98 protein-coding genes, 1 pseudogene and 1 other annotated feature (1 of these 100 running past the window's edge) are annotated in these 115,343 nt (G+C 70.0%); of the genes and pseudogenes, 22 read left to right on the forward strand and 77 right to left on the reverse strand.

What is annotated here, in order from left to right; all coding sequences use genetic code 11:
- The 11 genes from ACWEOW_RS06890 to ACWEOW_RS06940 all read right to left on the reverse strand — a co-directional run.
- A partial coding sequence (locus ACWEOW_RS06890; RefSeq protein WP_452268434.1) for an IS3 family transposase occupies positions 1–313 on the reverse strand: 313 nt, incomplete at its 3' end.
- Positions 284–412: a sequence feature (AL1L pseudoknot), on the reverse strand. (Overlaps the previous gene by 30 nt.)
- On the reverse strand, positions 370–708 hold the full coding sequence (locus ACWEOW_RS06895) for a transposase (RefSeq protein ID WP_452268435.1): 339 nt from the start codon (positions 706–708) through the stop codon (positions 370–372). Its footprint overlaps the feature before it by 43 nt.
- A 311-nt stretch (positions 709–1,019) precedes the next feature.
- Entirely contained in the window at positions 1,020–1,643 is a 624-nt protein-coding gene (locus ACWEOW_RS06900) for an SRPBCC domain-containing protein (RefSeq protein WP_452268436.1), read from the reverse strand.
- A complete protein-coding gene (locus tag ACWEOW_RS06905) occupies positions 1,640–2,068 on the reverse strand; it encodes an ArsR/SmtB family transcription factor (RefSeq protein ID WP_452268437.1) in 429 nt (142 codons plus the stop codon). The genes ACWEOW_RS06900 and ACWEOW_RS06905 overlap by 4 nt, the downstream gene beginning before the upstream one ends.
- 46 nt (positions 2,069–2,114) lie before the next feature.
- Positions 2,115–2,882, reverse strand: coding sequence for an FAD:protein FMN transferase (locus ACWEOW_RS06910; protein ID WP_452268438.1), 768 nt, complete (start codon positions 2,880–2,882; stop codon positions 2,115–2,117).
- A 90-nt stretch (positions 2,883–2,972) separates the two neighbouring features.
- Positions 2,973–3,455: an FMN-binding protein gene (locus ACWEOW_RS06915; RefSeq protein ID WP_452268439.1), complete on the reverse strand. Its 483-nt coding sequence runs from the start codon at positions 3,453–3,455 to the stop codon at positions 2,973–2,975.
- 92 nt (positions 3,456–3,547) lie between these two features.
- On the reverse strand, positions 3,548–4,936 hold the full coding sequence (locus ACWEOW_RS06920; RefSeq protein WP_452268440.1) for a ferredoxin reductase family protein: 1,389 nt from the start codon (positions 4,934–4,936) through the stop codon (positions 3,548–3,550).
- A 143-nt stretch (positions 4,937–5,079) separates the two neighbouring features.
- Entirely contained in the window at positions 5,080–5,862 is a 783-nt protein-coding gene (locus tag ACWEOW_RS06925; RefSeq protein ID WP_452268441.1) for a TSUP family transporter, read from the reverse strand.
- A complete protein-coding gene (locus ACWEOW_RS06930; protein WP_452268442.1) occupies positions 5,859–6,602 on the reverse strand; it encodes an HAD family hydrolase in 744 nt (247 codons plus the stop codon). Before ACWEOW_RS06930 ends, ACWEOW_RS06925 begins: the two co-directional genes overlap by 4 nt.
- A complete protein-coding gene (locus tag ACWEOW_RS06935; protein WP_452268443.1) occupies positions 6,599–8,365 on the reverse strand; it encodes a proline--tRNA ligase in 1,767 nt (588 codons plus the stop codon). Before ACWEOW_RS06935 ends, ACWEOW_RS06930 begins: the two co-directional genes overlap by 4 nt.
- A gap of 105 nt (positions 8,366–8,470) precedes the next feature.
- Positions 8,471–8,974 (reverse strand): pyridoxamine 5'-phosphate oxidase family protein, encoded by a 504-nt coding sequence (locus ACWEOW_RS06940; RefSeq protein ID WP_452268444.1) that lies wholly within the window; start codon positions 8,972–8,974, stop codon positions 8,471–8,473.
- 86 nt (positions 8,975–9,060) lie between these two features.
- On the opposite strand from ACWEOW_RS06940, the gene ACWEOW_RS06945 reads away from it, so the two are divergent.
- From ACWEOW_RS06945 to ACWEOW_RS06960, 4 genes are read left to right on the forward strand one after another with little or no spacing between them, the layout of a single operon-like run.
- A complete protein-coding gene (locus ACWEOW_RS06945) occupies positions 9,061–9,930 on the forward strand; it encodes a GNAT family N-acetyltransferase (protein WP_452268445.1) in 870 nt (289 codons plus the stop codon).
- Positions 9,931–9,954: 24 nt separating this feature from the next.
- Entirely contained in the window at positions 9,955–10,110 is a 156-nt protein-coding gene (locus tag ACWEOW_RS06950) for a hypothetical protein (protein WP_452268446.1), read from the forward strand.
- Positions 10,111–10,144: 34 nt separating this feature from the next.
- On the forward strand, positions 10,145–11,701 hold the full coding sequence (locus tag ACWEOW_RS06955) for an HD domain-containing phosphohydrolase (protein ID WP_452268447.1): 1,557 nt from the start codon (positions 10,145–10,147) through the stop codon (positions 11,699–11,701).
- Positions 11,702–11,748: 47 nt separating this feature from the next.
- Positions 11,749–12,630, forward strand: a complete 882-nt coding sequence (locus ACWEOW_RS06960) for an alpha/beta fold hydrolase (protein ID WP_452268448.1) — start codon at positions 11,749–11,751, stop codon at positions 12,628–12,630.
- 254 nt (positions 12,631–12,884) lie between these two features.
- Here the strand turns inward: ACWEOW_RS06960 and ACWEOW_RS06965 are convergent, their stop codons facing one another.
- From ACWEOW_RS06965 to ACWEOW_RS07055, 19 genes are all read right to left on the reverse strand, one after another.
- On the reverse strand, positions 12,885–13,730 hold the full coding sequence (locus tag ACWEOW_RS06965; RefSeq protein WP_452268449.1) for a GNAT family N-acetyltransferase: 846 nt from the start codon (positions 13,728–13,730) through the stop codon (positions 12,885–12,887).
- A 151-nt stretch (positions 13,731–13,881) separates the two neighbouring features.
- Positions 13,882–14,514, reverse strand: coding sequence for an endonuclease domain-containing protein (locus ACWEOW_RS06970; RefSeq protein ID WP_452268450.1), 633 nt, complete (start codon positions 14,512–14,514; stop codon positions 13,882–13,884).
- A gap of 394 nt (positions 14,515–14,908) precedes the next feature.
- The gene (locus ACWEOW_RS06975) at positions 14,909–16,225 is read right to left on the reverse strand and encodes a M1 family metallopeptidase (RefSeq protein ID WP_452268451.1); all 1,317 of its coding nucleotides are present in this window, start codon (positions 16,223–16,225) and stop codon (positions 14,909–14,911) included.
- The gene (locus tag ACWEOW_RS06980) at positions 16,225–20,130 is read right to left on the reverse strand and encodes a Pls/PosA family non-ribosomal peptide synthetase (protein ID WP_452268452.1); all 3,906 of its coding nucleotides are present in this window, start codon (positions 20,128–20,130) and stop codon (positions 16,225–16,227) included. Before ACWEOW_RS06980 ends, ACWEOW_RS06975 begins: the two co-directional genes overlap by 1 nt.
- 95 nt (positions 20,131–20,225) lie before the next feature.
- On the reverse strand, positions 20,226–21,386 hold the full coding sequence (ispG, locus tag ACWEOW_RS06985) for a flavodoxin-dependent (E)-4-hydroxy-3-methylbut-2-enyl-diphosphate synthase (RefSeq protein WP_452268453.1): 1,161 nt from the start codon (positions 21,384–21,386) through the stop codon (positions 20,226–20,228).
- Positions 21,387–21,583: 197 nt separating this feature from the next.
- Positions 21,584–22,930, reverse strand: coding sequence for a M50 family metallopeptidase (locus ACWEOW_RS06990; protein ID WP_452268454.1), 1,347 nt, complete (start codon positions 22,928–22,930; stop codon positions 21,584–21,586).
- A 120-nt stretch (positions 22,931–23,050) separates the two neighbouring features.
- Complete coding sequence (gene dxr / locus ACWEOW_RS06995) at positions 23,051–24,265, reverse strand: 1-deoxy-D-xylulose-5-phosphate reductoisomerase (protein ID WP_452268455.1); 1,215 nt, start codon at positions 24,263–24,265, stop codon at positions 23,051–23,053.
- Between the two features lie 25 nt (positions 24,266–24,290).
- Positions 24,291–24,812: a pyridoxamine 5'-phosphate oxidase family protein gene (locus tag ACWEOW_RS07000; RefSeq protein WP_452268456.1), complete on the reverse strand. Its 522-nt coding sequence runs from the start codon at positions 24,810–24,812 to the stop codon at positions 24,291–24,293.
- Between the two features lie 82 nt (positions 24,813–24,894).
- Positions 24,895–25,380, reverse strand: coding sequence for an SRPBCC domain-containing protein (locus tag ACWEOW_RS07005; RefSeq protein WP_452268457.1), 486 nt, complete (start codon positions 25,378–25,380; stop codon positions 24,895–24,897).
- On the reverse strand, positions 25,373–25,699 hold the full coding sequence (locus tag ACWEOW_RS07010; protein WP_452268458.1) for an ArsR/SmtB family transcription factor: 327 nt from the start codon (positions 25,697–25,699) through the stop codon (positions 25,373–25,375). Before ACWEOW_RS07010 ends, ACWEOW_RS07005 begins: the two co-directional genes overlap by 8 nt.
- A 41-nt stretch (positions 25,700–25,740) precedes the next feature.
- Positions 25,741–26,991, reverse strand: a complete 1,251-nt coding sequence (locus ACWEOW_RS07015; RefSeq protein ID WP_452268459.1) for an SRPBCC family protein — start codon at positions 26,989–26,991, stop codon at positions 25,741–25,743.
- Between the two features lie 10 nt (positions 26,992–27,001).
- A complete protein-coding gene (locus ACWEOW_RS07020; RefSeq protein ID WP_452268460.1) occupies positions 27,002–28,018 on the reverse strand; it encodes a DnaB-like helicase C-terminal domain-containing protein in 1,017 nt (338 codons plus the stop codon).
- Between the two features lie 166 nt (positions 28,019–28,184).
- Positions 28,185–29,654, reverse strand: a complete 1,470-nt coding sequence (locus ACWEOW_RS07025; RefSeq protein WP_452268461.1) for an NAD-dependent succinate-semialdehyde dehydrogenase — start codon at positions 29,652–29,654, stop codon at positions 28,185–28,187.
- Positions 29,655–29,762: 108 nt separating this feature from the next.
- Entirely contained in the window at positions 29,763–31,013 is a 1,251-nt protein-coding gene (locus ACWEOW_RS07030; RefSeq protein WP_452268462.1) for a saccharopine dehydrogenase family protein, read from the reverse strand.
- Positions 31,014–31,019: 6 nt separating this feature from the next.
- Entirely contained in the window at positions 31,020–31,814 is a 795-nt protein-coding gene (locus ACWEOW_RS07035) for an ABC transporter permease (RefSeq protein WP_452268463.1), read from the reverse strand.
- Positions 31,814–32,752, reverse strand: coding sequence for an ABC transporter permease (locus ACWEOW_RS07040; protein ID WP_452268464.1), 939 nt, complete (start codon positions 32,750–32,752; stop codon positions 31,814–31,816). The genes ACWEOW_RS07035 and ACWEOW_RS07040 overlap by 1 nt, the downstream gene beginning before the upstream one ends.
- The gene (locus tag ACWEOW_RS07045; protein WP_452268465.1) at positions 32,745–33,863 is read right to left on the reverse strand and encodes an ABC transporter ATP-binding protein; all 1,119 of its coding nucleotides are present in this window, start codon (positions 33,861–33,863) and stop codon (positions 32,745–32,747) included. The genes ACWEOW_RS07040 and ACWEOW_RS07045 overlap by 8 nt, the downstream gene beginning before the upstream one ends.
- Before the next feature lie 2 nt (positions 33,864–33,865).
- A complete protein-coding gene (locus tag ACWEOW_RS07050) occupies positions 33,866–35,098 on the reverse strand; it encodes a polyamine ABC transporter substrate-binding protein (protein WP_452268466.1) in 1,233 nt (410 codons plus the stop codon).
- A gap of 82 nt (positions 35,099–35,180) precedes the next feature.
- Positions 35,181–36,629, reverse strand: a complete 1,449-nt coding sequence (locus ACWEOW_RS07055) for a gamma-aminobutyraldehyde dehydrogenase (protein WP_452268467.1) — start codon at positions 36,627–36,629, stop codon at positions 35,181–35,183.
- 113 nt (positions 36,630–36,742) lie between these two features.
- On the opposite strand from ACWEOW_RS07055, the gene ACWEOW_RS07060 reads away from it, so the two are divergent.
- From ACWEOW_RS07060 to ACWEOW_RS07075, 4 genes are all read left to right on the forward strand, one after another.
- Positions 36,743–37,246 (forward strand): Lrp/AsnC family transcriptional regulator, encoded by a 504-nt coding sequence (locus ACWEOW_RS07060; protein WP_452268468.1) that lies wholly within the window; start codon positions 36,743–36,745, stop codon positions 37,244–37,246.
- Positions 37,243–38,682, forward strand: coding sequence for an aspartate aminotransferase family protein (locus ACWEOW_RS07065; protein ID WP_452268469.1), 1,440 nt, complete (start codon positions 37,243–37,245; stop codon positions 38,680–38,682). The genes ACWEOW_RS07060 and ACWEOW_RS07065 overlap by 4 nt, the downstream gene beginning before the upstream one ends.
- Positions 38,683–38,805: 123 nt before the next feature.
- The gene (locus ACWEOW_RS07070) at positions 38,806–39,498 is read left to right on the forward strand and encodes a hypothetical protein (protein WP_452268470.1); all 693 of its coding nucleotides are present in this window, start codon (positions 38,806–38,808) and stop codon (positions 39,496–39,498) included.
- A gap of 70 nt (positions 39,499–39,568) precedes the next feature.
- Positions 39,569–40,288, forward strand: coding sequence for a hypothetical protein (locus tag ACWEOW_RS07075; RefSeq protein ID WP_452268471.1), 720 nt, complete (start codon positions 39,569–39,571; stop codon positions 40,286–40,288).
- Between the two features lie 116 nt (positions 40,289–40,404).
- Here ACWEOW_RS07075 and ACWEOW_RS07080 read toward each other — a convergent pair whose 3' ends face one another.
- The gene (locus ACWEOW_RS07080; protein WP_452268472.1) at positions 40,405–41,343 is read right to left on the reverse strand and encodes an AEC family transporter; all 939 of its coding nucleotides are present in this window, start codon (positions 41,341–41,343) and stop codon (positions 40,405–40,407) included.
- An 82-nt stretch (positions 41,344–41,425) separates the two neighbouring features.
- Here ACWEOW_RS07080 and ACWEOW_RS07085 point away from each other — a divergent pair, with 82 nt between their 5' ends.
- The 3 genes from ACWEOW_RS07085 to ACWEOW_RS07095 all read left to right on the forward strand — a co-directional run bounded on the left by ACWEOW_RS07085 (position 41,426) and on the right by ACWEOW_RS07095 (position 45,274).
- Positions 41,426–42,535, forward strand: coding sequence for an LOG family protein (locus ACWEOW_RS07085; protein WP_452268473.1), 1,110 nt, complete (start codon positions 41,426–41,428; stop codon positions 42,533–42,535).
- A gap of 85 nt (positions 42,536–42,620) precedes the next feature.
- The gene (gene hemG, locus ACWEOW_RS07090; RefSeq protein ID WP_452268474.1) at positions 42,621–44,072 is read left to right on the forward strand and encodes a protoporphyrinogen oxidase; all 1,452 of its coding nucleotides are present in this window, start codon (positions 42,621–42,623) and stop codon (positions 44,070–44,072) included.
- Entirely contained in the window at positions 44,069–45,274 is a 1,206-nt protein-coding gene (locus ACWEOW_RS07095; RefSeq protein ID WP_452268475.1) for a TIGR04053 family radical SAM/SPASM domain-containing protein, read from the forward strand. The genes hemG and ACWEOW_RS07095 overlap by 4 nt, the downstream gene beginning before the upstream one ends.
- A gap of 13 nt (positions 45,275–45,287) precedes the next feature.
- Here the strand turns inward: ACWEOW_RS07095 and ACWEOW_RS07100 are convergent, their stop codons facing one another.
- Entirely contained in the window at positions 45,288–47,207 is a 1,920-nt protein-coding gene (locus ACWEOW_RS07100) for an AMP-binding protein (protein WP_452268476.1), read from the reverse strand.
- Between the two features lie 4 nt (positions 47,208–47,211).
- Complete coding sequence (locus ACWEOW_RS07105; RefSeq protein WP_452268477.1) at positions 47,212–48,552, reverse strand: MFS transporter; 1,341 nt, start codon at positions 48,550–48,552, stop codon at positions 47,212–47,214.
- A gap of 70 nt (positions 48,553–48,622) precedes the next feature.
- Between ACWEOW_RS07105 and ACWEOW_RS07110 the strand changes: the two genes are divergently transcribed.
- Positions 48,623–49,627 (forward strand): GlxA family transcriptional regulator, encoded by a 1,005-nt coding sequence (locus ACWEOW_RS07110; RefSeq protein WP_452268478.1) that lies wholly within the window; start codon positions 48,623–48,625, stop codon positions 49,625–49,627.
- Between the two features lie 52 nt (positions 49,628–49,679).
- Here ACWEOW_RS07110 and rlmN read toward each other — a convergent pair whose 3' ends face one another.
- The 9 genes from rlmN to rpsB all read right to left on the reverse strand — a co-directional run bounded on the left by rlmN (position 49,680) and on the right by rpsB (position 60,246).
- Entirely contained in the window at positions 49,680–50,855 is a 1,176-nt protein-coding gene (gene rlmN, locus ACWEOW_RS07115; RefSeq protein ID WP_452268479.1) for a 23S rRNA (adenine(2503)-C(2))-methyltransferase RlmN, read from the reverse strand.
- 316 nt (positions 50,856–51,171) lie between these two features.
- Positions 51,172–52,176 (reverse strand): phosphatidate cytidylyltransferase, encoded by a 1,005-nt coding sequence (locus tag ACWEOW_RS07120; RefSeq protein ID WP_452268480.1) that lies wholly within the window; start codon positions 52,174–52,176, stop codon positions 51,172–51,174.
- Positions 52,173–52,730 carry a ribosome recycling factor gene (frr, locus tag ACWEOW_RS07125; protein WP_452268481.1) on the reverse strand — a complete coding sequence of 186 codons (558 nt, stop codon included), beginning with the start codon at positions 52,728–52,730 and terminating at the stop codon, positions 52,173–52,175. Before frr ends, ACWEOW_RS07120 begins: the two co-directional genes overlap by 4 nt.
- A 93-nt stretch (positions 52,731–52,823) precedes the next feature.
- The gene (gene pyrH / locus ACWEOW_RS07130) at positions 52,824–53,552 is read right to left on the reverse strand and encodes a UMP kinase (protein ID WP_452268482.1); all 729 of its coding nucleotides are present in this window, start codon (positions 53,550–53,552) and stop codon (positions 52,824–52,826) included.
- 108 nt (positions 53,553–53,660) lie between these two features.
- Complete coding sequence (locus tag ACWEOW_RS07135) at positions 53,661–54,812, reverse strand: aminotransferase class V-fold PLP-dependent enzyme (protein WP_452268483.1); 1,152 nt, start codon at positions 54,810–54,812, stop codon at positions 53,661–53,663.
- A gap of 14 nt (positions 54,813–54,826) precedes the next feature.
- Positions 54,827–57,550, reverse strand: coding sequence for a DUF4153 domain-containing protein (locus tag ACWEOW_RS07140; protein ID WP_452268484.1), 2,724 nt, complete (start codon positions 57,548–57,550; stop codon positions 54,827–54,829).
- Complete coding sequence (locus tag ACWEOW_RS07145; RefSeq protein ID WP_452268485.1) at positions 57,547–58,287, reverse strand: response regulator; 741 nt, start codon at positions 58,285–58,287, stop codon at positions 57,547–57,549. The genes ACWEOW_RS07140 and ACWEOW_RS07145 overlap by 4 nt, the downstream gene beginning before the upstream one ends.
- Before the next feature lie 163 nt (positions 58,288–58,450).
- Entirely contained in the window at positions 58,451–59,281 is an 831-nt protein-coding gene (gene tsf / locus ACWEOW_RS07150) for a translation elongation factor Ts (protein WP_452268486.1), read from the reverse strand.
- Between the two features lie 62 nt (positions 59,282–59,343).
- Positions 59,344–60,246 carry a 30S ribosomal protein S2 gene (rpsB, locus tag ACWEOW_RS07155; protein WP_452268487.1) on the reverse strand — a complete coding sequence of 301 codons (903 nt, stop codon included), beginning with the start codon at positions 60,244–60,246 and terminating at the stop codon, positions 59,344–59,346.
- A 293-nt stretch (positions 60,247–60,539) separates the two neighbouring features.
- On the opposite strand from rpsB, the gene ACWEOW_RS07160 reads away from it, so the two are divergent.
- From ACWEOW_RS07160 to ACWEOW_RS07170, 3 genes are all read left to right on the forward strand, one after another.
- Complete coding sequence (locus tag ACWEOW_RS07160; protein WP_452268488.1) at positions 60,540–62,447, forward strand: DUF6541 family protein; 1,908 nt, start codon at positions 60,540–60,542, stop codon at positions 62,445–62,447.
- 90 nt (positions 62,448–62,537) lie between these two features.
- Positions 62,538–63,710 carry a pyridoxal phosphate-dependent aminotransferase gene (locus ACWEOW_RS07165; RefSeq protein WP_452268489.1) on the forward strand — a complete coding sequence of 391 codons (1,173 nt, stop codon included), beginning with the start codon at positions 62,538–62,540 and terminating at the stop codon, positions 63,708–63,710.
- Between the two features lie 104 nt (positions 63,711–63,814).
- On the forward strand, positions 63,815–64,429 hold the full coding sequence (locus tag ACWEOW_RS07170) for a murein hydrolase activator EnvC family protein (protein ID WP_452268490.1): 615 nt from the start codon (positions 63,815–63,817) through the stop codon (positions 64,427–64,429).
- Positions 64,430–64,503: 74 nt separating this feature from the next.
- Here the strand turns inward: ACWEOW_RS07170 and ACWEOW_RS07175 are convergent, their stop codons facing one another.
- From ACWEOW_RS07175 to ACWEOW_RS07195, 5 genes and pseudogenes are all read right to left on the reverse strand, one after another.
- Positions 64,504–65,430, reverse strand: coding sequence for a tyrosine recombinase XerC (locus ACWEOW_RS07175; protein WP_452268711.1), 927 nt, complete (start codon positions 65,428–65,430; stop codon positions 64,504–64,506).
- A gap of 223 nt (positions 65,431–65,653) precedes the next feature.
- Positions 65,654–67,912 (reverse strand): hypothetical protein, encoded by a 2,259-nt coding sequence (locus ACWEOW_RS07180; RefSeq protein WP_452268491.1) that lies wholly within the window; start codon positions 67,910–67,912, stop codon positions 65,654–65,656.
- Between the two features lie 68 nt (positions 67,913–67,980).
- Entirely contained in the window at positions 67,981–68,748 is a 768-nt protein-coding gene (locus ACWEOW_RS07185; protein WP_452268492.1) for an ABC transporter ATP-binding protein, read from the reverse strand.
- Positions 68,748–69,170, reverse strand: coding sequence for a hypothetical protein (locus ACWEOW_RS07190; protein WP_452268493.1), 423 nt, complete (start codon positions 69,168–69,170; stop codon positions 68,748–68,750). The genes ACWEOW_RS07185 and ACWEOW_RS07190 overlap by 1 nt, the downstream gene beginning before the upstream one ends.
- Positions 69,171–69,309: 139 nt before the next feature.
- Positions 69,310–69,577 (reverse strand): annotated as a pseudogene (locus ACWEOW_RS07195) (ATP-binding protein); the annotation flags it as partial.
- A 114-nt stretch (positions 69,578–69,691) separates the two neighbouring features.
- Between ACWEOW_RS07195 and ACWEOW_RS07200 the strand changes: the two are divergent.
- On the forward strand, positions 69,692–70,780 hold the full coding sequence (locus ACWEOW_RS07200) for a hypothetical protein (protein WP_452268494.1): 1,089 nt from the start codon (positions 69,692–69,694) through the stop codon (positions 70,778–70,780).
- Positions 70,781–71,413: 633 nt separating this feature from the next.
- On the opposite strand, the gene dprA is transcribed toward ACWEOW_RS07200, so the two are convergent.
- The 8 genes from dprA to rplS form a co-directional block, all read right to left on the reverse strand.
- Complete coding sequence (gene dprA, locus ACWEOW_RS07205) at positions 71,414–72,523, reverse strand: DNA-processing protein DprA (RefSeq protein WP_452268495.1); 1,110 nt, start codon at positions 72,521–72,523, stop codon at positions 71,414–71,416.
- Positions 72,524–72,611: 88 nt separating this feature from the next.
- Positions 72,612–74,180: a YifB family Mg chelatase-like AAA ATPase gene (locus ACWEOW_RS07210; protein WP_452268496.1), complete on the reverse strand. Its 1,569-nt coding sequence runs from the start codon at positions 74,178–74,180 to the stop codon at positions 72,612–72,614.
- On the reverse strand, positions 74,180–74,545 hold the full coding sequence (locus tag ACWEOW_RS07215; protein ID WP_452268497.1) for a YraN family protein: 366 nt from the start codon (positions 74,543–74,545) through the stop codon (positions 74,180–74,182). The genes ACWEOW_RS07210 and ACWEOW_RS07215 overlap by 1 nt, the downstream gene beginning before the upstream one ends.
- 109 nt (positions 74,546–74,654) lie before the next feature.
- A complete protein-coding gene (locus ACWEOW_RS07220; protein WP_452268498.1) occupies positions 74,655–74,975 on the reverse strand; it encodes a DUF2469 domain-containing protein in 321 nt (106 codons plus the stop codon).
- Between the two features lie 13 nt (positions 74,976–74,988).
- Positions 74,989–75,756 carry a ribonuclease HII gene (locus tag ACWEOW_RS07225; RefSeq protein ID WP_452268499.1) on the reverse strand — a complete coding sequence of 256 codons (768 nt, stop codon included), beginning with the start codon at positions 75,754–75,756 and terminating at the stop codon, positions 74,989–74,991.
- Positions 75,757–75,766: 10 nt separating this feature from the next.
- The gene (gene lepB, locus ACWEOW_RS07230; RefSeq protein ID WP_452268500.1) at positions 75,767–76,657 is read right to left on the reverse strand and encodes a signal peptidase I; all 891 of its coding nucleotides are present in this window, start codon (positions 76,655–76,657) and stop codon (positions 75,767–75,769) included.
- Positions 76,657–77,361 carry a signal peptidase I gene (gene lepB, locus ACWEOW_RS07235; RefSeq protein ID WP_452268501.1) on the reverse strand — a complete coding sequence of 235 codons (705 nt, stop codon included), beginning with the start codon at positions 77,359–77,361 and terminating at the stop codon, positions 76,657–76,659. Before lepB (ACWEOW_RS07235) ends, lepB (ACWEOW_RS07230) begins: the two co-directional genes overlap by 1 nt.
- A gap of 61 nt (positions 77,362–77,422) precedes the next feature.
- Entirely contained in the window at positions 77,423–77,800 is a 378-nt protein-coding gene (gene rplS, locus ACWEOW_RS07240; RefSeq protein ID WP_452268502.1) for a 50S ribosomal protein L19, read from the reverse strand.
- Between the two features lie 227 nt (positions 77,801–78,027).
- On the opposite strand from rplS, the gene ACWEOW_RS07245 reads away from it, so the two are divergent.
- A complete protein-coding gene (locus ACWEOW_RS07245; protein ID WP_452268503.1) occupies positions 78,028–78,786 on the forward strand; it encodes an ABC transporter permease in 759 nt (252 codons plus the stop codon).
- 7 nt (positions 78,787–78,793) lie between these two features.
- Here ACWEOW_RS07245 and trmD read toward each other — a convergent pair whose 3' ends face one another.
- From trmD to ACWEOW_RS07290, 9 genes are all read right to left on the reverse strand, one after another.
- Positions 78,794–79,969 carry a tRNA (guanosine(37)-N1)-methyltransferase TrmD gene (trmD, locus tag ACWEOW_RS07250; protein WP_452268504.1) on the reverse strand — a complete coding sequence of 392 codons (1,176 nt, stop codon included), beginning with the start codon at positions 79,967–79,969 and terminating at the stop codon, positions 78,794–78,796.
- A 23-nt stretch (positions 79,970–79,992) separates the two neighbouring features.
- Positions 79,993–80,517: a ribosome maturation factor RimM gene (gene rimM, locus ACWEOW_RS07255; RefSeq protein WP_452268505.1), complete on the reverse strand. Its 525-nt coding sequence runs from the start codon at positions 80,515–80,517 to the stop codon at positions 79,993–79,995.
- Between the two features lie 186 nt (positions 80,518–80,703).
- Complete coding sequence (locus tag ACWEOW_RS07260; protein WP_045191668.1) at positions 80,704–80,946, reverse strand: RNA-binding protein; 243 nt, start codon at positions 80,944–80,946, stop codon at positions 80,704–80,706.
- A 2-nt stretch (positions 80,947–80,948) separates the two neighbouring features.
- Positions 80,949–81,398, reverse strand: a complete 450-nt coding sequence (rpsP, locus tag ACWEOW_RS07265) for a 30S ribosomal protein S16 (protein ID WP_452268506.1) — start codon at positions 81,396–81,398, stop codon at positions 80,949–80,951.
- Positions 81,399–81,587: 189 nt separating this feature from the next.
- Positions 81,588–82,526 carry a GNAT family N-acetyltransferase gene (locus tag ACWEOW_RS07270; RefSeq protein WP_452268507.1) on the reverse strand — a complete coding sequence of 313 codons (939 nt, stop codon included), beginning with the start codon at positions 82,524–82,526 and terminating at the stop codon, positions 81,588–81,590.
- Entirely contained in the window at positions 82,516–83,604 is a 1,089-nt protein-coding gene (locus ACWEOW_RS07275) for an amidohydrolase family protein (protein ID WP_452268508.1), read from the reverse strand. Before ACWEOW_RS07275 ends, ACWEOW_RS07270 begins: the two co-directional genes overlap by 11 nt.
- A gap of 10 nt (positions 83,605–83,614) precedes the next feature.
- Entirely contained in the window at positions 83,615–84,619 is a 1,005-nt protein-coding gene (locus ACWEOW_RS07280) for an alpha/beta hydrolase (RefSeq protein WP_452268509.1), read from the reverse strand.
- A gap of 216 nt (positions 84,620–84,835) precedes the next feature.
- Entirely contained in the window at positions 84,836–85,810 is a 975-nt protein-coding gene (locus ACWEOW_RS07285) for a S1C family serine protease (RefSeq protein WP_452268510.1), read from the reverse strand.
- A 639-nt stretch (positions 85,811–86,449) separates the two neighbouring features.
- Positions 86,450–87,220 (reverse strand): hypothetical protein, encoded by a 771-nt coding sequence (locus tag ACWEOW_RS07290; protein WP_452268511.1) that lies wholly within the window; start codon positions 87,218–87,220, stop codon positions 86,450–86,452.
- Positions 87,221–87,875: 655 nt separating this feature from the next.
- Between ACWEOW_RS07290 and ACWEOW_RS07295 the strand changes: the two genes are divergently transcribed.
- From ACWEOW_RS07295 to ACWEOW_RS07305, 3 genes are all read left to right on the forward strand, one after another.
- On the forward strand, positions 87,876–92,618 hold the full coding sequence (locus tag ACWEOW_RS07295; RefSeq protein WP_452268512.1) for a PQQ-dependent sugar dehydrogenase: 4,743 nt from the start codon (positions 87,876–87,878) through the stop codon (positions 92,616–92,618).
- A 461-nt stretch (positions 92,619–93,079) separates the two neighbouring features.
- Entirely contained in the window at positions 93,080–93,328 is a 249-nt protein-coding gene (locus ACWEOW_RS07300) for a hypothetical protein (RefSeq protein ID WP_452268513.1), read from the forward strand.
- A gap of 132 nt (positions 93,329–93,460) precedes the next feature.
- Positions 93,461–93,667, forward strand: a complete 207-nt coding sequence (locus tag ACWEOW_RS07305; protein ID WP_452268514.1) for a hypothetical protein — start codon at positions 93,461–93,463, stop codon at positions 93,665–93,667.
- A 21-nt stretch (positions 93,668–93,688) separates the two neighbouring features.
- Here ACWEOW_RS07305 and ACWEOW_RS07310 read toward each other — a convergent pair whose 3' ends face one another.
- The 10 genes from ACWEOW_RS07310 to ACWEOW_RS07355 form a co-directional block, all read right to left on the reverse strand.
- Positions 93,689–95,341 (reverse strand): PucR family transcriptional regulator, encoded by a 1,653-nt coding sequence (locus ACWEOW_RS07310; protein WP_452268515.1) that lies wholly within the window; start codon positions 95,339–95,341, stop codon positions 93,689–93,691.
- Between the two features lie 65 nt (positions 95,342–95,406).
- On the reverse strand, positions 95,407–96,525 hold the full coding sequence (menC, locus tag ACWEOW_RS07315) for an o-succinylbenzoate synthase (RefSeq protein ID WP_452268712.1): 1,119 nt from the start codon (positions 96,523–96,525) through the stop codon (positions 95,407–95,409).
- Positions 96,526–96,527: 2 nt separating this feature from the next.
- Positions 96,528–97,328: a GNAT family N-acetyltransferase gene (locus tag ACWEOW_RS07320; RefSeq protein WP_452268516.1), complete on the reverse strand. Its 801-nt coding sequence runs from the start codon at positions 97,326–97,328 to the stop codon at positions 96,528–96,530.
- Complete coding sequence (locus ACWEOW_RS07325) at positions 97,318–98,487, reverse strand: M20 family metallopeptidase (RefSeq protein ID WP_452268517.1); 1,170 nt, start codon at positions 98,485–98,487, stop codon at positions 97,318–97,320. The genes ACWEOW_RS07320 and ACWEOW_RS07325 overlap by 11 nt, the downstream gene beginning before the upstream one ends.
- The gene (locus ACWEOW_RS07330) at positions 98,484–99,887 is read right to left on the reverse strand and encodes a serine hydrolase domain-containing protein (protein WP_452268518.1); all 1,404 of its coding nucleotides are present in this window, start codon (positions 99,885–99,887) and stop codon (positions 98,484–98,486) included. Before ACWEOW_RS07330 ends, ACWEOW_RS07325 begins: the two co-directional genes overlap by 4 nt.
- Entirely contained in the window at positions 99,884–100,651 is a 768-nt protein-coding gene (locus ACWEOW_RS07335) for an ABC transporter ATP-binding protein (RefSeq protein WP_452268519.1), read from the reverse strand. Before ACWEOW_RS07335 ends, ACWEOW_RS07330 begins: the two co-directional genes overlap by 4 nt.
- Entirely contained in the window at positions 100,648–102,555 is a 1,908-nt protein-coding gene (locus tag ACWEOW_RS07340; RefSeq protein ID WP_452268520.1) for a dipeptide/oligopeptide/nickel ABC transporter permease/ATP-binding protein, read from the reverse strand. Before ACWEOW_RS07340 ends, ACWEOW_RS07335 begins: the two co-directional genes overlap by 4 nt.
- Positions 102,556–102,557: 2 nt before the next feature.
- Entirely contained in the window at positions 102,558–103,568 is a 1,011-nt protein-coding gene (locus ACWEOW_RS07345; protein WP_452268521.1) for an ABC transporter permease, read from the reverse strand.
- A 17-nt stretch (positions 103,569–103,585) separates the two neighbouring features.
- Positions 103,586–105,175, reverse strand: coding sequence for an ABC transporter substrate-binding protein (locus ACWEOW_RS07350; RefSeq protein ID WP_452268522.1), 1,590 nt, complete (start codon positions 105,173–105,175; stop codon positions 103,586–103,588).
- A 70-nt stretch (positions 105,176–105,245) separates the two neighbouring features.
- Complete coding sequence (locus ACWEOW_RS07355; protein WP_452268523.1) at positions 105,246–106,664, reverse strand: serine hydrolase domain-containing protein; 1,419 nt, start codon at positions 106,662–106,664, stop codon at positions 105,246–105,248.
- 117 nt (positions 106,665–106,781) lie between these two features.
- Between ACWEOW_RS07355 and ACWEOW_RS07360 the strand changes: the two genes are divergently transcribed.
- On the forward strand, positions 106,782–108,251 hold the full coding sequence (locus tag ACWEOW_RS07360) for an amidohydrolase family protein (RefSeq protein WP_452268524.1): 1,470 nt from the start codon (positions 106,782–106,784) through the stop codon (positions 108,249–108,251).
- 497 nt (positions 108,252–108,748) lie between these two features.
- Entirely contained in the window at positions 108,749–111,835 is a 3,087-nt protein-coding gene (locus ACWEOW_RS07365) for an adenylate/guanylate cyclase domain-containing protein (protein WP_452268525.1), read from the forward strand.
- Between the two features lie 111 nt (positions 111,836–111,946).
- On the opposite strand, the gene ACWEOW_RS07370 is transcribed toward ACWEOW_RS07365, so the two are convergent.
- The 3 genes in view from ACWEOW_RS07370 to ACWEOW_RS07380 are tightly spaced (at most 35 nt apart) and all read right to left on the reverse strand, a layout consistent with a single transcriptional unit that may run on beyond the window.
- A complete protein-coding gene (locus ACWEOW_RS07370; protein WP_452268713.1) occupies positions 111,947–113,101 on the reverse strand; it encodes an acyl-CoA dehydrogenase family protein in 1,155 nt (384 codons plus the stop codon).
- Positions 113,102–113,136: 35 nt separating this feature from the next.
- Positions 113,137–114,303 (reverse strand): CaiB/BaiF CoA transferase family protein, encoded by a 1,167-nt coding sequence (locus ACWEOW_RS07375; RefSeq protein ID WP_452268526.1) that lies wholly within the window; start codon positions 114,301–114,303, stop codon positions 113,137–113,139.
- Positions 114,300–115,343, reverse strand: the 3' portion of a protein-coding gene (locus tag ACWEOW_RS07380; protein WP_452268527.1) for an aldehyde dehydrogenase family protein. The gene runs 453 nt beyond the window's last position; the window shows 1,044 of its 1,497 coding nt (coding positions 454–1,497); its start codon lies off the right edge, out of view — the gene reads right to left on this strand; its stop codon occupies positions 114,300–114,302. The genes ACWEOW_RS07375 and ACWEOW_RS07380 overlap by 4 nt, the downstream gene beginning before the upstream one ends.

A 115,343-nucleotide genomic window follows, 5' to 3' on the forward strand; every position in this document is an offset into this window, starting at 1 on the left:
GGATCGTGGTGCGGGCCCGCTTGTGGTCACCGGCGACCGCACCCACGTACCCCAGCGCACGCATCCGCCGCTCCACCGTGCACCGCGCGACCGGCTCGTACGGCTGGGTCGTGGCCTGACCGAACGCATCCGCGCGATGCTGCCGGTTCAGCGCCTTCCACATCTTGCGAGCCCCGTACACGCCGTAGTTGGCCTCCCACAGCCGCGCGATCCGCTCATCCAGCGCCGCGTCACTGAGCGCCCGCCGCGACGGGGGCCGGGACCTGGCGGCGTAGTACGTGCTCGGGGCGATCTTTGCCTCAGCCTCGGTCAAGACTGAGCAGATCGGCTCGACCCCGAACTGGTCCTTGTACTCCTCGATGTACGCGATCAGCGTGGCGATGGGCGGTCGAGCTCCGCCGCGAAGAAAGCCGACGCGCTCTTGAGGATCGCGTTCGCCCGGCGCAGCTCCCGGTTCTCCTTCTCCAGCTGAGCAATCCGCCCGGCCGCGTCGACCGGTCCCGGCGACCCTCCCGCGACCTGGCCCGGGGCGCTCGACCGGCCCGAGCGCAGCCAGTTCCGCAACGTCGCCGCCGGGATCCCCAACTGGTCACCCACCTGGCTACACGCCGTCCGCAGACCCATCCCCGGGTTGTCCCCGAGCGTCTCCTTCACCATCCGAACCGAGCGCTCACGCAGCTCGTCCGTGTACTTCCTCGGAACAGGCATGACTCCACCCTTTCGTGGGATCAGACCCTCCACCAGACCCGGGGCGATTCAGTCTGCCCTCATAAAGAAGCCACACCACGGTGGCCCCTTGTCAGCCACGTCATGGAGCCGGTGTGGCGAGTCGACTCGGTTCAGGCCCGGCTCGGCGCTCGGTTGCCAGTGCGGGCGGCGGTACGGCGCTCCGGCGCCGGCGCAGGCGGCAGTACGGCGCTCCGACGCCGCCGGGCCACGCCATCGAGCCGGCGTGGCGAGTCGACTCGGTCTGGCCCGGCTCGGCGCTCAGTTGCCGGCGCAGGCGGCGATACAGAGCTTCAGCCGCCGGTGTAGGCCGCGATGCACCGCTCCGACGCGGCCCGGGCCGCCGCCTCGTCGTCGCCGCTCGCGATCTGCGCGTCGCGCCACGCCGTACCGCTCTCGGTCATGACCTGCTTGCCCTCGGGGCTCATCGTCCACGCCGCGGCCTCCGCAGGGTCCATCGAGATCGACGACTCGAGGTAGAGCGACAGGCCGAGCAGCATCATGTCCCAGCCGATCCCGACGGCTCCCGGGCCGAACTCGGCCCATCGCTCGTCGTCGACCTGCGCAGTGTGAACAACGTGCAGGCTGCTCTCGTCGTCGGTGCCCGAGAGCGTGGCGACGACCCAGGAGACGTCGCCGCCGTACTCCCACGTGACGGCGATGCGCTCGGTCGGCACGCACTCCTCGACGACGCCTCCGGCATTGCCCTGGAGCTGGTACCGGCCACCGATCCGGAGGTCACCCGTGATCGGCATGAGCCAGCGTGAGATCCGCTCACCGGTGGTGACGGCGTCCCACAGCTCGGCGACGCCGACCGGGTAGCTCTGGGTAACGGTGACGCTCTTGGTCGGCGCACCCGCCCGCTCTCCTGCGGAGACGGTGCGGTCGATGGACCTCACGTGGTCGATGGCAGTCATGGCTTCTCCTTTGTCGGCGACAGGTCAGATGGTCGGGTCTGTGGTGGCCTCGGTGGACGCGCCGGATGACGCATCGGCGCGTGTCTCGGGGCGGGGTCGGCTCGGCGACCGCGCCGCAGCTCCGTGCCGAGGGCGTCAAGACGCTGGCCCCAGAAGGCGCGGAACTGCGCCACCCACGCGTCGAGCTCCTCCAAGGGACCCGGCTCGACGGCATACATGCGGCGGGTGCCCTCCGCGCGAACGGACGCGAACCCGTTGTCGCGCAGCACCTTGAGGTGCTGGGAGACGGCGGGATGCGAGATGCCGAACTCCCCGGCGATGACGGCCGCGAGCTCACCCGAGGAGCGCTCGCGGCCGTCATCGCCGGCGAGCAGCTCGAGGATGCGCCGGCGGACCGGGTCGCCGAGGATGTCCAGCGCATGCATGCCTCAGTATTTGCACGACGGCTTAATTAAGTCAAGACGCAAGGAGTTAGAGCGCCGTCGAAAGGTAGTCGGGAGCGGACAACGCGAACGCCTCCCGCGTCACCTCACCGCCGACGAAGAGCGCCGTCGCCCACACGTCGGCCCACAGCAAGGTCGGCCCGATGACGGTCACCGACCCGGCGCGCCCGACCAGCTTGCCGGCCGCCGGGTCGTAGAGGTGAGCGCCCCGCGCGGCCGTTCCCGAGGTGGCGACGGCACCGTGTGTCAGCGACACCGTGCTCGCGATCTGGCTCCGGTCGTGAGGATCCTCGATCCCGACGCGCCAGGCAATGGCATCCTCACCGGCGAGCGGCATCTCGGGGTGCGCGCCGATGAGCATGTCACCGCCTGCATTGAGGCAGAAGGAGATCCGAGGCAGGTTAGCCAGGGACCTGGCTGCCAGGTCGACGGCCCAGCCCTTCACGAAGCCGGTCGGATCGAACGCAAGGTCGCCGTCGCCGGTCGGCAGCAACGTCGTGAAGGCACCGTGGGTCAGACGCTCGGCCCGCTCACCGATGGCCAGAGCCTCTCTGACGAGCGGGCTGCACGCGCCGAGGCCCACCTCCTCTCGACGCAGCCGCATCAGGTCGGAGTCGTCGCGGTAGGTCGAGAAGATGCCATTCATCTCGCGCATCGTCCGGAAGGCATGCGCCACGGCGACCTCGGCCTCGGGCCCGTCGACGGCATCACCCCTCAAGTGGATGCTGACCGGCATCCCCATGATCTGCTCCACCCATGCCCGGCGTGCCGGTACGTGTCTGACCCACGTGCTCATCCTGTGCCTCGCTCTCCTCGGTCCTGTCGGGTGGTTTCGTATGCTGCTGGGTGCGGTATGCCGCTGGGCTGCGTCGCGCGTGATGGTGGCCTAGATGTGGGCCGCGTCGATCGCCGACTGCAGGGACTGCGTGTAGCCCTCCCACGTCACCGTCGCGCCGGAGACGACGTCGATCTGCGCCGACTGCGCCTGGACGGCCTCGCCGTTGTAGATCGGGACGGCTTGGGAGTTGATCATCTGGTCGTGCCGGTCCTGCCACGGGACCTGCAGCACGTCGACCGCGGTGATCTTGCCGTCGGCCACGGTGATCTGGACCTGGACGGCGCCGTAACGCGTCATCACGGCGTCCCCGGCGTAGGTCTTCTCCGCGCTCGATGCCGCAGACGTGCCGCCCGACGAGCCCGTCGAACCCGATGAGCCCGAAGAACCTGACGAGCCCGAAGAACCTGACGAGCCGGAGACGGCGTTCGGCGCCACCTTCCGGGTCTCGGAGGTCGCTGCGGTGGGTGGCAGGGTCGACGAACGGGACGTGCTGTAGCTGAAGAGCAGGACGAGCACCGTCAGGGTGCTCATTGCCCAGATGACGATCCTTCGCATGGGGGGCTTTCTGGTTCGGGTCGGTCTGGTGAGGTCGGAGTCGGGAGTCGAGGTGCGGTCGGAGCGCGCTAGTAGCTGAAGCGTTCGTGGTGGATCGACTCGGCCGGCACGCCGGCCGAGTGTGCGGCCTCGATGACGAGGTCCATCCAGTCGGGGTGGCCGCACACGTAGACGTCGCGGTAGGCGATGTCGGGCACGATGCGCAGCAGTGCACCGGCGTCGCCGAGCCCGGCGGAGTCAGCGGGCAGCCAGCTCTGGCGGTCGCGGGGACGGTGACCGACGACCGCGACGACGCGGGCGCCCTTGGCGCGGGCGAGGTCCAGCAGCTCACCGGCGAGGACGATGTCGGCCTCCCGCGAGACGCGGTAGATGACCACCGTCGAGTCCGGGCCGGCCGGGAGCTCCTCGAGCAGGGCACGCAATGGTGTGATGCCGATGCCGGCGCCGATGAGCACCGCACGATCTCGTGTCCGGACGCCCGAGTGCATCCGGCCGTAGGGCCCTTCGACCAGCACCTTGGCGCCTGGCCGCAGGCCCGCCAGCCGCGCACTGCCTTCACCGACCGCGGAGGCCGTGATCCGCAGGCTGCGGCCGTCGGGGGCCGCCGACAGGCTGTACGGGTTGGCCCGCGTCCAGCCGGGGCCATCGACGAACCGCCACTGGAAGAACTGCCCGGCGCGCACCGGCATCCGGTCGAGCCGCCGGCCGGAGACCACCACGGAGGTGACGGTCGGCGACTCGGCCACGACGTCGGTCACGACGAGCCGGTGCCGGTACGACCGGACGAGCGGCAGCGCGACCCGGAACACGAGCACCGAGGCGAGCGCGGCGGCATACAGCCCCCACCAGAAGACGGTAGACACGGTGCTCGCCCGGAAGTCCTGGCCCGTCCAGAGCTGGTGCGGCAGCGCCAGTCCGGCACCGAGGTACGCGTAGAGGTGCAGCAGGTGCCACGACTCGTAGCGCAGCCGCCGCCGGGCCACCTTGACCGACGTGACGGCGACCATGACGAGCGCGACCGCGCCGGCGAGCGCGAGCAGCATGCCCGGCGAGTGGAGGACCTCGTCGAGGAACGTGCCGATGACCCCGATGCCGGTGCCGAGGCTGTAGCCGACGATCGTCACCACGATGTGCGTGAGCACGAGGCTGATCGACGTGAAGCCGACGATGCGGTGCAGGCGGGCGAGCTCGTCCTGGCCCCAGGCCTGCTCGATCACCGGGACGCGTGCCATGAGGAACAGCTGGATGAGGATGAGCGCCGAGCCGACGAGCCCGCACAGGCGCCCGACACTCGTCACTGCATCGCCGACGGTGTCCGACGCCGTCAGCCCGCCACCAGCGACCCACAGCGCTATGACGAAGAGAAGCACGGCCCAGGCGAGCGAGGCGGTCAGGTCACGCCACCAGAGCGGGAGCCGCGTCAGCGTGCGCGCCTCGGACAGGGTGGCTGCGGACATGGGACGAGCCTTGTGCGGCACCCTGTGGGTCACCTGTGGGGGCGGGATGACGTCCGTGTGAGCGATCACTCTGCGCATCCGGCGACCTGGTGACGACGGCTGGCGACCCTGGGCGACCACCGTGTTACACCCTCAGGGCACCGTCAGGACCACCAGCCGACGAGGCTCCCGCCGATCTTGACGATGAAGGCGGTGACGATGAGGACGAACACCGCCCGGACGAAGCCGCTCCCCCGGGCCACGGCGGTGCGGGCCCCGATGTACCCGCCGAGGAGGTTGGCCCCCGCCATGACCAGGCCGACCTTCACCATGACCAGGCCCATCGGTGCGAAGACCGTCAGCGCGCCGAGGTTCGTCGCGAAGTTCGTGATCTTGGCCTTGGCGCTGGCCTCGAGGAAGTTGTAGCCGAGCAGGCCGACGAGGGCGAAGACGAGGAAGCTGCCGGTGCCCGGGCCGAGCGCGCCGTCGTACACCCCGATGACGAAGCCCGTGATCATGGCGAGGACCACGTGCCGCGGGCCGTGGAACCGCAGGATCGACTCCCGGCCGAGGTCGGGCTTGAACAGGGTGTACGCACCGACGACGACGAGCAGCACGAGGATGATCGGGTTGAACGCAGACTTCGGGATGTGCAGGCCGATGAGCGCGCCGATGACCGCGCCGACATATGCGACTGCGGCCATCGGCAGAGCCGTGCGCAGGTCGGGCCGCACCCGGCGGTAGTACGTGATCGAGCTGGTGGCCGTGCCGAAGATCGAGCTGAACTTGTTCGTGGCGAGCAGCTGAGCCGGGCTCGCTCCGGGGAGCCCGACCAGCAGCGCGGGCAGCTGCACGAGGCCACCGCCGCCGACCACCGCGTCGATCCAGCCGGCGACGAGCGCAGCGAGCCCGAGGAAGACGAACGTCGTGAGAGAGGGGTCGCTCACGCCGTCCTTTCGTTCCAGCCCGTGACGATCGTCAGGATGTCCGCAAGCTCCTGCGCCACGGCGTCAGGCGTAGCGTCGTGTGACACCTGCTGGTCCACGGGGATGGTCGAGTGCGGGATCCAGATCGCGCGCATGCCGACCTGCTGGGGACCGTGGACGTCCTCGTAGGACCGGTCGCCGACGTAGGCGCACTCCCCTGGCGCCACGCCGAGCACGTCGGCCGCGTGCGCGAAGATCTCCGCACGCGGCTTCACCCACGGCGTCTCGCTGGAGTAGACGTCACCGTCGATGAGCTCGAGCACGCCGTCGCGCTCGAAGATCGAACGGTGATACGTGCGGTCCCAGATCGTGTTGGACAGCACGCCGACGCGAATCCCATTGTCACGCAACGCTTCCCACAGCGGGCCGATCGCAGGGTGTGTCAGCGTGTGCGGTTCCCAGAACTCGCGGTATGCCGCTGTGCCTGCCTCCGTCATCGGGTGGCCGTGGGGCAGCCCGCACTCCGCGAGGATCTCGTGCAGCCGGGCACTCGCCCCGTCCGAGCGCCCGCGCTTCCACGCGAGGTCCTCAGCGGCATACAGCTGCGCGGCAAGGTCGCTCCGGGCGCACGCGAGCGCGCCGACGCCCTCGGCGAACGCCGTCCACTGCGCGAGCATGTCGACCGTGTGCCACGGCGTGATCGTCCCGCCCCAGTCGAAGATGACGGCGGCCACGCCGGGCAGCGTCGCCTCGCCGGTCACGATCCGCGCACCTCCGACACGAGCTCGCCGACGACGGTCTCGAGCCCGACCTCGCGCCGCTCGCCGGAACGGCGGTCCTTGATCTCCACCGTCCCGTCCGCGAGACCGCGGCCCACGACGACGATCGTCGGCACGCCGATGAGCTCGGAGTCCTTGAACTTGACGCCCGGGCTGACGCCCTTGCGGTCGTCGACGAGGACCGACAGCCCCTGCGCCTCGAGCTCGCGCGCGATCTCCTCCGCCTTGACGAAAACCGGCTCGTCCTTGCCCGTCGCGACGATGTGCACGTCGACCGGGCTCAGCTCGCGCGGCCAGACGATGCCCGCCTCGTCGTTGTTGCCCTCGACGACACAGGCGACGGCCCGCGAGACGCCGACGCCGTAGGAGCCCATGACGACCGTGACGAGCTTGCCGTTCTGGTCGAGCACCTTGAGATCGAGCGCCTCGGCGTACTTCTTGCCGAGCTGGAACACGTGGCCCATCTCGATTCCCCGCGCACCCTCGAGGACGTGGTCGCAGTTCGGGCAGGGGTCGCCGAACCGGACCTCGGCCGCCTCGATGGTGCCGTCGGCGGTGAAGTCACGCCCGGCGACGAGGTCGATGACGTGCCGGCCGGCCTCGTTCGCCCCGGTCACCCAGCGGGTCCCCTCGGAGATGCGCGGGTCGAGCAGGTAGCGGATACCGGTCGTCCCGTCGAGCCCGAGCGCCCCGGGCCCGATGTAGCCCTTCGCCAGCCCCGGGTGAGCGGCGAAGTCCGCTTCGGTGAACGCGTCCACCTCAGCGGGCTCGACCTGGGCGCCGAGGCGCTTCTCGTCGACCTCACGGTCGCCGGGCACGCCGATCGCCAGTGGCTCGCGGGTGCCGTCGGGGTGCACGAGGGTGACGACGACGTTCTTCAGCGTGTCGCCCGCCGTCCACGAGCGGTCGTCGCGCGGGAACCGCTCGTTGAGGTGGTCGACCAGCGTCTCGATGGTCGGGGTGTCGGGAGTGTCCTCGGCGTGCGCTGCGGGCACGCCGTCCCACCCGACCGGCGCGGGAGCCGGCACCTTGACGGCCTCGACGTTGGCGGCATACCCGCAGCTCGTGCAGTGGACGTAGGTGTCCTCGCCCACCTCTGCCGTCGCGAGGAACTCCTCGCTCTTGCTGCCGCCCATCGCGCCGGCCATCGCCTCGACGATGACGTAGTGGAAGCCGAGGCGGTCGAAGATGCGCACGTAGGCATCACGGTGCGCCTGGTACGACTTGTCGAGGCCCGCCTCGTCGACGTCGAAGGAGTAGCTGTCCTTCATGACGAACTCACGACCGCGAAGGACTCCGGCGCGCGGTCGCGCCTCGTCGCGGTACTTCGTCTGGATCTGGTAGATCGACAGCGGCAGGTCCTTGTACGAGCTGAACAGGTCCTTCACCGCGAGGGTGAACATCTCCTCATGGGTCGGCCCGAGGAGGTGGTCGGCGCCCTTGCGGTCCTGCAGGCGGAAGATGTTGTCGCCGTACTCGGTCCACCGGCCGGTCGCCTCGAACGGCTCCTTGGGCAGCAGCGCCGGGAAGAGCAGCTCCTGCGCGCCGATGGCGTTCATCTCCTCGCGGACGATGCGCTCGACGTTGCGCAGCACCCGCAGCCCGAGCGGAAGCCAGGTGTAGACACCGGGGCTGACACGGCGGATGTAGCCGGCGCGGACGAGCAGCTTGTGGCTCGGGACCTCTGCGTCCGCCGGGTCCTCGCGAAGGGTGCGCAGGAACAGGGACGACATGTGCAGGGCCACCGGGACTCCTTGTTGGGCGTGGTGCTGTGGGGTCGAACCCCGGAAGGATATCCGGCGATGCCGTCCCGCTGGCTCCCGGATTGTCGTCCGGCCGGCCGGGTGCCCTCAGGCGGTGGGCTCGTCGGCGGTCAGGTCGACCTCGAGAGCGACCCGCTCGTCGAGGCCTCGGCCCGGCAGCACGCTGAGGTCGGTGACCTCCGCGCGGTAGAGGGCCAGGCCCGCGGCGCCGAGACGGGCCTGGTCCCAGGGCCCGGCCCCGTCCTCCTCGCTCCAACGGGAGTACGTGGCGATGGCGGCCGGCACCTCCGGGTCGGGCACACGCACCGCGTGTCCGCGCGCGTAGACGCCGATCCCGGTCCCGAGCGGCTGGGTCGAGTCGAAGACGACGAGCGACACCTCAGGGCGCTGCTCGATGTTGCGCGAGTGCTCTGAAGCGGGACGGGAGACCCAGTAGAAGGTCCGCAGCTGGTCGGCCGCGAAGTAGACCGGCGAGGCCCACGGCATACCGTCGGCGTCGGCCGTCGCGAGGACGACATAGTGGTTGGCGAGAACGACCTCGGCGGCGATCCGCCGGTCGCCCGTGGCGGTGACTCCTGCTGACCTCGTCATCGCTCCACCCTACGGGCGAGGATGCAGCCTCGTTGCCGCACGAAATCCGCGTGCGGCCGTCACCCGGCGATGCCATCGTGTGCCGTATGCCGCCCACCTCCGTCACGTTCACCCTGCTCACCGACCCCCACGAGGCCAAGAGGACGGTCGCTCCGCTCGTCGAGCGGGACCCGGAGTCGATGAGTGTGCTGTCGAGCGTGACCGAGGGGCTCGTGTCCGACCCGACGCGCTATGTGGGGCCGCGGTGGTGGGTTGCCCGGGACGCTGCCGGCGAGGTCGTCGCCGCGTTCATGCACACGCCGCCGCACCCGCTGCACATCGCCGTGTCGACTCCGGACCAGGCGCGCGGCCTGGCCGAGCTGCTCGCGAGCGAGAGCGAGACCCTGCACGGCGCCTCCGGGCTCCGCGAGCCCGTCGAGGCCTTCGCCTCGGAGTGGGTGCGCCTGACAGGCACCACGGCCGCCGTCGAGATGGAGGTCGGCCGGTTCAACCTGCCCGAGCGCCCCCACCTGCCGTTCGAGGTCGCCGGGCGCTTCCGGCTCGCCACGCCGGACGACGCGACCGTGGTGGACGCATGGAGCCAGGACTTCGTCGACACGATCGAAGGGACCACGGTCGCGACCGGCGGCCGGGTGGTGAACAGCCTCGACCAGCACGTCGCCGCCGGGCTCGTCGGGATCTGGGAGGTCGACGGCATACCCGCGTCGATGGCGTACGCGTCGCCGACGAGCGGCGGGGTCACGCGCATCTCCGGCGTCTGGACGCCGGTCGAGCTGCGCGGCAACGGCTACGCGTCGGGTGTCGTGCACGCCCTGAGCGCGGCCCGCATGGACGCGGGAGCGCGGTGCATCCTCTACACCGACCTGGCCAACCCCACGTCGAACGCGATCTACCAGGCGATGGGCTACCGCCGCGACGGCGACAACGTCTCGATCCGGTTCGGCCCTCAGACCTGACGCTCCTGCCAGGCCCCGGAGGTCGTGCTGGAGGCGACGTACGGCTGGTGGTCGGCGATCGAGGCTGCAGTCCGGTGGCGCGCAGGGCTGCCGGAGTTCCTCGCGACCCGTGCGGAGTTCGCGATCGACACCTCGGTAAGCGGCAAGCTCGTGACGTGGCCTGGCCCGATGGTTGGCTGACACGTACGCTCCGAGCGCCGATAGACTCCAGAGCGTGGTGGCGGCTCCCGGCCGGGTCCGGCTCGCCGAACTCGTGGCAACCATCTCGCTGGGCACGGATCTCGGCCTTGGGCAGCCGATGGAGCACGTCATCCGGCAGACCCTCATCGCGCTGCGGCTGGCCGACCTGCTCGACCTGCCGGGTGCCGACCGCGAAGTCGTCTACTACTCCGGCCTGCTGGCCTGGGTTGGCTGCCACACCGACGCCTACGAGCAGTCGAAGTGGTTCGGCGACGACCTGGCGTTGAAGCGGGACGCGATGTTCGCCGACTGGTCGCCGGTCGGTGCCGCGCGGTTCCTGGCCGGGCACGTCCGCGCCGGCGCCCCGCCGATGGAGCGGGTGCGCACCGGACTGGCGTTCCCGGGCGAGGGGCGGCGCTGGTTCTCCTCGATGCTCGAGAACCATTGGAAGACGGCCGACCTGTTCGCGGACCGGCTCGGGCTCGGTGAGGACGTCCGTGGGAGCCTGGCCGAGTCCTACGAGTGGTGGGACGGGCGTGGCCTGGCCGGCCTCGCGGGCGAGGAGATCCGGCTCACCTCCCGCATCGTCTACCTCGCCGATGTGGTGGCCGCGTTCGAGCGGTTCGGAGGGCGTGACGCTGCGCTGGCCTGCGCGCAGGAACGCAGCGGGTCGCAGTTCGATCCGGCGCTCGTCGAGTTGTTCTGCGCGCACGCGCCCGAGCTGCTCACCGGCATCGACGCGGAGTCCCACTGGTCGGAGATCATCGCCGCCGAGCCTGGCCTCGAGCGGATGATCGACGAGGACGGGCTCGACCGAGTGCTCGCCGCGATGGGCGACTTCGCGGACCTCAAGTCGCCCTACTTCATCGGGCACGCGGCCGAGGTTGCCGACCTGGCCGGCCGCGCCGCCGCCGCGATGGGGCTCGCCGCTGAGAACGTCCGTACGATCCGGTGGGCCGGCCTGGTCCACGACATCGGCCGGCTCGGCGTCTCGAACGCGATCTGGGACAAGACCGGACCGTTGTCGCTGACCGAGATGGAGCGGGTGCGGATGCACCCGTACCTCACCGAGCGGATGCTCACGTCCAGCCCGGCGCTGTCCGAGATCGCCGCGGTCGCCGGACTCCACCACGAACGGCTGGACGGATCGGGCTATCCCCGCGGGCTCTCCGGGTCCTCGATCCCGACCTCCGGTCGAGTGCTGGCGGTCGCCGACCGCTACTCGACCTTGATCGCGGGCCGTCCGCACCGGCCGCCGCACGCCCCCGAGGCTGCGGCCGCGCTGCTGCGCGACGACGTGCGGGCCGGTCGGCTCGATGGCCCCGCCGTGGAGGCGGTGCTCACCAGCGCGGGGCACCGGGTGCCACGACGCGCTGCCTGGCCCGCGGGACTCACCAACCGAGAGATCGAGCTGCTGCGGCTGCTGACGCTCGGCCTGACCAACCGAGCGATCGCCGATCGGCTGCACCTCGCGCCGAAGACCGTCGGCGCGCACATCGAACACATCTACACCAAGACCGGGGCCACGAACCGCGCCACCGCGGGACTGTTCGCGATGCAGCACGGGCTCATGTCCGACTTCGAAAGATAGGGCGTTCACCCGATTCCGTCCCGGTGTCGGCTTCCTAGCCTCCAGGCATGAGTACTTCCACCGTCGAACGCACCAGCGCGAGCATCCCCGCTAACGGGATCGAGATCCACTACGTCGAAGTCGGGTCGACCAACCTCCCCGACCTGGTCCTCCTGCACGGAGGGCTGGTCACCACCAGCCCGATGTGGGAGCAGGCGCCCGTGGCGTACAACGCCCACCTCGAGCTGCTGGCCCAGCACTTCCACGTGATCGCGCCGGACGCTCGAGCCTCCGGCCGGACCCGTCACGTCGGCGGGAAGGTGTCGGTGAGCCTGCTCGCCGACGACGTTGCCGCGCTGATCGCCGCACTCGGGCTCGAGCGACCCGCGGTCGCGGGCTTCAGCCTGGGCGGCATGGTCGCCACGATCCTGGCGATTCGCCACCCTGGGGCCGTCGGCGCAATTGTCAACGACGCCGGCTGCGACTGCTTCGACCCCGACTCGCCGAGCTTCCCGATGGGGCGCAAGATCTTCGGCGGGTCCGAGGACGCCACGTCCGGCTCACCGGAGGCGATGGAGGCCTTCTTCGGCGCCGACCCGCACATGAGCGTCGTATTCGAGCTGATGAAGGCCGACCAGGACGCGGCCGGTGGCCCAGGCGCGTGGCGAACCTACGTCCAGCACTTCTTCGAGACGGCATCGCAGTGGCCCGGCTACGGGTTCGCCGACCTCGAGGGGATCGACGTGCCGGCACTGGTGCTCGGCGGCGACCAGGACTACTTGTCGCGGCCCGAGGACGCCGTACGGACGTACCGCGCGCTGCCGCACGGTGAGCTGGCGATCGTGCCGGGCACCGGGCATGAGATCAACGCGGAGAAGGTCGGGATCATGGCCGACTTCCTCGGGCGCCACCACGCAGGCGGCGCGCGCACCTCTGCCGACGGCCAGTGACCCGTCCGGTGCGGCGGCCGGAATTGGTCGTCGTCGGTCCTGCCGGGCGGGCTGGACGTTGGGCTCGAGAGTCATCGAGAGGTCCCGGGAAACGACGGGCGACGATCCCGAGACGTCCCGAGACAGGTGAAGCCCTCCGATGGCGAACCATTTCAACAGTCCCGTAGCCAACCCGACGTCTAACGCGAGCTACCAGGCGACGGGCTACAGCCGCGGCCGCGACAACGTCTCGATCCGGTTCGCGTGAAACACCCTCAGAGCAGGACGGTCGTGAACGCCCCGACCTGCCGGAACCCACATCGGGCGTAGGTCGACCGCGCCGCAACGTTGAAGTCGTTGACGTAGAGGGAGACCTCGTCGGCGAGCCCGTCGAGCACCTGCTCGACGACGGAGGCCATGGCCGGCACCGACAAGCCCTGGCCGCGCAGCCGCGGGTGCAGCCACACCCCCTGCACCTGGGCGCAGCCCAGCGCCAGCGACCCGACGTCGGCCTTGAAGACGACCTCCCCGTCCTCGACCTTGACGTAGGTGTGGCCCGCACGGATCAGCGCCCCGATGCTGGCGCGGTAACCGCGGTCGGAGCCGTGGTACGGCGGGTAGCCGATCTCCTCGGTGAACATGTGGGCAGCCGCCGGCAGGACGATGTCGACCTCGTTGAGCCGGGCCGGGCGGACGTCGGGGTCGAGCGGCAGCCCGAGGGTCGAGGGCCGGGTGCTCGTCGTGAGCAGCGGCTGATGCGTCCGGATCGCGCGCACCGGGCCCCACGTGGGACCGAGGCGTTCCCAGAGCGCGTTGACCTGCTCTGACGGCCCGAAGAGCGACGCACACTGCCGGCGCATCCGCATGATCCGCGTGGCCATCGCGGCGATACCGTCGTCGTCCAGCTCCACCGGCACGACGTTGGCGCTCACCCACGCCAGGCCCGCCAGCTGTCCGTCGCTCCAGTGGCCGAGCAGCGAGCCGGGTGACGACGCGATCGACCCTTCGACGATCCGTGCCGCCACGAACACGTTGGCCACCCGGTCTCGCCCACAGCAGGCGAGCGCCGCGGCGCGGTCGGCCACCGACAGCGGCCGCACGGGGAGGCGTTGGCGGAGCACTCCCCAAGACTGCCCGCCGCCGGGCCGGGTGTCACCCCGGCACGCCTCACGGATGCGTCACGATGGGGCCGTCGTGCCGGTACCGACGGACACATCAACGTGCTTCCGTTGCGCGCCTTCACGCTCAGCCGTATGCCGGCCGACCCACTTGCTATGTCCGTGCGGCCTGCGACGCTCGACAGAGAACCGATCGCACCCACTCCTGGTCGAACATCACCTGCTCGTAGGCGAAGCGGAACACGCGCCAACGGCCGAGCACGAGCTCGTCGTAGCGCCAGCAGTCCGCAGCGATCTGCCTGCGGTTCGTGTGGAACTCGTGGCTGTCAGCCTCGACGACCAGCCCCAGGTCGACATCGACGAGATCCGGCACCACCCGCTGGCCCGCGACCACGATGCCCACCTGCGGTCGGAGGCGCAGGCCGGCAACGTCAAGGCTGATGGCGCGCAGCACCGACTCGAACGGGTTCGCCGCACGGGCCGAGGCGTGCGCGAGGACGCGAAGCACCTTCGGCCGACCGGGACCCTTGACTTCGGCCATCGCCCGGGCAAGGTCCGAAGGTCGCACGGCTCGATGACGCAGGGCAGAGTCGGCGATGGCCAGCGCCTCGTCCAGCGGGAAGGAGCGGGCACAGTCGATGACCGTGCGCAGCGGAGAGGTCACCCCGGCCTCGGCATCGTGCACGGCGATCCGCGAAGAGTGGATCCGCGCCCGTGCGCGAGCGTCGACGGTGATCTTGCGACCGGCGGGGACGGTTACCTCGGGCAGCGGTGGAACGGTCTTCACCCTCCATCCATGCGCGAGTGCCGCGGAGCGGTGCGACACCACTGCGCTGAGCTCGTGCGCGACCCCGCGCGCTGCGTCGGCGTCCGGCAACACGTAGCGTCCACGCCGCGGACGGAGGACGAGCCCGGCTCGAGTCGCTGCGCGCAGCTGGCGCTTGGTGACCGTTCGAGCCAGGTCAGTAGGCGTCGCGACTCCACCGAGTCGGCGCAGCTGATGCACCACGGGATCCATCGCACCAGCGTTGCCTGCGTGGTCGGGCCGGCCTTCTCGATATCCACAGGCCCGGAGAACATACGAACCCGACCTTGCGCGTGGCGTCCCCGCACGAGCTCCCGGCGCCAGCCGGGTTGGTATGTCCTTGGGGACGGGTCTGGCTCCGACAGCGTCGCGGGGATCAGTCCAGATCGGGCAGGTCTGTGTCCCAGAGCCACTCGTCGAGCAGCCGGGCGACCTGGTCGGGGTCGAGGTAGCGACCGGCGTGCTCGGTGAAGGCCTCCGTCGTCACCGAACCGTGCGCGTTGGTCGCGGTCCACTCACGCAGCATCGCGAAGAAGGCGGGGTCACCCATGCTCAGCCGCAGCGCGTGCAGCGTCAGCGCCCCGCGCTTGTAGACGCGGTCGTCGAACATGAGGTCCGGACCAGGGTCGCCGATGACGATGTCGGTCGGCAGCGAAGCGAGCCTGGCCCAGTGCGACCGCGCCGAGGTGCCCGCCGGGATGCCGTCAGCCGCTTCGAACCACAGCCACTCGGCGTAGCAGGAGAAGCCCTCGTTGAGCCAGATATCCTGCCAGGTCGCGATGGTCAGGCTGTTCCCGAACCACTGGTGGGCGAGCTCGTGAGCCACGAGTCGCTCCTCGCGCCGCCGGCCCGCGAGCCAGTTCGGGCCGAAGGTTGCCATCCCTTGCGCCTCGAGCGGGATCTCGAGCTCGTCGGAGGTCACGACCACGGTGTACTCGTCATAGGGGTAGGGCCCGAACGCGCGCTCGAAGACCTCCATCATGCGCGGCTGGCGCGCGAGGTCGATGCGCACCTGACGGGTCAACCGCTCCGGCAGGACCACCTCCTGGCGCACCGGCGACTCGGCGAGCACGAACCTCGTGTAGCGCCCGATGTGGACCGCGGCGAGGTAGGTCGCCATCGGCCGCGGCTGCTCGAACACCCGTCGCGTGCGGCTCCCCCGCGACCGCACCGAGACCAGCGTGCCGGTCGCGACGACGTCATAGGGAGAGTCGCAGTCGACCGTGATCCGGTAGGTCGCCTTGTCGCTGGGGTGGTCGTTGCACGGGAACCAGGTGGCCGCTCCCGACGGCTGTGCCGCGACGAGGACCCCGTCGTCGAGCTCCTCCCACCCCACCGGGCCCCAGCGGCTGCGTGCCGGTGCGGGGTTGCCGCCATAGGTCACCTGGAGCCGGGCTGTCTCGCCCTCCGCGAGACGGCGCGGAAGCGTGACGCGGATGCGATCGCCGCGGTTGGCGTACTTCACCGCGCGTCCGTCGAGCAGCACCTTGGTGGCCCGCAGCCCGACGAGGTCCACGTGGAGCGCCGAGACGGGCTCGACAGCCACGATGTCGAGCACCGCCTTGCCCGCGAGGCGGTTGCTCGACACGCGGTAGTCGAGGTCGAGGTCGTAGTGCGTCACGGCATAGCCCGCGTCGCCGCGCTCCGGGACGTACGGATCGAGTGCCGGCAACGGCCGGGTGGGACTCGACATCAGCCCTCGGCTCGCGTCCACGGGGCGATCGGGTTGCCGGTCCACCTGCTCCCCGCCGGCACGGACTCCCCGCGCAGGACGAGGGACCCCGGCCCCACGGTCGCGCCATCGGCTATCACGGCGGCGGGCAGGATCACGCCGTTCGGGCCGAGAGTCGCGCCGTCGCCCAGGGTCACCGCGTCCATGCTCATGATTCGATCATGGAATAGGTGGGTCTGAAGGACGCACCCCCGGTTGACGGTCACGCCGTCGCCCAGACGCACGAGGTCTGCTTCGGGCAGCCAGTAGGTCTCACACCAGACCCCGTGCCCGATCTTGGCCCCGAGCGAACGCAGCCAGATGTTGATCGCCGGAGTGCCCGTCGCCGTCCACGCGAACCACGGCCCCGCCACCATCTCGACGAAGGTGTCCACGACCTCGTTGCGCCACACGAACGGGCTCCACAGGGGATGCTCCGCGGCCGGCAACGACCCGACGACGACCCACTTGGAGATGGTCGTGATCGCTGCGGCCACAGCACCGACCAGCGCGAGCAGCACCCCGCTCGTCAGGGCCGCCGGCCAGATGCCCCACCGGGTCACGACATAGGTGAGCACCACGAGCACGGTGACGCCGAGCGCGACGGTGACCATCACGGGGACGATGCGCGACAGCTCCACCAGCCCGCGGATCAGCTTGAGCCGTCGCGACGGCCGGAACGTGCGCTCGTCGTCCGTGGCTTGGGGGGCGCGCCGCAGGCGCACGGGCGGGCTGCCGAGCCAGCTCGACCCCGGCTTCGACTTCGTCGGCGCCGCCGAGAGCACGGCGACGAGTCCGTTCTTCGGTACCCGCCGTCCCGGCGCGGTCATGCCGGAGTTGCCGAGGAAGGCCCGCTTGCCGACGCGGGCCGGCGCGATGTGCAGCCAGCCGCGACCGAGCTCGTAGCTGGCGACCATGGTGTCGTCCGCGAGGAACGCGCCGTCTGCCACCGAGGTCATGCGAGGCACGAGGAGCACCGTCGAGGCCTCGACATCCCGGCCGATGTCGGCACCGAGCAACCGCAGCCAGGTCGGGGTGAAGAGGCTCGCGTAGATCGGGAACAGCAGGGTGCGCGCCTGGTCGAGCAGCCGCTCGGTCATCCACACCTGCCAGCCGACCCGGCCGCGGACCGGGTGGAACCCCTCCGTCAGGCCGATGCCGAAGAGCCGCACGATGACCACGATGAGGACGCCGAGCGCGACCATCGCGAACAGCGTGAGGACGGGGACGGCGGCATACGACCGCAGCACCGCGGCACGCAGCGACGTCGCGTCGCGCAACGCGTGGCCGAGCAGGATCAGGCCGGGCAGCAGCGCGACGAGCGGCAGCAGGGACACGAGCATGGACGAGACGGCGTAGATCGGCAGCCAGTAGACCCGGCGCGGAGCCGGTTCCGACGGCCAGCCGCCTCCGCCGAGGCGCGCCTTGGCCCGCGATGCCGGCGACCCGGCGACCGACACCCCTCGTGGGACGTCCGTCAGGACGGTCGAGCCCGCCTCGACCAGGGCGTCGCGCCCGATCCGGACGTTGGGGCCGATCGTGCTGCGAGCGCCGACCACCGACCGCGGTCCGATCTCGATGGTGCCGACGTGGACGACGTCGCCGTCCATCCAGTAGCCGGACAGGTCGACCTCCGGCTCGACGCTGGCGCCGTCGCCGATCGTCAGCATCCCCGTGACCGGTGGGACGGTGTGCAGGTCGACACCGTGACCGATGTGCGCCCCGAGGGCGCGAGCGTACGTGTTGATCCAGGCCGCTCCCGCGAGCGTGATGGCACCCATCTCCTCGGTGAACCGCTCAGCGGCCCAGAGCCTGATCTGCACGGAGCCCCCGCGCGGGTACGTGCCCGGCTGGACGCCGGAGAGAATGAGACGGGCTCCCAACGCCGCCAAGGTCATTCGCCCCATGGGCGTGAGGAACGCCAAGGCGCCGATACCGACCACCCACCACGACACCGGTTTCGCCCACGGAGCGAGGTCGAGGGCGCGGAGCAGCTCGGTGGCGGCGAGTGCGGCGACCAGCCACTGGAGTCCGCGGATCGTCAGGAGCACGACGGACAGGAGCGTCTGAACGAGCTGCGAGGTGCGTGGGATCCGGCGCACCTCTCGTGTCGGACCGGCGGTGACGGCGGGCGCCTGGGACTCGAGCAGCTCGGCCTGGGCTCCGAGCCGCGAGTGGGAGTAGACGTCCGCGACGGTGACCGTCGGGTGGGTGGCACGCAGCACGGACACGAGCTGGGCGGCCGACAGCGAGCCGCCGCCGAGGCGGAAGAAGTCAGCGTCGAGCGATCGCACCGGGACTCCGAGGACCTTCGTCCACTGCCCGGCCAGCCACGACGGTATGCCGCTCAGCTCGTCGGCCCCGTCGTCACCCTCCGCTTCGGCACCGGGCAACGGCCACGGCAGGGCGTTGCGGTCCACCTTGCCCGAGGTGCGGGTGGGCAGGTCGTCGACCACCGCGAGGAGCGGGACGAGCGCGGCCGGCAGCTCCTCGCGCAGTCGCGACATCGCCTGGTCGTGGTCGAACCCGTCGGCGTCGTCGGGCACGACGTAGCCGACGAGCACCTGCGAGCCCGCCAGGGTGGACTTGACCGCCGCGGCGGCCCCGGACACACCGTCGAGTCCCTGGAGCGCGGCGTCGACCTCACCGAGCTCGATCCGCCGGCCGCCGAGCTTCACCTGCTCGTCGGCGCGTCCGACGAACAGGAGCCCGTCGGGGTCGTTGACGACGAGGTCGCCCGAGCGGTACGCGCGCTCCCAGCCGAGGGTCGGCATCGGTGCGAACTTCTCGGCGTCCTTGACGGGGTCGAGGTATCGCGCGAGACCCACGCCTCCGATGATCAGCTGGCCGGTCTCCCCTGCGGCCACCGGTCGCTCGTCGGGTCCGACGACGACGAGGTCCCAGCCGTCCAGCGGCAGCCCGATCCGCACGGCGCTGTGGCCGTCCATGAGCGCGCCGCACGCCACGACCGTGGCCTCGGTCGGGCCGTAGGTGTTCCAGACCTCGCGGTCCGCCGTGGCCAGGCGCTCGGCCAGCTCGGGCGGGCACGCCTCGCCGCCGAAGATGAGCAGGCGGACGGGCTCCAGCGCCTCAGGCGGCCAGAGGGCAGCCAGCGTCGGCACGGTCGAGACGATCGTGATCTCCTGCGTGATCAGCCACGGGCCGAGGTCCATGCCGGTGCGCACCAGGGCCCGCGGGGCTGCGACGAGGCACGCACCATGCCCCCACGCCAGCCACATCTCCTCGCACGAGGCGTCGAACGCAACCGAGAGACCCGCGAGCACGCGGTCACCCGGCCCGATGGGTTCGCCCTGGAGGAACATCCTCGACTCCGCGTCGACGAACGCCGCCGCAGAGCGGTGCGACACCGCCACCCCCTTGGGCACGCCCGTCGAGCCCGAGGTGAAGATGACCCAGGCGTCGTCCTCGAGACCGGGCGTCTGCGGCGGGTCCTCGTCCGTCTCCGGGACCAGAGCTGCGGCGCCGGCCGCTCCGCTCGCGCCCGCTCCAGGGGTGATCCGCCTGCCCGCGCCGACAACAGCGACGACGCCCGCCTCGCCGAACACGAGGTCGGCTCGCTCGTCCGGGTCGTCCACGTCGACGGGGACGTATGCCGCACCCGCCCGCAGGATGCCCAGGATCGCCACGTACAGGTCATGGGTTCCCGATGGGGCGCGGACCCCGACCTTGTCACCGCGACGGACCCCGGCGGCATACAGCTCGGCAGCCAGCGCGGCGATGTGGTCACCCAGCTCGGCGTAGGTCAGCACCGAGAGCGTGTCGTCGAGGGCCGCGGCGTCCGGATGGGTGGCGATGGTCTCGTCGAGGACGTCCAGCAGGGTGCGCGGTGCCGGCGCACGTCCGCCGGCCAGCAGCGGATCGGACAATCGCGCTCCTCCGGCTCAGGCTGGCTTTCCCACAAATCGTAGTGAGCCGAGGTGAACGCCGGGTGGACCTTCGGCGAGCCGCGCGAGCCGAGTCGTCAGCCGACGGTGACCGAGGGCGAGCCCGCGGACTCGTCGTCGACCGGCTCACCCATCTCCTCGGCGATGCGCATCGCCTCCTCGATGAGCGTCTCGACGATCTGGCTCTCCGGGACCGTCTTGATGACCTCGCCCTTGACGAAGATCTGGCCCTTGCCGTTGCCCGAGGCCACGCCGAGGTCCGCCTCGCGGGCCTCGCCCGGGCCGTTGACGACGCACCCCATGACCGCGACCCGGAGCGGGACGGTCATGCCCTCGAGCCCGGCCGTCACCTGGTCGGCGAGCGTGTAGACATCGACCTGGGCACGACCGCACGACGGGCACGACACGATCTCGAGCTTGCGAGGCCTGAGGTTGAGGCTCTGCAGGATCTGGTTGCCGACCTTGACCTCCTCCACCGGTGGGGCCGACAGCGACACGCGGATGGTGTCACCGATCCCCTTGGACAGCAGCGCCCCGAACGCCGTCGCCGACTTGATCGTGCCCTGGAAAGCCGGGCCGGCCTCGGTGACGCCGAGGTGCAGGGGCCAGTCGCCACGCTCGGCGAGCAGCTCGTAGGCGCGCACCATGACGACCGGGTCGTTGTGCTTGACCGAGATCTTGAAGTCGTGGAAGTCGTGCTCCTCGAAGAGGCCCGCCTCCCACACCGCGGACTCGACCAGGGCCTCCGGCGTGGGCTTGCCGTACTTCTCGAGCAGTCGCCTGTCGAGGGACCCCGCGTTGACCCCGATGCGGATCGAGACGCCCGCTGCCTTGGCTGCGTCCGCGATCTCCTTGACCTTGTCGTCGAACTGGCGGATGTTGCCTGGGTTGACGCGCACCGCCGCGCAGCCGGCGTCGATCGCGGCGAAGACGTACTTGGGCTGGAAGTGGATATCGGCGATGACCGGGATCTGGCTCTTGCGCGCGATCGCAGGCAGGGCGTCCGCATCGTCCTGGCTCGGGCACGCGACCCGCACGATGTCACAGCCCGCCGCGGTGAGCTCGGCGATCTGCTGCAGGGTCGCGTTGATGTCGGTCGTCGGAGTCGTGGTCATCGACTGCACGGACACCGGGTAGTCGCTGCCCACCCCGACCTTGCCGACCATGATCTGGCGGGTCTTGCGCCGAGGCGCGAGGACCGGCGGGGGTGCGGACGGCATACCGAGGGAAACGCTCATGGCGCCATTATGTCGCGGACCGTAGTGCGGCCCCGCCTCGAGGGCGTCGGGCTGGTGCTCGCCGCCGGAGGTTCAGCCGCGGCGCCGGCGTTGCCAGGACGCAGCGCAGCGAGCGAAGATCGAGCGAGCGGAGCGGAGGAAGGCAACGCCCACGAGGCGCCGCGGCACGCGCCGCAGCGGAGCGAGGCGCCAACAACTCAGCCGAAGATGCTGATGGGCTTGACGATGTCCGCGTAGATGAGCAGGACCGACATCGTGATGAGCACGATCGACATGCCGTACGCGATCGGCAGGCCCTTGGCCACGTCGACGAACCCCGGGTCGGGGCGGCCGCGCCACCGCGCCCAGCCCTTCTTGATCGCCTCCCAGATCGCCCCGGCGATGTGGCCGCCGTCGAGGGGCAGCAGCGGGATGAGGTTGAAGACGAACAGCGCGAGGTTGAGCGAGGCGATGAGCAGGATGAGCTGCGCGAGCTTCACCCAGTTGCCGCCTTCGTCGGCCGGGATGTCGAGCGCGGCGACCTCGCCGCCGATCCGGCCGACCCCGACCACGGAGATCGGGCCGTTCGGGTCGCGCTCTCCCGAGCCGAAGGCGGCCTGCATGACGCCGGCCATCTTCTGCGGGATCTTGACGATGATCGAGGCGGTGTCGACGGTCCGGTCCCACACGAAGGCTGGCGCCTGGAGCAGCGGAGTCTTGACGAGCTCCTGACCGGGGGTGATGCCGGCGAAGCCCATGGATGCGAGCACCGGCTTGCCGTCCTTGACGACGAGGTTGCCCTGGTCGTCGTAGGTCGCCCGCTCGAGGACTGCTGGAGTGATGGTGAGGTCGACCTGTCCGTTGCCGCGCTGCACCTGCCAGGTCATCGGCTGGCCTTTGCCGTCGCGGATCGCGGTGGACACCCCGGTCCACGAGGTGACGGGCTTGCCGTTGATCGCCGTGACCCGGTCGCCGTCCTTGAGGCCGGCAGCCACGGCCGGGGCTACGGGGTCACCGGCCGTGCACTTCGGCTGGGGCACCTGCACGGTGGGGACCGCTGAGGGCACGCAGGTCGAGAGCGCACCCACCTTGGGGGCCACCTGCGGGAGACCGTAGAGCGTGATGACGCCAGTGAGCAGGACGAACGCGATGATGAGGTTCATCACCGGTCCGCCGAGCATGATGATGATCTTCTTGCCGGGACTCAGCTTGTAGAAGACACGGTCCTCGTCGCCCGGCTGCACCTCTTCCATCGAGTCGGCCCGGGCCTGGTCGACCATCTGGCTGAACCGTCCGGTCGACAGGGTGCGCAGCTTGCCCGGCTCGTCCCCGGGCCGCGGCGGGAGCATGCCGATCATCCGGACGTATCCGCCGAGCGGGATGGCCTTGATGCCGTACTCGGTCTCGCCGCGCTTGCGGGACCACACGGTCGGGCCGAAGCCGACCATGTACTGGGTGACCTTGACGCCGAACTTCTTGGCCGGCACGAGGTGGCCGATCTCGTGCAGCGCGATGGACATCGCCACACCGACGACGATCACGAGGACACCTAGGACGAACAGCACACCCTCATTGTCACATCCGCACCCATGTGCTCGGCCCCATCCCCGCTCGCCGTCCGACTCCGGGTCGATGTACCAGCGCGCTGGATAGTGCGCGTGGGTACATCGACCCGGGTTTCGGGGTCAGGTGAGAGTGGTCGCCGCGGCGGAGCGGGCCCACGCGTCAGCGGCCAGGACGTCGTCGAGCGAGAGGTCGGTGACCTGCGAAAGGGACTCGGCGGCATACGACTCCACCACCGCAGCGACGGTGTCGACGATGTCCACGAAGCCGATCCGGCCATCGTGGAAGGCGTCGACAGACACCTCGTTGGCGGCGTTGTAGACCGCGGGCCAGGTGCCACCGGCCTCGCCGACGCGGCGAGCGAGGGCGACCGCGGGGAACGCCTCGTCGTCGAGCGGCTCGAACTCCCACGACTGGGCGCGCGTCCAGTCGCACGGGACGTCGGCGTCGGGGATGCGCTCGGGCCACGACATGCCGAGGGCGATAGGCACGAGCATCCGCGGCGGGCCCGCCTGCGCGATGGTCGAGCCGTCGACGAACTCGACCATCGAGTGGATCATCTGCTGCGGGTGGACGACGACCTCGATCCGGTCGAAGGGGATGTCGAACAGCAGGTGGGCCTCGATCACCTCGAGCCCCTTGTTGACGAGGGTCGCGGAGTTCGTCGTGATGACGCGGCCCATCGCGAAGTTCGGGTGGGCGAGGGCCTGCGCGGGCGTGACATCTGCGAGCTCGGAGCGGCTCCGGCCCCGGAACGGGCCGCCGCTCGCGGTCACGACGAGCCGCCGCACCTCGTCGGCGCGCCCGCCGCGCAGGCACTGCGCGATCGCGCTGTGCTCCGAGTCGACCGGCACGATCTGGCCCGGCCGGGCGACGGCCTTGACGAGCGGGCCGCCGATGATGAGCGACTCCTTGTTGGCCAGGGCGAGCGTCGTGCCCGCACGCAGAGCGGCCAGCGTCGGTTCCAGCCCGATGGCGCCGGTGATGCCGTTGACGACGACGTCGGCGGGGCGGGCGGCCAGCGTCGTGCTGGCGTCGGCGCCCGTGAGCAGCTCCGGGTCGTATGCCGTCACGCCGGCCTGGTCGGCCGCCTTGCCGATCGCGTCGGCCAGCTCGCGCTCACCGGCGGCGGCAGCAGCCACGACCGGCACCTGCAGCGCGACCGCCTGCTCCGCCACGAGGGCAAGGTTGGACCCGGCAGAGAGTCCGACCACCTCGAACCGGTCGGGGTTACGCCGCACGAGGTCGATCGCCTGCGTGCCGATCGACCCGGTGGAGCCGAGCAGGATGACGCGTCGGGGACGCTGTGCGGACGGCGCCGAGGCTGCTGGAGTCACCCCGGCATTGTTCCGCACCTGCCGCTCAGGCCGTGACGTGCCTCGAACGAAGCAGCTCGTCGCGCTTGAAGGCGTAGGCCACGGCCCAGGTCATCCGCAGGCGGTACATCCGGATGTCGTCGGCCCACGACCACGGGCTGCTGCCGTAGTGAGCCGTCCAGTGGGCGTCGACCTCGTCGCGCTCGGGGCCGGGCGGCATCAGCTCGGCGTACCCATGGGTGAAGAGGGCGAGCTCCTCCCCGTCGATGTGGGCCACGGACACCGCCGGGCTCCGCGCGAGGTGCTTGGCCTTGGCGGCGCCGCCGGCGGTGCTGAAGGTCCAGGTGCCGTGGAGGAAGTGGCCGTCGAGGGCGCTGATCCGCGGCTCGCCCGCCTGCGTCACGGTCGCGACGGCGAGCACCTTCATCCCCGTCAGCAACGCCACGAGCTGCTCCGCGGACAGCGTGCGCTCGTCCGTGATGATGGAGCGCAGGTGCCCCGTCGCCGTGGCGAGCGAGGCGTCGAGCAGCCCTTGCAGGGCGTCGATCTCGTCAGATGTCTCCAGCATCCTCTGACGGTAGACCCGCGCGCCGACACCGGCAGCGACACCGACGGCGACACCGACAGCGACACCAGCAGCGGGTTGCCGGTCAGGACAGCGGCGCCCCCGTCTCGAGCAGGGTCTTGAGGCCGGAGAGGACCCGCATCCAGCCGGGACCGGCGACACTGCGTGCCGTGCCGGCGGCGCCGTCCAGGTGGTCATGGGTCACGGTGAGCAGGCAGACGCCGTCCTCGCCGGGCGTGATCTCCCAGGTGACGCGGCTCTCCGGCTCGGCGGCGAGCTCGGGGTCGTACAGCGACCGCCAGCCGTGCACGAGCCGCCGGGGCGGGTCGAACTCGATGGTCCGGCTGTCGCCCCAGTTCGTCCCGTCCGGCCCGAGCGAGGTGTAGGCGTCGGGGGTGACGGTGATGCGGGCGCCGTAGAAGTACCGCTCGCTCCACTCGGGCGAGGTGATCGCCTCCCAGATCGCCTCCGGGGTGGCCTTGATGAAGATGTGGAACACCTGCGCGGGAACGGCGGTCTCGGCGGCCGGTGCCTGGACGGTTGAGACGGGTGACAGTGATGACTCAGTCATGGTCGTGCTCCTCGAGAGCAGACTTGAGGTCGGCGAGTGCCGACACGTGAGGTTCGGCGTACTTGCTGATCCACCGGTCGTGGATCAGGCGGATGGGCACAGGGTTGAGGAAGTGGTGTTTCTCGCGCCCGGCCCGGACCGCCGTCACCAGGCCCGCCTCCTCGAGGACCTTCAGGTGCTTCATGACCCCGAAGCGAGTCATGTCCAGCTCGGACTCGAGGTCTCCGAGCGTGCGGCCGTCACGCTCGAAGAGCCGGTCGAGCAGGAACCTGCGGGTCGGGTCGGCGAGGGCCTTGAAGACGGCGTCGTCGTCTGACACCCCTCGACAATAGGTGACCATTTAGTCACATGTCAATGCGGTCACCACGACGCGACGTCACTTGGCCCGAAGAAGAGGGCGTAGTCGCTCCACCACCACCAGTCGTGGCGGGGCATGTACCCGGCTGCCGGCGCCACGACGTGGGGCGGCGGCAGCAGGACGCTCGACGGGACCGACGGACGACTCGGCAGCCCGGTCAGCATCGGATCCGGCGCCTGTTGGTCCGCCGGCGGCGGCTGCCCCGGCGGGAGGAACCCCGTGCGCGGATCGCGCTGGCGCTCGACACCGTGCTCGGCCAGGTGCTTGACGACCTCGAGCCGGGTGCGCATGAGCGCCGCGATCTCGGACCCGTCGACAACCCTGCCCGGCCCGGACGGCAGCCAGGCCGTCAGCACCTCGGTGAGCACACTGCCCTCGGCCGTGGCCGTGATCGTCGTCTCCACGTCGCTCTCGAGCGGCGACGTGAGGTCGCGTTCGACGATCCGGCTCGGCTCCGACGCCTCGACAACCCGTGACACCGACACCGCCGGGCGGCCGTCATCGCGTCGGTGGAGCGCGAGCACGTGCTCGAGGCCCGGCTCGTCCGCGAGCTCGACGGCCACGAGGCGCTCCACGGTCGGCTTGAGCAGCTGCTCGGATGTCGGCGCGGTGAGCAGCGTCCACAGCCGTTCCGGCGGGACCGCCACGTCAATCGAGGCCCGCACCGACACCGGTGCGACTCCCGGCTGGCCCAGCACAGGCCCGAACCCGGCGAGCGACTCGCGCTCGACCCGCCCTTGCGCATCCTCATCCCCACCGGTAGGCCGCCGGCCACCTTCGAGGTCGGCCTTGAGCCCCAGCAGGGCCCGTTCGACCCACCCGGTGGCGAACGCCGCTGCAGGGTCACTCGCAGAAACCCCGTCGAGGTGCTGCGACACCACGCAGCCCTCGTCCATCGGCTCCAGCGTCGTCACGAGGTCGAGCGACGCGATGCCGCCCGCGGCTCTCGCCACGACCCGTCTGCCCGTCTCGAGGGCCACGACGGTCGACAGCCCTGCCCAGAGGCGGCCGTTGGGCCGGCGCCACACCGAGGCGAACTCGGGCAGCGACCCGGTGTCGTGCCGTGGCAGCGCGAGCACCCGGACGCAGCCGACGCCGAGCTCGCCGCCCTCGGGCGGTGAGACGAGGTGGGCCCACACCACGTCCGGCGGGCGCTCCACGAACACCCGGTGGCCCACCTCCCGGACCGGCACCGCTGCCAGGTCCGGCCGCCGATGAGCCGAGCCTCCGAGGAGGCCTCGCAGGAAGCTCATCGGAGCGGTCTCAGGAGACGAAGACGCGCTCGTCGATGAGGCGCTCGTTGACCTCGCGGCCGTCGGTGTGGAACCTGCCGTGCTCGAAGTCCTTGGCGAACTCGAGCTCGACGTGCGCCTTGCCGTGGCGGTTCTTCTCGAGGCTGAGGACCGACCACGCGCGGAACCGCTGGATGTTGCCCAGGTTGTAGACGAGGTGCTCACGCGAGACGACGTCGACCTTGTCGTTGACGATCATGACGACGTCTGCCTCGAAGGCCAGCGCGGACGAGCCACGCAGATCGTGGGTGCGCATCCGGTGGCCGGACACCAGGGCGTCCTTCTCCGCCGCCGAGATGGCGACGACCGGCACCCGCGCAGCGAGCGCGAGGTCCTTGAGGCCCTCAGCCGCAGCGGTGATCCGCTCGTCCTCGTCGGGTCGGTCGACGGGGAGCTTCTGGATGTAGTCGAGCAGGACGAGCGGGGCCTTGCCGGTCTGCTCGGTGACCCGGTTGATCGTGCCCTCGACCTCCTCGAGCGTCGTCGTCGCGCCGGAGGACTCGTGGATCTGCAGGCGGTCGCCGTAGCCGACCAGGGCGGCATACGCGCGCGCTCCGCCGACGAGGCCGCCGAGGACGGACTCGAGGGAGGCGCCCCCCGAGCCCTGCTCCAGCGCTCGGCGCACATCGAGCACACCGGCGACCTCGCCAGGGTCGGCCTCGGCGGCCTCCATCGAGATGAGGCGCTCGAGCAGCGTGTGACTCTCGTGCTCGTAGGAGAAGACGAGCGCGGTGCCGCCTGCGGCCACCGCGTTCCGCGCGAACTGGAGCCCGATCGTCGTCTTGCCGTGGCCGGCCGGGCCGCCGAGCAGCACGAGCTCACCGGACCGGAAGCCTCCGGTGAGGGCATCGTCGAGGGCCGGGAAGCCCGAGGGCCAGACCGTTGCGCCCGCGGGAGCACCCCGCCTCAGCACGTCGTCGGTCTCGCTGAGCAGCGCGTCGAGAGACTGCAGCGGCCCGGTGTCGCGGTGTCCTGCGGGTGTCACCATGGGCAGATTGGATCACGCCACGATGGCATTCGTGACGTTTTTGTCGACATCCGGACCGGTCGTCAGCGGACGGTCAAGGAGAAGGTCGACGTGTGGGTCAAGGAGGCGCTCCGGCCGGTGACGGTGATCGTGTCGGTGCCCCTCGGGGTGGATAACGCCAACACGATCAGAGCGCGAGGCCGACGTACTTCGTCTCGAGGTACTCGTCGATCCCTTCGAAGCCGCCCTCGCGCCCGACCCCTGAGGCCTTCACCCCGCCGAACGGCGCCGCCGGGTTGGAGACGATGCCCTGGTTGACGCCGACCATGCCGTACTCCAGCGCCTCGCTCGTGGTGATCGCGCGGGACACGTCGCGGGTGAAAAGGTATGCGACCAGGCCGTATTCGGTGTCGTTGGCCAGCCGGACCGCCTCGGCGTCGGAGCTGAACGTCGTCACGGGGGCGACCGGGCCGAAGATCTCCTCACGCGCCAGGTCCGCGTCCTGGGGCACGTCGGCGAGGACGGTCGGCTCGTAGAACCAGCCCGCCCCGCTCGGCGCCGAGCCGCCGACGAGCACCCGGGCGCCCTTGGCGACCGCGTCCTCGACGAGCGCGCTGACCTTGTCGCGAGCCTTCTCGTCGACGAGCGGGCCGACGTCGACACCCTGCTCGGTGCCGCGGCCGAGCGAGAGCGCACCCATGCGCTTGGCCAGCCGTTCGGAGAACTCGTCGGCCACGGACTCGTGGACGTAGAAGCGGTTGGCGGCGGTGCACGCCTCCCCCATGTTGCGCATCTTCGCAAGCATGGCGCCGTCGACCGCCCGGTCGAGGTCGGCGTCCTCGAAGACGAGGAACGGCGCGTTGCCGCCGAGCTCCATCGACACGCGCAGGATGCCTTCGGAGGCCTGCTCCATGAGCTTGCGGCCGACCGGCGTCGAGCCCGTGAAGGTCAGCTTGCGCAGGCGCGGGTCGCGGATGAGCGGCTCCATGACCGCACCCGTCTGGTCGTGGCTGGTCATCACGACGTTGAGCACGCCATCGGGCAGCCCGCACTCGCGCAGCAGCTCGGCGAGGGCGAGCATCGTCAGCGGGGTCTGGCTCGCCGGCTTGACGACCATCGTGCAGCCGGCCGCGATGGCGGGGCCGATCTTGCGGGTGCCCATCGCGAGCGGGAAGTTCCACGGCGTGATCATCAGCGTCGGACCGACGGGCTGCTTCATCGTGAGCAGTCGGGTGGCCCCGTTGGGGGCGGTGGACCAGCGGCCGTGGATCCGCACGGCCTCCTCGGAGAACCATCGGAAGAACTCGGCGCCGTAGGCCACCTCGCCCTTGCTCTCGGCGAGGGTCTTGCCCATCTCGAGGGTCATCAGCATGGCCAGCTCGTCGGCTCGCTCGGTGATCTTCTCGTATGCCGCTCGCAACAGCTCCCCGCGGTCGCGCGGTGGCGTTCTGGCCCAGTCCGCCTGCGCCGCAACTGCGGCGTCGAGCGCGGCCCGGCCGTCCTCGACGGTGGCCGCCGCGACGTGCGTGAGGATCTCGCCGGTCGCGGGGTCGTCGACGGCGATCGTCTCGCCGGCGCTGCCGTCGCGCCACGACCCACCGATGAGCAGGCCCTTGGGCACGGACTCGATCACTGACTTCTCTGTCACGGCTGCCATGTCTTCGACCCTAACTCTCGGAGGTGACCCGGGCTGTGGCGGATGTGGTCCGCGACCCGAGGCGGTGGCGGCGGCCCCCCGGCGCGTCCCGCCTCGAGTCGCGAAGTCTCAACGGTCCTCGATGCCCCAGCTCGACCCATAGCCCTCGGGCTTGGGTGCGGCGAGCAGGTCGAGGAACGGCACGGCGTCGAAGGCCTCGGGCCCGAGCACGCCGCTGGCCTTCCAGGTCCCGCGGGCGAGCAGCTCGAGGGCGACGACCGGATTCACCGCGGTCTGCCAGACGACGCACTGGGCGCCGTAGGCCTCCATCGACCAGGCGTTGTCGACGACGTGGTAGAGGTACGTGCGCCGCGGCTTGCCATCGGTGCCGGTGCCGGTGACATAGAGGCCGGCGCAGGTCTTGCCGGTCATGCGGGGGCCGATCGTGGCGGGGTCGGGCAGCACGGCCGCCACGACGTCGCGCGGCGAGACGCTGACGCCCTTGACGGAGACCGGTTCGGTCCGGTCGAGCCCGAGGGTGTTGAGGACCTTGAGGATGGTGATGAACTCGTCTCCGAGGCCGTACTTGAACGTCACCCGCCTGGCGTCGACCCAGCGCGGCATGAGGAGGACCTCCTCGTGCTCGACGTTGACGCACTCGACCGGGCCGATGCCCGCGGGGAACTCGAACACCTCAGGCTCGCTGAACGGCGCTGTCGTGAACCAGCCCCGCTCCTTCTCCCACACGACCGGCGGGTTGAGGCACTCCTCGATCGTCGTCCACATCGAGAAGCTCGGCGCGAAGACCTCGTTGCCGTCGTCGTCGCGGACCACGAGGTTGGCGCCGTCCCGCGTGCCCAGCTCGTCGATCTCGTCGAAGAGGTGGTCGGCGGCATACCTGGCGAACACGTCCGACAGGCCGGGCTCGACGCCCATGCCGACCAGCGCGAGGCGACCCTCTGCCACCCACTCGTCCGCCTGCGCGAACTGCTCGTCGCCGAGCATGACGCCGACCTTCTCGAACGGCTGCTCCGGGTGACGCTGAGAGAGGCTCATCGCCATGTCAAGGTAGTCGGCCCCGGCTGCCTTGGCACCGTTGAAGATCGGCATGTTGAACTTCGGGTCGACGGCGTTGAAGACGTGCGTGGCGCCGTGTTCGCGCGCCAGCGCCGTGACGGCCTCGGCAGAGGAGGCGTCGACCTGCGCGGCGACGAAGCGGTCACCCGAGCCGGTATGCCGGTGGGTGACCGCTGCGACCGTGCGCTCGGCACGTGCCAGGTCGTAGTCGGCGACGACCCACGCGTCGAAGAAGTCCCGCTCGGCGGCGATCCGGGCGGCGGCGTCGCCGACGCCGCCCGAGCCGATCATGAGAACACGCATGGGCTTTCAGACCACCTGACGGTTGCGCCGTTTGCCGATGACCTGGCCGGTGATGACGAACAGCAGTGCGAGCAGGAACATGATGGTGCCGATGACGTAGACCTGGACCGGCACGCCACGGGCGGTGGCGCCCCAGACGAACATCGGGAAGGTGATCGAGCTCGGGCTCGCGTTGAAGTTCGTGATGATGTAGTCGTCGAAGCTGAGCGAGAAGGCGAGCAGGGCTCCTGCCGCGATGCCGGGAGCCGCGAGCGGCAGCGTGACCCGCAGGAACGTCTGGGTCGGGTTCGCTCCCAGGTCGGCCGCGGCCTCCTCGAGCTTCGGGTCCAGGGTCGCGACACGGGCCTTGACCGCGACCACGACGAACGACACGCAGAACATGATGTGCGCGATGAGGATGGCGCCCTGGCCGGAGGGCACGCCCATCGCGAGGAACAGCGTCAGCAGGCTCGAGCCCATGACGACCTCAGGGGTGGCCATCGGCATGAAGATCAGCAGGTTCGTGGCCGAGCGCCCACGGAACCGGTAGCGCCCGAGAGCGAACGCGATCATCGTGCCGAGGATCGTCGCGACGATCGAGGCCGTGATCCCGATCTGCAGACTGAGGCCGAGCGACTCGCAGATGCCCTGCGACCCGCACGGGCTGGTCCAGGCGGCCGTCGAGAACTGGTTGAACGTGTAGTTGAACTTCCCCTTCGGTTCGTTGAACGAGAAGATCGCCACGACGATGTTGGGCACGAGCATGTAGACGAGCACGGCGATGCCCGCGAAGGCGATGAGGTGCCGTCTGATCCAGGCCATCACAGGAGCTCCTCCGTTCCGGCCCTGCGGACGTAGAGCGCCACCATGGTCACGATCGTGATCAGCATGATGAAGGACAGCGCCGCAGCGAGCGGGTAGTCGAGCACCCGCAGGAACTGCGCGTCGATGACCGTCCCGAGCATCGTGGTCTGCGTGTTGCCGAGCAGGCGGGCGTTGATGAAGTCACCGGCCGCGGGGATGAAGGTCAGCAGCGTGCCCGCGACGACGCCGGGCAGTGACAGCGGCCAGGTGACCTTGCGGAACGTCTGGAACGGCGTTGCATACAGGTCGTTGGCCGCCTCGAGCAGCCGCGGGTCCAGCCGCTCGAGCGAGGTGTAGAGGGGCAGGATCATGAACGGCAGGAAGTTGTAGGTCAGGCCCATGATCACGGCGAACTGCGAGAACAGCAGCGAGTCGTTGTTGGTCAGGCCCACCGCCTGCAGCAGGTCGGTGATGTGCAGCTTGCGCGCCCACGTCGTGACGAACCCGTCGTCAGAGAGGATGGTGCGCCAGGCCAGCGTGCGGATCAGGAAGCTCGTGAAGAACGGCGCGATGACAAGCACGAGCACGACATTCTTGAAGCGACCCGCCTTCTGGGCGATGAAGTACGCGAGCGGGTAGCCGAGCAGCAGGGCCAACAGCGTCGCGGCCCCGGCGTACACCAGCGAACGCAGCATCTGCGGCCAGTACTCCTGGAACGCGGTCACGTAGATGCTGACGTTGCCGGTGAAGACGTACCCGTCGTCGACGTTGCCCTCCTGCAGGGACTGCGACCCGAGCGCGATCATCGGCAGGACGAAGAACACCACGAGCCACAGCACGCCCGGCAGCAGCAGAGCGTACGGCACCCAGTTGCGCCGCTTGCGCGGCTCCTCCAACGTCGGGGGTGTCTGCGGAGCGCGGGAGGTGGCGCTCGGCAGGACCGCGGACTCAGACACGTTCGTCCTCGAGCTCAGCACCGGCCTCGGCGTCCTGGGACGCGTCGAGGGCGAACCCGTGCTCGGCGGCCCACGAGACAGTGACGTTCTCGCCGAGGCGGGCCCTCGCCGTGCCGTCGTTCTGCTGGACCACGGTGAGCTCCTGGTCCCACGGCATCTCGACGATGTACTGCGTCGCGACACCGGTGAAGGACACGTCGCGCACCGTGCCGCGCAGCCGGTTGGGCCCCCCGTCTTCGCCGAGCCGCAGCTTCTCCGGGCGGACGCCGAGCCACACGTCGCTCGAACCGGCCGGCAGATGCTCGCGCGAGACCTCGAGCTCGGTGTCGTGGCTGCGCACTCGGACGATGCCGTCGGCCGCGGTGCTCCCGAGAAGCGAGGCCCGAAGCAGGTTGGACTGGCCGAGGAAGTTCGCGACGAACGTCGACTGCGGCTGTTCGTAGAGCGTGGCCGGGTCGCCGAGCTGCTCCATCCGGCCGGCGTTCATCACGGCGATGCGGTCGGCCATCGTCATGGCCTCCTCCTGGTCGTGGGTGACGTGGATGAACGTCAGCCCGACCTCCTGCTGGATCCGCTTGAGCTCGATCTGCATCTGCCGGCGCAGCTTGAGGTCGAGGGCGCCCAGCGGCTCGTCGAGCAGCAGGACATCGGGGCGGTTGACCAAGGCGCGCGCCAGCGCCACGCGCTGCTGCATGCCTCCCGACAGCTGGGTCGGCCGCTTGGTCGCCACCTGGGCCAGCTGGACGAGCTCGAGCGCCTCCTGCGCCTTGCGCTTGGCGTCCTTGTCGCCCTTGCGCTTGAGGCCGAACATGACGTTGTCGATCACTGTCATGTGCGGGAAGAGCGCATACGACTGGAACACCGTGTTGACGTTGCGCTGGTAGGCCTTGGTGTCGGTGATGTCCTGGTCGCCGATGAGGATCCGGCCCGAGGTCGGAGCCTCGAGACCGGCGATCATCCGCAGCGTCGTCGTCTTGCCGCAGCCGGACGGACCCAGCAGGGCGAAGAACGACCCCGCCTCGATGGAGAGGTCGAGCGTCTGGACCGCGGTGAACGTGCCGAACGACTTCGTCAGTGCGACCAGGTTGAGGTCGCCCTTCTCGGTGCTCATGGTCAGCCCGCGGTGATCGAGGCGTACGCCTTGGAGTACTTCGTCTCTTCTGCGGGCGTCAGCCCGCGGAACACCTGGGCCCGGGCCAGCACGTCCGGCGGCGGGACGATGAGCTCGTTCTCGGCGAGGGACTTGTCGATCTTGACCAGCTCCTCCTTGGTGCCCTTGACCGGCGCGATGTAGTTCACCCACGCCTCGACCTGAGCCATGACCTTGGGGTCGTAGTAGTAGTCGATGAGCTTCTCGGCGTTCTTCTTGTGCTGGGCGAGCGCCGGGATGACGAAGTTGTCGGACCACAGCGTGAAGCCCTTCGCGGGCAGCGTGTACTGGATGTTCGAGTCCGCGAACTGGAGCTGGACGACGTCACCGGTCCACGCGGTGCAGGCGGCGATGTCGCCCTTGGCGAGCCCGTCGGTGTACTCGTTGCCGGTGAAGCCCTTGATCTGGCCGGCGTCCTTCGCCTGCTGGATCACGTCGAGAGCCGCCTGGAACTGGGCGTCGGTGAACTTCGAGATGTCCACGCCCTGCTCCATCATGACGAGGCCGACCGTGTCGCGCATCTCCGTGAGCAGGGTGACCTTCCCCTTGAGGGACGGGTCGGTGAGCAGCTGCGTCATCGTCTCGATCTTCTTGCCGCCGGTGGCCTTGAGGTTGTAGCCGATACCGGCGAAACCGCTCTGCCAGGGCAGGGAGTACTGCCGGCCCGGGTCGAACTCGACGTTCTTCAGGGCATCCGCGAGGTTGCCGGCGTTGGGGATGTTCGCGTAGTCGAGCTTCTGGACGTAGCCCTGGCGGATGAGCCGGGCGACCATCCAGTCGGTGCTGCACCACACATCGCGACCGGTGTCCTTGCCGTCCGCCAGCAGCGGCCGGACCTTGGCGTAGAACTCGTCGTTGTCGAGGTAGTCCTCGGTGTAGTTGACCTTGATGCCGGTCGCCTTCTGGAAGGCCTCGAGGGTCGGTCGCTTCTTGGTCTTGTCGTCGACGTCGATGTACTCGGTCCAGTTGGACCAGTTGATGACCTTCTCGCTGTCGGACAGGTCCTGTGCGGCCGCAGCCGTCTTGCTGGCAGCGCCCGTGCCACTGGCACCGGTGGAGGGGTTGCGTCCGGCCGAGCCACAGGCCGCGAGGAACGCGATCGCCGAGGCGCCGGCAGCACCCATCATCGCGGTGCGCCGGGAGACGAGTCCGCGCGCAAGCGCTGCGCGGAACTGGGGGTTGTTGAGCTCGTTCATGGTTTCTCCGTGGGGGGCTGGTCGGTCAGGTCGCGGAGGGCTGAGCTGACCGGGGTGGTACGGGAGTGGTTCTAGAGGATGATCAGGACTCGATGTTCGCCATCACGTGCTTGACGCGCGTGTAGTCCTCGAGCCCGTACATAGACAGGTCCTTGCCGTAGCCGCTGTGCTTGAAGCCACCGTGCGGCATCTCGGCAACGATCGGGATGTGGGTGTTGATCCAGACGCACCCGAAGTCGAGCTTGCGGCTCATTCGCATGGCCCGGCCGAAGTCCTTGGTCCAGACGCTCGACGCGAGGCCGTACTGCACACCGTTGGCCCAGGCGAGCGCCTCGGCCTCGTCGGTGAACTGCTGCACCGTGATGACCGGGCCGAAGATCTCGGCCTGGATCTGCTCGTCTGCCTGGCGCAGGCCGGCAAGCACGGTGGGCTCGAAGAAGTACCCCTCCCCGAGGCCGTCGGCGCGCTGGCCGCCGGCGACGACCCGCGCGTGGTCGGGGAGGCGGTCGATCATGCCGGACACGTGCGCGACCTGGTTGGGGTTGTTGACCGGGCCGAACAGCGCGTCCGGGTCGTCCGGCATACCGACCTTGGCCGACCCCTTGGCGTACTGGGCCAGAGCGTCGACGAAGTCGTCGTGGATGCGCGGGCCCGCGAGCACGCGCGTGGCGGCCGTGCAGTCCTGGCCGGCGTTGAAGTAGCCCGCGACCGCGATGCCCTCCACCGCCGCCTCGAGGTCGGCGTCGTCGAAGACGACGACCGGCGCCTTGCCGCCGAGCTCGAGGTGGACGCGCTTGAGGTCGTGCGAGGCGCTCTCGGCGACCTGCATGCCCGCCCGGACCGAGCCGGTGATCGCGACGAGCGACGGGGTCGCGTGCTCGATGACCCTCCGGCCGGTGTCACGGTCGCCGGTGACGACGTTGAAGGTGCCCTCCGGCAGGAACTCGGACGCCAGCTCGGCGAGCAGCAGCGTCGTCTCGGGGGTCGTGTCCGACGGCTTGAGGACGATCGTGTTCCCGGCGGCGAGGGCCGGGGCGATCTTCCACATCGCCATCATCATCGGGTAGTTCCACGGCGTGACCTGGCCGACGACGCCGATCGGCTCGCGACGGATGAAGCTCGTGTGGCCCTTCATGTACTCGCCCGCCGACTTGCCCTCGAGCACCCGCGCAGCCCCGGCGAAGAACCGGAGCTGGTCGAGCATCGGCGGCACCTCCTCGCTCGCCGTGAGGGCGTGCGGCTTGCCGGTGTTCTCGGCCTCGAGCCGGACGAAGTCGTCGGCGCGGGCCTCGACCGCGTCGGCGAACTTCAGCAGGGCGGCCTGCCGCTCGCTCGGGGTCGTCTCACCCCATGTCTCGAAGGCCGCGGACGCAGCGGCATACGCGCGGTCGACATCGGCCTGGGTGCTGAGGGGAGCGGTGGCGACGACCTGTGCCGTCGCGGGGTTGACGATCTCGGTCCTCGCATCACTCTCCGGGTCGACATACTGACCACCGATGAAGTTGCGAAGCTGACGCGGCTGCGAAGTCATGGCCGCACTCTAAACAGAGACCTGCGCAATGGTGAAGAGTTGGCCAGATAAAACTTCGGAATCAGTTGTCGAGGCACTTGCCAACGTCGCGTTCCACAGGTCACTATCGGGCCATGACGACGATCCGTGGTGTGGCCAGCACCGGAGGCGGCGCCGCCAAGAGGCCCCCGGTCAACCTCGACGAGGTGAGCAAGACGATCATCGAGCTGCTCCAGCACGATGGCCGCAAGTCGTACGCCTCGATCGCGCTCGAGGTGGGGCTGTCCGAGGCGGCCGTACGCCAGCGCGTCCAGCGCCTGCTCGACGCCGACGTCATGCAGATCGTGGCCGTGACCGACCCACTCCAGGTGGGATTCCAGCGCCAGGCGATGATCGGCCTGCGCGTCTCCGGCGACATGACGTCCGTTGCCGACGCGCTCACGGAGATGGACGAGGTCTCCTACGTGGTGACGACCGCCGGCAGCTTCGACGTGCTGGCCGAGGTGGTCTGCGAGGACGACGACCACCTCCTCGAGCTGCTCTCGACGCGGATCCGCACCCTCCCGGGGGTGTCGGCCACCGAGACGTTCGTCTACCTGAAACTCAACAAACAGCTCTACAACTGGGGTACTCGATGAGCATCAACCCGAACGAGGTATGGGAGCCCAGCTCCGACCAGCGCACTCCGGCAGGCACCCTCCTGTCCGACGCCGCACGGGACCACCTGTGGATGCACTTCACCCGCCACTCGGTCTTCGAGCAGAAGGACGCCGGGGGCCTCGGCCACTCTGTGCCGATCATCACCAAGGGCCAGGGCTGGACGATCTGGGACGACCGGGGCAACGAGTACATCGACGGGCTCGCGGGCCTGTTCGTCGTGCAGGTCGGGCATGGGCGCGACGAGCTCGCCGAGGCCGCGGCCAGGCAGGCGCGCGAGCTCGCCTTCTTCCCCTTGTGGTCCTATGCCCACCCCAAGGCCATCGAGCTGGCCGAGCGCCTCGCGAGCCACGCTCCCGGCGACCTGAACCGGGTCTTCTTCACCACCGGCGGCGGCGAGGCCGTGGAGACGGCGTGGAAGCTGGCCAAGCAGTACTTCAAGCTGACCGGCAAGCCGACCAAGCACAAGGTCATCTCGCGGGCGGTCGCCTACCACGGGACCCCGCAAGGCGCCCTGTCGATCACCGGCATCCCGGCGGCCAAGGAGATGTTCGAGCCTCTCGTGCCGGGCACGTTCCGGGTGCCGAACACCAACCACTACCGCGCGCCCGAGCACCTGCGGGACGACGAGAAGGCCTTCGGCCAGTGGGCCGCGGACCGGATCGCCGAGGCGATCGAGTTCGAGGGTCCGGACACCGTTGCGGCCGTCTTCCTCGAGCCCGTGCAGAACTCCGGAGGCTGCTTCCCGCCGCCTGCCGGCTACTTCGAGCGGGTTCGCGAGATCTGCGACGAGTACGACGTCCTGCTCGTGTCGGACGAGGTGATCTGCGCGTTCGGCCGCATCGGCTCGATGTTCGCGTGCGACGACTTCGGCTACCTGCCGGACATGATCACCTGCGCCAAGGGCATGACGAGCGGCTACTCCCCGATCGGCGCGATGATCGCCAGCGACCGGCTGTTCGAGCCGTTCAAGAGCGGCACGAGCTACTTCCCGCACGGCTACACCTTCGGCGGCCACCCGGTGTCGGCCGCCGTCGCGCTGGCCAACCTCGACATCTTCGAGCGCGAAGGCCTCAACGACCATGTGAAGAAGAACGCTCCGGCCTTCCGGGCGACGCTCGAGCGGCTGCTCGACCTGCCACTCGTCGGTGATGTCCGAGGGGCTGGGTACTTCTACGGCATCGAGCTGGTCAAGGACAAGCAGACGCGCGAGACGTTCAACGACGCCGAGTCCGAGCGGCTGCTGCGCGGCTTCCTGTCCAAGGCACTCTTCGACGCCGGCCTCTACTGCCGGGCCGACGACCGCGGCGACCCCGTCGTCCAGCTCGCTCCGCCACTGATCATGGGCCAGGAGCAGTTCGACGACATCGAGTCCCGACTGCGCTCGGTGCTCACGGAGGCCGAGAACCACCTCTGAGCCAGCGCCGACTCGACGCACCTCTCAAGCATCGAAGCCACCCGCCCGCGGGTGGCTTCGATGCTGTGCGCGTGGCGCACGGCTATCCGTCTCAGGCCTCGGACACCCGAAAAGGTACGTTCAATGACCGCGCACGCCTCGAACTCGAAGGTTTCGGGATATGGGCTCCGGGGCCAGCTCAGCGGGTACCCCGGCACGTACGCCGCATACCTGAACATCTGCGCGGACGTGGCCTGGCTGTTCATGAGGTCACGATCAGGACGGTGGCTCGGACCTCTCAGCCTGCTCGGGATGCTGGCGGCGGCGGTGACCCCCGTCGGCGTCGTGCCGGTCCCCTTCCGCGAGGAGCTGCGGGCCGTAACGGCGGCCGTGTTCATGGCACTGCCGGGTGCCATGATCCACCTCGCGATCCGGCGCCCGTCGGCCAGCATCGAACGCAACAACGCCCGCCTGCGACTGTCCCGACTGAGCTGGTGGGCTGTCGTCACGCTGACCTTGACATCGTCCACGGCTCTCGTGGTGAGCACGCGCGACCCGAACCTCTGCGTCGTGGTGGTACGCAACCTCCTCATCATGGTCGGGCTGACGACGCTCGCGGCACGGTGGCTGCAGGTAGGCCTGGCGTGGCTTCCCACCCTGGCCTACGCGGGCCTGTCCCTCACCTACGGGACAGTCGGTGCTGACGGGAAAGCGGAGTGGTGGGCTCTGCCCATGCACCCGGCGAGCTCGGCGGCCGCGTGGGTCCTGTGCGCTCTGGCCACCGGAGCAGGCTGGGCGGCCTACGCTGTGGCCGCCACCGCTGCACCGCGCGCCTGATGAGCGGAACCATGACGGGTAGGGGCCTCGTTGTACGACACACAACGTCGCCGAACCTTCAGGAGTTGTCATGGGATTCCTCGATCGCCTGCTCGGGCGCGAGACGCAGCCGCAGCGCCAAGGGTGGGGTGCGCCAGCCCCCACCGGCCAGCCGTATGCCGTCCCGCCACCTCGCGGGGGCGCCTCGAGCGAGGACGAGCGCGCCATCGCTCGCTACCGCTACCTGCTGCGCACCGCACCGCCGGAAGACCTCGAGAAGGTGCACGCCGAGGCCTTTGCACAGCTGTCGCCCGAGCAGCGCCAGATGGTGTTGCAGCGCCTGACCGAGGACCTGCCCGAGTCAGAGCGGCCACGAAGCGACCAGCCGGCCGACCTCGCCCGCAGCGCGACTCGAGCCGAGATGCGCCAGCCCGGATACCTGCAGGGGGCGTTCGCCGGTCGTGGCGCCGGGCCTGGCATGGGTGGCGGCATGGGCGGTGGCATGGGCATGGGCGGGATGATCGCCGGCTCGATGCTCGGCACCATCGCGGGTGTCGTGGTCGGCTCGGCTCTGGCGGACGCGATGCTCGGCGGGTACGAGAGCTCCCCCGAGGCCGCAGAAGCGGGCGACACCTCGGCCGACACCGCCGATGCCGGTGACGCATCGGCCGACTCCACCGACTCCACCGACTCAGCCGACTCAGCCGATTCGGCCGACACCGGTGACGCGGGCGGCGACTGGGGCGGCGGCGGAGACTTCGGCGGAGACTTCGGGGGTGACTTCGGAGGCGGCTTCGGCGGAGACTTCTGACGCCGTCTGTCGATGACCTCCAAATCCGGCAACACACCGAGCGGTCGTCAGCTTCGGCGGAAATAACCGCCGACGTTCTCGACTGCCCGGTGTGTTGCGCTGTGGAGGCGGAGGGGTCAGACGCCGGCGAAAAGGTGGAACAGCGCGGCGATGCCGAGGATGACCGGGACGGACGCGAAGGTGCTGACGAAGATCGCGTCACGAGCGAGGTTGACCTCGCGACGGTAGCGGACGGCATACGTGAAGATGTTCTGCGCAGTGGGCAGCGCCGCGACGACGACCGCCGCGAACAGCGACTGCCCGCGCAGCCCCAGTACGAGGCCCACGCCGAGCGCGACGGCCGGCATGAGCAGGACCTTGAGGACGACGATCGACCACACGTGCTCGGCGGTGTGGCCGCTGGCCGGCCGCGGACCGCGCCGCAGGGAGATGCCGAACGCGACGAGCATCGAGGGCACGGCCATGTCGCCGAGGAGGTCGATCGGCGCGGCGATGACGGTCGGCAGGTGAAGGTCGAACACCGCGATGAGCAGTCCGCAGATCGCGCCGAGCGTGATCGGGTTGCTGAACATCCGCCGCACGCTGCGCCACAGAGTGGGCCGTTCGGCCCGCGCATCGCTGTCGAACAGGGCCATGGCGACGGGCGTGATGATGAGCAGCTGCATGAGCAGGATCGGCGCGACCCACGCGACGTCGCCGAGGACGTAGAGGGCGATGGGGATGCCGAGGTTGCCGGCGTTGACGTATGCCGCTGACAGGCTCCCGACGATCCGTGACCCGAGCGTCCCCGCCGCCCAGCGCAGCCGCGCGATCGCCAGATAGATGCACACGACGAGCGTGAAGCTGATGAGGCCGGTGGCGAGGTTGGCCGAGAGCACGGCATCGAGCGGCGTGCGCTGCATGACCGTGAGCAGCAGCGCCGGCGACGCGACGAAGAACGCGAGCCGCGACAGGGTCACCTGGGCGGAGTCGTCGAGGATGCGCCGGTCGGCCAGGACCCAGCCCACGGCGACCACGACCGCGATCGTCGCGAACCCCTCGAGCACCCCCACCATGCCCCAGATCCTTTCAACGCCGCTCGATGCCGCGACGGCCGGGTTCGCCTGACGGGCCGGCGGCACCGGGCAGGATGGCGCCATGGAGATCGAGAGTCTCGCGGCGCTGGACGACTATCTCGACGACGACCACGAGGCGCTCAACGGCCTGCGGCTGCAGGGGCTCGACCTCAGCGGGTACGCGGACCGGTTCGCGAGGCGGCGCGACCTCACCGGGCTCGTCGTGCTCGGAGGCGTGGTGCCCCGGGAGGTGGCGGACGTCCTGCTCGCACGAGGGGCCATCGTCTTCCCCGGCGTCGCGGACGCCCCGGTCGACCCCTGGCGCGGCCTGTACCGGCCCGAGGACCTCTACGCCGGCCTCGACGAGGGCTACGACAACACGCCGGATGCCCTCGCCTACCGGTGGTTCGTGGACGCCCACCTGCGCACCGACGCCTACTGCACCCTGGTCCGCGCGATCCATGACGACACGGTCACCGACGAGCTGGACGAGTTCGTCGCCGACCGCATGGTGGTCGGTGTCATGGGCGGCCACGCGGTCGAGCGAGGAAGTGAGACGTATGCCGCCGCGGCCCGTCTCGGACACACGCTGGCCGAGGCTGGGTACCTCGTCACCACCGGCGGCGGGCCTGGCGCCATGGAGGCGGCGAACCTCGGTGCGCTGTGCCCTTTCGCGGCCTCGCTCGACCGTGCCCTCGCGCGGCTGGCGACGGTCCGTAGCTTCACGGACGTGACAGCGTGGGCGGGCCTGGCACTCGAGGTCCGCCGGGAGCTGGTCGGCGATCGTGACGATGTGCCCACCGAGACCCTCGGGCCCTCGGCGCGCTCCCTCGGCATCCCGACCTGGTTCTACGGCCACGAGCCGCCGAACGTCTTCTGCGACGCGGTGGCGAAGTACTTCTCGAACGCCCTGCGCGAGGACGGCCTCATCGCCCGCTGCAACGCGGGCGTCGTCGTCCTTGATGGCGCCGCCGGCACGGTGCAGGAGATCTTCCAGGCGATGACCCCGCTCTACTACTCCCGCGCGGGCGAACCGGCACCACCTCTCGTGCTTGTCGGAGAGAGGCACTGGACCATCGACGTACCGGTCTGGCCGGCCGTGAGTGCGCTGGCGGCGAAGGCCGAGATCACGGACTCGGTCCATCTCGTCGACCGGGTCGAGGATGTGGCGGGCCTGATCCGGACGCGCTGACCCGCCTTGCCACCTCCCGGTTCGGAGCATCGGCCGACTAGTCCTACGATGCGTAGTAGACATTCGCGTCGAGGAAAGGACTCGCATGGCCGACAACCCGGGCCACCGTCACATCGTGGTCGTCGGAGGCGGGATGAGCGGCCTCGTCGCGGCCCGGCGCCTGCGTCAGAGCGGCTCCGAAGTCACCCTCGTGGAGGCCGACAACCGGCTGGGCGGGCAGGTGCACACGGCCCAGGTCGGTGGGCGCCTCGTGGACGTCGGGGCCGAGGCCCTGCATCTGGGATCCCCGACGGTGCGGGCGCTCGTGGAGGAGCTCGGCCTCACGTCCACCGTGGTCGGCAGCCGCCCCGGCCAGAGCTGGCTGTGGAGCCGGAACCGGCTCAGGCCGCTGCCACCCGGGATGACCCCCACAGGTCCGACCCGGCTGCGCCCCGTGGTGACCAGCGGCGTCATGTCCGTGCGCGGAATCGGGCGCGCCGGCCTCGAACCCGTCGCCGCCCGGCTCCGCCCAGCCCTCGGCGCCGACGAGGACGTCTCGGTCGGCGAGTTCGTCACCGGACGGTTCGGCAGTGAGGTCACCGAGCGCTTCGTCGACCCGCTCCTCGGGAGCCTGCACGCCGGCGACGTCCACCGGCTCAGCCTGCGTGCCTGTGCTCCGGGGCTCGTGGAGGCGGCGACCCAGCGTCGCTCCGTCGTCGCTCGGCGCGCTGCACCCCGGGCGCGCTCCGACGGGAGGCCCGGGCAGACGGCGCCGACGCTACCGATGTTCGGCTCGTGGCCCGGCGGCCTGGAGACACTCACCCGCGCCGTGCTCGACGGGCAGTCCGTCGAGGTTCGGCTCGACACGCGTGTCGTGAGCATCGCCCGGTGCGCGCGCGGCTACACGGTGACCACCGAGTCGGCCGGCCGGACCTCGACGCTCGATGTCGACGGTGTGGTCCTCGCGATCCCGGCCCACGCCGCCGCACCGCTGCTGCTCCCCCACGCCCCATCGGCCGGACGACTGCTCGCCGAGGCCGTGGTGGCCCGGGTGGCCACAGTCGTCGTCGGCTTCGACCGAGCGCAGACGCAAGGACTGCGCGCCCTGGCCGGCACCGGTCTGCTCCTGCCCTCGACCGCGGGCGGTTCTCTCAAGGCCGTCACCCACCTGACGCGCAAATGGCCGCAGTTCGCGGACGACGACCTCACACTCCTGCGGCTCTCTGCGGGCCGCGCCACCTACGACCCTCCCAACGGCCTCGACGGCCCGGATGGCCCCCTCGACGGACTCGACGACGATGCGCTCGTGGCCGGCCTGCTCCGGGACCTCGCCCAGGTGTCCGGACTGGATGCGGCACCACGCCTGGTCCACGTCGAACGCTGGTCGGCCGGACTCCCCCAGCTGCGGGTAGGACACCACGCCCGACTGCGCGCCATCCGGCACGAGGTGGCCGAGCGGCTGCCTCACGTCGCGCTCGCCGGTTCGGCATATGACGGCCTCGGGCTCGTCTCCTGCATCTCCTCCGGCGAGGCGGCCGCCCGCGCGCTCGCCGCATGACCGCCGCTGCCCGCGGCCCGGCCGGTCGCGACGCCACCAACCCGGACCCTCCAGCTCGCGGCAGAGCCGCCGTCCGCCGGCTCCGGCACGCGGCCGGCGACCGGCCGATGATCGTGATCTGGGAGGTGACGCGCGCCTGCGCCCTCGTGTGCCTGCACTGCCGGGCCGACGCGCAGCACCGACGCCACCCGGGCGAGCTGACGACCCACGAAGGGCGTGCGCTGCTGGACGACATCGCAGCGTTCGGCGCGCCCCGCCCGATCGTCGTGCTCACCGGCGGCGACCCCTTCGAGCGGCCCGACCTGCCCGAGCTCGTCCGGCACGGCACCCGGGCCGGACTGCACCTGGCACTCTCGCCGTCCGTGACACCACGGCTGACCCGGGACGTGCTGGTCGAGCTGCGGGACGCCGGTGCCGGCGCCGTCTCGCTGTCGCTGGACGGGGCGACCGCCGCAACCCACGACGCCTTCCGGGGAGTCGCCGGGGTCTTCGAGAACACCCTGCGAGCCGCCGAGGAGGTGCGGGCGGCGGGCTTCCGTCTCCAGGTCAACTCGACCGTCACGCGATCCAACGTGGGCGAGCTGCCCGACCTGCTCCGGCTGGTCATCGAGAAGGAGGCGGCGCTCTGGAGCGTCTTCTTCCTCGTACCGACAGGGCGCGGCGAGCAGCTGAAGACCCTGGACCCACAGCAGGTAGAAGACGTCCTGCACTGGCTTCACGACGTGTCCGACCTCGTTGCCGTCAAGACGACGGAGGCACCGCACTACCGGCGCGTGGCGATCCAGCGAGCCCGCAGCAGCGCCGGACCCGCACCGTCCCTCGGGGACCTGTACCGGTCACTGACCGTGGCCGTCAGCGACCTTCGCGCAGAGCGGGTCCAGGAGACACGGCGGGCGCGCCCGCCCATCGACGTGAACTCCGGGCGTGGCTTCGCCTTCATCGACCACCTCGGCGAGGTCTACCCCAGCGGGTTCCTGCCCCATCGGTGTGGCAACGTCAAGGACCGCGGCTTCCGCGAGGTCTACCGGACGAGCCCGATCCTCACTGCACTGCGCGACCCCGCCGGCTTCCACGGCGCCTGCGGCCGGTGTGAGTTCCGGGACGTGTGCGGCGGAAGCCGTTCCCACGCCTATGCCGTCACAGGTGACCTGCTCGCAGCCGACCCGACCTGCGTCTACGAGCCGAGCGCACCGCCCAGATAGCCCACCGTCGCCGTCACCCGTGCGCCCCGGGGCCTCGCAGCACCGGAGCGAGGGCGTCCAGCACCGACGCGTCCTCGATGGTCGCCGGCACGGAAGGCGTTGCGCCGTCGGCCATCTCGCGCATCGTCTTGCGGAGGATCTTGCCCGACCGGGTCTTCGGCAGCCCCGCGACGATGTCGACCTGCTGAAGCGCGGCGACGGCCCCGACCTCGGACCGCACCAGGGCAACGAGCTCACGCTTGATCCGGTCACCGTCGGCCGCGGCGTCGACGCCGGACTTCAGGACGACGAGCGCCCTGGGCACCTGTCCCTTCAGCTCGTCGCGCACCCCGATGACCGCGCACTCGGCGACAGACTCGTGGCCGGCGAGCGCCGCCTCGAGAGACCCCGTCGACAGCCGGTGCCCGGCCACGTTGAGGACGTCGTCGGTGCGGCCCATGACATAGAGGTAGCCGTCCTCGTCGAGGTAGCCGCCGTCGCCCGTGAGGTAGTAGCCGGGGTATGCCGCCAGGTACGACGAGACGTACCGGTCGTCGTCGCCCCAGAGGGTCGGCAGCGTGCCCGGCGGCATCGGGAGCCGGATGCAGATGGCTCCTTCGACGCCAGGTGCGACGGGCTCCCCGCCGCCGTCGAGGACCTTGACGTCGTAGCCGGCCACGGCCACTGTCGGCGATCCGGGTTTGATCGGCAGCAGCCCGATTCCCTTGGGGTTGGCGGCGATCGGCCATCCGGTCTCGGTCTGCCACCAGTTGTCGACCACCGGTATGCCGAGCGCCGCCGAGGCCCACTCATAGGTGTCGGGGTCGAGGCGCTCGCCCGCCAGGTAGAGGGCTCGGAAGCGCGACAGGTCGTGCTCGGCGACCTTCGAGGCCTTCGAGTCCTCCTTCTTGATGGCGCGGAAGGCTGTTGGCGCGGTGAACAGGGTCACGGCGGCATACTCCTCGATGACCCTCCAGAACGCGCCGGCGTCGGGCGTGCCGACCGGCTTGCCCTCGTAGAGGACGGTGGTCGCGCCGGTGAGCAGGGGGCCGTAGACGATGTACGAGTGGCCGACGACCCAGCCGACATCGCTGGCGGTGAACATCGTCTCTCCCGGGGCCACGTCGTAGATGTTGGCCATCGACCAGTGCAGCGCCACGGCATACCCGCCGCTGTCACGGTAGATGCCCTTCGGCTTCCCGGTCGTGCCAGAGGTGTAGAGGATGTAGAGCGGGTCGGTGGCTGCGACGGTGACGCAGTCGGCACCGGCTCGCGCGGCGTCACCGGCCTCCCACTCGACCCAGTCGAGGTCGCGCTCACCGAGCTCGGCCGGCTGCTGCTCCCGCTGGAGGATGACGCAGCGCTCAGGCTGGTGGGACGACCGGCGGATCGCCTCGTCGAGGAAGGGCTTGTACGGCACGATGCGGGATGGCTCGACGCCGCACGACGCCGACAGCACGACCTTGGGGGCGGCGTCGTCGATCCGGGCAGCGAGCTCCTGTGGCGCGAAGCCGCCGAAGACCACGGAGTGGATGGCGCCGATCCGCGCGCACGCGAGCATCGCGATGACGGCCTCGGGAACCATCGGCATGTAGATGACGACGCGGTCGCCCTTGCTGACACCGAGACCGGCGAGCCCGCCCGCCACGGCACGCACCCGCGCCAGCAGGTCGGCATACGTCAGCGTGGCCTTGCGGCCTGTGACCGGCGAGTCGTAGCGGATCGCCGGCTGGTCGCCACGGCCGCCCTCGACGTGGCGGTCCACGGCGTTGAAGCAGACGTTCAGCTCTGCGTCGGGGTACCACCGGTAGAAGGGCGGGTTCGAGTCGTCGAGGATGCGCCTCGGCGGCGTCACCCAGTCGATCGCCTCGGCTGCCTTGGCCCAGAAGGCATCCGGGTCGCGCAGGCTCTCGTCGTAGGACTTCCGGTATGCCGTCAGGGGGCCATCGTTCATGACCTCACTCTGCCGTCGCGGGCTCCGGCGCACCAGCCTTCTCCGGCTCGCGTGACGCATCCGACATGCGGCGGGCCGTGATGGACACGCAGAGGACCGCCGCGACGAGGCAGAGCGCCCCGGCGACATACCACGCGAGGTCGTACGTCCCGAGCTGGTCGCGCACGAGGCCGGCACCGGCGGCGGCGATCGCGGCGCCGAGCTGGTGCGAGGCGAAGACCCAGCCGAACACGATCGGGGCGCGGTCGCCGAACGCAGAGCGGCACAGCGCGATCGTCGGCGGCACCGTGGCCACCCAGTCGAGCCCGTAGAACAGTACGAAGGCGAGCATGTTCGGGTGCATGTGGTCGCTGAACAGCGACGGCAGCAGGAACAGCGACGCGCCGCGGAACGTGTAGTACAGCGCCAGGAGCAGGCGAGCGTCGACCCGGTCCGTGAGCCACCCGGAGAAGATCGTCCCGACGATGTCGAAGACGCCGACGAGAGCGAGCAGGCCGGCGGCCGTCGTGGTCGGCATGCCGTGGTCGTGCGCGGCCGGGATGAAGTGCGTGCCGACGAGGCCGTTCGTCGACATGCCGCACACGGCGAAGCTGCCGACGAGAAGCCAGAAGACCCCCGTCCGCGACGCGCCCCGCAGGGTCGACAGTGCCAGCCGGGCTGGGTCGGTGGTGGGCCGCGGTGGTCGGGCCACGGGCGTGCCGGCCGGCGCGCCGTAGGCGGTCGTGCCCAGGTCGCTCGGGTGGTCGTGCAGCTTCCACAGCACGAGCGGGACGACGGCGAGCGCCGATCCAGCGGTCGCGACGGCCGCCGAGCGCCAGCCGTGGTGCTCGGCCAGCCACGCGAGCAAGGGCAGGAAGACCAGCTGTCCGGTGGCGCCGGCCGCGGTGAGCACCCCGGTGACCAGCCCGCGACGCGCCACGAACCAGCGGCCGGTCACCACGGCGACGAGGCTCATCGCCATCGCTCCGGTGCCGAGCCCGACGACGATGCCCCAGCAGAGCACGAGCTGCCACGCGGCGCTCATCCAGATCGGCAGGACCGAGCCGATGCTGACGAGGACGAGGGCCACCGCGACCACCCGCTGCACGCCGAGGCGTTCCATGAGCGCGGCCGAGAACGGGGCTGCGAGGCCGAAAAGGATGAGGTTGACCGAGACGGCGGCGCCGATGACGCCCATCGGCCAGCCGAACTCCTCGTGCAGCGGCGTCATGAGCACGCCGGGCGTCGACCGGAAGCCCGCTGCCCCGATGATCGTCAGGAAGGTGACGCCCGCCACCCACCACGCCGGGTGGAGGCGACGGCGGGTCTGGGAGAGTGCGGGCGCGTGGCGGTCAGTGAGGGTCACCAGCCAACCTTGCGGCATGGCGACGGACGGAACGAGTGGCCAGAAGGACATGATGTGCAAGAATCTGGCCATGACCGCGCCAGCCGGCCCACACCGAGTTGCCGTCCTCGCCCTCGAGGGCGTCGTCGCCTTCGAGCTCGGCCTGCCGCACCGCTTCTTCAGCGCCGGCGCGCTCGACCCCGGGTGGCCCGGCCCGCTCACGGGCGCGCCCGCGCCCTACGACGTGGCCATGTGCACGCTCGACGACGGTCCCGTGACGACGTCCGCGGGGTATGCCGCCCTGCCGACGCACCCGAACAGCGTGCTCGCCGAGGCGGACACCATCGTCGTGCCCGGCATCACGAACAGCCCCATCGTCTCCTCGGGCGAGCTGCCGCCAGGGCTCGTCGAGCTCGCGGGCACGGCCCGGCCAGGCGCACGGTGGCTCTCGATCTGCACCGGGGCGTTCGTCCTCGCGGGCCTCGGGATGCTCGACGGTCGTGAGGCCACGACCCACTGGGTGTACGAGGAGCAGTTCCGGCGCTGGCACCCGCAGGTGCGGCTCACGCCCGACGTGCTCTACGTCGACCACGGCGACGTGCTCACCTCAGCCGGCAACGCCGCGGGGATCGACCTGCTGTTGCACGTGCTGCGCTGCGACCTCGGCACAGAGGCCGCGAACCGCGTCGCACGAGGTGCCGTGGTCGCTCCCTGGCGGGCCGGTGGCCAGGCCCAGTTCATCGAGCGTCCAGTGCCCGGTGAGTCCGACGCCGGAACCGGCCCGACTCGCGCCTGGGTGCTCCAGCACCTCGCCGAGCCCGTCGGGCTTGCCGACCTGGCCCGGCACGCGGGCATGAGCGTGCGAACCTTCACCCGACGGTTCCGTGAGGAGACCGGCGAGACGGCGGGGACGTGGCTGGTGCGCGCCCGTGTCGACTGGGCCCGGCACCTGCTGGAAACGACGGACCTGCCGGTCGACCGGGTCGCGACCGACGCTGGGTTCGGCACGACGGCGTCGCTGCGCCAGCACCTCGGCGCTGCGGTCGGCCTGTCCCCGCTGGCCTACCGCCGCACCTACCGTGCGGAGCCGGCCTGACGGCATACGCGGGTTGACCGGCATACGCAGGTTGGCAGCGTCCGGGGCCGCCTCAGGCCGTGGAAGCGGCCAGCTGGCCGCAGGCCCCGTCGATGTCCTGCCCCCGCGTGTCGCGGATCGTCGTCGAGACGCCGTGAGCGCGGAGGCGCTCGACGAAGTTCTGCTCGACGCCATGGCGGCTGGCCGTCCACTTGGACCCCGGAGTCGGGTTGAGCGGGATCGGGTTGACGTGGACCCAGCCGCGGCCCCGGGCGTTGAGCTTCTCGCCGAGCAGGTCGGCACGCCAGCCGTGGTCGTTGATGTCGCGGATGAGGGCGTACTCGATGGACACGCGGCGACCGGTCGCCTGGTAGTAGCGGTACGCCGCGTCGAGCGCCTCGTCGACCTTCCAGCGGGTGTTGATCGGGACCAGCTCGTCCCGCAGCTCGTCGTCCGGGGCGTGCAGTGACAGGGCCAGCGTGACCGGGATGCCTTCTGCCGCGAGCTTGTCGATGCCAGGCACCAGCCCGACCGTCGACATCGTGATTCCGCGCGCCGACATGCCGAGACCGTCAGGGGCGGGGTCGGTGAGGCGCCGGATCGAGCCGATGGCGGCCTTGTAGTTCGCCAGCGCCTCGCCCATCCCCATGAACACGACGTTGCTGACCCGTAGCGGGTGCTCGCGATCCTCGTCTCCACCACCCGCGAGCTCACCGCGCCGCAGCGCACGCGCCGCCCACACGACCTGCTCCACGATCTCGGCTGTGGACATGTTGCGGGTCAGACCCGCCTGCCCGGTCGCGCAGAACGGGCAGTTCATGCCGCACCCGGCCTGGCTCGAGATGCAGATCGTCACCCGGTTCGGGTAGCGCATGAGCACCGACTCGACGATCGCACCGTCGTGCAGGCGCCAGGCGTACTTCATCGTCTGGCCGTCGTCGGCCTGGCGCCGCACGATCGGCGTGAGCAGCGTCGGGAGGAGGTCCGCGACGAGCTCGGCGCGCACTGCCTTGGGCAGGTCGGTCATCTGCTCGGGGTCGTCGACGAGCCGTTCGAAGTAGTGCGTCGACAGCTGTTTGGCGCGGAACCCCTGGTGGCCCAGCGACTGCACCGCTTCCTTGCGCTCGGCCGGCGAGAAGTCGGCGAGGTGACGGGGTGGCTTGCCGCGGCGCGGCGCGCGGAACGTCAGCTCACCCGGCTCGGGGCGCGTTGTCGTCGGCTCGGGCAGCGGCACGGAGGTCTCAGTCATGGCCGGCCCATTGTCTCAGCCCCGTCAAAACGACGCCCATCGCCGCCCCCACCCGTGGTCGAGTGGGCGCCCCGTCCCAGCCGCACCAGCCGAATGCCGCCCCCACCCCGGTCGAGTGGGCGCTCCGTCCCACCCGCCCCAGTGACACCTGTGACACTTGTGACGGATGGGACAGAGCGCCCACTCGACGTGGGCGGAGGGCCGGGACTGAGCGCCCACTCGACGTGGGCGGAGGGCTGGGACTGAGCGCCCACTCGACGTGCGCGGAGGGCTGGGACTGAGCGCCCACTCGACGTGGGCGGAGGGCCGGGGCAGCTCAGGTCGGTTGGGCGGCGAGGAGGGTCAGCACCGCCCACACGATCGGTACGACGACGACGAGCGAGTCCAGGCGGTCCATGATGCCGCCGTGCCCCGGAAGGATGTTGGACATGTCCTTGATGCCGAGGTCCCGCTTGATGAGCGACTCCATGAGGTCACCGATGGTCGCAGCGATGGCCACGCCCACGCCGAGGAGGATCCCGATCCACCACGGATGACCGAGGAAGAAGTGCACGGTGGTCGACCCGCCGATGATGCACAGCAGCACCGAGCCTCCGAAGCCCTCCCACGACTTCTTCGGGCTGATCGTCGGTGCCATCGGGTGCTTCCCGAAGAGCACGCCGGCGGCATACCCACCCACGTCGCTGCAGACGGTCGTGATGAGGAAGACGAACATCCGCCCGACACCGTCCTGGGCCGAGAGCAGCAGCGCGGCGAAGCCCACCAGGAAGGTCGGGTAGGTCGAGACGAAGACGCCGGCAAGGACGTCGCGACCGGCGCCGTCGAGGCGGCCGGTGCCTCGCCACAGCACCACGGCGAGGCAGGTGAGCGCCCATGCGACGGTGAGCGCTTCCGGGCCGTGCACGTAGGCCGCCCACATCATCCCCACGGCGCCGGCGAGCGCCGGCACGAGCGGCGCCAGCACGCCCGCGTGGCGCAGCGCGGCCCGCATCTCCCAGATGCCGACCCCCACCGCGAGGGTGATGACGACGAGGAACGACTCCTTGTTGATGAGCAGCGAGGCGATGATGACGATGCCGAGCCCGACCCCGACGCCGATCGCGGCGGGCAGGTTGCGGCCGGCGCGGCTCGGTTTCTTCTCGAGGACCTTCTCGGGCGGCAGACCCGCGACGTCGTCGAGCGTCGGGTCGTACGGCACGGGCTGCAGGACGCCCTCGCCCGGGGCGTCGGGCTGCTCGTCGGTGGGTTCCCCTGCGGCCGCCGCGTCGCGGCGCTCCGACGGGGAGTCAGTCGTCATCATCAGGTGGAGCAGCGAGGTCACACCTCGAGCAGCTCAGCCTCCTTGGCCTTGACGAGGGACTCGACGAGGTCGGTGTGCTTCTTCGTCAGGGTGTCGAGCTCCTTCTCCGCACGAGTGCCGTCATCCTCGCCGACCTCGCCGTCCTTCACGAGACGGTCGAAGTCGGTCTTGGCCTTGCGGCGGATGTTGCGCACCGAGACGCGGGCCTCCTCGGCCTTGTGGTGGGCGAGCTTGATGTACTCGCGGCGGCGCTCCTCGGTCAGCTCCGGCATGATGCAGCGGATGGTGTTGCCGTCGCTGCTCGGGTTGACCCCGAGATCCGAGTCGCGGATCGCCTTCTCGATGCCGTGCAGAGCCGTCTTGTCGAAGGGGATGACGAGGATCGTGCGCGGGTCGGGGTTCTGGAACGAGGCGAGAGTCTGGAGCGGGGTGGGGGCGCCGTAGTAGTCGACCAGGAGCTTGTTGAACAGGCCCGGGTTGGCGCGGCCGGTGCGGATGCCCGCGAAGTCCTCCTTGAGGACGTCGATGGCCTTGTCCATCTTCTCCTCGGCCTCGAACATCGTCTCATCGATCATGGCTGTCTGGCTTCCTCGTCCCTTGGTGCGGGTGGTGCTGCGAGTGGTGCTGCGAGTGGTGTGGCGGGTAGTGCGGCGGGTGGTGCGGCGCGGTCAGGCGTTCGTGACCAGCGTGCCGATCTTCTCACCGAGCAGCGCGCGTGTGATGTTTCCCGCGCCTTCCATGCCGAAGACGATCATCGGGAGCTTGTTCTCCATGCACAGGCTGAACGCGGCGGCATCGACCACACGGAGCCCCGCCGCCAAGGCGTCGCCGAAGGTCACGGTGTCGAGCTTCTTGGCCTCGGGGTTGGTGCGCGGATCCGCGTCGTAGACGCCGTCGACGCCGTTCTTGGCGATGAGGACGGCGTCGCACTTGATCTCCAGGGCGCGCTGGGCGCTGACCGTGTCGGTCGAGAAGAACGGCATACCCGCGCCGGCGCCGAAGATCACGACGCGCCCCTTCTCGAGATGGCGGATCGCGCGGCGCGGGATGTACGGCTCGGCGACCTGCTGCATCGCGATCGCCGACTGCACACGCGTCTCGATGCCTTCCTTCTCGAGGAAGTCCTGCAGGGCAAGGCAGTTCATGACGGTGCCGAGCATGCCCATGTAGTCGGCGCGCGTGCGGTCCATCCCCCGCTGCTGCAGCTCGGCGCCGCGGAAGAAGTTGCCGCCGCCGATGACGACGGACACCTGGACGCCCTGGCGGACGGCCTCCGCGATCTGCTTGGCGATGCCGGCCACGACAGCGGGGTCGAGACCGATCCGGCCACCGCCGAACACCTCACCGGAGAGCTTGAGCAGAACCCGGTGAAATGGGGTGGTCTGGGCGTCGGTCATGGCGCGGGCCTCCTCGTGGGCAGCGGTCCAGCGGGTCGGTCGATCTTTCCACATCCGGCCCGCAGGGACCGCATCGAGTGCGGCGCCCGAGGCCGGGCCCGGACGAGGTCAGTCGTCGAGCGCCTTCTGGAGCACGGCGGGGAGCGCATCGGCGAGCCGCGCGTAGTCCTCTTCGTCGTTGTAGGGGGCAGCGGCCAGCCGCAGGTGCCCTCGACCCCCGAAGGCAACGGGCGGCACGACGATCCCGGCGGCATACAGGCGCTGCCAGAGGGCATCGGCCGCGTCGGTCGTCGTGGCGACGCCGTCGGGGAGGACGACGAGCTCCATGCACGGCGCCGTGGGTATGCCGCCGCGCGGGCTCTGCGTCCCTAGCGCGGTGCGCACGTGCTCGGCGCCGCGGCGGAGCAGGTCGGCGCTTCGGGCGACCTGGTCCCAGCCGCCCAGACGGTGCCAGAAGTCGATGCCGTCGGGGACGGCCAGCCACGCCGAGTGGTCGACGGTGCCCTGGAGGTCGAAGGATGCGGGGAACGGCTCGCCGTGGCTCCACGACGTGACGCGCGGCCGCACCGTGTCACGGTGACGTGGCGCCACCCACAGTGCTGCGGCGGACCGTGGCGAGAAGGCCCACTTGTGCAGGTTGCCGACCCAGAAGTCGACCCCGAGGGACTCGACATCGACACCGGGCAGGGCGCCGGGGACGTGCGCCGCATCGACGAGCACAGGTGTCCCGGGGGATGCCGCCGCTGTCGCGGCGGCGACCTCCACCACGGGTAGCACGAGCGCGGTCGGCGAGGTGATCTGGTCGACGATGACGGGGCGCGTCGCCGGTGTCGTGGCGCTTCTGAAGGCGGCGACGACCTGCTCGTTGGTCGCGTCGGTGCCGAACTCGGCGACGGCGACGCGGGCGCCGCGCGCCTCGACCGCCATCGCGGCAGTCGGGTAGCCATGGTTGCTGACGATGACCTCGTCGCCCGGCCCGATGGCCAGCGCATCGAGCACGACCGCCACGCCCTCGCTTACGTTACGGACCATCGCGACCGAGTCCGCTTGCAGCGCAAGGAACTTCGCCGCATCCTCGCGAGCCGCGGCCAGCTGCGCCGGAAGCTCGTCGCGGAAGGCTCGCATGGGCGCCCGCTCGACGGCCGCACGGGCCCGGTCCTGTGCCTCACGCACCGCCCGCGGCACGGCGCCGAACGCCCCGTGGTTGAGGTGGGTCAGGTCGGGGTCGAGCTCGAAGAGGCGGGTGATGTCATGGCGCACCCGTCGATCCTGCCTCAGTGGGAGATGTCGGTGGCCAGGAGGGTCTGGCAGGCGAGACTGTCCTGGCCGGCCAGCGGCGCAGGACCGAGGGCGGCGGCGCGGGCCCGTCCGAGGTTCCACGACAGGACGTCGGGTGGCAGGGGCAGGTCGCTCGCAGACACGATGCACGCCGCGATGGGTCGGGGCAGTCCCTCGACGATCGTCGGCGCCGCGTCCGCACCGAGGGTCGCCAGGTATGCCGCGTCGAGCTGTCCAGTGGCCGTGTACCGGTCGATGTTGCGCTGCGCCACCCATGCCTCCGGATTGGCCAGGCCGGTACCGAGGACGAAGACCGCGGCCGATAGCAGCGCCGCACGGGGGAGCCACCAGCCTTCGAGGCGGATGCCGGCGACCATGACGAGCACGACGAGCAGGCCGAGCCACAGCTCGACACCGTCGACGAGCACGCGCAGGACCGTGAATCCATACGCCTGCTGGTAGAGGTCCATCCGATGCAACGCCGAGGCGACGACCACGAGCGTGAGGGCGCACAGGATCCCGACCGCGACCCGGAGGACGAGGCGCTCGCGGGCCGTGGCCCGGGGAGCCTTGCGCACGGTGACGGCCACGGTCAGCAGGGTCAGGATCGTCGCGACGGTGAGCTGGCCGAAGCCCTGGTGGACGTACTCGGCATACGTGAGGCCGGTCGTGCGCTGGATGTAGTCGTGCCCACCGAAGAGCGCGGCCGCCTGGGCGACCACGAAGGCAGCGAACAGCGCCACGACGAGCCCGACCGGCACCACCCACTCCCAGATGCGTGACACGGGCCGGGCCTCAGGCAGACGGAGACGCTCGACGCGTGGAGGGTTGAGAGCGAGGTAGCAGGCGGCCAGCACGGACCCACCGATGACGAAGCCGACGAACGTCCGCATGATCAGGCTGTCCCACGCGAAGTCGGGAACGAGCGCGCTGGCCCACGAGCCGAAGATCGCGTCGCCCGACGCGAACAGACCGCCGAAGACGACCAGCGCGACGATGGAGATCGCCGCCGTGCGCACGACGGGCCACAGGACCGACCTGCTGCTCGTCGCCGAGATGGTGCGGCCGAGCAGGGGAAGGCCGCGTACGGCCGCGAGCGGCCAGGAGACGAGGCTGCCGAGCATCGACACCAGGGCCTTTGCATCGGTCAGGGCGACAGCTGTCAGCACGATCCCCACTGCGATGGCGAGCATGGTGAGCCACTCCGCCGCCCGGAGGACGACGAGGCTCGCGAGGCCCACACCCACGACGGTCGTGACCGTCGCCCAGCGGGTGCGCCGGTGGATCGAGGTCCGCCAAACGAGTGTGCCACCGGCGAGCAGCACGAGCAGCAGGGCCACCCCGTTCTGGTGGAAGGGAAGGATCGCGCCGGCAAGGACGCCGACTCCGAGCGCGCCGACCAGCAGGGCTACCTGCGGCGACAGACCAGCCTCGGGCCACAGGTCGCCGAAGACCGAGTCGAGGAAGGGCCGCGGGGCGGCAACCGGATGCCCCGGAGGCGCGGTGGCGCCCGAAGGGGTGCTCGACGGGGTGCTCGACGGGGTGCTCGACGGGGTGCTCGACGGGGCGCTTGCCGGGTGGCTCGTCGGTGGGTCGGCTTTCGGGTTCGCGGGCGGTCCGACGGGCACGCTGGCGGTCACAGTGGTCTCCTGGGTCGCGGTCGACGTGAGTGGTGAGACGGGCGATGGTTCCTGAGGGAGCACGGCGCGAAGGCGTGCCCCCGACTGGCCTGGGGCGCAAGGGACTACGGCGATCGACCCGCCGTGCAGGTCGCACACCCAGCTCGCGATGGCCAGGCCGATGCCGCTGCCGCCGACGGAGTCGTCCCCCGACCCGAACCGGTCGAAGACACGCTCGGCGCGCTCGGGCGGGATGCCTGGACCCTCGTCGGCCACCTCGAGCCACCAGCGGTCCGGCCCGTCGACGCCAGTCGACACCGTTACGGTGCCACCGGGCGGGCTGTGCCGGTCGGCGTTGTCGAGCAGGTTCGCGAGCAGCTGGGCGAGCCGGGCCGCGTCGGCGGAGACGACGAGGTCGGGTGGCTCGACGCGGGTGACGTGCTCGATGCCACGGCGTGAGACGCCTGCCTCCGCGACGGCCCGCTCGAGCAGGTCTGCGACGCGGACCTCCGCAAGCGCCAGCGGCGTCCGGCCGCCGTCGACGGCACTCAGGTCGAGCAGGTCGCCGACGAGTCCGCCCAGACGCTCCGCTTGGGCCAGCGCCGTGCGCAGCACGTCGTCGTCCGGACCAACCACGCCGTCGACGAGGTTCTCCAGCAGCGCCTGCTGCGCCGCCAACGGGGTCCGCAGCTCGTGTGACACGGTCGCCACGAGCTGCCGCCGCTGCTGGTCGGCCGTCGCCAGGTCGGACGCCATCGTGTTGAAGGCGTGCGCCAGCTGTCCCACCTCGTCGGCCGAGGTGGCCGTGACCCGACGGGAGTAGTCCCCCGTGGCCATCCGCTCTGCGGCGTCGGTCATCTCGCGCAGCGGAGACGTCATGCCGCGCGCGAGCCACTGCGTCACGCCGAGGGCCGCGGCGACGGTCACCGGCACCGTGAGCCAGGCGGGGACACCGGCGCGATCGCCGATCTCCGCGACGAACGCGGCTGCGATCACACTCGCCCCGACGAGCAGGCCAAGCTTGGCCTTGATCGACCTGATGCCGTCAAGGGGTCGCTGCGGGTTGACCAGGCCGGGACGCATCTGGCGCACCGGGCTCACTGGTCTGCTGCCGCGGGGCCGGGGGGCTCGAGCGCGTAGCCGATGCCGTGCACGGTGCGGACCCGGTCGGCGCCGATCTTGGCGCGCAGCGACTTGACGTGGCTGTCGAGCGTTCGCGTGCCGGTCGCGTCGGCCCAGCCCCACACCTCACGCATCAGGTCGTCGCGCTCGCGGACCACGCCGGGCTCGGCTGCGAGGGCCAGAAGCAGGTCGAACTCGAGCGGCGTCAGGTGGACCTCGGCCCCGTCGACTGAGACCCGTCGCGTGCCGCGGTCGACCCGCAGCTGCCCCAGCGCGAGCACCGGTGGCTGCTCGGCGGCCAGGGCCCGCGCCCGCTCGACGCGGCGCAGCAGGGCCCGGATGCGGGCCACCACCTCGCGCATGCGGAACGGCTTGGTGACATAGTCGTCCGCGCCCACCCCGAGCCCGACGAGCAGGTCGGTCTCGTCCGCTCGCGCGGTCAGCATGAGGACCGGCACCGGTCGCTCGGCCTGGATGCGTCGGCACACCTCCAGCCCGTCGAATCCGGGGAGCATCAGGTCGAGAACCACCAGGTCCGGACGGTGATCCAGGTGGGCGGCCACGGCGCCGGGCCCGTCGTAGGCCTGAACGACCCGGAAACCTTCTGCGACAAGGCGATCGGTCACCGCCTCGTTGATCGTGGCGTCGTCCTCGACGACGAGCAGGGTGGCCTCGACGTTGGCAGGCGGCGGCGTCTCGGGGGTCCCTTCAGGCATGGTCCGAGCGTAGGAGTGCCCGGGTGGGCGTCGCGCGCGCGACGTGTGGAGATTGTGTGAATGCGGCCGGCTCATGGACGAGCCGGCCCTCCCGACAGGTATGCCGCCCGCCTGGGTCAGGCGGGCGGCATACCGGGACGTGCTGCGTGGGTCGCTCAGGACCTCACTGGCCGACGCGGAAGCGCGCGAAGGACTGCGCCGTGGCGCCGGCCTCCTCGAGCACCTTGCCGACCGACTTCTTGGCGTCCTTGGCGAACGGCTGCTCGAGCAGCACGTTGTCCTTGAAGTAGCCGTTGACGCGCCCCTCGACGATCTTCGGGAGTGCAGCCTCGGGCTTGCCCTCCTCGCGCGCGGTCGCCTCGGCGATGCGACGCTCGTTCTCGACCGTCTCGGCCGCGACCTCGTCGCGGGTCAGGACGGTCGGGCTGAACGCGGCGACGTGCATCGCGACGTCACGACGGACCTGGTCGTCGCCGCCCTCGATCGCCACGAGGACGCCGATCTGCGCGGGCAGGTCGGGGCTCGTCTTGTGGAGGTACGCGGAGACGTTGGCGCCCTCGACGCGGGCGACGCGCTTGATCTCGATCTTCTCGCCGATCGTCGCGTTCGCGTCGTCGAGCAGCTCCTGGACGGTCTTGCCGTCGGGCGTCGTGCTGGCGAGCAGCTCCTCGGCCGAGGTGGCCTTGGAGGCGATCGCCTGCTCGAGGACCTGGTCGGCCAGGGCGATGAACTTCTCACCCTTGGCGACGAAGTCGGTCTCGCAGAGGACCTCGACGAGCGTGCCGTAGCCGTCCTGTGCCTTGGCAGCCACGAGGCCGTTCGAGGTCGTGCGACCCTCACGCTTCGTGACTCCCTTGAGGCCCTTGACGCGAAGGATCTCGACGGCCTTGCCGCGGTCGCCCGCGGCCTCGTCGAGCGCCTTCTTGACGTCCATCATGCCCGCGCCGGTCTGCTCGCGAAGCGCCTTGATGTCAGCGGCGGTGTAGTTCGCCATGCTCTGTTTCGCTCTTTTCGTCAGTGAGTTTCGTGCGGAGTTCGACTGTGGCCGAAGGACGCTCAGGCCTGCTCAGCCGTCTCGGCCGTCTCGGCCGTCTCGGCCGCGATGGCCGAAGGCTCGAGCGGGGCCTGCTCGGAGGCGTCGGCCTCGAGCGCCTCGGCGGCCTCGGACGTGGCCGGTGCGACCTCGGAGACCGCAGCCTCGGCGTAGAGCTCGCGCTCCCACTCCGCCAGGGGCTCCTCGGTGCTCGTCGCCTCGCCGGTGCGGCCGGTCGAGCGCTGCACGAGGCCATCGGCGACGGCGTCGGCGACGACCCGCGTCAGCAGTGTGACGGAGCGGATCGCGTCGTCGTTGCCCGGGATCTTGTAGTCGACCTCGTCGGGGTCGCAGTTGGTGTCGAGGATCGCGATGACCGGCAGGCCGAGCTTGCGGGCCTCGTCGACGGCCAGGTGCTCCTTCTTGGTGTCGACGACCCACACGGCCGAGGGGACCTTGGCCATGGTGCGGATGCCGCCGAGGGTCTTCTCGAGCTTGTCCTTCTCACGCTTGAGGACGAGGAGCTCCTTCTTGGTGCGGCCCGAGCCGGCCACGTCGTCGAAGTTGATCTCCTCGAGCTCCTTGAGGCGCGTGAGGCGCTTGGAGACCGTCTGGAAGTTGGTGAGCATGCCACCGAGCCAGCGGTGGTTGACATACGGCATGCCGACGCGCGTCGCCTGCTCGGCGATCGGCTCCTGGGCCTGCTTCTTGGTGCCGACGAAGAGGATCGTGCCGCCGTGGGCCACGGTCTCCTTGACGAAGTCGTACGCGTTGTTGATGTACGTCAGCGACTGCTGCAGGTCGATGATGTAGATGCCATTGCGCTCCGTCATGATGAAGCGCTTCATCTTGGGGTTCCAGCGACGGGTCTGGTGCCCGAAGTGGACGCCGCTCTCGAGGAGCTGGCGCATGGTGACGACGGCCATGCCGTGTTCTCCCTTGTTTCGTTGTCGACAGTTGGTCGGCGGCGTGAAGCGAACGGTCGTGCCCCGAGGGACACAGCCGGACGGCATACGCCGCACTCCTGGCGCCTGCCCGCACCCCGCCCGACCCTGCTCACTGGAGCGGGACGGGACTGCCGTGGTGCGGCCCGGGCCGTGTGGCCCGGCAGAAGACGCGCGAATTTGGCCCCGTGCGCCGGAGCACACGTGACCGCCCTCCATGGTACGGCCTGACCCGCGATGTGGAGAAATCGAGTGGACCCGCCAGAATGACTCGCATGGCGCACTGGCTCGGGACGATCCCGGCATTCGTCGTCCTCTCGCTCGTGCTCTTCGTGCCCGGCTGGCTCGTGGTGCGGGCGCTCGGCGCGCGCGGTCTGGAGGCTCTGGCCGTCTCCCCCGCCGTCACGGTCGGGATGGTGGCCGCGTCCGCGACGGTCGCCCAGCGTGTCGGCGTCCGCTGGGGACTGGTGCCGCTGATCGTGGTCACCGCGGTGTGCGTCGGCGTCGCCTGGCTCGTCGTGCGGCTGCTCGGCCACCACGACCCGCACCTGACGCCGTCGCGCCGCTTCCTCGGCCGTCCGCGCCCGGACGTTGCGATCGCCGTGGCGCTCGGCGCGGTCATCGCGCTCGCGTTCATCGTGCCCTCGATGGGCCGCCCCGACGAGCTCGTCGACAGCCCCGACGCGGTCTACCACCTCAACCGCATCGCCCTGTTCCTCAACACCGGCAACTTCTCGATCGCCAACCCGACCTTCTACCCCAACGGTTTCCACGCCTGGGTCGCGACAAGCCTCATACCCGGCGTCGCCGACGTGCTGCCCGGCACCAATGTCGCCACGCTCGTGCTTGCCGTGCTGGTCTGGCCGATCGGCTGCGTGGCGCTCGTGCGCCACGCGCTCGGCAGCAAGCCGCTCGTGACGTATGCGGCCGGGCTGGCTTCTGCGGCGTTCATCTCCTTCCCGACGATCCTGCTCGGGTGGGGCGTCCTTTGGCCCAACCTCATGGCCACCGCGCTGACCCCGGGGGCCTTGGCCCTGATGCTGCAGGCGGCCCGCTCGCGCAGCGTCGGCCAATGGCTCGGCTTCGCGGCCGCGATGCCGGGTCTCGCGCTCATCCAGCCCAACGCCCTCGTGGCGCTCGTGCTCTTCGCGCTCGTGTGGTTCGTCGCGGCGCGGTTCCGAGCCGGGCTGCTGGGGCACCTGCCGTGGTGGAAGGTCGGCCGGGACCTCGCCGTGGTCGGGGTGGTCTGCGTCATCGGCCTGGTCATCGCACCCGTGGTGTCAGACCGTCTCGCCTCGACCCAGTCGTACGCCTGGAACAACCGCATCCCGATCTGGGACGCGCTCGTCGAGGTCGTCGGCGGCAGGCTGCAGATCCCGGTCGTGCTTTGGGGCCTGCTGGCCCTGATCGCCCTCGGCATCGGCTGGATCGTGATGCGCGCCAGGGCCGCCATCCCGGTGGTCGCCATGTGGGGTGCCGTCGTCGTGCTCTATGTCATGGCTGCCTCGTCCACGGCGTCGTGGACCGCGCTCATCACGGGCTACTGGTACAACGACAAGGTCCGGCTGGCCGCGCTCGCCGCCGTGCCGGGTGTCGTGCTCGTCGCAGCGTCGGCACCTGCCATCCGCGCCCTGCTGTGTCGCGTGTCCTGGATCTCCAGGCGCCCGGTCGCGTCCTCGGTCGCGGCCCTCGCGGTCATCCCTCTGGTCACCGTCGTCGCGAACGCCTCGACCCGGGTCGACTTCCTCACCGAGTTCTACCAGCCGAGCGACCCGAAGAAGGTCATCCTGTCGTTCGAGGCTCAGGACTCGCTGCGGCAGCTCGCCGCCCTCATCCCGCCCGGGCAGGGCGTGGTGGGTCGCCCCGAGAACGGGTCGCCCTTGATGTACGCCCTCTTCGGCACGAACACCCTCTACCGATCCATCCCGATCCCGGCGACCGGTGACGAGATCCTCATCGGCACCGGCTTCGACGAGATGGAGCAGCGGCCCGAGGTCTGCCAGGCCATGGCACGGCACGACATCCGCTGGGCCATCGACTCCCCGCACGTCTACTGGCTCGACCGGCCCGAGCGCAGCTCCGGTCTGAAGGACCTCGACCAGGTCAGCGGCGTCGAGAAGGTCCAGACCGTCGGCGACTACACCCTGTACCGCGTCACCGGCTGCCCGGAAACCACGCCCTGACCCGATACCCCCACGTCGACTGATGGCCGGCCTCCGGGGCCCTCAGCACTCTGGACCCTCGGGTCCAGCCGGCGCGGCTACGCTCGCCCCATGTCACCCGGCATCCCGACGTCCCCGGTCATGGCCTTCGGCACGACGATCTTCGCCGAGATGTCGGCCCTCGCGACGGCCACCGGGAGCATCAACCTCGGGCAGGGGTTTCCCGACACCGACGGTCCTCCCGAGATGCTCGCCGCTGCCAAGGCGGCGATCGACGGGGGCCGCAACCAGTACCCGCCGGGGCCTGGCGTCCCCGAGCTGCTCGAGGCGATCTCGAGGCACCAGTCACGTTTCTACGGCATCACCGTCGACCCCGCCTCGCAGGTGCTCGTGACCGTCGGCGCGACGGAGGCGATCGCGTCGGTGGTGCTGGCGCTCTGCGAGCCGGGCGACGAGGTGGTCACCTTCGAGCCCTACTACGACTCGTATGCCGCGACCATCGCGCTCGCTCGCGCCAACCGACGGACGTCGGTGCTGAGGTTTCCCGACTTCGCGGTCGACGAGGAGTCGCTGCGGGCGGCGTTCTCGCCACGGACCCGCCTGGTCCTGTTGAACTCGCCGCACAACCCGACAGGCAAGGTGTTCAGCCGGGCTGAGCTGGAGCTCATCGCCTCCCTGGCCCGTGAGCACGACGCATGGGTCGTGACGGACGAGGTCTACGAACACCTGGTCTTCGACGGGGTCGAGCACGTGCCGATGGCGACCCTGCCGGAAATGTTCGACCGCACGATCACCATCTCCTCGGCCGGCAAGACGTTCTCGGCCACCGGCTGGAAGGTCGGCTGGCTGTCGGGGCCCGCGGAGGCCGTCGCGGCCGCCCGCACGGTCAAGCAGTTCCTCACGTACGTCGGCTCCGGGCCGTTCCAGCCCGCCGTCGCGCTCGCGCTCGGGCTGGGCGACGAGGTGTATGCCGGCCTGCGCGACTCGCTCCAGGCCAAGCGCGACCTGCTGTGCTCTGCGCTGGACGAGCTCGGTCTCACCGTGTCCCGGCCAGGAGGGACGTACTTCGTCATCGCGGATGCGGCTCCGCTGGGTGCGGTCGACGGGCTGGAGTTCGCGCGGCGCCTGCCCGAGATCGCAGGAGTCGTCGGTGTCCCGGTCTCCGTCTTCCACGACGACAAGGACGCGGCGCGCACGCTGATCCGCTTCGCGTTCTGCAAGAAGGACGAGGTGCTCGTCGAGGCCGCAAGCCGGCTCGCCAGGGCCGGCCACCAGAGCTCCTGAGGGCGAGCGTCGGGCTTTCCACAAGGGCGGACGCCACGACGCAGTTGTCCACAGTGGCCGGTGGCTGGGCCTACTTGTCCCAGAGGCAGATTCATCCTTGGTCCATGATGTTCACGGATGCACTTGCCGGCCTGGTCGCCCTCGTGACCTCTGTTGCGACCTCGACTGCGGCACCGGCCGCGGGAGCGACCCTGGGGCCGAGCGGTGGGTCCGTCGCGGGATCGGTCGCGGGATCGGTCGCGGGACCGGTCGCGGGACCGGTCCCGGGGCCGGTCCCGGGGCCAACCGGGCAGCGGGCCGCCCCGATGCGCGGGTGGATGTGGCCGCTCGAGCCACGGCCCGAAGTGGTGCGTCCGTTCGACCCGCCAGGGGAACCGTGGGGCAGCGGGCATCGCGGCGTCGACCTTCGCGCCGAGGTCGGCCTTGCCGTCCGGTCCCCTGCTGACGGAACGGTCGCCTTCGCCGGCACCCTCGCGGGCCGAGGCGTGGTCGTGGTGAGCCACGACGGCGGGCTGCGCAGCACGTTCGAGCCGGTCGAGGACGGCCCACCGGTCGGCACGCACGTCGTCGCGGGCGCGACGGTCGGACGCGTGTCAGGCCAGCCCGGTCATTGCGTGCCGGTGACCTGCCTGCACTGGGGCGTGCTGCGCGGCAGCATCTATCTCGATCCCCTGTCCCGGCTGCGCCAGACGCCCGTCGTCCTGCTGCCCCTGCCCTGATCGCGTGCGGATCGGACCACCCGTGGACGGTTCCGCCCGCCCGGCGCGTGTCGACCCCGGAGCGCGCCCCATGGTCAGGCTCGTGGGTGCGCCTGCTCGTAGCTCCGGCGGAGCCGGTCGACTGAGACGTGCGTGTAGATCTGTGTCGTGGCCAAGCTCGCGTGACCGAGGATCTCCTGAACCATGCGCAGGTCGGCCCCGCCCTCGAGCAGGTGGGTTGCGGTGCTGTGCCGCAGTCCGTGTGGCCCGAGATCGGGCGCGTCCGGCAGGTGCGAGAGCAGCTCGTGGACCGCGGACCGCACCTGCCGCGCATCCACTCGGCGACCTCGCCGACCGAGGAAGAGTGCCGCGCCCGACCGTTCGTTGACGAGCCGGGGTCGCGTGGCGAGCCAGTCGGAGATCGCCGTCGCCGCGGGGACGCCGAACGGCACCATCCGTTCCTTCGCCCCCTTGCCCATGACCCGGACGACGTTCTGCGCCAGATCGACGTCATCGACATCGAGCGCAGAAAGCTCACCGACGCGGATCCCGGACGCATAGAGCAGCTCGAGAACCGCCTTGTCGCGCACGTGGATCGGGTCGGCGTCGTCAGCGCGGACCGCGGCCAGATCGAGCAGGTCGCTTGCCTCCCCTTGCTTGAGGACACCCGGCAGGCCTGCTCGTCGCTTCGGGGCGACCAGGCGGATCGAGGGATCGACCGGGATCCGGCCCGTGTGCTCGGCCCACTTCAGAAACGTCCGCGCGGCCGCAGCGCGGCGGGCGATGGTGGCGCGCGCCGCGCCGGCATCTGCCTGGTTGCCGAGCCAGGCCCGGAGGTCTCCGATCCTGAGGTCCGCGACCTGCGTGATCCCACGCGATGCCGCGAACGACACGAGATGACGGACGTCGCCGAGATACGCCCGGCGCGTGTGCACCGACCGGCCCCGCTCCGCACCGAGGTGCCTGGAGAAGTCGTGAAGCAGCTCTACGTGCTGCTCGAGCTCCGCGTGCTGATCGAGCACCGCGTCAGCGCCCGGCGTGCTGGCGATGTCCTCGCCGCCCCTGGCCTCCCAGCCCGCGACTGCCCCGCCGGCCGCCAGGCCGGAGCGGGCGCGAGTCACATCAGTCACTCCCGCACCATGACAAACCGACACGCCCAACGCAAGCACCCCCAGCGCCTCCGATGCCCGACGGCGCCCAAGAACGCCCCGTCAACGGCCTCAGAGGTCCGAGCTGGGTCGTGGCCTAGGTATCGGCCAACGCCTCGAGGTTGAGTCGGCTGCGGCCCAGGAGCCAGCCGACTGTGACAGTCAGCGCGGGCGCGGCGGTGGCCTGGACGACCAAGGGCGTCCACAGCGACAGGTCACGCGCCTGCCCGGCGCCCCAGACGGCGAGGAATGCGATGCCGGATGCCGCGACGGCTGGCACCCCGGCCGCCACCGCGATCGCGACCGGCAGGGTGGCCTGCACCGCGGCTGCGGATCGGGTGACCCGGGATGGGATGCCCATGGCGCGTTGTGCCACCAGGGTGCGCTCGGCGGCCCACCGGGCTTCGGTCATCGAGAAGACGAACATGAGAAGACAGAGCAGGTACGCCAGCGTGAGCGCGGCGCGCAGCACGGCGGTCTGCGACCGGTAGCGGTCCAACGACTCCGGGTCCTTGGTGTTGTGCGCCACCAGCGCGTCCGGTGCGTCGGCGCGGAGACGTGCCTGCAGGTCGTCCGCCTGGCCGGCGGGGACGGTGACGCTGATGAACGGGTTTGGTTCGTGCATCGCCCATGGCGCGAGGGCGGGCGGCATGAGCAGGCTGTCGAGTCCCATCCCGCCGGTGCTCGCCCTCGGGGCGATGAGGGCGACCGGTGCACGGTCGGCCTGGGCGACGCGCACCCGGGCGCCGGCCGGGATGGTGCCGGGAGCGCCGTCGGCACCAATGCGCAACGGGCCTGGAGTGCAGACGATGTCGGTCAGTGCGTAGGCCCGGGCGTAGTCGCGGCAGCCCATGACGGTGATCGTGACGAGCTCGGCGCTGCCGTCCCGCTGGCCGGTGACGGTGATCTCGGTCGTGGAGGGCAGGTCTCGCTGTACCGCATCTCGCTGACTCTGCGGCGCCCGTGACACATCCACGGTCAGGACGGCCGTGGTTGGGTCGCCGACCGCATCCAGATACGTCCCGTGGAGAAAGGCAGTCGACGACCCGGTCACGAAAAGAGTCGCCACGAGCGCGCTGACCAGCCGGCGGCCGAGCAAGTCCGGCGTCTGCGCCAGCCTGGCGCCGAGCCGGAGCCCGGCTGGCAGGTCCGTCGTGGACAGCCACCGGCCGATCCCGGCCGAGAGCCACGGCAGGGCAAGCAGCAGCCCGGCCGTGGTGGCCACGCAAGCGGCCAGGACCAGGGGTACGTGGGTCATCGTGGGCAGGACGGTGCCGTGCGGCGGTGCCTGCCAGACCTTGATGACCACGACGACGAGGAACGCCGCGCCCACGAGGGCCAGCGCGCCACCGACCCAGGCCCTCCATGGGCGCTGCCGGCCGCTCGTCTCTCCCGTGCGCATCAGGCGACGCATGCCGCGTCGGCCGACCGCCCAGGTCACCAGGTATGCCGTGGCGACCATCCCACACGCCAAGACTGGTCCGATCCGGGTGTCCTCGACAAACCAGCGCACGCCGAGCACTCCGCCCGCGAGCCACGGCTGCGCCAGCGAGTTCAGGCCCACTCCCGCCGCCGCGCCGATGGCCGCGACGACGGCGAGCTCGGCGCCGAAGATCCGGGCGCAGCGGTCCTGCGAGACGCCGATAAGGCGCAGCGCACCGAGCCGAGCCCTACGACTCGAGACGGACAGACGCCCGCAGACGTTGAGGAACACCAGCGCGGGCACCGCGACCAGGACCATCGCCTCGAGCCCGAGCGCCGAGGAGTCGTCGCTGGTCCCGTCGCGCGGCCCGAAAGAGGTGACCGCATCTGGCATGTCTGCGTCAGGCGAGCCTGGATCGGGCGAAACTGGGTTCAGCGCGTCTGGATTCGGCGCCTGTGGGTCGGGCGTGACCGCCCGCGCCGGGCCTGGACCCGGCGCCGCGCCGAGCCCGGACTCTGCGGGAGCTCCGGTAGTGACTCTGGTGTAGGAGACCAGCTCGTCCGGGCTGACCAGTCCGGCCTGGCCGATCGGCGTGGGGTCGATGGTGCCGAGGCCCGTCAGCTGACGGTGATCGCGACCGAGCATGTCCCGCAGCGCCGGTGAGACAACCGTGTGCCCGGGTGCGGGCAGGGTGGCCAGGCCTGGCGGCACCGGGCTGTGCCCGTCACCGCGGTCGAGCCGAACCTGGTTCCACTGCTGGCCACCCAGCACCGTGGTGGAGGACTCGACCGTGAGGCCGACCGTGCCGGCAGGCGGGTGTGCCCACACCGGCATACGGGCGGCTTCGCGGTGCGCGGCGGCGCCCAGGGCGCGGGGCACCGCCACCCCAACGAGCAGAGCCGCCACCGACAGCGCCATCCCGACGGCCATCATGATCAGCCGTGCGACATCTCTTCGACCAGCGCCACGCACCAGCCGGGCCGCAACCCGAAGATCCCCTATCACTGCCCCGGTCCCGTCGACACCACGGCGCCCTCGCGACCTGAGGACGTGCCGCCCTGTCCGCCGAGAACCTCTCCCTGGGCCCCTCCATGGGCAAGCTGCCCGTCCACGACCCGGACCAGGCGGCCTACCTTCGCGGCCGCGACCGGATCGTGGGTAACGAGGACCAGCAAGGACCCCAGTGAGGCCGAGGACTCGACGAGCAGGTCGAGCACGAGGTCCCGGTTGCGGGTGTCCAGCGCCCCGGTCGGCTCGTCCGCGAAGACCACGGAGGGGCGGGTGGCCACAGCGCGTGCGATGGCGGCGCGCTGGCGCTGCCCACCGGAGACCTGCTTGGGTCGGCGTCCCGAGGAGTCCGAGATGCCGAGCCGCTCGGCCCACTCGTCGGCCACCGCGAGAGACGCGCGACGGCTCGAGCCGTTCAGCTCGACCGGCAGGGCGATGTTCTCACGCAGCGTCAGCTCCGAGACGAGCTCGGCCGACTGGAACACGAACCCGAAGCGACGCAACCGGATCCGGCTCCGGACCCGATCGGACAGCTCGTACAGGTCCCGGCCCTTGAAGGCCACCGTTCCCGCGGTCGGCGGCTGCAGACCCGCAAGACACCGCAGCAGCGTCGACTTGCCTGACCCGGACGGCCCGACGACGGCGACCGACTCGCCGGCCCGAGCCGCGAAGCTCAAGCCGCCGAGCGCCGGCGTCTGCCCGTAGTCGACCCGCAGATCTACCCCCGACAGCAGAACCTCAGCACCAGCCACCGACTCCATCAGTAGTTGTAGGTGCCGACCGAGCACACCTGCCCGAGGAACGTGCGGTCGCGGCAGACCTGGGCCTGGCTGTGCCGGACGTAAAGCGCCTGCGGGTCGTAAACCACGCGGTTGATCGACGCGTTCGAACGCGACGCCGCCTTGGCCAGCTGTGTCCAGCCGTAGCCCTCGACCCGCGCGTAGAAGTACGCGTAGTGAGTATCGGTCGTCCCCGTGTTCCTCAGCGTGCCCGAGTAGTAGATCCCGGTACCCGGGTAGGTTCCTGAAGGCTTCACGTCGTATCGGTAGCTGCCGCTAGCGGACGCCCCGCTCACGCTCAGGCTGAAGGTGCCCGACGCCGCCGCCATCGCGACGCCCGCACCAAGCAGCACCGACAACCCGGCCACACCCGCGATGGCCACAACTCGCTTTCCAGAACGCATGAATCTCCTCTGTGTGGATGGATTCGGCCGCCTGACGGCTCGGCCGGGAGCAGTCGGGCTCCCGGAAGGAAACTAGGGCAGCCGCAAGCAAAAGGCCGCGATTAAACGTTCAATCGGTTGGCCGAAGGCACAGGCCAGGCGGCTGGACGTGCACCTGGAGGTCCACTCGGTCGAGGAGCGGACCGCTCAGCTTCGCGAAGTAGGTGCGGACGCATCAACACGCTGCAGGTGCACTCGAGCCCCTTGCCCCACCCGTTGCCGCACGCGCACGGGTTCGCGGCGAGGACGAGCTGGAAGCGGGCCGGAAAGGTCACCGTCTGCTGGGCTCGAGCGATCGAGACCGTGCCCCGCTCGAGCGGAGTCCGCAGCGCCTGGAGGACCGCCTTGTCGAACTCCGGAGTCTCCTCGCACGATTCGTGTACCACCGCGCAGGACATAACGGCCATAAGCCAACAAGCGCCCGATACATCCGTCATACTCCTGATTAGTGGTCGAGACGCACCCATCAAGGCGGGGGATCCATGTCCGATCTAGCAAACAACCGCATCTGGAGCCGATTTTGGCTCTTTCTCGGCCTCCTCGTGCTGCTCGGGAGCGCGATCGCCTCACTCCAGTTCCTCCCGTTCCCATCGATTGGACAGGCGGAACCTCCAATAACAACAACCTCTCCAGGGGCCGTCGTCATTCATGATCCCTGCATCAGAGCCGCATTGCGCGCCAGGGAGGCCTTCGACAAGGTCATTATCGATGCCCATGCTCCGTTTGAGATCCGCATTCCGAAAGACATGCTATCGAGTTGCAAACGCGTCAAGCCATCGCACGTATCCCTATTCCCAACAACCGGGACGTCCGTACGCCGTCTCGTTGTGGATGGAAACGAGTCCTTCCTTATCGATGCTCCAGTCCCCGCACCCTATCGTCTCATCATTGAAACCGGGCTTGTGGGACGAGGTGTTAAAGTGCCCATAACTTTTGAAGGCGATCTCGTTTCATCGAATAATGTGGCAGAAGACCGAGTCGCCGACCAACTCGACTCGGCTCTGAGCGACATCGGTCGGTTGTTACCCGTCGGAACACGAGCCGAAGTCGGAGAGCCCTTGGATCCCAAGATCGAACTGCACTTCCGTAAGGCAAGCGTGAAAGGTACCCCCTTCACATACGAGATTGAGGCGTGTGCCGAACCTCAAGGCCACGCCACAGGTGAAAGAAAGTGCGCGTCCGCCACTTCAAGCACCGAACGAACGCTCGACCTCAAATTACCCTTCGTCATGACACCCGACACTGCCGGCGACAGTCACGCGGTGGTCACCGTCACCGCGAAGACAAAACTGGGCGAACAACAGATAACGCGAATCGCCACTGCAGACTACGGGCCCTATCCCGCCACCTATCCCCCGTCAATGTGGGACAAGGTCGCTGAGGGAAGGCTCCAATCGGCGGTAGTCATCTTCGGCGCTCTCAGTACTCTCTACGGGGCGTCGAGCAAAGTTCGCGCGTTCGTCTCGCGTGGATTCAGCGCTGTGTTTCGTCGGCGCAAACCCGTCAATGATGGTCGCCTGAACGCCTCTGAAAGGCAGGCAGATGACGATCTCCCGAACAACATAGACTGACACGTGTCTGTCGCGCGTCTATTGCTTGAGCCCTTGGTACCACCTTGTGCGGGAGCGCATCCCCCTCGGAGCCACTGGCCGCAGAGACACCGCCCGGCCAACTGACCGCCATGGTGAGGACGCTGATGGACCCAAGGCAAATCCATGCCACGCCTGACCCAACGTCGCTTCCTTGGTGGCAGTACCTGTATCTGTTGCTTGTCGTGCCTGCACTCTCAGGGGTGGCCGCATGGTTCACCACGAAGGCGGGGCCGGAACACACGGACAGGACGCGTGCTCAGGACCGTGAGAATCAACTCAAGGACACTTGGCGAGACCAGCGCCTTGAGGCGCACAGTGAAGGGCACGCGGCCTTGAACAATGCCGCAACCCAGTTGAACGTCCTACTGATTGAACTGCAGTTGCCGCATCCAGACCTTGAGCATGCGCGAAAGCTGCCTGAGGGTCTTCACCCGATAGGCGACCGCATGATGAGTGCTGGCGCCTCCATTACCCTACTAGGCTCAAATCGTGCATGGAAAACATACAACAAGCGCGGCGAAGATTCGACAAAGCCTTCGACTGCTTCATGATTGCAGTCATAGACAATACGAATGCCACCCAGCGACCGCCGAAAGCCCGCCCCAGGCGTGCTCACTCGCTCTTGCGGTTGCGCTTGCGCCAGCCGCTGTCGGTCTGCCGGACGAAGCCGTCGGACTCCAGGCGTGCCAGTGCGGCACGGACGATGAGGGGCGCCACGGTCGTGACCCGCACGATCGTGTCGAGGTCTACCCCGGCGCGGAAGGGGACGGCGTCGAGCACCATCGCGTCTGTCGGATCGAGCCGGTCCCGGTCCAGCACGACGCCTCGGGGTGGCTCGCAGGCATCGACGCCGAGCTCGCCCACGAGGTCGATGATCTCGTCAGCGGTGGTCACGAGCACCGCCTTGCCGTCGCGGATCTCCTGGTGGCACCCGGACGAGGTCATCGAGGTGACTGGTCCCGGCACGGCCCCGACCGGTCGACCCAGGGTCGTCGCGTGCGTCACCGTGTTGCGCGACCCGGAACGGAGATCGGCCTCGACGACGATCGTGCCGCGGGTCAAGGCCGCGATGAGCCGGTTGCGTGACAGGAAGCGGCTGCGCATCGGTGCTGACCCGGGCGCCACCTCGGACACGACGATGCCCGTGCTGGCGATGCGCTCCAGCAGGTCGCGATGAACCGCCGGGTAGGGACGCTCCACTCCCCCGGCCACCACTGCGATCGTTGGGGCCTCAACAGCGAGCGCGCCCCGGTGAGCTGCGCCGTCGATGCCGATCGCTGCGCCGGACACGACCGTCCACCCCCGATGCGCGACGCCGGCTGCCAGGTCCGCAGCGAGCTGTTCGCCGTACCGTGTCGAGGTCCGCGAACCGACGATCGCGACCGAGCGCTCGACGGTCTGGGCAAGGTCGAGCGGCCCACGCACCCAGAGGCACCAGGGCGGCATGCCGAGATCACCGAGACTCGCCGGCCACTCGTCATCGCCGGGGATCAGGAGCCGTGCCCCCACCTTCGTGGCCACGTCCAGGTCCCGGTCCGGGTCCAGCACCGCGACACGTGGCGCGTACCGCTGAAGCTTGCCCTCACCCCGTCTGATGAGCTCGAGCGCCTCGACGGCGCCGACACTCTGCACCAAGGAGTCGACGAGCTTGTCGCACGGCTCCGCCACCCGCGACAGTCCCGCCCGGGCGATTCGCTCGGGGTGCATCGGGAGGGGGCTCACGAGCGATACCCACCCAGGCAACGCCCACGAGGCGCCGCGGCACGCGCCGCAGCGAAGCGAGGCGCCAACCAGCACGCCCGCGTCTTCTTCATGCCGCCACCCCCGAGCCGTGCCGCAGCGACAGGGCGAGGTCGACCTGCTCCCGTGCGGGGCGCTGCAGCCCGAACAGGTCAGCGATGGTCCATGAGCACCGGAGCGTGCGGTCGTACCCGCGCAGGCTGAGCGCACCGGTCTCCAGCGCCCGGTCGAGACGTGAGGTCGCAGCCGAGGGCAGCCGCCACGTCGCGCCGCGCAGGACCGAGCCCGGCACGTCGGCGTTGAGCAGGGAGCGCAGCCCGACCTCCTCCGCGAGGTCCCGCCATCGGACGGACTGCGCCTGGCGGGCGGCCGCCACCCGGGCGGCCACCGCCGAGGTCGGCTCACCAGGCGGCTGGCCCGCCATCGACAGGCCAGGCGGCTGGACGTGCACCTGCAGGTCTACTCGGTCGAGGAGCGGACCGCTCAGCTTGGCGAAGTAGGTGCGACGCATCAGCGGGCTGCAGGTGCACTCGAGCCCCTTGCCCCACCCGTTGCCACACGGGCATGGGTTCGCGGCGAGGACGAGCTGGAAGCGGGCCGGAAAGGTCACCGTCTGCTGGGCTCGAGCGATCGAGACGGAGCCCCGCTCGAGGGGAGTCCGCAAGGCCTGTAGGACCGCCTTGTCGAACTCCGGAGTCTCGTCGAGGAAGAGCACTCCGCGGTGGGCCTGGGTGATGGCTCCGGGCCGGATCTGTCCGCTGCCGCCGCCGATGACCGCGACCTGGGACGCGCCGTGATGGGGCGCCACGAACGGCGGCCGCGTGATGAGCTGGACCTCTCCGCCGCTCGACCCGAGCACCCCGAGGATGGAGTGGATCGCCGTGACCTCCATCGACTCGGACCCTTCGAGGGACGGCAGGAGGCCAGGCAGCCGCTCGGCAAGCATCGTCTTGCCGGCACCCGGCGGACCCGCCATGAGCAGGTGATGTCCACCCGCCGCCGCGATCTCGAGGGCCAGCTTCGCCTCGGACTGCCCGACGACCTCGGACAGGTCGGGCGCCGGTCCGGCGTCACTCGAGGCCGAGACCGGCACCGGAACCTCCTCGACCGGCCGGCCTTTGGCAAGGTCGTCATAGCGCCGGACGAGCTCGGCCACCTCGGCGACCGGGTGGACGCGGACACCGGACACGAGCCGGGCCTCGGCCGCGTTGCGCACGGGGACGACCACGTGCCGCACTCCAGCCTGCGCGGCCGCATGGACGAGCGGCAGCACCCCGCGCACCGGTCGCACCGTGCCGTCGAGTCCGACCTCGCCGATGTGCACGACCTCTCGGACCACGCGATCGGGGACGATGTCCATGGCGCTCGCCACGGCAACGAAGATGCCGAGATCGAACCCGACTCCGACCTTGCGCTCCCCGGCCGGCGAAAGGTTCACCGTGACGCGCCGCTGGGTGACCGGCATACGCTCGATGAGAGAGGCTGCCGCCTTGATGCGGTCCGAGGACTGCGCGACCGCGGAGTCGCCGAGCCCGCTGATCGCGAACCCGGGCAGACCCGCCGTCACATGCGCCTCGACGTCGACGACGAAACCGTGCACCCCGCGCAGCCCGACCGACCGCGTGCGCCCGAGGCCCATCAGCACGCACCCCGAATGTGCTCGAGCCGGGCTCGGCCCCGACGTGGTCGCAGGATCGAGATCACGTCGATGCGCAGCTCGGCGCCAGGCGCGAGACCGGGGTGGTCGTCACGCCACAGCCCAGCAAGACGTCGCAGCCGTCGTCGCTTGCTCCACGTCACGGCCTCGAAGGGCGCGCCGAACGCCTCGGAGCTGCGGGTCTTCACCTCGCACACGACGAGGCAGCGCCCGTCCAGCGCGACGATGTCGACCTCCCCGCGGGCGCAGCGCCAGTTGCGGTCGAGGATCGTGCAGCCCTGCGAGAGCAGGTAGCGGCAGGCGAGGCGCTCACCGTATTCACCGAGCGCGCGAGCTGAGAAGTCCATGCCCCCAGCCTCGGCGCCGGCCGGGTCCGGGGCCTACCCCGTAGGCCCGGGCTGTGGACGACGGACCACCCCGGTCAGGGGATGTGGACGACCCGCCACCCAGCGGGCGTCAGCCGAAGTCGCCGCCCTCGGGGACCTTGATGTCCGGCTTGGGCAGCTCCTCGATGTTGACGTCCTTGAACGTCACGACACGGACGTTCTTGACGAAGCGAGCCGGCCGGTAGATGTCCCACACCCACGCGTCGGCCATCGTCACGTCGAAGAAGACCTCGCCGCCGTCGGTGCGGACCTTCACGTCGACCGAGTTGGCGAGATAGAAGCGTCGCTCGGTCTCGACCACATGGGTGAATAGGCCGACGACGTCGCGGTACTCCTTGTAGAGCTGAAGCTCCATCTCGGTCTCGTACTTCTCGAGATCTTCCGAACTCACGTCTTGCCGTTCCTCACTGCTCAGCTGCCGTCATGATCACCGGCGTGACGGGAGAGTACGCCTCGGTCATCTCATTCAACACCCCATCAAGGCCCTCTTCGTAGACACCGGGCAGACGCCACGAGCGCCGGTGCAGCTCGCACGGACCAAGCCGGGCCAGCGCATCCATGTGCTCCGGCGCGGCATACCCCTTGTTGAGGCTCCAGCCGTATGCCGGGTGGTCCCCGGCGAGGGCGACCATCATCGTGTCGCGCTCGACCTTGGCCAGCACGCTCGCCGCAGCGACCGAGGAGCACTTCATGTCGGCCTTGATCATCGTGGTCACCGGGGGCGTCGAGGGAACGGAGCCGTCGGCGAAGGCGAGCAGCCCGACCTCGGTCGGCGCGGTGAGCCAGTCGTGGTTGCCGTCGAGGATCACGAGGTCGGGCACGAGGTCGAGCGAGGCCAGCGCGCGTATCCCGGCCAGGCGCAGCGCGGCCATGATGCCGATCTCGTCGATCTCGTCCGGACCGGCGTGCCCGACGGCATACGCCACGGCCCAGCGCTGGATGCGCGGCACGAGCCCCTGACGGGCCTTCTCCGTGAGCAGCTTGGAGTCCTTGACCCCCATCGGGGCCGACCGGACGCTCTCGTCGATGACGACCACGCCGACGCTGACCGGTCCGGCCAGGGCACCGCGGCCGACCTCGTCCATGCCGGCCAGAAGGCGATGGCCGTCGCGTTGCAGGGCGCGCTCGACGCGCAGCGACGGCTTCTTGGACGGGGCGGGGCGAGGAGTCATCGGACCTCCGTCAGCCCGCGGCGACCTTCGTCGCCGAGGCGGTCTGCTTGCCGCTCGGCGAGGGCGTGACCGACCCGGAGGTCTTCGGGGTCGGAGTGGTGGCCGGGTCGGGCACGCTCGCAAAGGTGCGCTCGGGCACGCCCAGCCAGGTCACGTGGTCGATCGGCCACACGACGAACAGGGCTCGGCCCACGATCTTGTCGATCGGCACGGATCCGTTGGTGCCGTTGTTGCCGGGCTCGTCGTGCCAGCGGCTGTCGGACGAGTCGGAGCGGTGGTCGCCCATGACCCACACCTTGCCCGGAGGCACGATGATGTCGAAAGCCTTGCCCTCGCTCGGCGCGTCGCCCGGCTTGATGTAGGGCTCGGTGATCTCGACGCCGTTGACCTTGATCTTGCCGGTGCCGCCGTCGGCCTGGACGTGGTCGCCCGGCAGACCGATGACTCGCTTGATGAGGTGGTTCTCGGAGTCCTCCGGCAGCAGGCCGACGAAGACGAGCGCGTTGTGGAAGGGCCCGCCGACGTCGCTGTGCTCGTTGTCGACGCCCGACAGCCACGGCGTCGGGGTGCCGGGGTCCTCGAAGACCACGACGTCGCCGCGCCGTAGGTCGAACGGACCGGGGGTCAGCTTGCTGACGATGACCCGGTCGTCCTTGACGAGGGTGTTCTCCATCGACCCGGAGGGGATGTAGAACGCCTGGAAGAGCCAGGTCTTGACGATGAACGACAGGGCCATCGCGAGCCCGACGACGATGACGATCTCCTTGAGACCGGCCAGGACCGCGGAGCCGAAGCTCCGCGGCGGCTCCGGCTCGAAATCCTCCTCGAAGTCGTCGTCGTCCATGTCGTCAGCCGAGCGCCCGCGGGTCGGGTCTTCAGGGCGTCCGGTGTACTGCGACATCACTCACCATTTCGGGGGACGGAGGCAATCTGTCCTTGGTCGACGGATCCCAGCCGACCGAGCGGCCAGTATCGCACCCAAACCTTGCCGATGATGTCCTCCTCCGGAACCATGCCACCGCCCGGGTCGCCGAGGTGGGCACGGGAGTCCGACGAGAGCACGCGGTTGTCGCCCATGACCCAGAAGCGGCCGGCGGGGACGACGACGTCGAAGGTCATCACGCTCCCCCTGACCCCTGGCGCGAGGTACGGCTCGGTGACCGCCACGCCGTTGATCTCGAGCCGGCCGTCAACAGTGCAGCAGCGCACGCGGTCGCCCGGAAGCCCGATGATGCGCTTGACGTAGTCGGTCGGCTGGCCCTTGCCGAAGACGCTCTGGACCGCATCGACAACGGTCTGGACGACGCCGCGCTCGGGCGCCTTCAGGTTGAACGCCTGGGAGGCGTCGAACACGATGATGTCGCCCCGCTGGAGATCCTCGGGCGAGGTGGTGCGCTCGACGAGGATGCGGTCGCCGACGAGCAGCGTCTGCTCCATCGACGAGCTGGGGATGCCGAAGGGCGTGACGAAGAAGGCCCGGACGACGACGACGGCCAGCAGGAACAGGATGGGGCCGAGCAGCCACCGGTGCCGCCTGGCCGCGGCGCGCACCCGGGACGACGAAGGCGCGGTGGCCTCCGTCTCTGGGGTCGGTTCGGCACTCATGCCGAAGCGACCGGGACGGGAGCCACCGCGCCTCGCGTGGTCAACGAACGCCAGTCGGGCGTCAGCTGTTGGTGGACTCGGACTTGGCCGGGACCGTCTCGCGCTTCTCGCGGATCTTGGCCGCCTTGCCGCGCAGGCCACGCAGGTAGTACAGCTTCGCGCGGCGGACGTCACCGCGGGTCACGACCTCGATCTTGTCGATGATCGGGGTGTGCAGCGGGAAGGTGCGCTCGACGCCGACGCCGAACGAGATCTTGCGGACGGTGAACGTCTCGCCGATGCCACCGCCGTGACGACGGATCACGACGCCCTGGAAGACCTGGACGCGGGAGCGGGTGCCCTCGACGACCTTGACGTGGACCTTCAGCGTGTCGCCGGCGCGGAACGCGGGGATGTCGTCGCGCAGCGACGCGGCGTTGAGCTCGTCGAACGTGTGCATGATGCTTCACTTTCTTCAGGTGCCACAGGTCACCTCGACTGTCTCGTCATAGGCGCGCCCGTCGGGCCGCGTGGGTCACCGTCGCGCTCGAGGCGCGGTGGTATCCCGACTCCCCCTGTGGCAGGGGCCGTCGTGTGCCGGACGCAAGGATCAAGTCTGCCAGAGCGGGCGGCATACCTGAAATCGGCGGGACGCCGTCCCCGCCACGCGCCGCATACTGTGTCGCCGTGGACGTCTCCCCCGGCTGGCCCGTCGCCATCGCCCTGGTGCTGCTGCTCAGCGTCACTGTGGTCGCCGACCGCCTCGGCCGCATCCCGCTCGACCGTCAGGTCGTCGTGGCCGGGCTGCGCGCGATCCTTCAGCTGTCACTGGTCGCCCTCGTCATCACTGCGGTGGTCGGCTCGATCTGGCTCTCGCTCCTCGCCGTCTGCGTGATGTTCGCGATGGCGGTCATGACGACAGCACGACGCGTCGGCGCTGCGCGCGCCTGGCCGTGGGCGGCCGCCTCGATGGCGTGCGGGGTCCTGCCAGTAGTGGCGATCGTCATCGCGACCGGCGCGGTCCCGTTCGTGGGCGTCGCCCTGATCCCGATCGCCGGCATCATCATCGGCAACACCATGACCGTCCACACCCTGGTCGGCCGCCGGACGTTCTCGGCGCTGCGCGAGGAGCACGGCCAGTACGAGGCAGCGCTGTCCCTCGGCATGACCTCTGCCCAGTCGATCGACGAGATCATCGCACGACGCGTTCCGGAGGGGATCATCCCCAGCCTCGACCAGGTGCGCACCTCAGGCCTCGTGACTCTCCCGGGCGCCTTCATCGGCGTGATGCTCGGCGGCGGAAGCGCCATCCAGGCCGCCACCGCACAGGTGCTCGTGCTCTTCGCGATCATGGCCACCCAGGCAATCACCGCCGGCGTTCAGGCAAGCCTGATCCGGCAGCGCCGCATGCTCCCGGACGACCTCCGGGTGGCCCTCGTGTCGTAGACGTGGCCTATGCCCGCCGGCGCTTGACCAGCGTCACGGCGCCCGGGATGGGTGGCACGGCGTCCCGCACGAGGCGGTACCCGGCCTTCCGGTACATCCGCAGGTTGTCCGCGCTCTTGGCCCCGGTGTTGAGCGAGAACGTCCGTATGCCGTCCGGCGCGGTCGACTCGGCATGCTCGAGAAGGCGCCGGCCCAGGCCCTGACCTTGCAGGTCCGGAACGACGCAGAGCCGCCCGATGAACCAGTCGTCGTCGTCGCGCGACGTGCGCACGGCGCCGACAAGCCGACCCGCCTTTCGCGCCACCCAGGTCTGCGTCGTGCGCAGCGACTCCGTCACGTCGTCGAGCGACTCGGTCAGGGCCGGGATCGCCAGCGTGTCGTTGGCGAGCGCCTCCTGCACCCAGCACGCTCGCATGAGCACATGCAGCTCCGGGGCGTCGCCCGCCGTCGCGGCGGCGATCTCGACCTCCGTGTCCCCATGCGACGCGTGCAGCAGGTCGGGGCGACGCGCCGCCGTCCGCGAGAGGCGCTGACTGTGGCGCCAGGCTGCGATCGCCGCGTGGTTGCCCGAGAGCAGGACCGCTGGCACGTCCCGGCCGTTCCAGGACCTCGGCTTGGTGTAGATCGGGTACTCGAGCAGCCCGTCCTCGTGGGACTCCTCGACGAGCGACTCGGCGTTGCCGATCACTCCGGGGATGAGCCGACCGACGGCCTCGACCATCGCCAGCACGGCGACCTCGCCGCCGTTGAGGACGTAGTCGCCGAGGCTGACGACGGACACCTCGAGTCCCAGGTCCTCGCGCGCATGCTGGTAGACCCGCTCGTCGATGCCTTCGTAGCGACCGCACGCAAACGCCAGCCACGACTCGGAAGCAAGCTCGCGCGCGAGCACCTGTGTGAACGGCACGCCGCCGGGGCCGGGGACCACGAGACGGGGCTTTGACTCCGAACCGCGTTGCGCGACAACGTGTTCGAGTGCCTCCGACCACGGCTGAGGCTTCATGACCATCCCGGCGCCACCACCGAACGGCGTGTCGTCCACGGTCCGATGCCGGTCGTGGGTGAAGTCGCGGAGGTCGTGCACATGGACGTCGAGCAGGCCATCCTCGCGGGCCTTGCCGATCAGCGAAAGATCAAGTGGCGCAAGGTAGTCGGGGAAGATCGACACGACATCGATGCGCATCGCCGGGACCGGAGCCGTTGGTGTCACTCGTTTCCCTCGCGATAGAGATCGAACAGCCCTGGTGGGGGGTCGACCACGACGTGGTCGTTCGCGACGGTCGGGACGATCCGCTTGACGAACGGGACGTAGGCCGTGACCCCGTCGGTCAGGGTCAGCACCAGGCGGTCCTGCGCGGTCCCGATCTCCAGGCCGCTGACGGTGCCGATCCGCTCGCCGTGAACGTCTCGAACCTCGAGCCCGACGAGGTCCTCCTCGTAGTACCCCTCGTCCTCGATCGGCGCCGCGTCGACGAGGACGAGCCGCGTGCCGCGCAGGCTCTCCGCGCCGGTGCGGTCGGGGATCTCCTCGAAGGACAGCAGCCAGATCCCCCGGTGGACGCGAGTGGAGGCGATGGTGAGCGACCGGGGCACACCCGATCCCGGCACGGCCTCGGTGGCCAGCACGGTGCCGACCGCGAAGCGCCCTTCGGGGTCGTCGGTGTGCAGCTGGACGGTGACCTCTCCACGCAGACCGTGGGGCTTGCCGATGCGGGCGAGGACGACGTTCATGCCGGGAATCCTCTCAGGTCGATGTCCTTTTCACGCGGTGTGGCGCGCACACTCACAGCCCGGCCCAGCTGCATACGGCAACCCGGCGCGACGGCATACCGGGGCCCTGGCTTCACCCGTCCGGGGGACGACGAAGGGGCGTCCCGGAATATCCGGAACGCCCCTTTCGTGAGGTCGCGGCGACGCTCAGCGCACGCGGTCGGTGTCGACGATGTCGACCCGGACGTTCGAGTTGCCCGCCAGGGCGCCGACGACGGTGCGCAGCGCGCTCGCCGTACGGCCGGAACGCCCGATGACGCGGCCGAGGTCATCCGGGTGCACCCGGACCTCGAGCAGCTCACCGCGGCGCAGCTCCTTGCGACGCACGACGACATCCTCGTCGTGGTCGACGATGCCCTTGACGAGGTGCTCGAGCGCCTCCTCGAGCATGCTCAGGCCTCGGCCCCGGCGTCGGCGGTCGGCGCGGTCTCCGCCGGAGCGGCCTCAGCCTCGGCAGCGGGAGCCTCGTCCTTGGCGGCGGCCTTCTTGGCCGGGCGGCGCTTCGACGCGCCGTCGGAGTCCTCGGACTTGCCGCCAGCGGCGGCGACGGCAGCCTCGTACAGGTCCTTCTTCGACGTCTTCGGCTCCTTGGTCTGGAGCTTGCCCTCGTCGACGACCTTGAGCAGCGCGGCGACGGCCTCGGTCGGCTGCGCACCCTGGCTCAGCCAGTACTTGGCGCGGTCCATGTCGATCTCGATGAGCGACGGCTGCTCGGTCGGGTGGTACTTGCCGATCTCCTCGATCGCGCGACCATCGCGCTTGGTGCGCGAGTCCATGACGACGACGCGGTAGAACGGTGCACGGATCTTGCCCATGCGCTTCAGACGAATCTTGACGGCCACGTTTGTGGTGTCTCCTGTTTCTGTGTTGTGAGCACGGCGAGACCGGTGGGGAACACGCGGGGTGCCGGGGCTCGGTGTAGGCGTCCGGTCCTGCCGAGAGGGTGCGCGGCCGGACGGGTACAGCCGTCCATTGTGCCAGACCTGCGAGGATGCTCCGAACCGGCGACACCGCTGGGCTCGAGCCGGCGCTCAGCGCTGGAACGCCGCACGCACGGCCAGGGCGTGCCGGGTGACGTCCCGCTTGCTGACGTCGGTCTCGGAGTCGAAGACCGGCACCGAGGTCGGGTCGAACGCGGCCCGGGCGAGTCCCATCCGCAGCTCGGGTCCGGTGAGACGGCACTCGACGACGCCGCCGATCGGCGAGGAGCGCAGCAGCTCGAACAGCGTCGCCGGCTCGGGCACCGTGGCCGCCGAGTAGAGCGGAAGGCCGAGCTCCAGCGCGAGGGCTCTGGCGAGGCCGAAGCTGCCGTAGCCGGGGGCTCCCTTGACCACGCAGGCGATGCGCTTGTGGCCGTGGGTCTGGTACGGCGCCGCCGGCCAGTCGGACGAGAGCATCGTGTAGCGGTCGTGGTCACGCCAGCCGCGACGGCCGTCGATCCCAGGAAGGAAGAGGAAGTCGCGCGAGAAGCCTTCGTGCGCGAAGCCGAGCGACCGGACCAGACCGGCAGAGCGGGTGTTGGCGGGCTGGATGTTCGCCTCGATCCGGTGCAGGCCCATGCCCTGAGGCGGGTCCGCGAAGACGATGTCGAGGGTGAGCGACAGCCCCTCCACGAAAAGGCCCCGGCCGGCATACGGGTCGTAGGCGTCATAGCCCACGGTGGCGCTGCGGAACGCGCCCTCGACGACGTTCGCGACGTTGATCCGGCCGACCAGGCCGTGACTCCCCTCGGCGTCCCGCGCGTGCACCAGGAACGTGCGGTAGACGGGCGACTGGTTCTGCAGGACGATCCGGAAGTTGTGCGGGTCCGGGATCGCGAATGCCGACAGCCGGCGCGTCGACATGGTCACGGCCTCGACGTATGCCGCCCCGTCCGCCGCCGTGGGTGGGCGCACCTCGACGCTCTCCCCCACCGCCGTCATGGGCGGGTCGGCCGGCAGCGGTTCGCCGGACCGCTGCTCAGAGGACAACGCGACCTCGCAGGACCACTCCCTTGGGGTCGGCCACGACCGTGATGTCGTCGCGCGGGTCGGCGCCGTAGACCACGAGGTCGGCGTCGGCACCCTCGACCAGCCCGGGGCGACCGAGCCATTCGCGGGCCCCCCACGTCGCCGCCGACAGCACCTCGCCGGCGCTGAGGCCGGCCTTGGTGAGCTCGACCATCTCCTGCGCGACCAGCCCGTGCGGGAGGCTCCCACCCGCGTCCGTCCCGACGTAGATCGCGATGCCTGCCTCGTGCGCCGCCCCGATCGTGTCGTAGCGCCGCTCGAAGAGGTCGATCATGTGCCGATGGTAGGCGGGGAACTTCTCCTGCGCCGGGGCCGCGAATGCGGGGAAGCCGGCGATGTTGACGAGGGTCGGGACGATCGCGATGCCCTGCGCTGCAATGGTGTCGATGGAGTCCTGCTGGAGGCCGGTGGCGTGCTCGATGCAGTCGATACCCGCCGCGGCGAGGTCACGGAGCGACTCCTCGCCGAAGCAGTGGGCCGTGACTCGGACGCCCTCCTCGTGGGCGGCTGCGACCGCATCGGCAACGGCCTGCCGGGACCAGCTGGGCGCGAGATCCCCAACATCTCGGTCGATCCAGTCGCCGACCAGCTTCACCCACCCGTCGCCGTGATGCGCCTCGACCCTGACGTGCTGGACGAGCTCGCCCTCCTCGACCTCGTGGGCGTAGTTGCGCAGGTAGCGCCGGGTGCGGGCGATGTGGCGTCCGGCCCGGATGATCTTCGGGAGGTCGTCACGCGCGTCCACCCAGCGAGTGTCGCCAGGCTGTCCCGCGTCACGGATCAGGAGCGTCCCGCGGTCGCGGTCCGCGAGCGCCTGACGCTCGGCCTCGTCACGCGGCACCTCGCCCTCCGGGCCCAGCCCCACGTGGCAGTGTGCGTCCACCAGACCGGGCAGCGCCCAGCCTTCGAGTGTCTCGATGTCAGCGCCGCTGCGTGGGCGCGTGAAGGTCACCCTTCCGTCGACGATCCACAGCTCGTCGGCAACATCGTCGGGTCCGACGAGCACCTGACCTCGGACATGGAGCACGGGTGCACTCATGTCCTCGACCCTAGCTGCCGGCCCGCCCCAGGATCGTGAGGATCTGCGACCAGTACGGCAGCAGCGTGCCGTGGTGGCCGGCGCCTTCGCGGACGACAAGGGTCGACGTGGGCAGCCGCTCGTGCAGCCACCGCCCGTGCGCGATCGGCACCATCCGGTCGTGGTCGCCGTACCAGAGCCACACCGGGGCGACGACCGACGCGAGGTCGAAGTCCCAGCCGACCGCGAACGCGACGGTGTCGCGCGAGACGCCGCGGTAGGACGGCACACCCGGCCGGCCTCCCGGCATCCACGGCTCGAGGATCTCCGGGGAGACGAACGACCCCGGCCGGTGGCCGCTGTGCCGCAGGTGGCTGTCGGACATCCAGGCGTATGCCGCGTGGGTCGGGTGGCTGTGTGGTGGCCGGTCGGGCGTGGCGTGGTCCCCGTCCGGCGGTGCGAGAGTCGCGTCGCCGTCGGGTCGCGCCACGGTCGCCGGTACGTCGCGCAGCTGCTGGGCGGCACCTGCTGCGCCAGCGGCTCCCGACGCCAGCGCCGCGTCGTTGAGCTCGACCGCGCCGTCGACGTCGCCGTCGAGGGCCATGCGGATCGCCGGGTCGTCGATGGCCGCCTCATCGAGCTCGAGCACGGGTCCGATCCCGGCGACGACCCCGACGGCGGTCACCGCCTCCGGGTGCGTGGCTGCCGTTGCCAAGGCGTACGGGCCTCCCCCGGACGCGCCGAGGCAGGCGAACCGCTCGATCCCCAGCTCGGCAGCGACGTCGACCGCATCCTGCGCGACTGAGCTCAGCGTCGTCGAGACATCGCCGGAGCCGCCGTACCCGGGTCGTGAGAACGCCAGCAGCCGCACCCCGGCCCGATGAGCGGCCCCGTCGCCGAGGGCTGCCTGGAGCCGCCCGGCCGGAGTGCCGTGGAAGTAGAGAACGGGAGAACCAGTCGGGTCGCCCCCGTGCCATGTGTCGACCCGACGGCCGTCCGGCAGGCGCACCTGCCCGAGGCCTTTCGTCGTGACCACGGATCGAGCGTATTGCGCCGGCATGCCCGCAGGTAGGGCGCGCGCCGGGCCGATCTGCGACTCGATCACCGGCAATGTCCTGTCTGTCCTGACATGTCCGCCCGCACCGGGCATCGTCGCCTCGCCCGGCGTCGACGGGCGCGCCGACGGCTGGGCGCGAAGCGGGGCGCGTCGACGGGGCGCGTCGACGGGGCGCGTCGACGGGGCGTCGACGGCTCAGCCGCGGAGCAGGCGAGGGACCGCGAAGACGTCGACCAGGGCCCGGCCACGCAGGACCGTGATCTCCATGGACCGGTCGATCGCCTCGTCCAGCAGGATCCGCTGGAGAGACTGGGCATCCGAGAGCCCCTTGCCGTCGGCGGCGACGACGACGTCCCCTCGCATCAGCCCGGCCAGCTCGGCCGGGCTGCCGGGGACGACCTCGACGATACGCAGCGCCGTCCGCCGCCCCAGGCGAGCCGCGATGTCGTCGGAGACGGGCACGGGCGCTGTGACGAGGCCGAGGTAGGCGCGCCGCACGTGACCGTCCTCGACGAGCGACTCGATGATCCTGCGGGTGGTGGTGTTGATCGGGACCGCGAGGCCCAGGCCGACGCCCGCGACCGCCGTGTTGATTCCTATGACTCGCGCCCGCGAGTCCGCCAGCGCTCCACCGGAGTTGCCGGGGTTGAGTGCCGCGTCGGTCTGGATGACGTCCTCGACGAAGCGCGACGTCGCACCGGACCGGGTCGGCAACGACCGACCCAACGCGCTGACCACACCGGCGGTCACGCTGCCCTCGAGGCCGAGCGGGTTGCCGATCGCGACCACCACATGCCCGACCTTGAGCCGGTCGGCGTCGCCGTACTCCGGTGGCGACCTGAGGGACTCCTCGGACCGCACCACGGCGAGGTCCGACAGCGGGTCCGACCCGACGAGGTGCACCCGGACGGAGGTGCCGTCCGCGAAGTGTGCGGTGCCTCGGTCCACGCCCTCGACGACGTGAGCGTTCGTGAGCATCAGTCCGTCAGCGCTCAGGACCACGGCCGAACCGCCACCCTCGGCCGTCCCACCGCGGACCGTGCGGCTGACCCGAAGGCTCGCCACGACGGGGGTGAGCCGCTCGGCGACAGTGCTGACGGTTCGCGAGTAGGCGTCCAAGGCGTCGTCGCCCGAGCTGTGCGCCGCCGGTGGCATCTGGAAGACGGCCATGCGTGCTCCTGCTGTCTGACCGCGACCGGATCGCGGTGCGTCTCACCAATCCAGCGAACGAGACGCAGCCACCATTCCCACCACCGCCCCCAGTTCGCCCGAGGCGAACACGAGCAGCCGGCTCTCCATAGCTTGCGATCCCCGGTGCGCCGTCGCACGACCGGCCCGCCGCCCGAACGGACGATCTCACGTGGGATGCCACGGTCGAGCAGGACTCAGACCTGGCCGCGGCTCGGGTCATCGTGGTCGGCGTGACACCGGGCTCGTTCAGGACCGACCGCAGCACGTGGTGCGCCGAGTCGAGGCTGCCCATCGCCGGGCGAACGAGTCCGGCTCCAGACCTGAAGTCCGGGCCACCCAACGCTTTCATCACTGCGATGGGGCGCGTGACCCGGCGCTCGGCATGGCACCCAGGGCCATGAGCCGACGACTCATCCACATCGCGTCTCATGTCGCGATCGGTCCTGGCCGGGCAGCACCGATAACGAGATGAAAGGCGACGTGAGCCTTTGGTCCGCCGGGAGGCGCTCTGCGACTCGGGTGGTTTCCTCGGCCGACATCGCGAGATGTCGGCCGAGGTCCCGGTCTGATGGGCGTGTGCAGCCCACGAAGTTCAGACCAGGGCCTTGGAATGAGCCGCTAGGGGTCTATGCCACTTCGATATTCACCGTAAGGTATGTGTTTCGGAACGGGTCTGGCGAGCAGCATGGTATTCAGCGTCTGGTTGTACACATCGCGAGCGGCAATGTAAACACTGTCGGGCACGCCAGTTGTGACGTTCCACTGACGACTGACCCGAAACGTGTCCTTGACCTCCTGGTAGGACAGCTCGTCAGAGCTCGAAACACGCGTGATCAGCTCATTGTCCGGCTCCTCGAGGTTGGCCATGCTGATGACTTCGCCCACCGGGGCGTAGATGTTCGCAAAGCTTGCTGAAAATCCAACTGGCCACGGTGGGTTGAATCGTCTCTGCATCCTCCCGCAGACCCGCATTATTGTACTGCCCACTTTGAGATGGGTAGCCATCTTGGCTGCATGCAGCCAGTCGAGAAACCCATACGAACGATCATCTGCGTGCTCAAGCGGAGTAGCCACCGATGAAAGCGTCCCGGTGCCGCGTACGACCACCGTCGGAATGGTCCGATCCGCGAGCACGCGGGCAAAGTCGTCGGGTGTCGCCCTCATGAACGTGACCGGCACTCTGTCGATAGACCGATAATGGCCTACCAACGACGCGGCATCGGACTCGTAGAACTCATAGTCGTCACGCGGATCCTGTACCAAGCTGGGAACGAAAGGCATCATTATCGCAACCTTTGCGCCCGGCTCGTCCTCGACGCTGAACTGTCCACGCGCCTTCATGAATTCTCTGTTACGAAGCACCTTCTTGTATGCTTGATGGTCCCTCATCGGCGCTGCCTACTTGCGGCGAACGGCAGTATCGCCGAAGCTCCCCCTGCCACAAACGCACCCCCTTAGCTACTTCCTTCATGTACACGTTGGTGAGTATTGCTCTCTGCACTCTGGCTACTGCGCCGCCTGGCTAGGACGGCAACCATTGGCGCGACCGTAACATGACGCTATGCTGCTTGTGGGGCATTTGCGGATAAGCGTTTGGCGCCTGAGACCCAGTCAGACACTCCTGCGATACGCCGAGACAAGCTCGTGACGGTCGCGCTTCCCAGCTGTCCCTGCGCCCTGAGAAGCATGCGTCCACCGCTCACCCGCCGGCCGCGCGGGGGGCCGCACGACGGTCATGCCCAAATGCCTGGCTGTCGCCATTTGTCCTTCGACGTCTGAATCAGCGCATTAGACGGTTTTGGACGCGCTTGAGTGGACCTTTCTGGCTTGTCTGGGGACTTGTACCGCAAAAGGTGCCACGTTGCGCATTCCAGTGTGACGCTTTGCACTCTCGCCCTACGTTCGGGTCGGAGGTTGCTTCTCACGTGGAGCACTTCCGTGGTTGGGGGCATTACCCGTCTGGGTGCGGTGACGTGGGCCGAGTGGTGGTCTTTCATCCGGCGCCGGGACCGGTCAGCATGCACACAGCTCAAGGGAGGGAATCATGCGGATGCGGGCGGCGATGGTGGCACTGCTGGCCGGCTCAGCGGTCGTGCTCCAACCTCTGGCAACGCCGGCCGAGGCGGCGGCTCCGGCCTTCGTACAGGCTCGAGCCAACGAGGTGACCAGCGGCCGCACCAACAGCCTCGCCTTCAGCAACGCCAATCAGGCAGGCGATCTCATCGTCGTGACAGTCGTGTGGAACAACAGCGGTGCTGTGACGGTCGCCGACACCCGCGGCAATGCGTACGTGAGCGCCGGTGTCCGCACCGGCTGGAACAACTCGTGGAGCCAACAGACCTTCTATGCCAAGAACGTAGCCGCCGGCGCCAACACCGTCACAGCGACGTTCGCTACGGCGATCAGCCAGTGGGGGACGCTCTACCTCACCGAGTACAGCGGTGTGGACAAGGTCAATCCGCTCGATGTCCAACGCTCGTCAACCGGAACCACGGCAGCGATGAGCTCCGGCGCGGTCACGACGACGACCACGGGCGATCTCCTCTATGCGGCTGGCGCGTCCAAGGGAGCGGTGACGGCCGCAGGGCCGGGATGGACGACCCGTTCGACCGGGTTCGGGAACCGCACGCAGGACCAGCTTGCTGGCGCGGCTGGTGCCTACACCGCGACCGGCACGCAGGACAGCAACCGGTGGGTCATGCAGGTCGTCGCGTTCCGCCCCGACACCGGACCGTCGGACTCGACGCCACCGACCGTGCCGACCGGCCTCAGCGCAAACGCGTTCTCGACCACCCAGGTCAACCTCAGCTGGGTCGGCTCGATCGATAACGTCGGTGTCGCCGGGTATCGCGTCTACCGCAACGGCTCGGCCGTCGGGACATCGACCGGGACAGCGTTCCAGGACACCGGCCTCAACCCGGCCACCACGTACACCTATCGCGTCACCGCGTTCGACGCTGCCGGGAACGAGTCCGTCCAGTCGGCGAGCGCTGATGCCACGACGCAGTCAGCGCCTCCGGACACGACGCCGCCGAGCGTCTCGATCACGGCGCCGGCGACGGCGGCGACCGTGAGCGCCAGCATCGCGGTCACCGCCGCGGCGACCGACACCGTCGGGGTGTCAGGCGTCCAGTTCCTGCTCGACGGTCAGGCGCTCGGCGTCGAAGACCTGGCGTCGCCGTACCAGATCACCTGGGACACGACCGCGGCGACGAACGGCTCGCACAGCCTGACCGCACGCGCACGCGACGCGGCGGGCAACACGGCCACGTCCGCTCCGGTTGCCGTGACCGTGTCGAACACGACGCCGCAACCCGGTGCGGTCCTTGCGGGCTACGCCTTCGACGAGGGAAGTGGCACGCTGGCGGCGGACGCCTCGGGCAGGGGTCTCACGGGCACGCTCACCGGCGGTGCCACCTGGGGAGCCGGCAAGTACGGTTCGGCGCTCCTGCTGAACGGCCAGAACCAGTACGTGGCCCTCGGCAACCCGCCCGCGCTGCGGCTCACCGGCAGCATGACCGTGAGCGCGTGGATCAACTCATCGAGCTTCCCGGCAGACGACGCGGCGGTCGTGTCCCGACGGGGATCGATCGGCATGCAGCTCGACACGACGATCGACCGTGGACCGCGCACCATCGGGTTCAAGCTCACCAATGCGGCCGGCAACGACATGTTCCGGTACGGCGCCACCGCGATGCTGGCGGGAACCTGGTACCACATCGCCGGGGTCTACAACGCGGCGACGTCGTCGCTCGACGTATACCTCAACGGCGTACTCGACAACGGGGCGCTCGTGGGCACGGTCACGAGCACCCAGCAGAACTCGCCCGACGACGTCCTCATCGGTCGCCGCGCCGGCGGCGGCTTCGAGTTCCTCGGGAGCCTTGACGACGTGCGCATCTACGACCGTGCGCTCACACCGTCCGAGATCCGCGCCGACATGAACACGCCGCTGGCGGGCGGCGCACCGACCGACCCGAACCCGCCGACGGTGTCGATCAGCGCCCCGGCCGCGGGCGCCCAGGTCAGCGACATCGTGACGGTGACGGCGAGTGCCGCGGACGACGTGGGCGTCCGCGGTGTGCGGTTCTTCGTCGACGGGCAGTCGGTCGGTGCGGAGGACACCGAGGCTCCTTACGGCTTCGACTGGGACACCAGGAACGCCTCGAACGGCGCCCACACGTTGACGGCGATGGCGACTGACGTCGGAGGCAACTCGACCACGTCGGCCGCGGTCCCCGTCAATGTGACGAACGCCAACCGCTTCCAGAACGATGTGCTCGCGACGGGCTTCAACCTGCCGACGACGATGCAGTTCCTGCCCGACGGTCGCCTGCTCGTTGCCGAGCTGGCGGGTCGCATCGAGGTCCTCTCATCCCCATATCTGCAGCCGGACTCGACCGCCTTCCTGCAGCTGACGAACATCGGATCGGCCGGCGTGCAGCAGGGCATCTATGACATCGCCCTCGATCCCGACTTCGCGACGAACCGCTTCTACTACGTCTTCTACACGTTGGGCTCGCCGAACCGCGACCGGCTGTCGAGGTTCACCGCCAACGCCTCGGTGACCGGCACCGTTGCCGGAAGCGAGACGGTGCTGTACCAGGACCCGACGACCGCCAATGCCGAGCACCACGGCGGGGCGATCATGTTCGGCAACGACGGCAAGCTGTACTTCACCACCGGCGAGCACTTCGACGCCAGCGCGGCGCAGGCGCTGAACAACCCGCGCGGGAAGATCCACCGGATCAACAAGGACGGGTCCGTGCCGACGGACGACCCGTTCTACGACGGAGCTGGTCCGAACTGGGACTCGATCTGGGCGTACGGGCTGCGCAACCCGTGGCATGGCTATGTCGACCCTCCGACCGGGCGCATGTACATCGGTGACGTCGGAGGCAACGACTACTCCACCGCCAAGGAGGAGATCAACATCGGGAAGGCGGGCGCGAACTACGGGTGGCCCAACTCCGAGGGACCGTGTTCGGGCCAGTGCACCAGTCCGCTGTACTACTGGGCGCACAACGGTCGGGACTCCGCCGTCGTGGGCGGATTCGTCTACCACGGAACCCAGTTCCCGGCCGGCTACCAGGGGAGCTACTTCTTCGCGGACTACACGCAGAACTGGATCAAGCGGCTCACGGTCGACGCCAGCGGCAACCTCACCGGCGTGTTCAACTTCGAGCCCGCCGACGGCTCGACCGACGGTCCGTACGGCGACATCGTCGACCTGGAGGAGGGGCCCGACGGAGCCCTGTACTACCTGGACCTGGGCTACTCCGACATCGGCGCGACGTATGGACTGAGCAAGCTGCGGCGCATCCGCTACCAGACCGCCAACCTCTCACCCATCGCGGTGGCCGCGGCCACCCCGACCAGCGGCCCTGCTCCGCTCGACGTGTCGTTCTCGAGCGCCGGATCCAGTGATCCCGAGAACACTCCGCTGATCTACTCATGGACGTTCGGCGACAACACGACGTCGACCGAGGCCAATCCGACGCACCGATACTCGACAGCGGGTCAGTACACGGCACGGCTCACCGTCTCCGACGGTGTCAGTGCGACCAGCGCCACTCCGATCACGATCAGCGCCGGCAACGTGCCCACGCCCACCATCCTGACCCCCACCGACGGCTCGACCTTCGTGGCCGGTGACGTGATCTCCTACAGCGGAAGCGCCACCGACACCGAGGACGGGACGCTCCCAGCGAGCGCGTTCACCTGGAACATCGACTTCCTGCACGAGGGGCACGTCCATCCCGGTACGCCGATCGTCGGCGTCAAGAGCGGGACGTTCACCATCCCCACCGCGGGCCACGACTTCAGCGGCAACACGCGGTACCGCATCACCCTTACGGTGGTCGACTCGAGCGGCCTGTCGTCGTCGCGGTCGGTGACGGTGTTCCCGCGCAAGGTGAACCTCTCGTTCGCCAGTCAGCCCTCAGGGCGAACGCTGTACCTCGACGGGATCGCCCACACCGCACCCTTCGTGTATGACACGCTGATCGGCTTCCACCACAACATCGAGGCTCGGAACGAGTCCGTGAACGGCACCAGCTACACGTTCGCGTCGTGGTCCGATGGTGGCGCGCAGCAGCACGACATCGTCGTGCCCGCGACCGACGCCACGTACACGGCCACGTTCGCCGCGACCACCCCGCCCGCAACTCCGGCATTCGTGCAGGTGAACAGCGCCACGCCGCAGTCGAACCAGAGCACCGTCACCGTTCAGTACACGGCCGTCCAGACCGCTGGCAACACGAACGTCGTTGCCATCGGGTGGAACAGTGCGACCGGGACGATCTCATCGGTGACCGACAGCGCGGGCAACACCTACCTGGTCGCGGCGCCGATCCAGCGCGGGACCAACCTGAGCCAGTCGATCTACTACGCCAGGAACGTCCGAGCGGCGGTGTCGAACACCGTCATGGTCACCTTCTCCAGCGCTGTGCCCTATGCCGACGTGCGCGCCGCCGAGTACAGCGGGCTCGACCAGACGAACCCGTTCGACGCCGCTGCGTCGGGCAGCGGCAGCTCCGCCACGGCCTCCAGCGGGACCCTCACGACCAGTAGCGCCCGCGAGATGGTCGTCGGCGCCGGCACGACATCGGGAGAGTTCACGGGGTCCTCGACCGGCTTCACCACGCGTGTGATCACGGTGCCCGATGCCGATATCCTCGCCGATCGCGCCGTGACGTCGGCCGGACCCTACAGTGCGGACGGGTCGCTGAGGGGCAGCTCGAACTGGGTGATGCAGGCGATCTCGCTCCGCGCGGCGGGGCAATGACGAGCGAGCAGGGCGGTTGAGCGGCCGCTTCGTCGAGCGTGGCCGGGCGGCATAGACACCCGAACGTCCCTCAGTCCGTCTGCATAGAGACCAATTAGGAGCATCAGAGATGCGTGTTAGAATCGGTTCAGGTGCCGGCGGCTCGAGGATGCGCTGGCACCGGCACCACCAGCACGCAGAAGTGCCCGGAAGGCAGAGCGAGATGATCCGTTTCCGGTACCGGTCCGCCGGGCCAGGCACCTCCATGGTCCACACCGATATCTGCCCGTCGGGCGGCCAGCCGATCCAGGCCTCGGTCTTGATCGGTCGAGTCCGCAACGGCACCTCCCGCTTCGTCAACTGCCAGCGGTGTGGCGGCGCGGGAGGGCTCGTCCGTCCCTGAGGCCCCTAAGGTCCGAGTACGCCGCTTGTCATCGGCATCTAAGCGTGCTCTATCCCGCGCCTGTGCTAGCGTCCATCGCGTGGCCCGCCCCTATGGAGACCCGGTAGAGATCGTGACCGCACCGATCCCCGCGCAGTCGCCGTTCATTCCGGGCGACTCGAAGATCGTCGTCGGGGCTGTGGCCCCGGCCTCCCCGGACCCGATCCCGATCGTCCTGCTCCCTGGTTTCGAGTACCGGCTGCGCGAGTGGAGGCACCCGGACACCCATGAGATCCACTGGCGCCTCGAGCGGAGGAAGGCTGCACAGCGTGGGGAAGACGACGAGTAGACGCACGCGGTAGCGCCTGGACTGTTCGAGAGCGAGTGCCGCTCCGACCGACGCACGGGCTGCCGCTTGTTTGACCGAGCCCGAAAAAGGGTACGTCAGCACCTCATCCAGGCCCTGGCCGCGAGGAGAATGATGAACCCTCAGACCAAACGGCGTCTCGAACGACTCATCCAGCGCATGAACTCCGAGGCGGCGAACCATGCTGCCATCGTCGAGCAGATCTCGTTCTACGAGCAGGGCCAGATGGCCCGCGAGGTCGAGCGCGCTCGACATGAGGCCCGAATGGGCGAGCTCTGGGCGCAGTTCGACCACCTCACCATGTGGTCCGCAGCGGTCTAGGCAGTCACGTCTCACGCCTCCTCAGCGATGGGCGAGGATCCGCAGCTGGAGCATCGCCGCGAACCGCTGCTCCGGATCGGCAAGGTCGAGCCCGCTGACCTCCTCGAGCCGGCGCAGCCGGTAGCGCAGCGTGTTGGGGTGGATGAAGAGTGCGGCGGAGGCGGCCCGGACGTCGCCGAGCGTGTCGAGCCACGCCTCGAGGGTGTCGGTGAGGTCCGCGTCGTTGAGCTCGTCGTACGCCATGAGGCGCGCGACGGGACCAACCGGCTGTTCACCACGCGCGGCTGCGAGGTCACGAAGCTCGAGCAGCAGGGACTGGGCGTGGACGTCGGGAAGGCGAGCGACTCGCCGAGCCGCGTGGCCCTCGCGCAGGACCCGCAGCACCCGGGTCGCGGTCGCCCGCGACTCGGCCACGCCGCGTACGTCGTCGCCGACTCCACCGATGCCGACCACGATCGGCAGCCGACTCCCGACCCGCTCACAGAACTCCTCTGCCAGGCGGGCTGCGCGTTCCTCGGGCTCACTGCTGGCGACGACGGCGAGCAGGCCGTACGCGATGCCGCCGACCACGGCGACGGCCGAGTTGGGCATGGAAGCCGACAGATGCACGCTGAGCGCGTCGGCAACCCGCTCGAGGTTGCCGGTCCCACCACCGGTCTCACCGGCGGGCTGGGCGGGGCCGAGCGGGAGGCCGCCCGGGTGCTCGTCGCGCAGGGTCGCAGCGAGCACGACGACCTGCTTGCCTTCCAGGCCGAGCCGGCTCAGCGCGTCGCGTGCGCTGACACCGCCCTCGAGGGCGGTACTCACCAGGTCGGTGCGTAGGCGGCGCTGGACGTCGGCCCCGGCGCGCAGGCGCAACATGTGCAGTGCGACCAGCTTGGCGGAGTCCTGCAGCACTGCGCTTCGTTCGGGCGTCACCTCGCCGTCCATCGCCGCCCAGATGGAGCCCAGCACCTCGTCGCCGGCACGGACCGCGATCGCGACCCGCTGCTTGCTGACTGCCTCGGCCCCCAGGTCGGCCGGGTTGACCACGACGGGGCGGTGATCACGGTAGAGCTCCCTGAAGACGCCCAGCTCGGTGAGCAACTTCGCGTACCTCTCCGGCACCTGGCGACCGATGATCGTCTCGACCCGGGACGAGTCGGCCTCCTCCTGCCGGCCGGAGAAGGCGAGCACGCGTGAGCTGCGGTCCTCGATCGTGACCGGCGCGTCGAGCAGTGCACCCACGGCGTTGGCCACGGCGAACAGGTCGCCCGACGGCAGCCCGCCGATCGACTCGGCCTCGGCGGGCCCGATGTCGTCCTCCGCGAGGAGGGAGCGGAGCAGCGCGGTGAGCTGGCTCCACGTCGCGCCACGACGTAGGCCGAACAGGGCGAGCCCGGCTTCCCGCACTGCCGCGTCGAGCTCTGGGCTCATCGCCACCGGCGCACGGACGATCAGGCCCACAGCGCCCTGACGTCCGGCGTTGCGGACCAGGTCCGGCAATGCCGCGGATCGTACGCCGACACCGAGCACGAGCGCCGCCGGCGGCTGCACCGGCTCGTCGTCCGGGTCGTGGATGACGATGCCGCCGATCTCGCCGTCGTGCGCCGGGTCGCCCGCAACGAGCTCCAGAAATGAGTCTCCGAGGTCGTGGAGGACCCGTCCCAGGTTCGCACGGGGGCGCTGCTTCACCGACCCAGGATATGGCCCGTCGACCGGAGGGAAGACTGGGCAGTCTGCCTCGTCCATGGCGAAGGTCAGAGCGCGATCCACTCCGTGGAGGTGGTGACAGCGTCGAGGATGTCGGGGATCGGGGTGACGCCGAGACCTGGCCCGGCGGGAACGTTCATGTAGCCCCCGGAAATGGTCAGGGGCGCGGTGATGTCCGTCTGGTAGAAGCGGTCCGAGGCCGAGATGTCACCGGGGAGGGTGAAGCCGGGCAGGGCGCCGAGCGCCGCGTTGGCCGCCCGCCCGAGCCCGGTCTCGACCATGCCGCCACACCACACGGCCAGCCCGTGGGCGGCTGCGAGGTCGTGGATGCGCACGGCTTCGAGGTATCCACCGACACGACCCGGCTTGATGTTGATGATCGAGCACGCGCCGACCGAGATGGCAGCCGCAGCCGTCTGCGCGGAGACTATCGACTCGTCGAGGCAGACCGGTGTCCGGATCAGCCGGGCCAGCTCGGCGTGGCCGAGCACGTCCTCCTCCTCGAGCGGTTGCTCGATGAGGAGCAGGTCGAAGTCATCCAGCTTGGCCAGGTGACGGGCATCACGCAAGGTGTATGCCGTGTTGGCGTCGACCTGCAGGAGCAGGTCGTCCCCGAAGCGCTCGCGGACGGCGCGCACGGGATCGACGTCCCAGCCGGGCTCGATCTTGAGCTTGATCCGGACATAACCGGCGTCGAGGTAGCCACCGACCACGTCGAGCAGCTCGGGGATGCTGTCGACGATGCCCACCGACACGCCCGAGGGCACGCGTTCGTGGACCGCCCCGAGCTCGCGCGCCCAGGACCGCCCGTCGGCCCGGAGCTCCGCATCGAGCACGGCCATCTCCAGCGCTGCCTTCGCCATGCGGTGGCCCTTGAACTTGTGGAGCACGGCGCTGACCGCATGCGCCCCGTGGCGACGGAGCTCTTCGGACGAGGCCGCCAGGGTCGGCAGGAAGAAGCGGCGCAGCACATCGCCGGTCGCGTCGACGTACTCCGAGGAGTAGAGCGGGTCCGACATGGCGACGCACTCACCCCAGCCCTCCCCGTCGGCGGTGACGGCGCGCAGCAGCAGGATGTCGCGCGCGGTCTGGGTGCCGAACGACGTCCGGAACGGCGACACCAGCGGCATCGCGACACGGCGCAGCTCGACGCCTTCCAGTTTCACACTCACGGCAGCGGGTCTCCTTCCGGCGGCAGAACGAGATAGCCCTGCTGCTTGTCGAAGCCGGCGACGTGGCCGCCGGCGTCCAGAGCGGTCTTGAGCTGGTCGCGCACCTTGGTGCGCCACACCCTCGCCTCCTCCGGGTCGGTGAGCCGCAGCGCGGAGACATCGCGTGGAACATGCACCCACGAGGCCGCAGCGCCGGCAGGCACAACGGCCCGGACGGGCGACCCCGCGCAGGCTCGCGCCACCTCGGGTGATGCGAGCGACCAGTGGACGAGGATCCGGTCGCTCTCGTTCCCGCGGTTGATCGCGTCGGTCATCGACCCATAGAAGTCGGGAAGGTACTCCGCGACCCGGGCCCCCAGCTTCGCCAGGTTGAAGTAGGCGTTGCGGGAGACCAGCGGGTCGTAGGTCCACTCCGTCAGCTCGATGCCAAGGTCCAGGCACCAGGCGCGCTGGTGCAGCTTGAGGGCGAACCCGACGTGGCGGCCGGCGACCGCATCCGTCACTCCGGCGATGTGGCTGTGCATCGCGTGTGCGGACGGCGCCGCGTGGAAACCCACGCACACGCCTACCGGACCGCCCTCGGGATGCTCGACGTCGAAGGCTCCAGCGACATAGCTCTCCGCCTTGACCATCGCTCGCAGCAGCTCGGCGCTCATCGGCGGCTTGTCGGGCGTACCCCAGATCCGGCCGAGGACGGCGGCAGCCTGCTGCAGGTCCTCAAGAGTGTGGAGCTCGCGCACCACGACACGCGACGCGGAGGCGGCAGCGGCATACGACTCCCACGGCTCAGTACTCATAGCGCGACCCCGCGTTCAGTGACCCCGACGGGGACAGCAGATCCTCGATCAGTGCCCGGAGCAGCTGTGTCCGGTCGGCCAGCCTGTCGACGAGCACGTGCTCGTCCTCGGCGTGGGCGCCCCCGCCGACCGCTCCGAGCCCGTCGAGGGTCGGCGTGCCGACCCCAGCGGTGAAGTTCCCGTCGGAGGCGCCGCCGACGGCCGCCCGCGTCAGCTCGGGAAGCCCGAGTCGTGCCGCGACCGCCTGCGCCCGCTCGAAGAGTGGCAGCGACGCCTTCTCCTCCAGCGGCGCCCGGTTGATGCCGCCACTGACGTGCACCTCGGCACCGTGCAGGGCCGGCCGTAGCGCGTGCAACGCGGCGTCGACGCGTTCCTGCTCCGCTGCCGTCCACGCCCGGACGTCGACCGCGAACCGGGCGTTGGCCGGCACCGTGTTGACAGTGGTACCTGCCGAGGATGCCGTGGGGGTCACGGTCGTGCCTGCTTCCGCGTCGCCCAGCTCCGCGACGGCCTGCACCTGGTATGCCATCTCGAGGGTCGCGTTGACCCCCTTCTGCGGCTCCAGCCCGGCGTGGGCCGCCCGGCCGACGATGTCGATCTCGTAGAGCGAGGTGCCCTTCCGGGCTGTCTTGAGCGCACCTCCGTCCGCCGAGGCCTCGAGGACGAGGACGGCCTCGACGCGGCGGGCCTCGTCCTCGATCAGTTCACGTGAGCTCGCCGAGCCGAGCTCCTCGTCGCCAGTCACCAGCAGCGTCACGCCGTCGCGCAGGCCAAGGTCCGCGATGGCGTGCAGGGCCATGACCAGCCCGGCCAGCATGTCGAAGCAGCCCGGCCCCCTCACCACCCCGTCGTCGACCGAGAACGGAGCGCGGGCGAGCGTGCCGAGCGGCCAGACCGTGTCGTGGTGCGCCAGCACCAGGACACGTCCCGGAGCCGTCGGGGAACCGAGCCGCCAGCGCAGGTGGTGCACGCCGTCGACCACGATGCGCTCCGGCGCGAGCCCGAGACGTTCCGTGCCGAGCCGCGCGACCAGGTCCGCCGAACGTTCGACCGCGGCGAGGTCGCTCGACGGCGACTCGCACTCGACGAGGTCGCGCAGGTCCGCGAGTAGCTCGTCGAGGGCAGGCGACGTTCGAGCACTATCGGCGAGCATCGTCATTCAGGCCTCTTCGGGGTGGCGCGGGCGCCGAAGTGGATGTAGGCCTCCCCGGTCGGCAGCGAGTAGAACCGGACCGGGTAGTAGGCCTCGCTCTTGTCGGGCTTGACCGCGAAGAGGGCCTCGCCGACAGCGATCAGCTCGTGCACCTCGGGCTCGGCGGCGCCTGACGCCTCGGCGACAGGGCCGGACACGGTCGTCCGCATCCAGGTCTTGCCGTCCTCCACGTAGACCTCCTCGACGACCGACTCACGCGCGTAGGTGCCAAGGTACGGCGTCGGGTCGACGTCGACCGGCTGGGCCGGGAGCTCGAATGGTGCGGGGAGATGCACATCGACCAGCGTCGCGAAGATCTCCTCGAACAGCTCCTGGTAGAGCGGGATCGCGCTGCCGACGTTGGTGTTGACGCAGACGGCGATGCCGGCCTCGGGCAGCAGCCGCAGGAACGCGGCCTGACCGATCGTGTTGCCGTCGTGGCCGATCGCGCGGTGGCCGTTCCAGTCGCACCGGAACCAGCCCAGCCCCCACGAGTCACCGAGCAGGATCTTCTCAGGGCACTCGGTCTGGTATGCGGCCATTGCCGCGACGCTGTCCTCGGACAGGATGCGCGTGCCGTCCTTTGCGACACCGCCGGTCAGGTGCATGCGGGCGAACGCGAGCACGTCCTCAGGCCGCGAGGTGATGAGCCCTGCCGGCCCGACCGAGCGTGGCAGGCCCCAGACCGGGGCAAGCTGCGGGTCGTCGCCGCCCTTGAGGTGGCCCATCGCGTGACCGAAGACCATCGCCTCCTCGGGCAGGGTCGTGGTGTGGGTCAGGCCGAGGGGGGTGAAAAGCCGCTCCTTCATCGCCTCGTCCCAGGTCTGTCCGGTGACGACCTCGATGATCCGGCCCAGCAGGGAGAATCCGGAGTTGCAGTACGACCAGGTCGCACCGATGGGGTGGTTCTGCGCCGCGTCGCCGAGCTGGTCGACGTACTTCTCGAGCGCGTCGTCACCGCGGCCGGTGTCGGTGAAGACGTCGCCGTCGATACCGCTGGTGTGGGTCAGCAGGTTCCAGACTGTGACCTTCTTGGTGACCTCCGTGTCGCGCAGCGCGAGCTCCGGGATGATCTCGACGACTGGGGTGTCCAGCGCGAACCTGCCCTCGTCGACCAGCTGCATGACGACGGTTGCGGTCCACACCTTGGAGACCGAGCCGATCTGGAAGACCGAGTCGGGCGTGGCGACCTGGCCGGTTCCGGCATGCAGGACGCCGGTCGCGGTCGTGAGGACCTCGTCCTCGGCGCCATCCGCACCTAGGCGCAGGATGCCGAGCTGGGCACCGGGGATGCCGTGCTTGTCCACGAGCGCGGCGAAGCGGGCTTCCCAGTGGGTGGGGTCGAGCTCGGGGCGGTTCGTGGTCATGCGCTGATCTCCTTCGTCGGGATGCCGTGGCCACCGGGGATGGCGGCCAGGAGCTGGCGGGTGTAGTCGTGCTGGGGGCGCCCGAGCACGTCGGTCGTGGGGCCGTGCTCGACGATCCGGCCGCCCTCGAGGACGGCCACCTGGCTGGCGACGTAGCGGACGACGGCCAGGTTGTGGGAGATGAAGAGCATCGAGAGCCCCAGCTCGCGCTGCATCTCCCGGACCAGGTTGAGCACGGCGCCCTGCACGGAGACGTCCAAGGCGGAGGTGATCTCGTCGGCGATGACCAGCCGGGGCCGGCCGGCGAGCGCCCGGGCGAGCGCGACGCGCTGCCGCTGACCGCCGGAGAGCTGTCCGGGCAGCTGTCCGGACCGGCCCGGGTCGAGGTGGACCAGCTCGAGAAGCCGCGCGATCTCGTCGCGACGGGCGTCGCGCGAGGGGCGCCCCGATGTGGGCCGGTAGAGCGCCTCGGCGATGCTCTCCCCGATGGTCATCCTCGGGTCCAGGGACGAGAACGGGTCCTGGAACACCATCTGGACCGGCCGGTGCCGGCCGCGCAGGCGGATCGGCTCACCGTCGAGCAGGATCCGCCCGCCATGTACGGGCGCGAGCCCAACGGCCGCCTTCGCGAGCGTGGACTTGCCCGACCCGGACTCACCGACCAGACCGACGATCTCGCCGTCCGGAACAGTCAGGCTCACCTCGTCGAGCACGGTGCTCGCACCGTAGCGGACCGTCACGTGGTCGAACGCGAGCGTGCTCAAACGCGGGCCTCCTCAGCCATCAGGACGTCGACAGGTTCCGTCGCGTGCCAGCACGCCACCCGCCTCCCGCTCGGGTCGGCCGTCAAGGACGGGTCCTGCTCGCGGCAGAGGTCGGTCGCGAGCGGGCAACGCGCGGCGTACGCGCAGCCGGTCGGAACCTGGGCCGGCTCGATCGGGTGGCCGGGGATGGTCGCCAGCGGGGCGTCGATGTCCGTGGTCATGTCCGGAACCGCGGCAACCAGCGCGCGGGTGTAGGGGTGGCGTGCCCGCGTGCGCAGGTCGGCCGTCGGAAGGTCCTCGACGACCCGGCCGGCATACATGACGAGCACCCGGTCGCAGACGTCGGCGACCACCGAGACGTCGTGGCTGATGAGGAGGAGAGCGGCCCCCTCTTCGCGGCGTACGTCCTGGAGCAGGGCCAGCACCTGGCTCTGGACCGTGACGTCGAGCGCGGTCGTCGGCTCGTCCGCGATGATGAGGCGCGGGCTGCCCATCAGGCCCATGCCGATCATCGCGCGCTGACGCATGCCGCCCGAGAACTCGTAGGGGTACTGGCGGGCCCGGCGCTCGGGGTCGCGGACACGGACGGCCCGCAGGCGGTCGACGGCGCGGTCGGACGCCTCCTTGCGGTCGAGTCCCTGGTGGTACCTGCCGACCTCGGCCAGCTGGGAGCCAATCCGCATCGTCGGGTTGAACGAGGTCATGGGGTCCTGGAAGACCACGGCGAGGGATGTGCCGAGGAGCTTGTCGTGGTTCTGACCTTCTGCGGCCCCGAGCAGGTCGGTCCCGCAGAAGGTGAGGTGCCGGGCGTCGACACGTCCCGGCTCCTCGACCAGCCGGGCGATCGACAACGCCGTCAGGGACTTGCCGGATCCCGACTCGCCCACGACGCCGACAGCCTCGCCGGCGGCGATGCCGAACGAGACGCCACGCACCGGGCGGACCGGGCCGTCCACGCCTGGGAAGGAGACGCGGAGGTCGCGCACGTCGAGCACCAGGTCGCGGTCGGCCTCGTCGTCGTGGTCGAGGGCGGTCGCGGGCGTCTCACCGGTCGGCACCTTCAGCATGCCGGCGCCGGTCACCGCGGAGATCCCGAACACCCCGGCGATCGCCTCGCCGGTGAGGTTGAAGGCGAGACCGGCGATGACCACCATGAGGCCCGGCGCGAGCGCGGCGAGCGGGTGGACGTAGATGCCGCTCAGGCCGTCCTGCATCAGGCGGCCCCAGTCGTAATCCGGCGCCTGGACGCCGAGTCCGAGGAAGGACAGCCCGGCGAAGCTCAGCAGGATGGCGCCGGCGGTGACTGTCACGTTCACGACGAGCGGCTCCGCGACGTTGGGCAGCACGTGCCGGGCCACGATCCGGAAGCGGTTGACTCCCGCGATACGCGCCGCGGCGACGTACTCGAGCCCGGCGACACCGGCGACGAGCGTCTGGCACAGGCGGGCGAGACCGGGAGCGACCGCGAGACCGATCGCCAGCACCGCACCCCTTGCACCGATGCCGAAGATGACGGCGAAGACGAGGACGAGAAGCAGTCCCGGGAACGCCACGAAGACGTTGACGAACGCTGTGACGAGCCGTCCGAGCCGCCCCCCGAGCAGCAGCGGCGCGGTGCCGAGAACGAGTCCGATCACCGTTCCGAGCGCGGTCGCGGCCACGGTCAGCATCAGCGAGAGTCGCGTGGCCACCAGGACCCGAAAGAACAGGTCGCGGCCCAGGTTGTCGGTGCCGAACCAGTGCTGCGCCGAGGGGCCGGCCAGCAGGTTCTCGGTGTCCACGGCACTGGCCTTGTCGCCCCAGAGGATCGGGGCGAAGACGGCCAGGAGCACGATGAAGGCGAGCAGACCCAGCCCGACGATGCCGACCGGGGTCTTGAGGATCCGGGACCAACGCTGGGACATCACTACAGCTCACCGATCGTGGAACGAGGGTCGAGCACGGCGAGCGCGACGTCGACCAGAGTGTTGATGACGAGCACACCGAACCCGTAGACGAGCACGGTGCCCTGCACGACCGGGTAGTCCTTGGTCACGATCGACTGCACGATCGTGCTGCCCAGGCCGGGCCAAGCGAAGACGTTCTCGACCAGCACCGTGCCGGCGATCATCGAGGCCAGCAGCATGCCGCCGAGGGTGAGTGTCGCCGTGACGGCATTGGGCAGCGCGTGCCTCAGGTGGATGCGCAGGGCGGGCAGCCGCTTCGCCCGGGCCGTGCGAACGTAGTCGGTCTCCAGCACCGCGAGCATCTCCACACGGACGATGCGGGACAGGACCGCTGCCGTACCGAGGGCCAGGGCAAGCACCGGCAGGACGTACGACGATGCGTCGGTACGACCTGCGACCGGGAACCACGCGAGGTTGACCGCGAAGACAGCGACGAGGGCGACGCCCACGAGAAAGTCCGGGATCGAGCCGAGCACGACGGTGCTGCCGGCGAACGCCAGCTCCGTACGGCGGCGCCGCCCGCGCCTGGTCGCGACCGCGACCGCCACGCCGAGCGGAACGGCGACCGCGATCGCGACGACGAACGCGAGGACCGCCAGGGATGCGGTCGCCGGGAGCCGCTGGGCGATCGTCTCCGAGACCGGGAGCTGGGTCGTGATCGACTCACCCAGGTCGCCGTGGAGCAGGTTGCCAAGGTAGTGCACGTACTGCGTGAGCAACGGGTCGTCGAGACCGAGCGCTTGCCGTTGGGCCTCGACCAGCTCGGTCGGTGCCGTCATCCCGAGTGCTGCCCGGACCGGGTCGCCCGGGACCAGGTGGATCATGAGGAACGACACGGTGACCAGGACCCACACCGACACCAGCAGCCGCCCCGTACGTCGAAGCGCGAAGCGTGTCCACCGCCCGTGCAGCCGACCCTGCGACGTCGGGACGGGCCGGGGCGGAGCAGCCGCCGGTGTCAGTGTTGCCATGTTCGGTCAACCCCCGATCAGCCGAGCATCCGGATGCTGGTGGGCACCACACTGCCGAGGACGTCGATCTCGGCGCCCTTGGCGAAGAACGGCAGCAGGCTGTTGGCGAACAGAACCACGTCGTTGGCCTTGAACAGCGCAGCCTCGGCATCCAGCCAGTCCGGGCAGCTGTCGGCGCCGACCTTGCCCATCGCCTTCTTCACGCTCGCGTCATAGTCCGCGTTGGTGATGACGGACATGTTGTTGCCGCCGTCCTTCACGCCGGGGCCTGAGAAGAAGGGGACACCCTGCTCGGGCGTGTTGATGTTGAGCGGCTCCCAGGAGATGTCCCAGTCGCCGGTGCCGAACATCGCGTTGACCACGCCGGTCTCGTCGAGCTGCTTGGCCTTGACGTTGACGCCGATCTTCTTCCACGCGTCCACCGCGAGCTCCGCCGCGGCGCTGCCGCCGGAGCCGAGCGAGGAGTCGTAGATGAATGAGAGCGACAGCGGCTTCCCGGCCTTGGCGCGCATGCCGTCGGCGCCCTTGACCCAACCGGCGGCCTCGAGCGCCGACTCGGCGGCGGCCACGTTCGGGCCGAGCTCGGAGCCCTCGAGCGACGATCCGGTGCAGCCCGCCGGCGCGACGACGGCGAGCTGGGTCGCCGGGCCGCCACGGTCGGAGGTGATCACCTTCTGCAGCTGGGCCAGGTCCAGCGCCTGCGTCAGGGCCTCCCGAACCGCCGGGTCGGAAGTGGCGTGTGCCGTGTCGTGGTTGTACCACTGCTCGCCGACGATCGCTTTGGCGTCGTCGTGGTCGAGCTTGGCCGCCTCGAGGCGGCTGGCGTCGGGCCCGTGGATGGCCGCGGCGTTGAGCGCGCCGGACAGGAGCTGGTTGGCGGCCGTGGTCTCGTTGGGCACGATCTTGACCTGGATGGTCGCGGGCATGCCAGTCGTGGCGGTCGTGGCGCCAGCCGGGCCCCAGGTGTAGCCCTTGCGGATCGCGTAGGTGTAGTGGTCCCCGGGTACGGCCTCCTTGAGGGTGTAGGGACCTGTGCCGTCGGTGCCAGCCTTGAGCGAGGCGCGGTCCTTCATGCCGGAGTCGCAGACCATCGGCAGGTTCGCGAATGAGTCCAGCACGAAGGGCGACGCGGAGGCGAGCGTGACCGTGAGGGTGCTGCCCGTGGCCTTGGCCGTGGCACCGGCCGGCACGAACACGCCGAGGAACGGGCTCTTGTTCTTCGGGTCCTCGACGTAGCTGATGTTGTTCGCGGCGGTCTGCGCAGTGAACGGCTTGCCATCCGCGCAGGTGACGCCGGAGGCGATCTCGAAGGTCACCGTCGTGCCGTTCACCGACCACTTGGACGCGAGGCCGGAGGTGACCTGCCCCTTGGCGTCGACCGAGACAAGGCTGTCGTAGGCGAACTTGCTGACCTGGAAGAGCGGGCTCGACGCGCTGCCCTGAGGGTCGAGTGCCCCCGGGTCGGCGGAGAGCGCCAGCGTGAATGTCTTGCCGTCGACGTACTTGCTGCCGCTCGAGCCGTCGTCGGATCCACCGCAGGCGGTGAGGCCGACGGCGGCCACGGAGACGGAGAGCGCCAGGATGACGCTCGAGCGGACAGGCCTCATGGGCATTCCTCTTTCATCAGGTTTGGGCGGTGCGATGGGGGTGTGCTGGGACGGCTCGACCGGTACCGCGTCACTCGACGCGTGAGACCACACGTCCGTAGTGGACGTACTTCGCCTGGTCGGCGCCGGACGAGCTCGTCACCGAGCCGATGAAGGCGAAGACGACGTGGATGCCGTGATAGGCCTCGACCGTGATGAGGCTGTCGTCGGCGAGGTGGACGAGCTCGAAGCGGATCGGCCTCTCACCGATCTCCGCGTGAATGTCCTTGGGTTGGCGGTCAAGCCAGACCCTGCCGTCCGCGTCCTGGCTGACGGTGATGTCGTAGATGGTGTCGGCGTAGCGACCCACGTAGCGGCTGACGTCAACCTGCTGGGGGGCTGCTGGGGGGGTCGGACGGGCCGGCAGCTCTATGCCGGTGAGCCGGGTGAGCAGCGCCGCGACCACGTCGTTGAAGAGGCCGAAGACGTCGCCGCCGTTGGTGAGCATCGCGATCGCGACGCCCGCCTCGGGGACCACCCGCAGAAAGGCGGCCTGGCCGATCGTGCCGCCGTCGTGGGCGACAACGGTGCCCTGCGGCGCGTCGAACAGCTCCCAGCCAAGGCCCCAGGCGTCGCCCATGCCCGCGAGGCGGGGCAGGTCGACCTCGCGGGTCTGCATCGCCTGCACCGAAGCGGCGCTGAGCACGCGGGTGCCGTCGGGCGCGACGCCGCCGTCCAGGTGCATCCGCACGAAACCGAGCAGGTCGGAGGGGGTCATCGCCAGCATCGACCCCGCGGGAGCGTTCGAGCGCGCCAGCGCCCAGGAGGTCGCCGGCTCCAGCTCGCCGTCATCCCCGACGATGTGACCTGTGGCGGCCCGGTGCCGGATCGCCTCGTAAGGGCTCGGGCTGACGCGCTGGAGACCGAGGGGCTGCACGATCCGCTCGAGGAGCACGTCGTCGTACGGCATGCCCCGGAGAACCTCGATGAGGCGTCCGAGCACGACGAACGCCGTGTTGTTGTAGGAGAAGGTCTCGCCGGGCGCGAAGAGCTGGGGGAGGTCGGTGAGCGTGGCGACGTACTTCTCGATGGCGTCCTCACCGCGACCAGTGTCGGTGAAGATATCGCCCTCGAAGCCGGCGGTGTGCGTGAGGAGGTGCCGCGTGGTGAGCGCCTTGGCGGCCTCGATGTCTCCGATGACCAGCTCGGGGAGGTAGTCGAGCAGCGGCTCGTCGAGGTCGAGTAGCCCGTCGTCGACCAGCTGCAGGACGAGCGTCGTGGTCCAGATCTTCGTGATGGAGCCGATCTGGAAGACGGTCGCAGAGTCGACCGGCACCTGAGTGGCGAGGCTCGTGACGCCACTGGCGGCGGTGGCGACCTCGCCCCCCGACAGCACGGCGATCGTCGCTCCCGGGACACCGTGCTCCTCGACGAGCCGTGCAAAGCTCTCTGCGAGCCACGCCGCGGCGGTCTGCGGCGCGTTGCCCATCGGGCTCTCCAGCGTTGTCATGGCGGTCACCGTAAGTGGATCGACCACGGGAGTGTTCGTCCGATCGGACAGCACTGTCGCCCCGCGTTTGTCCGATCCTCCAATGAGGCTGGCGCCGGGTCGGTGTTTGCTGGGGGTGTGCTGATTCTCCGCGGCGGGCGCGTGATCGACCCGCGCTCCGTGACCGAACAGGTAGCCGACGTGGCGGTGGACGGCGGCACGGTGGTTGCTGTCGCCCCGTCCCTGCCGACCGAGCGGGCAACCGTCATCGACGTGACCGGCCTCGTTGTCGGGCCGGGCTTCGTGGACCTGCACAGCCACGTGCATTCCATCGCGGGGCAGCGGCTTCAGGCTCTCGACGGCGTCACGGCCACGCTCGACCTCGAGGCCGGGCTGATGCCGGTCGAGACGGCATACGTACGGGCAGCCGCCGACGGACGGCTCCTGCACTACGGCTTCTCGGCCTCCTGGGGCGACGCACGTGCCGCGGTGCACCTGGGAGCGACGCCGTCGGCCGACCTCCACGCGTCGCTCACGATGCTCGGCGATCCGGCGTGGCAGCGCTCGTCCTCGCCGTCCGAACGCAGGGCCTGGCTGCGGCTGCTCGAGTCCGAGCTCGAGGCCGGAGCGCTCGGCATCGGGGTTCTGTTGGGCTACGCCCCGCGGACCGACCCCGACGAGTTCCTGGACGTCGCCCGGCTCGCAGCGCGGACCGGCACCGCGACCTTCACCCACGTCCGCGAGATCATCGAGGCCGACCCGACCACACCGATCGACGGCTCGCACGAGATTGTCCGGGCCGCCGCCGAAACCGGTGCGTCGATGCACCACTGCCACGTCAACAGCACCTCCCGCCGTCACGTCGACCGGGTGCTGGGCCTGCTCGACACTGCTCGGAGCAACGGCTCGCAGGTGACCGTCGAGGCCTACCCGTACGGCGCCGGCAGCACGGCGATCGGCGCCTACTTCCTCGCCCCCGAGCGGCTCGACGCGTGGGGTCTACAGCCGTCGTCGCTCACGCTCGTCGCGAGCGGCGAGCGGATCGCCTCGGTCGCCCGGCTGGCCGAGCTGCGCGCGACCGATCCCGGCGCCGTCTGCGTCGTCTCCTTCCTCGACGAGCAGAGACACGAGGACGCGGCGCTGCTCCAGCGAGCACTTGCCTTCCCGGACTCGATCGTCGCGAGCGATGCCATGCACGTGGAGTGGCCCGACGGTTCGACGGACAGCCGCGAATGGCCGCTTCCCGAGGGGGGACAGACGCACCCGCGCACGGCCGGCACGTTCTCCCGCTCGCTGCGACGGATGGTCGTCGAGACCGGTGCATGGTCGTGGGCGGAGGCCTTTCGGCGCTGCTCCTACCTGCCCGCGCAGGTGGTCGCCGGCTTCGCTCCCGCCGCGCGGACCAAGGGCTGGCTCGGCGTCGGCGCGGATGCCGATCTGGTGGTCATCGATCCTGCCACCATCAGTGACAACGCGACCTACATCGACCCGACGCGGCCCTCCGTGGGCGTACGCCACCTGCTTGTCGACGGGAACTTCGTCGTGCGCGACGGCGCGCTGGACGCCGACGCCTTCCCGGGCCGTCCGATCCGCGCCGCACTCGGCTGAACGCGCCCGACGGACGTGGATCGCGTCCGGCTCGTGGACATCGCGGCAAGCGTCGCCACCTGTTCAGGACCTGGCCTGAGCCGACTCGCACCCCTCCCCCACGATTCCCGGGACACGAGCGGCAGGTCGGCGATGAAGGCCTCGGCGGTCCTGCGGCGGAGCGGTCAGCGCTGTGCGGTCGCCCCTTACGAGCGGGCCACGACGAAGCGCTGCCCTGCGTAGTTCCCTAGGCTTGAGGAGCCCTCAAGGATCGGATTCTGGGCTCCTTCGATTGCGCCCGACCCACCAGGCCGGGTCAGTCCCATGCGGGTCACCGCCGGCTCTTCCTTCGCCAGGCTCTCCCTGCGTGTCGGGTGCGCGCGCTGGCACCAACCGAAAGAGATCGGCGGGGGGATCGGAAACGGAGGCCGAGGGCGGCTTGCCCGGGCATGATGTGCCAAGGGGGCAGCGCCGCGATGGCCTGACCGGCGCGGTTCCCACGGGAGGACAGAGGGAGCGTGGCGTCAGAGACGACGGGTTCGAGCACGGAGCGGGCGACGTCGGGATCGTCGAACAGGCCCCGAGACACGCTGCTGACGTTCCTGTTCACGGACGTCGAGAGCAGCACCCGCCTGTGGGAGGAGAACCCCCCGGTGATGCGGTCGGCCCTCGCGCAGCACGACGCCATCCTCCGGTCGGCGATCGCGGATTCACATGGCGATGTCGTCAAGACGACCGGCGACGGCCTCATGGCCGCGTTCGCCGCACCGGACGACGCCGTTGCGGCGGCGGTCGCCGCGCAGCGCGGTCTGATCTCGCACGCGTGGCCGGACGGGAACGTCATTCGGGTCCGGATGGGGATTCACACCGGCGAGGTCGAGGCGCGCGGCGGAGACTACTTCGGGCCCGTGGTCAACCGCACGGCCCGGATCATGTCGGCCGGCCACGGCGGCCAGGTCCTGCTGTCGGAGGCTACGGCCGAGCTCCTCGCGGGCCGTCTCGCGGATGGAACCACGCTCCGCGACCTCGGCGAACGCCGGCTGAAGGACCTTGGACGGCCACAGCGTCTCTTCCAGCTCAACACTCCTGGCCTGCCGGCCGAGTTCCCTCCGCTCTCGACCCTCGACCTGCGGCCTAACAACCTCCCGACCGACACCTCGGCGTTCGTCGGCCGCGACGCGGAGCTGAGGGCGATCCGGGAGCGTCTCGACGACGCCGAGATCCGGCTGGTCACGCTCACCGGCCCGGGCGGTAGCGGCAAGACACGGCTCGCCATCCGCGCCGCCGCCGAGCAGATAGACCGGTTCAGCGACGGCGTCTACTTTGTCGACCTCGTCACGGCAACGGGCAGCGACGCCGTCCTCGCCTTGGTAGCAACCGCGCTCGATCTCGCCGACGCGGCGGAGCGCTCGCCGCTCGACGAGCTTCGCCGTCAGCTCCGGGGGCAGCGGGTCTTGCTCGTTCTCGACAACTTCGAGCAGGTGACCGTCGCCGCGCCGACGCTCGTCGGGCTGCTCTCCGACTGTCCCGCGCTGAAGCTGCTGGTGACGAGCCGGCAAGCGCTGCGAGTGCGGGGCGAGCACGTCGTCTCGGTGCCCCCGATGTCGCTCCCCGAGGCGTCCGCGGTGCCCGTGGCCTCGGCCGACGAGCTCAGCCGGTTCGAAGCGGTCCAGCTGTTCGTCGATCGGGCCCGTGGGGTCCGGTCCAGTTTCCGGCTGACGGACGACAACGCCGCCGCAGTCGCCGAGATCTGCCGCCGGCTCGACGGCCTGCCACTCGCCATCGAGCTCGCCACGGCGCGCCTCAACCTGTTCTCTGCGGAAGCGCTTCGGGACAGGCTGGCCGGAAGCCTGAAGGCACTGGGGAGCGGCGCCCGCGACCTGCCGGAGCGCCAGCAGACGCTTCGCGCCACAATCGAATGGAGCTACCGGCTCCTGACACCCGTCGAGCAGCGGGTCTTCGAGCTCCTTTCGGTTTTCGCGAGTGCATCGGTGGAGGCAGTCGAAGCGGTGGCGTCGGGCCTGGACGATGGTGCGGGCCGAGAACTCGACGCCGTCGACGGTCTCGGCTCGCTCATCGACAAGAGCCTCGTCCGCCAGCTGGACACAGCCGACGGCGTCGACATGCCGCGCGTCGTCTTGCTCGAGACCATCAAGGAGTACGCAACGGCCCAGCTCGATGCCCAGCCGGACTTCGCGCAAGCGGTTCGGGAGCGCCACGCCCGGTACTTCACGAACCTCGCCACCGAAGCCGACACCGGGGCTGTCGTGGACGAGCTCGACAACCTCCGGATCGCTTGGAAGCACGCCGTCACGCGGAGGGACCGCTCCAGACTCGACGCCTTGCGCGAAGCACTCTGGCCCGTCTACGAGGCGCGCGGCTGGTACCACGCGACGATCCAGCTGACGGACGACCTCCTCGCCATCGAGACGTCGGCTCCTGCGGACCGTGATGACTGGCAGAAGCGGCTGAGCCTGCTCACGAGCCGGGCCAAGGCGCTGACCTTGTTGCGCGGCTACTCCGCCGAAGGCGAGCAGGCTTACGGCGAAGCACTGGCGCTCGTGAAGGAGCATGGCGAGGTCCCGCAGCTCTTTCCGGTGCTGGCCAGTCTCGCCAGCTTCCACGGCTTCCGTGGCGAGGTTGACAAGGCCATCGAGTACGCGCAAGAGATCCTGCGGCTGGACGATGATCAGGACGACGTAGGCATGCAGGTCAGCGGCTACACGCTGCTCGGGGCGAACACTGGGTTCGCCGGGGACCTCCAGGCGGGACTCGGCTACCTCGACCAGGCGATCTCGGCGTCCGCGAGCGGCGGCTACCAGTCGCGGCGGCTGCGGCTCGGGCTGGATCCCCGCGTGTCATGCCTGACCACGTCGGGCTTCTTCCTGTGGCTGCTCGGCCATCCGGATCGCGCGGTCGAGCGGGCCGAACGGGCGATCGCGCTCGCGACGGATATCGACCACCCGTACTCGCTGGCGTACGCCTACTACCACGCTGGGTTCCTGCACCTGTGGCGACGAGAGCCGGACATCGTCCAGACCTTGGCGCAGGGCGCATGGGACGTGGCCAGGACGAGCGAGCTGCCGCTATGGCGAGCCCTGTCCATGTGTCTGCAAGGTGCGGCGACGAGCGGGCTCGGTCGGCCCGAGGAAGGCCTCCGCCAGATTGTGGCTGGCATCGATCGCTACCAGGGCCTGCGAACGCCGCCCGTGTTCTGGCCGATGCTCCGATTCATGCAGGCGCAGGCCCAGGTCGAGTACGGCGCGCCCAACCCAGGGTTCCCGCTGATCGACGAGGCGCTCTTGGTGGGAGGCGCCGACGGCATCCTAGGGCCGCTGTTCCACATCGTGCGTGGGGATCTTTTGTTGCTCGGCCCTGACGCGTCAGCGGCCGCCGCGACCCAGTCGTACCAGCGCGCGTATGAGCTTTCGTTGACCCATGGCGAGCGGATGACCCAGCTCCGAGCGGCCGCTCGGCTCGTCCGCCTCGCACGCGATGCGGACCGAGAGCGGTGGGTCGATGAGCTGGAGGCGGTCCATGCGACCTTCTCGGAGGGCCTTGAGACACCAGATCTCGTGGAGGCCTCCGAGCTCCTCACGAGGTGAGTTCCTCGGTTGGAAGCAGAGCCCGCGGGGCCACCTCTGGCTGGCCGCGGCCCGGTCGAGGGGCGGCACGTGGTGGGACGTGTCCCGAACAGCATGTGCCACCCGAGCGGCTCAGCGAAAGGCGGACTCGCCCGTGAGCGCCTGGCCAATCACCAGCGTGTGCATCTCGACGGTGCCCTCGTAGGTGAGGACCGACTCGAGGTTGTTCATGTGGCGGATCACGGGGTACTCCAGCGAAATCCCGTTGGCGCCCAGGATGGTTCGCGCCGTGCGGCAGATGTCGAGTGCCTCGCGGACGTTGTTGAGCTTGCCCAGGCTGACTTGCTCCGGTCGCAGGGTGCCGGCGTCCTTGCGGCGACCGAGGTGCAGCGCAAGGAGCTGGCCCTTGACGAGCTCGAGCGCCATGTCGGCGAGCTTCTGCTGGGTCATCTGGAAGGCGGCGATCGGCCGGCCGAACTGCGCTCGCCCGATCGCGTAGCGTCGGGCGGCATCCAGGGAGGACCGCGCGGCACCGAGAGCGCCCCAGACGATGCCGTACCGCGCCTCGTTGAGGCACGAGAGCGGGCCCTTGAGCCCATGTACCTCCGGCAACGCCGCCCCGGAGGGCAGCCGGACCCCATCCAGCACGAGCTCACTCGTCACCGAGGCGCGGAGGGACAGCTTGTGCTTGATGAGAGGGGCCGAGAAGCCGGGCGTGTCTGTCGGGACGACGAATCCGCGGATACCCTCGTCGGTCCGCGCCCACACGACGGCGACGTCGGCGACCGACCCATTGGTGATCCACATCTTCCGGCCGTCGAGCACCCAGTCGTCACCGTCGCGCCTGGCCCGCGTCCGCATCGAGCCGGGGTCCGACCCGTGGTCCGGCTCGGTCAGCCCGAAGCAACCGATCGCCTCCCCCGCCGCCATGCGCGGAAGCCACTCCAGCTTCTGCTCCTCGGTGCCGAAGCGGTGGATCGCGTACATCGCCAGGGAGCCCTGTACCGACACGAGCGACCGGATGCCCGAGTCCGACGCCTCGAGCTCGAGACACGCCAGACCGTAGTCGACTGCGCTCATCCCGGCGCAGCCGTAGCCGTCAAGGTGCATCCCGAGCAGGCCGAGGCTGCCCAGATCCTGAGCGAGCCCACGGATGTCCGCGATCTCACCGCGCTCGAACCAGTCCGCGACGTAGGGCTCGACGAGCTTGTCGCACAGCTGCCGAACGGACGACCGGACGGCCTTCTCGTCGTCGGTCAGCAGGTCGTCGATGCCGGCGAGGTCCATGGGGTCGATCGGGGCGAGCCGGTGCTGGGGTGAGGTCACGGTCTGACTCCTCGGGTATGCCGGGTGGCTGGCTGGGTGAGCCAGCCCCGGACCTTGTCGTTGTGCTCCCCCAGTCCTGGAGGGCTGGTCGGTCGGCGAAGGGTGCTGCGCGAGTAGGTGATCGGGTGGCGCACCTGTCGCGGGCGGTCGGGGCCGACGTCCACGGTCGGCGCGAGCCCGAGGCTGTCGGCGAGGCCGATGGCCGACCCGACGTCGCCGACCTGTCCGGCCGGGACCCCGGCGTCGACAAGCGACTTGACCCACACCGCGGCGTCTTCGGTGCGCAGCACCTCTTCGAGGGCTGCCGCGAGAGCCGCACGGTTCGCGACGCGCGATCCGTTGCTCGAGAAGCGTGCGTCGTCGGCGAGAGTCGGCCTGCCGAGCACCGTTGCGAGCCTTCGGAACTGGCCATCGTTGCCGCACGCGACAGCGACCACGCCGTCGCGGCAGTGCAACGTCTCGTAGGGCGCGATGGAGGGATGCATGTTGCCCATCCGCGTCGGGCTGACGCCGGTTGCGAGAAAGCCGCTCGCCTGGTTCGCGAGAGAGCCGAGCAGGCTCGACAGAAGGTTGACCTCGACGTGCTGCCCGCGTCCGGATCGAGTCCGGTGGGCGAGCGCTGCGAGGATGCCGATGACGGCGTCCTTGCCGGTGAGGACGTCGACGACGGCGACCCCCGCCTTCATGGGCTCACCGTCGGCGTCCCCCGTGATGCTCATGAGGCCCCCGACGGCCTGGACGAGGAAGTCGTAACCCGGCAGCGCTGCGCCTGCCCCGCTCCCGAACCCCGTGATCGAGCAGTAGATGATCCCGGGATTGTCGACGCTGACGTCGTCGTAGCCGAGGCCGCGACCCTCGAGGAAGCCGCTGGCGTGGTTCTCGACGAGGATGTCGGCTCGCCGGGCCAGCTCGCGCGCCAGCGCAAGGTCGTCGGGGTCCTTGAGGTCGAGCTCGAGGCTCTCCTTCGAGCGGTTCGCACACTCGAAGTAGGAGGAGGACCGGCTCGTCCACGGCGGCCCCCAATGGCGGGTGTCGTCCCCGACGTGGGGACGCTCGACCTTCACGACGTCGGCGCCGAGGTCGGCGAGCATCGTCGTCGCCAGCGGGCCGGCGAGCACCCGGCTGAAGTCGGCGACGACAAGCCCATCGAGCGGGGCCGTCACGGCGCCGGCTCCATGACTCCGTCGACCCGGCGCGGCAGGCTCCACGGGTTCGCCTCCCGCAGCGCAACGGGCAGGGCTACGTCGGGCACGCCCTGATAGGCGACCGGTCGGGTGAACCTGTCCAGGGCCGCCGCGCCCACGGAGGTGTGTGCCGCGGACGTCGTTGCGGGCCAGGGCCCCCCGTGGTGCTGGGCCCATGTCCATGCCACCCCGGTCGGCCATTCGTCGACGATCACCCGCCCGACCCGCGGTGCGAGCGCCGCGACGGTGGCAGCCGTGTCTGGGTCGTCCGCACTTCCGGTCATGACACTGCCGGCGAGCGCACCCTGCAGCTGGCCGAGCACGATCTCCAGCTCGGTCGCGTCGGCATACTCTGCCACCAGCGCAACCGGCCCGAAGCACTCCTCGAGGAGACGGCTGCTGCGGCGGAGCTGCCCCGACGACACGGCCAGCACGGTGGCCGGAGCAGCCCACCCCGCGCCCGGGCGCATGGTCTGGGCGACGACCTTGGCGCCGGCGGCGACGAGATCGCGCACGCCGGTTCGCGCCTCCCGGGCGATCTGCTCCGTGAGCAGCCAGCCGCCGTCGCGTGCGAGAAGTGCCTGGCCCACCGCCTTCGCCGCGCCCGAACCGGCAGGCGCGAGAAGGAGGCCGGGCTTCGTGCAGAACTGACCCATGCCGAGCGTGAAGGAGCCGACGAAGCCGGCCGCCAACGCGTCCATGGACTCGGCAGCTGCGGGGGTGACGATGACAGGGTTGACGGTCCCCATCTCGGCGTAGACGGGGACCACGACCTCGCGCTCGTTCGCAAGACGCCAGAGCGCGAGGCCGCCGCGCTGCGAGCCGGTGAATGCCACCGCGCGGGTATGCGGCGAGGTGACCAGCGCCGTGCCGGCGTCGAGGCCGGAGACCACGCCGAACGTGCCGGCGGGGGCTCCTGCTGTCTCCAGAGCGGCGGCTGCCAGGTCGGCGAGCCGCAAGGACAGCGCGGGGTGCGCCGGATGCGCCTTGGCGACCACAGGACATCCCACCGCAAGCGC

The organism is Monashia sp. NPDC004114 (assembly GCF_053603855.1).

Bases quoted from the DNA above. Each gene is read 5' to 3' on its own strand.
- ACWEOW_RS07330 (WP_452268518.1), bottom strand. From the start codon at position 99,887: ATGACCACGAACCGCCCCGAGCTCGACCCCACCCACTGGGAAGCCCGC.
- ACWEOW_RS06920 (WP_452268440.1), bottom strand. From the start codon at position 4,936: ATGTCCGCAGCCACCCTGTCCGAGGCGCGCACGCTGACGCGGCTCCCG.
- ACWEOW_RS07145 (WP_452268485.1), bottom strand. From the start codon at position 58,287: ATGCCTGAAGGGACCCCCGAGACGCCGCCGCCTGCCAACGTCGAGGCC.
- hemG (WP_452268474.1), top strand. From the start codon at position 42,621: ATGGCCGACAACCCGGGCCACCGTCACATCGTGGTCGTCGGAGGCGGG.
- ACWEOW_RS07185 (WP_452268492.1), bottom strand. From the start codon at position 68,748: ATGGAGTCGGTGGCTGGTGCTGAGGTTCTGCTGTCGGGGGTAGATCTG.
- ACWEOW_RS07200 (WP_452268494.1), top strand. From the start codon at position 69,692: ATGTCCGATCTAGCAAACAACCGCATCTGGAGCCGATTTTGGCTCTTT.
- rplS (WP_452268502.1), bottom strand. From the start codon at position 77,800: ATGCACACGTTCGACGAGCTCAACGCCGCGTCGCTGCGCGACGACATC.
- ACWEOW_RS07225 (WP_452268499.1), bottom strand. From the start codon at position 75,756: ATGACTCCTCGCCCCGCCCCGTCCAAGAAGCCGTCGCTGCGCGTCGAG.
- ACWEOW_RS07345 (WP_452268521.1), bottom strand. From the start codon at position 103,568: ATGGCAACACTGACACCGGCGGCTGCTCCGCCCCGGCCCGTCCCGACG.
- ACWEOW_RS06945 (WP_452268445.1), top strand. From the start codon at position 9,061: ATGCCGCCCACCTCCGTCACGTTCACCCTGCTCACCGACCCCCACGAG.
- ACWEOW_RS07020 (WP_452268460.1), bottom strand. From the start codon at position 28,018: ATGGTGACACCCGCAGGACACCGCGACACCGGGCCGCTGCAGTCTCTC.
- ACWEOW_RS07215 (WP_452268497.1), bottom strand. From the start codon at position 74,545: ATGGACTTCTCAGCTCGCGCGCTCGGTGAATACGGTGAGCGCCTCGCC.
- ACWEOW_RS07295 (WP_452268512.1), top strand. From the start codon at position 87,876: ATGCGGATGCGGGCGGCGATGGTGGCACTGCTGGCCGGCTCAGCGGTC.
- ACWEOW_RS07260 (WP_045191668.1), bottom strand. From the start codon at position 80,946: ATGCTCGAGGAGGCGCTCGAGCACCTCGTCAAGGGCATCGTCGACCAC.
- lepB (WP_452268501.1), bottom strand. From the start codon at position 77,361: ATGAGTGCCGAACCGACCCCAGAGACGGAGGCCACCGCGCCTTCGTCG.
- rimM (WP_452268505.1), bottom strand. From the start codon at position 80,517: ATGAACGTCGTCCTCGCCCGCATCGGCAAGCCCCACGGTCTGCGTGGA.
- ACWEOW_RS06910 (WP_452268438.1), bottom strand. From the start codon at position 2,882: ATGAGCACGTGGGTCAGACACGTACCGGCACGCCGGGCATGGGTGGAG.
- ACWEOW_RS06975 (WP_452268451.1), bottom strand. From the start codon at position 16,225: ATGTCGAGTCCCACCCGGCCGTTGCCGGCACTCGATCCGTACGTCCCG.
- ACWEOW_RS07100 (WP_452268476.1), bottom strand. From the start codon at position 47,207: ATGAACGATGGCCCCCTGACGGCATACCGGAAGTCCTACGACGAGAGC.
- ACWEOW_RS07050 (WP_452268466.1), bottom strand. From the start codon at position 35,098: ATGAACGAGCTCAACAACCCCCAGTTCCGCGCAGCGCTTGCGCGCGGA.
- ACWEOW_RS07290 (WP_452268511.1), bottom strand. From the start codon at position 87,220: ATGAGGGACCATCAAGCATACAAGAAGGTGCTTCGTAACAGAGAATTC.
- ACWEOW_RS07165 (WP_452268489.1), top strand. From the start codon at position 62,538: ATGTCACCCGGCATCCCGACGTCCCCGGTCATGGCCTTCGGCACGACG.
- ACWEOW_RS07285 (WP_452268510.1), bottom strand. From the start codon at position 85,810: ATGGCCGTCTTCCAGATGCCACCGGCGGCGCACAGCTCGGGCGACGAC.
- frr (WP_452268481.1), bottom strand. From the start codon at position 52,730: ATGATCGATGAGACGATGTTCGAGGCCGAGGAGAAGATGGACAAGGCC.
- ACWEOW_RS06900 (WP_452268436.1), bottom strand. From the start codon at position 1,643: ATGACTGCCATCGACCACGTGAGGTCCATCGACCGCACCGTCTCCGCA.
- ACWEOW_RS07320 (WP_452268516.1), bottom strand. From the start codon at position 97,328: ATGAGTACTGAGCCGTGGGAGTCGTATGCCGCTGCCGCCTCCGCGTCG.
- pyrH (WP_452268482.1), bottom strand. From the start codon at position 53,552: ATGACCGACGCCCAGACCACCCCATTTCACCGGGTTCTGCTCAAGCTC.
- ACWEOW_RS07055 (WP_452268467.1), bottom strand. From the start codon at position 36,629: ATGACTTCGCAGCCGCGTCAGCTTCGCAACTTCATCGGTGGTCAGTAT.
- tsf (WP_452268486.1), bottom strand. From the start codon at position 59,281: ATGGCGAACTACACCGCCGCTGACATCAAGGCGCTTCGCGAGCAGACC.
- ispG (WP_452268453.1), bottom strand. From the start codon at position 21,386: ATGAGCGTTTCCCTCGGTATGCCGTCCGCACCCCCGCCGGTCCTCGCG.
- ACWEOW_RS07060 (WP_452268468.1), top strand. From the start codon at position 36,743: ATGACGACGATCCGTGGTGTGGCCAGCACCGGAGGCGGCGCCGCCAAG.
- ACWEOW_RS07350 (WP_452268522.1), bottom strand. From the start codon at position 105,175: ATGAGGCCTGTCCGCTCGAGCGTCATCCTGGCGCTCTCCGTCTCCGTG.
- ACWEOW_RS07005 (WP_452268457.1), bottom strand. From the start codon at position 25,380: ATGACTGAGTCATCACTGTCACCCGTCTCAACCGTCCAGGCACCGGCC.
- lepB (WP_452268500.1), bottom strand. From the start codon at position 76,657: ATGTCGCAGTACACCGGACGCCCTGAAGACCCGACCCGCGGGCGCTCG.
- ACWEOW_RS07070 (WP_452268470.1), top strand. From the start codon at position 38,806: ATGACCGCGCACGCCTCGAACTCGAAGGTTTCGGGATATGGGCTCCGG.
- ACWEOW_RS06905 (WP_452268437.1), bottom strand. From the start codon at position 2,068: ATGCATGCGCTGGACATCCTCGGCGACCCGGTCCGCCGGCGCATCCTC.
- ACWEOW_RS07085 (WP_452268473.1), top strand. From the start codon at position 41,426: ATGGAGATCGAGAGTCTCGCGGCGCTGGACGACTATCTCGACGACGAC.
- ACWEOW_RS06940 (WP_452268444.1), bottom strand. From the start codon at position 8,974: ATGACGAGGTCAGCAGGAGTCACCGCCACGGGCGACCGGCGGATCGCC.
- trmD (WP_452268504.1), bottom strand. From the start codon at position 79,969: ATGCGCATCGATGTCGTGTCGATCTTCCCCGACTACCTTGCGCCACTT.
- rpsB (WP_452268487.1), bottom strand. From the start codon at position 60,246: ATGGCCGTCGTCACCATGCGCCAGCTCCTCGAGAGCGGCGTCCACTTC.
- ACWEOW_RS07000 (WP_452268456.1), bottom strand. From the start codon at position 24,812: ATGCTGGAGACATCTGACGAGATCGACGCCCTGCAAGGGCTGCTCGAC.
- rlmN (WP_452268479.1), bottom strand. From the start codon at position 50,855: ATGACTGAGACCTCCGTGCCGCTGCCCGAGCCGACGACAACGCGCCCC.
- ACWEOW_RS07275 (WP_452268508.1), bottom strand. From the start codon at position 83,604: ATGAGTGCACCCGTGCTCCATGTCCGAGGTCAGGTGCTCGTCGGACCC.
- ACWEOW_RS07340 (WP_452268520.1), bottom strand. From the start codon at position 102,555: ATGTCCCAGCGTTGGTCCCGGATCCTCAAGACCCCGGTCGGCATCGTC.
- ACWEOW_RS07325 (WP_452268517.1), bottom strand. From the start codon at position 98,487: ATGACGATGCTCGCCGATAGTGCTCGAACGTCGCCTGCCCTCGACGAG.
- ACWEOW_RS07210 (WP_452268496.1), bottom strand. From the start codon at position 74,180: ATGGGCCTCGGGCGCACGCGGTCGGTCGGGCTGCGCGGGGTGCACGGT.
- ACWEOW_RS07075 (WP_452268471.1), top strand. From the start codon at position 39,569: ATGGGATTCCTCGATCGCCTGCTCGGGCGCGAGACGCAGCCGCAGCGC.
- ACWEOW_RS06895 (WP_452268435.1), bottom strand. From the start codon at position 708: ATGCCTGTTCCGAGGAAGTACACGGACGAGCTGCGTGAGCGCTCGGTT.
- ACWEOW_RS06915 (WP_452268439.1), bottom strand. From the start codon at position 3,455: ATGAGCACCCTGACGGTGCTCGTCCTGCTCTTCAGCTACAGCACGTCC.
- ACWEOW_RS07035 (WP_452268463.1), bottom strand. From the start codon at position 31,814: ATGGCCTGGATCAGACGGCACCTCATCGCCTTCGCGGGCATCGCCGTG.
- ACWEOW_RS07110 (WP_452268478.1), top strand. From the start codon at position 48,623: ATGACCGCGCCAGCCGGCCCACACCGAGTTGCCGTCCTCGCCCTCGAG.
- ACWEOW_RS07015 (WP_452268459.1), bottom strand. From the start codon at position 26,991: ATGAGCTTCCTGCGAGGCCTCCTCGGAGGCTCGGCTCATCGGCGGCCG.
- ACWEOW_RS07080 (WP_452268472.1), bottom strand. From the start codon at position 41,343: ATGGTGGGGGTGCTCGAGGGGTTCGCGACGATCGCGGTCGTGGTCGCC.
- ACWEOW_RS07370 (WP_452268713.1), bottom strand. From the start codon at position 113,101: ATGGACCTCGCCGGCATCGACGACCTGCTGACCGACGACGAGAAGGCC.
- ACWEOW_RS06960 (WP_452268448.1), top strand. From the start codon at position 11,749: ATGAGTACTTCCACCGTCGAACGCACCAGCGCGAGCATCCCCGCTAAC.
- ACWEOW_RS07030 (WP_452268462.1), bottom strand. From the start codon at position 31,013: ATGCGTGTTCTCATGATCGGCTCGGGCGGCGTCGGCGACGCCGCCGCC.
- ACWEOW_RS07305 (WP_452268514.1), top strand. From the start codon at position 93,461: ATGAACCCTCAGACCAAACGGCGTCTCGAACGACTCATCCAGCGCATG.
- ACWEOW_RS07045 (WP_452268465.1), bottom strand. From the start codon at position 33,863: ATGAGCACCGAGAAGGGCGACCTCAACCTGGTCGCACTGACGAAGTCG.
- ACWEOW_RS07355 (WP_452268523.1), bottom strand. From the start codon at position 106,664: ATGACAACGCTGGAGAGCCCGATGGGCAACGCGCCGCAGACCGCCGCG.
- ACWEOW_RS07170 (WP_452268490.1), top strand. From the start codon at position 63,815: ATGATGTTCACGGATGCACTTGCCGGCCTGGTCGCCCTCGTGACCTCT.
- ACWEOW_RS07190 (WP_452268493.1), bottom strand. From the start codon at position 69,170: ATGCGTTCTGGAAAGCGAGTTGTGGCCATCGCGGGTGTGGCCGGGTTG.
- ACWEOW_RS07065 (WP_452268469.1), top strand. From the start codon at position 37,243: ATGAGCATCAACCCGAACGAGGTATGGGAGCCCAGCTCCGACCAGCGC.
- ACWEOW_RS07025 (WP_452268461.1), bottom strand. From the start codon at position 29,654: ATGGCAGCCGTGACAGAGAAGTCAGTGATCGAGTCCGTGCCCAAGGGC.
- ACWEOW_RS07095 (WP_452268475.1), top strand. From the start codon at position 44,069: ATGACCGCCGCTGCCCGCGGCCCGGCCGGTCGCGACGCCACCAACCCG.
- ACWEOW_RS07160 (WP_452268488.1), top strand. From the start codon at position 60,540: ATGGCGCACTGGCTCGGGACGATCCCGGCATTCGTCGTCCTCTCGCTC.
- ACWEOW_RS07180 (WP_452268491.1), bottom strand. From the start codon at position 67,912: ATGATGGCCGTCGGGATGGCGCTGTCGGTGGCGGCTCTGCTCGTTGGG.